The sequence below is a fragment of the Bacillus sp. KICET-1 genome (assembly GCF_027721405.1).
In the GTDB taxonomy this organism is placed as follows: Bacteria; Bacillota; Bacilli; order Bacillales; family Bacillaceae; genus Bacillus; species Bacillus velezensis.
In genome coordinates this window covers 3455152-3570494 of record NZ_CP113515.1, presented here as the reverse complement: position 1 = coordinate 3570494, position 115343 = coordinate 3455152, and the positions used below count along the sequence as shown (strand labels likewise).

At 44.5% G+C, this 115343-nt stretch carries 78 protein-coding genes and 1 pseudogene (2 of these 79 only partly in view); 60 read left to right on the top strand and 19 right to left on the bottom strand.

Annotated features, from left to right (window positions below; genetic code table 11):
- Both OVA33_RS17780 and OVA33_RS17775 read left to right on the top strand, forming a co-directional pair.
- Window positions 1-279 carry the end of a peptidoglycan D,D-transpeptidase FtsI family protein gene (locus OVA33_RS17780; protein ID WP_063636603.1) on the top strand. 1854 nt of this gene lie to the left of the window's left edge, so the window shows 279 of its 2133 coding nt (coding positions 1855-2133); the start codon falls outside the window, past its left edge; it ends in the stop codon at window positions 277-279.
- Between the two features lie 177 nt (window positions 280-456).
- Window positions 457-2277 carry a PAS domain-containing protein gene (locus OVA33_RS17775; RefSeq protein WP_063636604.1) on the top strand — a complete coding sequence of 607 codons (1821 nt, stop codon included), beginning with the start codon at window positions 457-459 and terminating at the stop codon, window positions 2275-2277.
- On the opposite strand, the pseudogene OVA33_RS17770 reads toward OVA33_RS17775, so the two are convergent.
- Both OVA33_RS17770 and OVA33_RS17765 read right to left on the bottom strand, forming a co-directional pair.
- Window positions 2253-3472 (bottom strand): annotated as a pseudogene (locus OVA33_RS17770) (aminotransferase A). The gene OVA33_RS17775 and the pseudogene OVA33_RS17770 overlap by 25 nt on opposite strands.
- Window positions 3473-3672: 200 nt before the next feature.
- On the bottom strand, window positions 3673-3834 hold the full coding sequence (locus OVA33_RS17765; RefSeq protein ID WP_007409608.1) for a hypothetical protein: 162 nt from the start codon (window positions 3832-3834) through the stop codon (window positions 3673-3675).
- A gap of 188 nt (window positions 3835-4022) precedes the next feature.
- Between OVA33_RS17765 and cheV the strand changes: the two genes are divergently transcribed.
- Window positions 4023-4934: a chemotaxis protein CheV gene (cheV, locus tag OVA33_RS17760; protein WP_025649511.1), complete on the top strand. Its 912-nt coding sequence runs from the start codon at window positions 4023-4025 to the stop codon at window positions 4932-4934.
- A gap of 42 nt (window positions 4935-4976) precedes the next feature.
- On the opposite strand, the gene OVA33_RS17755 is transcribed toward cheV, so the two are convergent.
- The 4 genes from OVA33_RS17755 to OVA33_RS17740 all read right to left on the bottom strand — a co-directional run bounded on the left by OVA33_RS17755 (window position 4977) and on the right by OVA33_RS17740 (window position 8364).
- On the bottom strand, window positions 4977-5441 hold the full coding sequence (locus OVA33_RS17755; protein ID WP_003154622.1) for a YkyB family protein: 465 nt from the start codon (window positions 5439-5441) through the stop codon (window positions 4977-4979).
- Window positions 5442-5563: 122 nt separating this feature from the next.
- On the bottom strand, window positions 5564-6856 hold the full coding sequence (locus tag OVA33_RS17750) for an MFS transporter (protein ID WP_014417606.1): 1293 nt from the start codon (window positions 6854-6856) through the stop codon (window positions 5564-5566).
- 75 nt (window positions 6857-6931) lie between these two features.
- Window positions 6932-7426 (bottom strand): L,D-transpeptidase family protein, encoded by a 495-nt coding sequence (locus OVA33_RS17745; protein WP_088056573.1) that lies wholly within the window; start codon window positions 7424-7426, stop codon window positions 6932-6934.
- Between the two features lie 74 nt (window positions 7427-7500).
- Window positions 7501-8364, bottom strand: coding sequence for a metallophosphoesterase (locus tag OVA33_RS17740; protein ID WP_022553417.1), 864 nt, complete (start codon window positions 8362-8364; stop codon window positions 7501-7503).
- Window positions 8365-8507: 143 nt separating this feature from the next.
- Here OVA33_RS17740 and fadH point away from each other — a divergent pair, with 143 nt between their 5' ends.
- The 14 genes from fadH (at window position 8508) to OVA33_RS17670 (ending at window position 18805) form a co-directional block, all read left to right on the top strand.
- A complete protein-coding gene (fadH, locus tag OVA33_RS17735) occupies window positions 8508-9272 on the top strand; it encodes a 2,4-dienoyl-CoA reductase (protein ID WP_003154618.1) in 765 nt (254 codons plus the stop codon).
- A 113-nt stretch (window positions 9273-9385) separates the two neighbouring features.
- Window positions 9386-9934: a hypothetical protein gene (locus OVA33_RS17730; protein ID WP_017417677.1), complete on the top strand. Its 549-nt coding sequence runs from the start codon at window positions 9386-9388 to the stop codon at window positions 9932-9934.
- A 140-nt stretch (window positions 9935-10074) separates the two neighbouring features.
- Window positions 10075-11295: an EAL domain-containing protein gene (locus tag OVA33_RS17725; protein WP_063636605.1), complete on the top strand. Its 1221-nt coding sequence runs from the start codon at window positions 10075-10077 to the stop codon at window positions 11293-11295.
- 444 nt (window positions 11296-11739) lie between these two features.
- Window positions 11740-11979: a YkuJ family protein gene (locus OVA33_RS17720; protein ID WP_003154613.1), complete on the top strand. Its 240-nt coding sequence runs from the start codon at window positions 11740-11742 to the stop codon at window positions 11977-11979.
- Window positions 11980-12101: 122 nt separating this feature from the next.
- Window positions 12102-12620: a ribonuclease H-like YkuK family protein gene (locus OVA33_RS17715; RefSeq protein ID WP_020955744.1), complete on the top strand. Its 519-nt coding sequence runs from the start codon at window positions 12102-12104 to the stop codon at window positions 12618-12620.
- 140 nt (window positions 12621-12760) lie between these two features.
- Complete coding sequence (gene abbA / locus OVA33_RS17710) at window positions 12761-12952, top strand: antirepressor AbbA (protein ID WP_003154609.1); 192 nt, start codon at window positions 12761-12763, stop codon at window positions 12950-12952.
- Between the two features lie 143 nt (window positions 12953-13095).
- Entirely contained in the window at window positions 13096-13539 is a 444-nt protein-coding gene (gene cbpB, locus OVA33_RS17705) for a cyclic-di-AMP-binding protein CbpB (RefSeq protein ID WP_003154608.1), read from the top strand.
- Window positions 13540-13679: 140 nt separating this feature from the next.
- The gene (gene ccpC, locus OVA33_RS17700; protein WP_007611101.1) at window positions 13680-14561 is read left to right on the top strand and encodes a transcriptional regulator CcpC; all 882 of its coding nucleotides are present in this window, start codon (window positions 13680-13682) and stop codon (window positions 14559-14561) included.
- A gap of 112 nt (window positions 14562-14673) precedes the next feature.
- The gene (locus OVA33_RS17695; RefSeq protein ID WP_017417678.1) at window positions 14674-15147 is read left to right on the top strand and encodes a flavodoxin; all 474 of its coding nucleotides are present in this window, start codon (window positions 14674-14676) and stop codon (window positions 15145-15147) included.
- Window positions 15137-16030: a WD40/YVTN/BNR-like repeat-containing protein gene (locus OVA33_RS17690; RefSeq protein ID WP_017417679.1), complete on the top strand. Its 894-nt coding sequence runs from the start codon at window positions 15137-15139 to the stop codon at window positions 16028-16030. Before OVA33_RS17695 ends, OVA33_RS17690 begins: the two co-directional genes overlap by 11 nt.
- 26 nt (window positions 16031-16056) lie before the next feature.
- Window positions 16057-16512 (top strand): flavodoxin, encoded by a 456-nt coding sequence (locus OVA33_RS17685; protein WP_014417614.1) that lies wholly within the window; start codon window positions 16057-16059, stop codon window positions 16510-16512.
- Between the two features lie 81 nt (window positions 16513-16593).
- Complete coding sequence (gene dapD, locus OVA33_RS17680) at window positions 16594-17304, top strand: 2,3,4,5-tetrahydropyridine-2,6-dicarboxylate N-acetyltransferase (RefSeq protein ID WP_007409623.1); 711 nt, start codon at window positions 16594-16596, stop codon at window positions 17302-17304.
- Window positions 17305-17374: 70 nt separating this feature from the next.
- Window positions 17375-18499, top strand: coding sequence for an N-acetyldiaminopimelate deacetylase (locus OVA33_RS17675; protein ID WP_063636606.1), 1125 nt, complete (start codon window positions 17375-17377; stop codon window positions 18497-18499).
- Window positions 18500-18559: 60 nt separating this feature from the next.
- On the top strand, window positions 18560-18805 hold the full coding sequence (locus tag OVA33_RS17670) for a YkuS family protein (protein WP_003154596.1): 246 nt from the start codon (window positions 18560-18562) through the stop codon (window positions 18803-18805).
- A gap of 33 nt (window positions 18806-18838) precedes the next feature.
- Here OVA33_RS17670 and OVA33_RS17665 read toward each other — a convergent pair whose 3' ends face one another.
- Window positions 18839-19645 (bottom strand): mechanosensitive ion channel family protein, encoded by an 807-nt coding sequence (locus OVA33_RS17665; RefSeq protein WP_025649509.1) that lies wholly within the window; start codon window positions 19643-19645, stop codon window positions 18839-18841.
- Between the two features lie 287 nt (window positions 19646-19932).
- Between OVA33_RS17665 and OVA33_RS17660 the strand changes: the two genes are divergently transcribed.
- The gene (locus OVA33_RS17660; protein ID WP_025649508.1) at window positions 19933-20391 is read left to right on the top strand and encodes a TlpA disulfide reductase family protein; all 459 of its coding nucleotides are present in this window, start codon (window positions 19933-19935) and stop codon (window positions 20389-20391) included.
- A gap of 451 nt (window positions 20392-20842) precedes the next feature.
- A complete protein-coding gene (gene rok, locus OVA33_RS17655; RefSeq protein ID WP_003154591.1) occupies window positions 20843-21439 on the top strand; it encodes a transcriptional regulator Rok in 597 nt (198 codons plus the stop codon).
- Between the two features lie 20 nt (window positions 21440-21459).
- On the opposite strand, the gene OVA33_RS17650 is transcribed toward rok, so the two are convergent.
- Window positions 21460-22452 carry a coiled-coil domain-containing protein gene (locus OVA33_RS17650; protein ID WP_014417619.1) on the bottom strand — a complete coding sequence of 331 codons (993 nt, stop codon included), beginning with the start codon at window positions 22450-22452 and terminating at the stop codon, window positions 21460-21462.
- Window positions 22453-22597: 145 nt separating this feature from the next.
- Here OVA33_RS17650 and OVA33_RS17645 point away from each other — a divergent pair, with 145 nt between their 5' ends.
- The 14 genes from OVA33_RS17645 to sipT all read left to right on the top strand — a co-directional run bounded on the left by OVA33_RS17645 (window position 22598) and on the right by sipT (window position 35383).
- Window positions 22598-23200: a molybdenum cofactor guanylyltransferase gene (locus tag OVA33_RS17645; RefSeq protein ID WP_063636607.1), complete on the top strand. Its 603-nt coding sequence runs from the start codon at window positions 22598-22600 to the stop codon at window positions 23198-23200.
- Window positions 23201-23251: 51 nt separating this feature from the next.
- On the top strand, window positions 23252-24271 hold the full coding sequence (locus OVA33_RS17640; protein WP_065180237.1) for a molybdopterin-synthase adenylyltransferase MoeB: 1020 nt from the start codon (window positions 23252-23254) through the stop codon (window positions 24269-24271).
- A 17-nt stretch (window positions 24272-24288) separates the two neighbouring features.
- A complete protein-coding gene (locus tag OVA33_RS17635) occupies window positions 24289-25581 on the top strand; it encodes a molybdopterin molybdotransferase MoeA (protein WP_063636609.1) in 1293 nt (430 codons plus the stop codon).
- The gene (mobB, locus tag OVA33_RS17630) at window positions 25542-26063 is read left to right on the top strand and encodes a molybdopterin-guanine dinucleotide biosynthesis protein B (RefSeq protein ID WP_063636610.1); all 522 of its coding nucleotides are present in this window, start codon (window positions 25542-25544) and stop codon (window positions 26061-26063) included. Before OVA33_RS17635 ends, mobB begins: the two co-directional genes overlap by 40 nt.
- The gene (locus OVA33_RS17625; protein ID WP_007611116.1) at window positions 26064-26534 is read left to right on the top strand and encodes a molybdenum cofactor biosynthesis protein MoaE; all 471 of its coding nucleotides are present in this window, start codon (window positions 26064-26066) and stop codon (window positions 26532-26534) included.
- Window positions 26531-26764, top strand: coding sequence for a molybdopterin converting factor subunit 1 (moaD, locus tag OVA33_RS17620; protein WP_007409633.1), 234 nt, complete (start codon window positions 26531-26533; stop codon window positions 26762-26764). The genes OVA33_RS17625 and moaD overlap by 4 nt, the downstream gene beginning before the upstream one ends.
- A gap of 323 nt (window positions 26765-27087) precedes the next feature.
- Window positions 27088-27786: a YknW family membrane protein gene (locus OVA33_RS17615; RefSeq protein WP_063636611.1), complete on the top strand. Its 699-nt coding sequence runs from the start codon at window positions 27088-27090 to the stop codon at window positions 27784-27786.
- Between the two features lies 1 nt (window position 27787).
- Complete coding sequence (locus tag OVA33_RS17610; protein WP_063636612.1) at window positions 27788-28924, top strand: efflux RND transporter periplasmic adaptor subunit; 1137 nt, start codon at window positions 27788-27790, stop codon at window positions 28922-28924.
- The gene (locus OVA33_RS17605) at window positions 28925-29617 is read left to right on the top strand and encodes an ABC transporter ATP-binding protein (protein WP_007409637.1); all 693 of its coding nucleotides are present in this window, start codon (window positions 28925-28927) and stop codon (window positions 29615-29617) included. It abuts the gene before it with no gap.
- Window positions 29614-30807 carry an ABC transporter permease gene (locus OVA33_RS17600; protein ID WP_014417626.1) on the top strand — a complete coding sequence of 398 codons (1194 nt, stop codon included), beginning with the start codon at window positions 29614-29616 and terminating at the stop codon, window positions 30805-30807. The genes OVA33_RS17605 and OVA33_RS17600 overlap by 4 nt, the downstream gene beginning before the upstream one ends.
- Window positions 30808-31088: 281 nt before the next feature.
- Window positions 31089-31844: a DeoR/GlpR family DNA-binding transcription regulator gene (locus OVA33_RS17595; protein ID WP_014417627.1), complete on the top strand. Its 756-nt coding sequence runs from the start codon at window positions 31089-31091 to the stop codon at window positions 31842-31844.
- The gene (pfkB, locus tag OVA33_RS17590) at window positions 31841-32752 is read left to right on the top strand and encodes a 1-phosphofructokinase (protein WP_003154572.1); all 912 of its coding nucleotides are present in this window, start codon (window positions 31841-31843) and stop codon (window positions 32750-32752) included. The genes OVA33_RS17595 and pfkB overlap by 4 nt, the downstream gene beginning before the upstream one ends.
- A 14-nt stretch (window positions 32753-32766) precedes the next feature.
- On the top strand, window positions 32767-34671 hold the full coding sequence (locus tag OVA33_RS17585; protein WP_063636613.1) for a PTS fructose transporter subunit IIABC: 1905 nt from the start codon (window positions 32767-32769) through the stop codon (window positions 34669-34671).
- 130 nt (window positions 34672-34801) lie between these two features.
- On the top strand, window positions 34802-35383 hold the full coding sequence (sipT, locus tag OVA33_RS17580; RefSeq protein ID WP_003154568.1) for a signal peptidase I sipT: 582 nt from the start codon (window positions 34802-34804) through the stop codon (window positions 35381-35383).
- A 37-nt stretch (window positions 35384-35420) separates the two neighbouring features.
- On the opposite strand, the gene OVA33_RS17575 is transcribed toward sipT, so the two are convergent.
- Entirely contained in the window at window positions 35421-35690 is a 270-nt protein-coding gene (locus OVA33_RS17575; protein ID WP_017417691.1) for a hypothetical protein, read from the bottom strand.
- Window positions 35691-35852: 162 nt separating this feature from the next.
- Here OVA33_RS17575 and OVA33_RS17570 point away from each other — a divergent pair, with 162 nt between their 5' ends.
- Complete coding sequence (locus OVA33_RS17570; RefSeq protein WP_017417692.1) at window positions 35853-37472, top strand: ABC-F family ATP-binding cassette domain-containing protein; 1620 nt, start codon at window positions 35853-35855, stop codon at window positions 37470-37472.
- Between the two features lie 112 nt (window positions 37473-37584).
- A complete protein-coding gene (locus OVA33_RS17565; protein ID WP_063636614.1) occupies window positions 37585-38493 on the top strand; it encodes a ketopantoate reductase family protein in 909 nt (302 codons plus the stop codon).
- 30 nt (window positions 38494-38523) lie between these two features.
- Here the strand turns inward: OVA33_RS17565 and OVA33_RS17560 are convergent, their stop codons facing one another.
- The 3 genes from OVA33_RS17560 to mreBH all read right to left on the bottom strand — a co-directional run bounded on the left by OVA33_RS17560 (window position 38524) and on the right by mreBH (window position 41070).
- Window positions 38524-39756, bottom strand: coding sequence for an aminopeptidase (locus OVA33_RS17560; protein ID WP_007409644.1), 1233 nt, complete (start codon window positions 39754-39756; stop codon window positions 38524-38526).
- Between the two features lie 100 nt (window positions 39757-39856).
- Complete coding sequence (locus OVA33_RS17555) at window positions 39857-39991, bottom strand: protein YkpC (RefSeq protein WP_003154559.1); 135 nt, start codon at window positions 39989-39991, stop codon at window positions 39857-39859.
- Between the two features lie 71 nt (window positions 39992-40062).
- The gene (gene mreBH, locus OVA33_RS17550; protein ID WP_014417632.1) at window positions 40063-41070 is read right to left on the bottom strand and encodes a cell shape-determining protein MreBH; all 1008 of its coding nucleotides are present in this window, start codon (window positions 41068-41070) and stop codon (window positions 40063-40065) included.
- A 270-nt stretch (window positions 41071-41340) separates the two neighbouring features.
- Here mreBH and OVA33_RS17545 point away from each other — a divergent pair, with 270 nt between their 5' ends.
- The 5 genes from OVA33_RS17545 (at window position 41341) to ade (ending at window position 46519) form a co-directional block, all read left to right on the top strand.
- Entirely contained in the window at window positions 41341-41625 is a 285-nt protein-coding gene (locus OVA33_RS17545; RefSeq protein WP_014417633.1) for a transcriptional regulator AbhA, read from the top strand.
- Between the two features lie 172 nt (window positions 41626-41797).
- Window positions 41798-43102 (top strand): ATP-binding protein, encoded by a 1305-nt coding sequence (locus OVA33_RS17540; protein ID WP_014417634.1) that lies wholly within the window; start codon window positions 41798-41800, stop codon window positions 43100-43102.
- A gap of 1 nt (window position 43103) precedes the next feature.
- Window positions 43104-43931: a gamma-glutamylcyclotransferase family protein gene (locus OVA33_RS17535; RefSeq protein WP_014417635.1), complete on the top strand. Its 828-nt coding sequence runs from the start codon at window positions 43104-43106 to the stop codon at window positions 43929-43931.
- 40 nt (window positions 43932-43971) lie between these two features.
- Entirely contained in the window at window positions 43972-44637 is a 666-nt protein-coding gene (gene ktrC / locus OVA33_RS17530) for a Ktr system potassium transporter KtrC (protein WP_003154554.1), read from the top strand.
- Between the two features lie 148 nt (window positions 44638-44785).
- A complete protein-coding gene (gene ade / locus OVA33_RS17525; protein WP_128974064.1) occupies window positions 44786-46519 on the top strand; it encodes an adenine deaminase in 1734 nt (577 codons plus the stop codon).
- A gap of 31 nt (window positions 46520-46550) precedes the next feature.
- Here ade and rnjA read toward each other — a convergent pair whose 3' ends face one another.
- Both rnjA and OVA33_RS17515 read right to left on the bottom strand, forming a co-directional pair.
- Complete coding sequence (gene rnjA / locus OVA33_RS17520) at window positions 46551-48218, bottom strand: ribonuclease J1 (RefSeq protein ID WP_003154550.1); 1668 nt, start codon at window positions 48216-48218, stop codon at window positions 46551-46553.
- 5 nt (window positions 48219-48223) lie between these two features.
- Complete coding sequence (locus OVA33_RS17515; protein WP_003154548.1) at window positions 48224-48433, bottom strand: DNA-dependent RNA polymerase subunit epsilon; 210 nt, start codon at window positions 48431-48433, stop codon at window positions 48224-48226.
- A gap of 354 nt (window positions 48434-48787) precedes the next feature.
- On the opposite strand from OVA33_RS17515, the gene OVA33_RS17510 reads away from it, so the two are divergent.
- Entirely contained in the window at window positions 48788-49561 is a 774-nt protein-coding gene (locus OVA33_RS17510; RefSeq protein WP_017417697.1) for a Cof-type HAD-IIB family hydrolase, read from the top strand.
- A 34-nt stretch (window positions 49562-49595) separates the two neighbouring features.
- Here the strand turns inward: OVA33_RS17510 and def are convergent, their stop codons facing one another.
- Together def and OVA33_RS17500 are read right to left on the bottom strand one after the other, a co-directional pair.
- Window positions 49596-50150, bottom strand: a complete 555-nt coding sequence (def, locus tag OVA33_RS17505; RefSeq protein WP_003154544.1) for a peptide deformylase — start codon at window positions 50148-50150, stop codon at window positions 49596-49598.
- Window positions 50151-50262: 112 nt separating this feature from the next.
- Window positions 50263-50442, bottom strand: coding sequence for a YjcZ family sporulation protein (locus OVA33_RS17500; RefSeq protein ID WP_007409651.1), 180 nt, complete (start codon window positions 50440-50442; stop codon window positions 50263-50265).
- 244 nt (window positions 50443-50686) lie between these two features.
- Between OVA33_RS17500 and OVA33_RS17495 the strand changes: the two genes are divergently transcribed.
- The 14 genes from OVA33_RS17495 to lpdA all read left to right on the top strand — a co-directional run bounded on the left by OVA33_RS17495 (window position 50687) and on the right by lpdA (window position 110445).
- Entirely contained in the window at window positions 50687-51325 is a 639-nt protein-coding gene (locus OVA33_RS17495; protein WP_032864209.1) for a YkyA family protein, read from the top strand.
- 434 nt (window positions 51326-51759) lie between these two features.
- Entirely contained in the window at window positions 51760-54066 is a 2307-nt protein-coding gene (fabD, locus tag OVA33_RS17490; RefSeq protein WP_063636616.1) for an ACP S-malonyltransferase, read from the top strand.
- 21 nt (window positions 54067-54087) lie between these two features.
- The gene (locus OVA33_RS17485) at window positions 54088-66345 is read left to right on the top strand and encodes an SDR family NAD(P)-dependent oxidoreductase (RefSeq protein WP_128974065.1); all 12258 of its coding nucleotides are present in this window, start codon (window positions 54088-54090) and stop codon (window positions 66343-66345) included.
- Window positions 66345-71117, top strand: coding sequence for a type I polyketide synthase (locus tag OVA33_RS17480; protein WP_063636618.1), 4773 nt, complete (start codon window positions 66345-66347; stop codon window positions 71115-71117). The genes OVA33_RS17485 and OVA33_RS17480 overlap by 1 nt, the downstream gene beginning before the upstream one ends.
- A 47-nt stretch (window positions 71118-71164) precedes the next feature.
- The gene (locus OVA33_RS17475) at window positions 71165-79873 is read left to right on the top strand and encodes a type I polyketide synthase (protein WP_128974066.1); all 8709 of its coding nucleotides are present in this window, start codon (window positions 71165-71167) and stop codon (window positions 79871-79873) included.
- Window positions 79866-86870: an SDR family NAD(P)-dependent oxidoreductase gene (locus OVA33_RS17470; RefSeq protein WP_128974067.1), complete on the top strand. Its 7005-nt coding sequence runs from the start codon at window positions 79866-79868 to the stop codon at window positions 86868-86870. Before OVA33_RS17475 ends, OVA33_RS17470 begins: the two co-directional genes overlap by 8 nt.
- A gap of 23 nt (window positions 86871-86893) precedes the next feature.
- Window positions 86894-92605: a type I polyketide synthase gene (locus OVA33_RS17465; RefSeq protein ID WP_128974068.1), complete on the top strand. Its 5712-nt coding sequence runs from the start codon at window positions 86894-86896 to the stop codon at window positions 92603-92605.
- A complete protein-coding gene (locus OVA33_RS17460; RefSeq protein ID WP_063636620.1) occupies window positions 92605-99987 on the top strand; it encodes an SDR family NAD(P)-dependent oxidoreductase in 7383 nt (2460 codons plus the stop codon). The genes OVA33_RS17465 and OVA33_RS17460 overlap by 1 nt, the downstream gene beginning before the upstream one ends.
- 50 nt (window positions 99988-100037) lie before the next feature.
- The gene (locus OVA33_RS17455; protein WP_025649499.1) at window positions 100038-103886 is read left to right on the top strand and encodes an alpha/beta fold hydrolase; all 3849 of its coding nucleotides are present in this window, start codon (window positions 100038-100040) and stop codon (window positions 103884-103886) included.
- A gap of 32 nt (window positions 103887-103918) precedes the next feature.
- The gene (locus OVA33_RS17450) at window positions 103919-105010 is read left to right on the top strand and encodes a serine hydrolase domain-containing protein (protein ID WP_025649498.1); all 1092 of its coding nucleotides are present in this window, start codon (window positions 103919-103921) and stop codon (window positions 105008-105010) included.
- Window positions 105011-105480: 470 nt separating this feature from the next.
- Entirely contained in the window at window positions 105481-106596 is a 1116-nt protein-coding gene (gene pdhA / locus OVA33_RS17445) for a pyruvate dehydrogenase (acetyl-transferring) E1 component subunit alpha (RefSeq protein ID WP_007611171.1), read from the top strand.
- Window positions 106597-106599: 3 nt separating this feature from the next.
- Window positions 106600-107577: a pyruvate dehydrogenase complex E1 component subunit beta gene (pdhB, locus tag OVA33_RS17440; RefSeq protein WP_003154528.1), complete on the top strand. Its 978-nt coding sequence runs from the start codon at window positions 106600-106602 to the stop codon at window positions 107575-107577.
- Between the two features lie 122 nt (window positions 107578-107699).
- Window positions 107700-109028, top strand: a complete 1329-nt coding sequence (gene pdhC, locus OVA33_RS17435) for a pyruvate dehydrogenase complex dihydrolipoyllysine-residue acetyltransferase (protein WP_014417649.1) — start codon at window positions 107700-107702, stop codon at window positions 109026-109028.
- A 4-nt stretch (window positions 109029-109032) separates the two neighbouring features.
- The gene (gene lpdA, locus OVA33_RS17430; protein ID WP_007409663.1) at window positions 109033-110445 is read left to right on the top strand and encodes a dihydrolipoyl dehydrogenase; all 1413 of its coding nucleotides are present in this window, start codon (window positions 109033-109035) and stop codon (window positions 110443-110445) included.
- Window positions 110446-110492: 47 nt separating this feature from the next.
- On the opposite strand, the gene OVA33_RS17425 is transcribed toward lpdA, so the two are convergent.
- The gene (locus OVA33_RS17425; protein WP_017417707.1) at window positions 110493-110867 is read right to left on the bottom strand and encodes a hypothetical protein; all 375 of its coding nucleotides are present in this window, start codon (window positions 110865-110867) and stop codon (window positions 110493-110495) included.
- A 248-nt stretch (window positions 110868-111115) separates the two neighbouring features.
- On the opposite strand from OVA33_RS17425, the gene OVA33_RS17420 reads away from it, so the two are divergent.
- Window positions 111116-111916, top strand: coding sequence for a polysaccharide deacetylase family protein (locus OVA33_RS17420; RefSeq protein WP_017417708.1), 801 nt, complete (start codon window positions 111116-111118; stop codon window positions 111914-111916).
- A 113-nt stretch (window positions 111917-112029) separates the two neighbouring features.
- Window positions 112030-112149 (top strand): GapA-binding peptide SR1P, encoded by a 120-nt coding sequence (locus OVA33_RS17415; RefSeq protein WP_003154518.1) that lies wholly within the window; start codon window positions 112030-112032, stop codon window positions 112147-112149.
- Between the two features lie 47 nt (window positions 112150-112196).
- Here OVA33_RS17415 and OVA33_RS17410 read toward each other — a convergent pair whose 3' ends face one another.
- Window positions 112197-113669 (bottom strand): aminotransferase class I/II-fold pyridoxal phosphate-dependent enzyme, encoded by a 1473-nt coding sequence (locus OVA33_RS17410; protein ID WP_063636621.1) that lies wholly within the window; start codon window positions 113667-113669, stop codon window positions 112197-112199.
- 179 nt (window positions 113670-113848) lie between these two features.
- Between OVA33_RS17410 and OVA33_RS17405 the strand changes: the two genes are divergently transcribed.
- Window positions 113849-114115 carry a UPF0223 family protein gene (locus OVA33_RS17405; RefSeq protein ID WP_007409667.1) on the top strand — a complete coding sequence of 89 codons (267 nt, stop codon included), beginning with the start codon at window positions 113849-113851 and terminating at the stop codon, window positions 114113-114115.
- Window positions 114116-114149: 34 nt separating this feature from the next.
- Here the strand turns inward: OVA33_RS17405 and OVA33_RS17400 are convergent, their stop codons facing one another.
- On the bottom strand, window positions 114150-114782 hold the full coding sequence (locus tag OVA33_RS17400) for a DUF1054 domain-containing protein (protein ID WP_007409668.1): 633 nt from the start codon (window positions 114780-114782) through the stop codon (window positions 114150-114152).
- 235 nt (window positions 114783-115017) lie between these two features.
- Here OVA33_RS17400 and OVA33_RS17395 point away from each other — a divergent pair, with 235 nt between their 5' ends.
- Both OVA33_RS17395 and suhB read left to right on the top strand, forming a co-directional pair.
- Window positions 115018-115206 carry a hypothetical protein gene (locus tag OVA33_RS17395; protein WP_003154513.1) on the top strand — a complete coding sequence of 63 codons (189 nt, stop codon included), beginning with the start codon at window positions 115018-115020 and terminating at the stop codon, window positions 115204-115206.
- Between the two features lie 133 nt (window positions 115207-115339).
- A protein-coding gene (suhB, locus tag OVA33_RS17390; protein WP_025649495.1) for an inositol-1-monophosphatase crosses the window boundary here: on the top strand, window positions 115340-115343 show its 5' portion. 794 nt of this gene lie beyond the right edge of the window; the window shows 4 of its 798 coding nt (coding positions 1-4); its start codon is at window positions 115340-115342; its stop codon lies beyond the right edge, outside the window.

Sequence of the window (115343 nt, the reverse complement as noted above, 5' to 3'; positions counted from 1 at the left end):
CAAGGAACGGCTTATTCAACATTCCAAGGTTCCGGCGCCGATGTTTCCGGAAAAACGGGAACCGCGCAGACGCACTATTACGGCACGAACAAAAACTGGTGGGGGCAAGAGACGTATAACCTGACCTTTGTCGGCTATTATCCGTCAGAACATCCACGAGTGGCATTCAGCGTTGTCGTTCCGTCTGTTCAGGATGATCACGATCATGTCAGCAAAAACATTGCCAAAGGAGCAATTGACGCTTACAAAGAACTTGAAAAGAAATACAATAAAAAATAACAAATGAAAGGGCGGCCGAACATCTCGTGCGCCCTTTCTTTCATTCAGGAAAATTGACGTTCACAATAAGAATAGAAGGAGAATGCTTATTTTTTAGCGAATCAATCTAGTGGAATTTCTTTTTATACCAGTCCGTGTCCAGCCTGCAGTGCGAGTATAATGCAAAGGAGGGATTCTGTGGAACAGGATACTCAGCATGTCAAACAGTTTCAATCGAAAACCGATCTTCATGCCGTTTTGACGTCTAACGGGCGTATTATGTATATTTCTGCAAACTGCAAATCGTACTTCAGTTATTCTCAGGAAGAGATGATCGGGTCATTTCTCAAAACGTTCCTGCATGAAGAAGATCAATTTTTGGTTGAAAGTTACTTCTATAATGAGCATCATTTGATGCCTTGCACCTTTCGTCTTATTAAAAAAGATCATACCATCGTATGGCTTGAAGCGGGTGTGGAAATTGTCACACCGCAAATGGAGGGGACGGATCGGGAAATCATCCTCAAAATCAAGGTGCTTGAGGAGAAGACGCCCCGCCGGCCTTATATGTATGAACAAAAGAAGCAAAAGGCAGAACAACAGTCGGAAGATGCGGCTGGAAACGGCGAATTCGAGCGTCTTGTCGAAATGCTGCCGAATCCTTTATATGTCAGCATCAACGGCACAATCGCCTACGCCAACAATGCGATGCTTGCCATGCTGGGAGCCGATAATAAAGACGAGGTAATCGGCAGGCGCTCTTATGAGTTTATTGAAGAAGAGTATCACGACATTGTGAAAAACCGAATTGTGCGGATGCAAAAAGGAATGGAAGTCGGAATGATCGAACAGACGTGGAGAAGGCTCGACGGCACGCCCGTTCATTTAGAAGTAAAGGCGGCACCGACGACATATAAAAATCAGCGGGCGGAATTGCTGCTTCTGATTGATATTTCTTCACGGAAAAAATTCCAAACGATTCTGCAAAAAAGCAGAGAGCGTTATCAGCTCCTCATTCAGAATTCAATTGATACGATCGCCGTGATTCACAATGATAAATGGGTATTCATGAATGAGTCGGGCATTTCGCTGTTTGAGGCTGAAACATATGAAGATTTAATCGGGAAAAACGTCTATGATCAGCTTCATCCCTGTGATCATGACGGCGTGAAACAGCGGATCCAAAATATTATCAACCGAAAGACCGAGTCAGAAATTATTAAGCAATCGTGGTTTACCTTTAAAAACCGGCTGATCTACACGGAAATGGTCTGCATTCCGACGACGTTTTTCGGAGAAACGGCCGTGCAGGTCATTCTGCGTGACATTTCTGAGCGGAAGCAGACGGAGGAATTAATGCTGAAGTCGGAAAAGCTGTCTATCGCAGGGCAGCTGGCGGCGGGAATCGCTCACGAAATCCGCAATCCGCTGACGGCGATCAAAGGATTTTTACAGCTCATGAAGCCGACGATGGGGGAAAACGAACATTACTTTGAAATTGTGTTTTCTGAACTGAGCAGAATCGAATTAATTTTAAGTGAGCTTTTAATGCTTGCCAAACCTCAGCAAAACGCCGTGAAAGAGCGTGTAAACTTAAAGAAAATTATAAGTGAAGTGACCGCTCTTTTAGAGACGCAGGCGAATCTTAAAGGGATTTTTATCAAAACGGATTACGAACATGACAGCATGTATATTAACGGTGATCAAAATCAGCTGAAACAGGTGTTTATCAATCTGATTAAAAATGCCGTTGAGTCGATGCCGGATGGGGGAACGGTTCACATCATCATGACAGAAGATGAGTATTCCGTTAATGTGACGGTGAAAGACGAGGGTGACGGGATACCGGAAAACGTGCTGAAACGAATAGGCGAACCGTTTTTGACAACGAAAGAAAAAGGAACCGGCCTGGGGCTGATGGTCACATTCAACCTTATTAAAAACCACCAGGGAGCCATCCAAGTAGACAGCAAACCGGATAGAGGCACGGCCTTTCACATTACATTCCCGAAACAATAAAAAAACAACGGCGTTATGCCGTTGTTTAAATAGTCTGCATGGATTCTCTCGTTTTTAAAATAAATGCTTCCAGCCGGTCCAAGCCTTCTCTCAATGTATCCAGTGAATATGCGAATGACAGCCTCACATACCCTTCACCCAATTTTGAAAACGAGCTGCCGGGCACTAGAGCCACACCTGCATCCTCTAAAAGAGCCATACTAAAATCAAACGATGACATTCCGAATGACTTAATGGAAGGGAAGATATAAAATGCGCCTGACGGCTTTACGACGTCAAGCCCCATTGAAACAAGACGGTCATATACATAGTCAAGCCGCTTTTTATACTGTTCTCTCATAATAAGCGCATCATCAACACCGTTTGTCACCGCTTCAAGAGCCGCTTTCTGAGAGATTGAAGACGCGCATGTCACACTGTATTGGTGAACTTTTAAGATGTGCTTGGCAATTTCTTTCGGTGCGAAAATGAAACCGATTCTCCAGCCCGTCATGCTGTGTGATTTTGACAGGCCGTTGATGACGATCGTCTGGTCTCTCAAATAAGACGCGATCGAATAATGCGGTCTGTCATAGGTTAATTCGCTGTAAATCTCATCAGACAGGACAAAAACATTTCTGCCCTTCAGGACGGCTGCGATGTTTTGCAGCTCTTCCTCAGACAATGTCACTCCGGTCGGGTTTGACGGATAAGGAAGAATGACGCATTTTGTTTTTGGTGTCAGCGATTCTTCAATGAGCCGCGCCGTCAGCTTAAATCCGTGTGTCGTCGTATCCACATGGACCGGAACGGCGCCCGACATGCGAATGATCGGTTCGTAGCCCGGATATATCGGTCCGGGGAGAATAACTTCATCGCCCGGAGATAAAATCGTCCGCAAAGACGCGTCAATCGCTTGGCTTGCCCCGGTTGTGACGATGATTTCAGTTTCAGCTTCATAATTCAAGTCAGCTTTTTTCTTCATATAAAGCTGTACGGCCTGTCTCAGCTCAAGGCCGCCCGCGTTCGGAGTATACGCCGTTGCGTTCTCGTCGATTGCCTTTTTGGCAGCCGCTTTGACATGGTGCGGCGTGAAGAAATCCGGCTGGCCGATCGTAAGCGAAATGACATTGTCGTGCTGAGCTACAAGATTTGAGAATTTGCGAATTCCTGAAATTTCAATTTCTTTTACATTCGGATTAAGCAAATGTTCCATAATTCATCACCTTATACTATATATTGAGTTTATCCTATTTTACCACTAGCTGAGCATTTGTCATCTTTTTATTGAACTATCCCGAGTATATGTCCGATATGTGAAAACATACCTTCTTTCAGAAAAAAATAAGACAACCAGCTGAAATGATTGTCTTCATTGTATCATGATCTATCTATTGTGATATGTGGCGAATGTCATTAATACCCGTATTCAAAGCTGACGTCTTCCCGCCATAAGATGTATGGAGCGGGCTTGTCGGGACGCTCTTTCGCCTCTTTTTTCATTTGCAGGTAAGCCGTTTTGCTGATATCTTCTAACACCGTCATTTGATCTTGGTCGAATATGACTACTGTACCCATTTATTACACCCTTCTTCCTGAAAAATCCTTGACTATTTTACCACTCGATGTCAAAAAGTCAATGGGATATCAGAAAAAAGCATTTTTTTATAAAGAGTTCATGGCCAGTTGGACCGAATACATTCACTTTTTCCGTTTCCAGCCGATATATACAGTACAATACTGAATGCGGATAGCGAGGGATTGAATTGTCTTTACAACAATACGATATTTTATTGGATTCAGGCACAAACGAATTAAAAATCGTCAAATTTGAAGTAGGCGTCAATACATTTGGCATAAATGTGATGAAAGTCCGGGAAATCATTCAGCCGGTAGATGTCACATCTGTGCCTCAGTCTCATAAAGACGTAGAAGGGATGATTAAGCTGAGAGGCGAAATTCTTCCCGTCATCAGTCTGTATTCCTTTTTCGGCGTTGATGCCGAAGGAGCAAAAGACGATAAATATATCGTAACGGAATTCAACAAACGGAAAATCGTCTTTCACGTCGGTTCCGTTTCACAAATCCACAGGGTGTCCTGGGAGGCGATTGAAAAGCCGACTTCCCTGAACCAGGGCATGGAGCGGCATTTAACGGGAATCATCAAACTGGAAGACACGATGATCTTTCTGCCTGATTATGAAAAGATCATTTACGATATTGAATCGGCATCGGGAGTTGAGACTTATCATGTCCATCAGGAAGGATTTGATGAAAGACGGGCGGGTAAAAAACTGATCATCGTTGAAGATTCGCCGCTTCTGATGCGTCTTTTGACGGATGAGCTGACTGAGGCGGGGTACAGTGAAATCGTTACGTTTGAAAACGGAAAAGAAGCGTATGATTACGTCGTGGAACTGACGGATAACGGAGAAAACCTGTCAGACCATATTGACATGATTATCAGTGACATTGAGATGCCGAAAATGGACGGGCATCGTTTGACGAAGCTCCTTAAGGATAACCCGCAAAGCTCTGATGTGCCGATTATGATTTTCTCGTCCCTGATTACGGACGACCTGCGCCACCGGGGCGAAGTAGTCGGAGCGGATGAACAGATCAGCAAGCCTGAAATCAGCGAGCTCATTAAAAAAGTGGATACGTACGTGATTGAATAGAAAAAAGCCGATGCATGACGCATCGGCTTTTTTGCGGCGGAATTAAAAATAACTCTCACCAAGTTTTTTAAATACGGGTTTATGATAAGCGGGCTGCTGCCTGTTGGCGGCAAGCGGTTTTTCCTTTAAGCCCACATATTTTTGCAATACGTTTTTCGCTTTTGTCAAAGACATTTGTGCTTTAGGATTGCGGTACGATTGATTTAACGTACCTAAATGCGGAAGATGCTGGAAGTCTTCTTTTGTTGGAGGCATGTGAAAATAGTAGTCTCCGATAGAGATAAGTACGTCTGACTGCTGTTGGCTAAACCTGGGATTATTTGAAAAGTGAAGCCCTATTTTTTTCCCTTTGCCTTCTTTCACAAGCTTTTGTAATGCCCGTTTTTTCAGCAGATAAAGGTATTTAGGGTTGGGGGCGGTTTTTGCATGGCGGTTCACAGTATAAACAGCTTTTGAAAGATTCTCGATGGTTGGCTGCAGCTCTTTCGAATAAGCGTGGTCGTCCATTATTTCTCTCCTTTGCATTGATCAAGTTCATATATAGATTATACTTTTTTAGCGTTGAAATGCAAATATTGATTATAAAAATACGCCTTTTTCTGATGAAAAGGGCGCATCTTTTTCCTTTATTAGACAGGATTCGCATGTTTTTCGGAATCAGCCTTTAATGATTGCTGCACATCGACCTCTGCTGCCTCGGCGCTGTATTTCGGAAGAGCGATAAAATAGAACACAAATACCGCTAAAATCACGATTCCCATGCCGTAATAAAGGTAATCAATATTGGAAACGAATTTCGGAAATAACAGGGCAACCAGTCCGAGTGTAATCGATTGGGCAAACATCATAAAAGGGTCCTGCCAGCCGCTGACCCGGCCCATTATTTTCGGATGAACAATTTTCGGCATCCAGCCGCCGATGGCGATATTGACAGGGCCGATGCACATGCCGAGGACGAAAGCCGCCGCATAATAAATCCACAGCTTATCCGTATAGCCGAGGACAAAAATGAGCAGTCCGGCTGCCAAAATAGGAATCGACATCAAATGATGCGGTTTGACTTTTTTCGCGATCATCGTTCCGATCACACTTCCTGCAAGCAGGCCGAAGCCGAGTGCGACGGTGAAGATGGAAGTATGTGATTCGTAATGATCAGGCGCAAGTCCGTATTTCATCGTAAACATCGGCAGTACGGCAAAGCCGCCGTTGACAAAACCAAAGATAAAAAAGCCGAAAATAAGGGAAGCAAGCAATTTGTTTTTAACAATATATACGATCCCTTCCTTAAAATCAGCGACCGAGTCTTTCAGAAACGAATCTCCCCATTTAAAAGGGCCGTTCGGCTGACGGGCTTCTTTCGGAATGCGGCAGGCGCGGATCAGAAAGCCTGATACAATAAAGCTGACAAAATCAAGGATAATGGCTCCGTGAATACCGATCGTTTTATACATAAACGCGCCTATACCGACGCCGAATACCATGAAGATGCTGAACAGGATCTGGTTAAGTCCCGCCGCTTTCGCGTAATGCTCCTTAGGCAGAATAGCTTGTACAAGGCTGGCTTCCGCCGGGAAAAAGAACTTGGTCACGGCGCTTCTGATGAACAAAATACAGAACACGAGAGGGATGCTCCCGGTGTATAGTGCGGCAAACAATACGATCGTCAGTCCGGCTCTGATCCAGTCACAATTCTCTGCGACCTTTTTCCTGTCAAGCCGGTCAGCTGCGACACCGACAATCAGAAATACGAAAACTGTCGGCAGTGAATACATCAGCTCAGCCAAAGTCGTGTATGCCGGCTGATTTGAAAAATGGTCCAGCAAGTAAAAAGCGAAAGCCATATTACCTACAGTCGTTCCCATTTGAGAAGCGAGTGCTGCGAAAAAGAGACGGACAAAATTGCGATTTTTAAATATATCCATAAACACGCTCCTTACCCTAAAGGTCCCACTGTAATATATTATCATCAGCTCGTTCCATTAACAAATAAGATCTTTCTATCTTATAATAGTCACCCTTGTTCCATTAGGAACGGCAGCGGCAAGTTTAGTGACGTCCTGATTATACATCCGGATGCATCCTTTTGATACCGCTTTGCCGATGGAGGAAGGATTATTTGTTCCGTGAATGCCGTAATGAATTTTAGAGAGGCTGAGCCAATAAGCGCCGAACGGGCCTCCGGGCTTAGGCTGGCGGTTCACGATGTAAAATTCTCCGGTCGGCGTGGTCGTCAATATTTTTCCGACTGCGATGGGGTACGTACGGATGAGCCTGCCAAGGCGGTATAACTCCAGTTTCTTCGCTCCGATATACACGATGATGGAGTAGGGAATGGTGGATGGGTCAGGAAGATTCGGTATGATAATGTGCTGTCCCGCGTATATGACCGATTGGATTGAGGGATTTGCCTGAAGGAGAGCAGCAGTGCTTATTCTGAAGTCTTGCGCAATGCTTGAGATGGTTTCTCCTTGTTTCACTTGATATGTCAGCAGTTTCATCACCCTCCTTTTTGCTCTTTTCCATATACATATTACGGAGGGGGTGTCTGTGCATCAGGATAAAAGTCTTATTTTTGCTCGGTTTTCAATGTGAACAGCGTGATTTCCGGTCTGGCTAAAAATCGATACGGCAGTCTTGTCGTACCGAGCCCGCGATTGACGTAAACGGCTGTGTCATGAAGCGTATACATGCCGTCGGTATACGTTTTTCCGTAAGGAGGCGTAATGAGAGGGCCGAAAAACGGGAGCTGGACCTGGCCGCCGTGAGTGTGTCCCGACAGCTGGAGGTTTACGGGATATCCGCCTATCTCGAGAGCGGCATCAGGCTCGTGGACGATTAAAATGGAAAACGCATCTTCGGAAAGGCGGGACAGGGTGCCTTCATAATCGGGTTTTCCGAGCATTACATCATCCAAAAACGCGAGTTCAATCCGGCTTCCGTCTGTCAGCTGCACCTGACGATAGCCGTTTCGAAACACTTGAAAATCAGCAGCTTCCATCAGAGCCTTGTACGTGTTCGTACCGTAGCCTCCGTGGTCATGGTTTCCGTAAACACAAAGTTTGCCGAAGGGAGCTTCAAGATTTTGCAGCACGGCGAGTGCATGCTGGTGATCATTAAATAAATGCGGCTTATCAATTAAATCTCCCGTAAAGATGAGCAGATCGGGTTTCAGCTGATTGATTTTTTCCGCTGCTTTATTCAAGTCACCGGATGTATACACATCACTGAGATGCGTATCGCTGAATTGAACGATTTTAAAATTGTCAAAGCCGCGGGGGATCAGGCGGTTGGTGATTGTATGCCGGGTGATTTCAATCATGCGCGGTTCAATATACCGGGCATAGCCGTAGCCACCGCAAGCCGTTGCAAGAGCTGCACCCAAAACACCGAATCCTCTTTTTAAAAATGTTCTTCTGGTCATTTTCTCCATATGTAAAACCAACCTTTGTCAGAGTTTTTCTATTATATCATCAGCTTGGCTGAAAAATCCCTTCTCAGCATGTAATGACGCGGAAAGACATCTATGATAAAATTATGAATGATTATTCATTCAATAAAAGGGGTGGGTTTGTTATGGATAAGAAAGCGGTAATCATTACAGGCGGTTCAAGCGGCATGGGAAAAGCAATGGCGAAAAAACAGGCTGAATTAGGATGGCACGTCATGGTGACAGGGAGGAACCATGAAGCACTTGAGGAAACAAAAAAAGAAATTGAGACCTTTGAGGGGCAGGTCGCCTGTTTTCAAATGGATGTCCGTTCTGATTCCGCCGCTTCAGACATGATTACAGAAGCGAAAAAAGTCTTTGGCCGGCTCGATGCGCTGATTAACAATGCGGCCGGCAACTTTATTTGCCCGGCAGAGAAGCTGACGCCCAATGGATGGAAAGCTGTTATTGAGATTGTTTTAAACGGCACATTTTTCTGCAGCCAAGCCGCGGCAAGGCATTGGATCGAGCAGGAGCAGAAGGGCGTCATCTTAAATATGGCCGCTACATACGCATGGGGAGCGGGAGCGGGTGTCGTTCATTCCGCTGCAGCCAAAGCGGGGGTATTGTCACTGACAAGAACGCTGGCCGTTGAATGGGGGAGCAAATACGGCATCCGCACAAACGCGATAGCACCCGGCCCGATTGAACGGACAGGCGGTGCGGAGAAGCTGTTTGAATCGGAAAAAGCGGTGTCCCGCACTATGAACAGTGTGCCGCTCGGCCGGCTGGGTACACCGGAAGAAATCGCCGCGTTGGCAGCGTTTTTGCTATCTGATGAAGCGTCCTATATAAACGGGGATTGTATCACAATGGACGGGGGGCAATGGCTGAATCCTTATCCGTTTTAATTTTTCATATATTGATGATTTTGCAAAACAAGCGAACGTTAAAGCCGCCGTTCGCTTGTTTTATTTTCTATTCGAAATTATGATATAATTTTGAAAGATTAAGGGGCGGTTAATTGAAGAAATTATTAAAATGGTTCGTTGTACTATTTGTAAGCAGTTTAGCTATCATCTTTAATATTTGGTACTTTATTATTTGTGCTTTTACTCCGGAGTATTATCAAAATACCAATCTTACATCTGATGAAATAATCAGATTTGAAAAGCTATATCACATCGATTTTCCTGATGAAACGAAATGTATTAAAGCCAGGGAGTATTTGAGTGGGCTCGGAGGCGATACATCGGCTGTATTATATGTGTCTCTGCCAACCAAGCTGGCGGAAACAATTTTATCTGATTATACGTATATGCCAGTAAATCATACTGATCATGCCGGTTCAATGTATGGAGTTGACGTTTCCGAGAGTGTTGGCGGGTTAACAACTCTTACATTTGGCACTTTAGATAAAAAAGGAACTTTCTTTCAGTTGAAACATGATGATGATTGGATATTTAACAGCACTGATTGGAGCCATTATTTTTGGACAGCTGCCGGTTATAATGCTCTTATATTTATCCTTTTATTTGTGATTGTGAAACAAATGAATAACGTCCTTAATTAACCGGTCTGAAGAGTGATCTTAAAAATATCCCCCTTTTATTTTAAGCTGCTGCCATTTGCCTCCTTTTCCCCTAATCTAAACATTTGTGGTGCTGATATAATTGTGTATAATCAGACAAAGATAGAGAAGCAGGTGATAACATGTTGGACCCACTTGATATACTGACGAATATTGATGATGTCATTCCGTATTACCAAGCGATTTTTAACGCTGAAGAACAAAGAGTCGTAGGCTATGAGGTGCTTGGGCGTATTTTGGCAGATGCGGAGATTGAGAGCCTCGGGTCGTTTTTCTTAGATTCCGGCATTCCGGAAGAATATAAGCTTGAGGTCGATGACAGAGTCATCAGGCAGGCGCTGGAGCGGTTTAAAGAAGCTGATCGTGATCTGTTGATTTTTATCAATCAGGATGCGAATGTATTGATGCTTGACCACGGCGAAAGCTTTCTTGAGCTTTTGAAAGAATACGAAGAGCAGGGCATCGAATTGAACCGTATTGTGCTTGAGATCACCGAGCACAATTTCGAAGGCGACATTGAACAGCTGTACCATATGCTTGCCTACTATCGTACATACGGCATTAAAATCGCGGTGGACAATATAGGTAAGGAGAGCAGCAACCTGGACAGAATCGCGCTCCTTTCACCGGACCTTCTGAAAATAGATTTGCAGGCGCTGAAGGTATCTCAGCCGTCACCATCATATGAGCATGTGCTGTACAGCATTTCATTGCTGGCGAGAAAAATCGGCGCCGCGCTGCTGTATGAAGATATAGAAGCTGATTTCCAGCTCCAGTACGCATGGAGAAACGGGGGCCGATTTTTTCAAGGCTATTATCTGCAGGCGCCGAGCGGTGATTTTATAGACCGCAGCCTGTTAAAAGAACGCTTGAAAACGGAGTTTCAGCAATTTATCACGAGAGAAAAAAAGAAGCTGGAAACGGTATACGAACACTCTGAGAATTTTTATAAGCGGGTCAATCAGGCAGTTTCCGAGCTGAAGAAAACCCATCAGGCGGACGATGAGTTTATTAAAAAACTGGCGGAAAACCTGACCGACTGCTGCTTCAGAATTTATATGTGTGATGAAGAAGGCTATCAGCTGACGGGAAATGTGTTCAAGCAGTCCGGCGAATGGCTTTATCAGCCTGAATACATGGAGAAAAACTGGAGCTGGCGTCCGTACTTTTTAGAAAACATCATGAAGATGCGGAATTCAAGAAAAGGCTTTTTCAGTGACCTGTACAGTGATATTGAGACAGGTGAGATGATCAGAACCTTTTCATACCCGATGGATGACAATATGTATTTATTTATCGATCTGCCTTACTCTTATTTATATGAACAGGACGGGTTACTTTAAAGCGGCTGCTGTATGCCGCTTTTTTTTATAAATGTGAAAAAGTTTTAAAAAACGATTGACAATGATAGTGATAATCATTATCATTTAGTTATAGAGAGAAGTTACTCTCTGTTCCCCAACCCCTCTATCAGATCAAGATCCGAAAAAGCTTGGCGCTACCCCCGCCAAGTTTTTTTATGCTGTCTCCTCATAAAAGGGCTTCTCCTCACATACATCTGACAATGGCGGCTCAAAAAGTGAAAAATTATTTTTGAAAGGTGTATGACATTCCGAAAAAAGCTTCAAACTATTCGAAAACACGGTTTTCCCGTTTATTTTCTTATTGAAAATCCAGCGGGAAAATGCCATCCCGGTCTACTTTATGGTATGATGCTCTGTAGGACTTGTATTATAATAAATACTTGTTGATTTGAAGTTGTTTTTTGAAAGGAGTCTTTTTTTAGAATGTCACAATTAATGGGTATCATCACGCGGCTGCAAAGTCTGCAAGAAACAGCGGAAGCGGCTAACGAGCCGATGCAGCGTTATTTTGAAGTTAACGGCGAAAAAATTTGCAGTGTTAAATATTTCGAAAAAAATCAAACGTTTGAACTGACGGTTTTCCAAAAAGGTGAAAAACCTAACACATATCCGTTTGATAACATTGACATGATTTCTATTGAAATTTTTGAGCTCCTTCAGTAATGTGATTTGATTTTTCAGGCTGACCAAGCTTCCGGTCTTCCGCAAGCGGAGCTTTATTAAATTATGCAAAGGAACGTGCTTGTTCGTTTGGTTGTAAACTCTGGAAAGAGGAGTGTCCGTACATGGCTGATTCTTTTCTGTTTTATAATCTTTCTGAGGCACAGATGACCTTTCAAGACGTGACGGAGCGGCTGAAACGCTTTGTCAATAAAGACCCCCGTTCAGCATACGTGCTGTCTGTAGGGACTGATTCACAAGTTTACCGCGACTTCACAAAGTTTATTACGGCTATACACTTGCACCGTACAGGCAAGGGAGCTTGGGGCTGTTTGAAAAATCACGACCTTGCAAGACCGATACATAGCCTTCGCGAAAAAATCTCGCTGGAAACCGCGTTCAGCCAGGAGATGGCTGCGCATATCCTCGACGGCCGTCTTATGGAACTGACAGATTTGCTCTTGCCTTTTGCGGATGAAGGGGCGGATCTTTCATTTGAAGTGCATCTGGATATCGGTCAAAAAGGGCTGACAAAAGAATTGATACAAGAAATGACCGGCCGCATTACCTCAATGGGCATTGAAGCGAAAATCAAGCCTGATTCCTGCACAGCATTCAGTTATGCCAATCGTTACACAAAATAATATTTCATACAGAATCCGCAAAATGTCGAATTATGCGGTTGACGATTTTTTTCTGTTTACTTATTCTAGCGGTAGAGCTGAAAGCAAATTTCACCTTGCTTTCAGAGGTATTCAGTTAAAAATAGGGGGCCTGATTACGTATGAGTCTTATCAGTGAACGATTTACGGAAGAAGAACAGAAACTTCTGCTGAATATCCTGATCAATCAAGAATATGCCATTGAGCTTTTGACCAGCGAAATCAACGATATAGAAGCAGGGTCAAAAAGCGTTGATGGAACCACTTATAAAAAACTCGTAACGCTCTATGACCGTTTTCGGAACGAAAATTAATCAGCGGCCTATAAATTGATACTCGATTGCAAAGAGTATCTTTTTTATTGACGGAAACTTTTCGACAAAAAATGATAATGTTTATATTATTGCAATATAGGGAATACATGCTTTGATGAAAAATGTAAAGGGGTCGAAGTGACATGATTAGCTTACAATCAGATCAGCTTCTTGATGCAACAGTCGGACAATTTATGATCGAGGCGGATAAAGTGGCGCACGTTCAAGTCGGAAACAACCTTGAGCATGCTCTTTTAGTGCTGACCAAAACCGGCTATACCGCCATTCCCGTCCTCGACGCTTCGTACCGTCTGCACGGTTTGATCGGGACAAATATGATTATGAACAGCATTTTCGGACTTGAACGGATCGAGTTTGAGAAGCTGGATCAAATTACGGTTGAGGAAGTCATGCTGAAAGACATTCCCCGTCTCCACATCAATGATCCGATTATCAAAGGATTCAGCATGGTCATTAACAACGGCTTTGTCTGCGTTGAAAATGATGAAGGCGTCTTTGAAGGCATTTTCACGAGAAGAGTCGTGTTAAAACAGTTGAGCAGCCATATCAGGTCATTGAATAAGTAGGCTCGCACGATCAGCCTATTTGTTCTTTTGTATGCCGGAAAAAGAAAACGCATACATATGAGTGGCGCTTGCCTCGGCAGCCTTTATTTTATTAGAATGGTAGATAAGAAATACGAAAAGGCATTGAAAAGGAGGACGACATGCAGCTTCAAGAGCTTCATATGCTCGTAGTTTTGGCTGAGGAATTAAACATGAGGAAGGCTGCCGAACGGTTATTCGTGTCACAGCCGGCTCTGTCCCAGCGATTGCAGACCATTGAAAAAGCCTGGGGAACAAAGATCTTTCTAAGATCTCAAAAAGGACTTACGGTAACGCCGGCAGGAGAAAAAATCATACAATTTGCAAATGACGTCACGGATCGGCAAGAAAGAATCAGAGAAAACATTGATGAACTTGAGGGTGAGATTCACGGCACATTAAAGCTTGCCGTCGCCTCCATTATCGGGCAGCACTGGCTTCCGAAAGTGTTAAAAACATATGTGGAACGATATCCGAATGCAAAGGTCTCTCTCATTACAGGGTGGAGCAGCGAAATGCTGAAAAGTCTGTATGAAGATCAGGTACATATCGGCATTATCCGGGGAAATCCGGAATGGAAAGGCCGGAAAGATTATTTAATGACCGATCATTTATATTTGGTTGATACGGAAATTTCCTGTATTGATGATATTGCCCATACCGATCGGCCGTTTATCCAATTCAAAAGTGACAGTACATATTTTCAGGAAATTCAGCATTGGTGGCATCAAAAATTCAAAACCTCGCCGAAACAGACCATCCTCGTCGATCAGATTGAAACGTGCAAGCAGATGGCGCTGCATGGGATCGGTTATGCCATTCTGCCGTCAGTCACTTTAGAAGAGGAAGACAAAGTAAATAAAATGCCCCTGCTTGATACAAAAGATCATCCGATCGGCCGTGACACATGGCTGCTCGGTTATGAGCCGGCATTTGAATTAAAACAGGTGCAGGCTTTTGTTTCTGTCATTAAAGATATGCTGAAGCAGGAACGCCCATTTTAGAAAGACAGCAATCATGCTGTCTTTTTTTTATTTTTTATTGACAATGAAAATCATTATCATTTAAAGTGTTATATATGTTAATGAAAATCATTATCAATTACGAGGTGATCTTATGCAGAAAGCATTAATGATATACGCAAGCATGTCGGGGAATACAGAGGATATTGCCGGTATTATAAAAGAAACACTGAGCGGGCATCAGATAGCAGTTGACTGTCTCGACATGGATGAGGCAAATGCGGATTCTCTCGAAGCATATGATTATGTTTTTGTCGGCACGTACACATGGGGGGATGGTGATCTTCCTTACGAAGCGGAAGATTTTTACGAAGATATTCTGCACAGCCAGCTCAACGGACTGAAAACGGCCTGTTTCGGTTCAGGCGATCACGCCTACCCGAAGTTTTGCGAAGCGGTCACGCTGTTTTGCGATGCGTTTGAACAGGCCGGAGCCAATTTATATCCGGAAACGCTGAAAATCGAGCTGGCGCCCGAGACGGCTGAGGATCAGGAATGCTGCAAAGAATTTGTCCGCGGTTTTCTTGCATGGGCCGCTCGCCACGGAGACCGGTGCCATGTTTCATAAAGGCGCGACGGCTGTCATGGCATCAGTGACCTCAGGATATTTTGTCGCGGTGAAAGACGAAGGTATTTTTCATTTTTCGGCGGAAGAAGGTTGGAAAAGACTGTTCCGAGTGAAAAGCAGGATTCATGTGCTGACTTACATAGGGCCCTACATATTCGCGGCTGGAGAAAAAGGCGCCGTCCTCAGATCAGCCGATCAGGGAAAGACTTGGACGGCCTCCCGATTTCCGACCAGCGCCTCCGTATGGGCCGTTGCCGGGCGGAATGACGGGTTTGTCTGTGCGCACGGCACATATTGCCTCTACTTATCTGATGATTTCGGCGTCACTTGGCATGTGGCTAAGCCCTTTTCACAATTAAAGGAGCCGCCTGTCATCCGTTCGCTTTGTTTACACGGTCAGACGATTTATATCGGCACCCGGATTCATATGAATCATGGCGGCATTTGGGCGTATGATCTGACGGAAGACCGCATCCGGCGTATAAGCCGCGAAAGGCAGCGCATGACGGCTTCAATGATGATGTATCAGAATGACTGGCTCATTGCAGCAAAGGGCGCGGCAAAGGGAGAACGGGGGGAGGTTGCCGTCCGAAACGTGCGGACGCAAGAGGAGTTTGCCATTACAGCCGGGCCCGCCGTACGGGAAAAATCATTTCTCGACGTTTCTGAGGATAACGGGATTATTTATGTTACATCATCACAGGACGAAAACGGATTTTCGCGTATTTATCAAGCTGATCTCGCCGCCGGTGAATTAAAGTGGTTTGATACGATCCGCGGTCACGGATGGCGGGTGGCAAACCGGGAAGAAAACTTTTTTTGCGCGGGCCTTTACGAAAGTAAGTTTGTCAGACCGTATGAGGCGGTTCGGCTCGCACATTAGTTTTTATGCATAAAGGAGAGACGAAGATGGGGAATGTACTGCTTGTTTACGCTACAATGTCAGGAAACACCGAGGCGATGGCGGATTTAATTGAAAAAGGGCTGATCCAAGCACAAGCATCCGTAGACAGATATGAAGCGATGGATATTCATGCCGAACTTTTTAATGATTACGAGTATATTTTATTAGGCACATATACGTGGGGAGACGGGGATCTTCCTGATGAAATGCTCGATATTGCTGAAGATATGGAAAACCTGGAGTTTACGGGAAAAACATTTGCTTTGTTCGGTTCCGGAGATACGTCCTATGAGTTTTTTTGCGGAGCGGTTGACGAATTGGAAAAAGTAATCACGGCCCGCGGCGGGCGGGTGGTGCTGCCGTCGGTCAAAATTGAAAACAACCCTGAGGGCAGTGAGGAAGAAGAGCTCCGGGAATTCGGAAGACAGTTTGCCGCGCTGTGCAGCCAGCCGGCAGAATAAAGGCTTGTTCCTTTTTTTCTTGTCTTTGTATCCTTCCTTTGTTACAGTAATGAGGTAGAAAATCAGAGGAGGACAATACATATGAAAATGATGGATGCAAATGAAATTATTTCATTTATTCAAAATAGTACAAAATCAACGCCTGTAAAAGTGTATGTAAAAGGCGATCTCGAAGGAATCAGCTTTGGCGATTCCGCTAAAACATTCCTGAACGGCCAATCCGGCGTCGTTTTTGGCGAGTGGGCTGAAATTAAAAGCGCAATCGAAGAAAACAAAGACAAAATTGAGGATTATGTCATTGAGAATGACCGCCGCAACTCTGCGATCCCGATGCTTGATTTAAAAGATGTTAAAGCGAGAATCGAGCCCGGCGCTATTATCCGCGACCAAGTCGAAATCGGCGACAATGCCGTTATCATGATGGGTGCGTCTATTAATATCGGTTCAGTCATCGGCGAAGGTACGATGATTGATATGAACGTTGTTCTCGGTGGGCGCGCGACTGTCGGCAAAAACTGCCACATCGGAGCGGGTTCTGTATTAGCGGGCGTTATTGAGCCGCCTAGCGCTAAGCCTGTTGTCGTGGAAGACGACGTTGTGATCGGCGCAAATGCGGTTGTGCTTGAAGGCGTAACAATCGGTAAAGGCGCGGTTGTCGCTGCGGGAGCCATCGTTGTGAACGATGTCGAACCATATACCGTTGTAGCGGGAACACCTGCGAAAAAAATCAAAGATATCGATGAAAAAACAAAAGGCAAAACAGAAATCAAACAGGAATTACGCCAGCTGTAAGGAATGGTTTGATAGAATGGGCGTGGATGATAAAATCCACGCCTTATTCTTATCTCAAGGAGGAATACATATGGAAAAAGAGCGGCTCATTGCCATCCGAAGAGATCTGCACCGCATTCCGGAGATCGGCTTTCAGGAATATAAAACCCAGCAGTACCTGCTGAATCTATTGAACCAATATCCGGAGGAAAGAATTGAAATTGAAACTTGGAGAACCGGCATCTTTGTCAAAGTCAACGGCACGGCTCCGGAAAAAATGCTCGCCTACAGAGCGGATATAGACGCTCTGTCGATTGAAGAGCAGACGGGACTTCCGTTTGCATCTGAACACCCCGGTTTTATGCACGCATGCGGCCACGATATGCACATGACCATCGCGCTCGGCATTATTGATCATTTTGTCCATCATCCCGTCAAACATGATCTGCTCTTTTTATTCCAGCCGGCTGAAGAAGGACCGGGCGGAGCGGAACCGATGCTTGAAAACGATGTGCTGAAAAAATGGACGCCGGATTTGATTACCGCTCTCCATATAGCACCTGAGCTTCCTGTAGGCACAATCTCCACCAAAAGCGGATTGCTGTTTGCCAATACGAGCGAACTCGTCATCGATCTTGAGGGGAAAGGCGGGCATGCGGCATATCCGCATACAGCAGACGACATGGTCGTTGCCGCGAGCACGCTTGTCACGCAGCTGCAAACGGTCATATCCAGAAATACGGATCCGCTTGACAGCGCTGTGATAACTGTCGGAACGATTACCGGGGGCACGGCGCAAAATATCATCGCAGAGCATGCTCATCTGGAGGGAACCATCCGGACGCTTTCCGAGGAATCAATGCGTATGGTGAAAAAGCGGATTGAAGAGCTTGTCAAAGGAATTGAAATCGGCTTCCGATGCAAAGGAAAAGTCACGTATCCGTCCGTTTATCATCAAGTTTATAATACAAGCGGCCTGACCGAAGAATTTATGCAATTTGTCAGCGATCATCAGCTTGCTGACGTGAAAACGGCGAAAGAGGCGATGACCGGAGAAGATTTCGGATATATGCTGAAAAAATATCCCGGCTTTATGTTCTGGCTGGGGGCCGATTCATCCCATGGGCTTCATCACGCAAAGCTGAACCCGGATGAAGATGCGATGGAAACCGCGGTAAATGTCATGGTCGGATATTTTTCGAAGTATGCCAATTAAATCCGAAAAGAAGAATAATCTAACAAAAATTGAGCATTCTACATAACGGAGGTGTTCAATATGACGAAAAAAATTGGAATTGAACAATCTTTATCGGATGTAGAACAGGCGTTAAAACAAAAAGGATATGACGTAGTGATGATGAAGACTCCTGAGGATGCGAAGAATTGTGACTGCTGTGTCGTAACCGGACTTGACAGCAATGTCCAAGGAATTGCCGATACGTCAACTCAGGCTCCCGTCATTACGGCTTCCGGAATGACCGCCGACGAAATCTGCAGCGAAGTGGAAAAAAAATTTCATTAAAAAGAAAAAACCGAAGCTTACGCTTCGGTTTTTCTATTCGGCGGAAGCGGCGTTTTTAAAACGGTCGAGCGCGATTTTCATTTCTCTCCGCAGTACGCGTTCAACCCGCCATTGCTCCATATTTTCTGTTTTGGCAATGATTCTGATCACCATTTCTGACGAGCTTAAATCCTGAACCCCGATGACGTCCGGCCCTTCCTTAATCTGCGGGAGCTCAGCGGCTGCTTTGTCACACGCGGTTTGCAGGATTTGAATGGTTTCATCAAGATTTTTTTCAAGCGGCACTTTAATATCGACAAGCGCCTGCATCGTTCCGCGGGAATGGTTGCTCACATTCGTAATGCCCCGGTTGGGAAGATAGTGAAGCGTGCCGTCAAAGCTCCGGATTTGCGTCGTACGGAGACCGACCTGCTCGACAATGCCGCTGTAGCCGGCAACCGTAATATAATCACCGACGTCGATCTGTTTTTCCAAAAGGATAAAAAATCCGGTGACGATGTCACTGACAAGCCCCTGAGCCCCGAAGCCGACTGCGAGACCGACCACGCCGGCGCCGGCAATGAGAGCGCTCGGATTGTAGTGAAATAAATCCAAAATCATTACGATAAAAACGAAAATCAGGATGTATCCATATACATTAAGCGCGAGGCTTCGCAAAGTATAAGCGCGGCCTGTAGAGAGGTTGTTTTGTTGCTCGAATTTCTGAAACAGATGCTTGATCAGCTTTTTTCCTGCCGTCCGGAAAATAAAATACGCTAAAATAATGAGAGCCAGCTTTATGATGAAAATCCCGGCAGATGTGAGAAGCCCGGCCCAATCAAAGTGTTTTAGATCAATCATAGTGATGTCTTCCTTTCAAGTCTATTGCGGAAAAAGCTAAAAGTGATATACCCGTTTTTAAAATAAAATAAACCTTTTAATAGAAATCAGTTATTTCATTTATGATTTGTTCATATTGCCCGGTTTCAATATGATCATTTTTGTGAAGATATGAACTAAGGAATCGCCACACTCATTTTAACATGGTGATTCAGCCAAATCATATCCTTTGGAGGGAAAACAGGATAACGTTGCCCGGCGGACTGAAAGCCCCGGCAAAAAACCTTTTTCGTAAGGAGGGAAATAAGATGAAATTACGTCAGCAAATGCCTGAATTGACAGGCGCTAAAGCATGGATTAACAGAGAAGTCACGAAGGAACAGCTGGTCGGCGGAAAGCCGGCACTGATTCACTTCTGGTCCGCCAGCTGCCGCATGTGTAAAGAAGCGATGCCTGAGGTGAACGGGTTTCGTGATAAATATAAAGATCAGCTGAATGTGGTGGCCGTTCACATGCCCCGTTCCGAAGATGATCTTGATCTTGAGAAAATCAAGAAAACAGCGGCTGAACATGATATCTCTCAGCCGATTTACGTCGACAGCGATCATACGCTGACTGAAGCATTTGAAAATGAATATGTGCCGGCTTATTACGTTTTTGATAAAAGCGGACAGCTCCGCCATTTTCAAGCGGGAGGAAGCGGGATGAAAATGCTTGAAAAACGCGTCAGCCGAGTACTTTCAGAAACGGAGCAGGCTTCTCAGTAATCGGGACAATCTCCGTCGGACTATTGTCTCGGTTCCGCAAACCCTTTGCCGTTTAGGTAACAGGGTTTTTTTGTGCCTATTGGATAAAAAATTCCAATATGACATGTGTGGCTTAAAAAATAAGAGAAACAGCCGTAAACACGCTGTACCGCTTGTTTTATCCATATCATTATCTTTTACATATTATAGTCGAAAATTGTAGATATCACGCTAATTTTCATTAAACAAGTAATTTCAAGTTATATTTTGAAATGGTTGAATAAATTGGAACTTTGTCCAGAATCCCCTATATGATAAGGATTTTTGTATATAAAGTACCATTTTCAGAAAATAAGCAATTTTTCATAGAGTAAATAAAATAGTAAAATGATAAAATAATAGTTGATAAAATTACTTTTGTAATCTAATATCTTAATAAAAGCGTTTAAATTTTTGACAGGGGGTTTTACACATGTTTAATGAAAGAGAAGCGCTGCGCTTACGTTTAGAACAATTGAACGAAGCAGAGGTAAAAGTCATTCGTGAATATCAAATAGAACGTGATAAAATATATGCAAAACTGAGAGAATTAGACAATACAGGCAGCCTGTCCGATACAAAAAAAGAGTTTCGTCCGGAGAAAAAAAGTGACTCTCTCCCGGTGCTTGCAGAGCTTGCAGCACAGGAAATGAGAAGCTATCAAAAGCCGCAGACACAGCCTCAATCCTCCCAGCCGCAGATGCAGTCTATTACGTCTCTTCCCGCCGGCATTCCGGACGGTTCTACAAGAAGAAGAAGAGGGACGGCGAGACCGGGATCAAAAGCGGCAAAACTGCGCGAAGCAGCGATTAAAACGTTGAAACGCCACAATGCAGCGATCAAAAGTTCCGAACTGCAAAAGGAAATTGAAAAGGAAAGCGGCCTTGAAATTCCTAATATGACAACATTTATGCAAAGCTTAATTAAAATGTATCCGGAAGTGAAAAAACCATACCGCGGCCAATATATTCTTGAGGGAGAAATTTCTCAGGAAACAGCAGAAACGGCAAATGATACGGCTGCTGAATAAAACAGTAAAAACTGCTTGCGTTACTCAAGCAGTTTTTTTGCGTTTTCCCGCTTATTCTGCGGAAGTGACGCATCTTTTCCCGGCTTTTTTTCAAGCTTGACGACATATTTTTGGAAAGGCTTTTCGCCGTCAGCACGTTCTTTCAACGCATCCAGTTTTTCATCAAACGACTGATCGCGGGACTCTGATTGTACAAATTGTTTTTGCAGGGAGATGACTTGTTCGGTAACGGCTTTAAGCAAGTCTTCTGCCTGAACAGTCTCTTTGGAAACAGAAGGGATTTCCAGAGCTTGTTCCGCCGGTTCCGCCGTGCGGCTGTCAATATCAGCAAAATGGCCGGCAATCCAAGCATCACTTTCGTCCAGCTGCCGTTTATACGAAAGAATGGTTTCTTGAAATAACTTTTCTTTCGTTTTTTCTATTTCTACAAGCCGTTCTTTTGTTTCTAGTATTCGATCTCTCATATGATTAATTTCTATTTTAATATGTTTGAGCTGGTATTCTTTTTCTATCATTTGTGTTTGGAGCCGGGTATTTTCGTCTGCAGCGGCATGATAACGCTGTTTCATATCTTCGTGAGAAGTCCGTTCAGTTTGAATGGCGGTCTCAAGTGAGCGGATGCGGGTATGTAAGTTTTTATTTTCTTCTTCAAATTTTACATTTGTAAGATGCAGACGGTGCTTTTCTTCCATCTCATTTTTCCGCCGAAACGTTTCCTGCTGAAGCAGTTCTTGCAGAATGACGATTTTATCGAGCAGCCCGGCTCTGATTTCCTGCAAAGAACGTTCCGTGTCACTTGTCTGTTTGTGTTTTTGAGCCATGGCTTCCAATTCGTCAGAAAGCTTGTGAAGCCGCTCTTTAATATTGGCGTTTTCCTCCTGAAGCTTATTATTTTTCTGATGGAAGTAGCTTGCTTCAAATTCTGAAATTAATTTTCTGCATCTGGAAAGTTCGGATTTCAAGTAAAGGTTCTCTTGAGAAGTGTCGTGGAAAAACGGACCGGATATTTTCATAAGAACCATCTCCCTCATGATGTTAACACTACAATATGGGAAAGGATCAACGGCTATTCCTCTTAATTAAACAGACAAGCACCGTAATATTGTATTTCGGCTGAGGCGTTTGCTATGCTTTTATATAGAATGGGAGAGAGATGACATGAAATGGGTGAATGTAATATTAGCGGGGGGAGCTTCCCGAAGATTCGGAGAACCGAAAGCTTTTGCAAAGTGGAAGGGCGGCATGTTTTATGAACAGGCGAAAAAAGCCTTCGGCGGCGGAGAAACGGTGATTATCAGCCGCCCTGAGCATATAAAAAAGTTCTTATCAAACAGGGAGCGGCATGTTTTTGCCGATGAGCCGCGGTTTCGGGGAATGGGCCCGCTGGCCGGCATATATACGGCAATGAAACAAACGGAAGGCGAAACATACACGGTCATATCCTGTGACACGCCGCTCGTGACAAGAAAGACGATGGCTGCACTTGAAATGAAGCTGACCGGAAATCTGGACGCTGTCATACCGGTTTGTGAAAACAGAGAGCAGCCCCTCTTGGCGGTTTACCATAAACGGGTGCAGGGTGTGCTTTTTGATCAGCTGACACAAAACAAACTGAAAATGACAGACACGCTGAAACGGCTGTCTGTCTGTTATGTGCAGGCTGAAGACATCGGCGCCGGGCCGGAGGAGTTCGCTAATATCAACACACGGGACGATTACACCAGACTTTTGGCGCATGTCGAGTCTTCAAATCAGGACTGATCGGGAAGAAACATGGTATGATGGAAATAAAAATGCAAGGGGACAACACAGATGGAAGAGCGCTATTCGCGGCAGACAAGATTTAAGCCGATAGGGGAAAAAGGGCAGCAGGCGCTGGCTGACAGCAGTGTCCTGATTGTCGGAGCCGGAGCCCTCGGAACAGCCGCGGCAGAGGGCCTGGCAAGAGCCGGAGCGGGCCGTATGACGATTATTGACCGGGATTATGTGGAATGGAGCAATTTACAAAGACAGCAGCTGTATACAGAAGAAGACGCGAGACAGCGCCTGCCGAAAGCAATGGCGGCCAAGGCGCGTCTTTTGGCGGTAAACAGTGATATACATATCGATGCTTACGCGGCGGAAGGTACGGCGGAAACGCTCGAACCGCTGATCGAACAAGCGGATTGCATCGTGGATGCGACAGATAATTTTGAAACGAGAATGGTCATCAATGATCTGGCGCTGAAAACGGAAACACCTTGGATTTACGGTGCCTGTGTCAGCAGTCAGGGAATGTGCATGACGATTATTCCGGGGGTTACGCCGTGTTTATCCTGCCTGTTTGAGCAAATGCCCGTGGGCGGAGCGACATGTGATACAGCAGGTATCATACCTCCGGCGGTTCATATCGTCTCCGCTTATCAGCAGGCTGAGGCGCTGAAATTGCTGACAGGAAATCATGCGGCGGTAAATCGGCGCTTTTTCACGTTTGACGTGTGGAATAACACCAATATGAGCATAAATGTGGATCAGATCAAACGGGATCATTGCCCTTCCTGCGGCGCGGCGCCCGTATATCCGTATCTGCAGCCTGAAAACAGGCCGAAAGCAAGCGTGCTGTGCGGAAGAGACACCGTTCAAATCAGATCGGAAGCCTTAAAGAGGCTGGATAAAGAAGAGCTTGTCAAACGTCTGAAGCAGATCGGTAAAGTGGAAGCAAATGAATTTCTGCTGCACATGGCGTATGAGCGCTTCAGAATCGTTATTTTTCAGGATGGCCGGGCTCTGATTCACGGTACAAACGATATAAAAGAAGCAAATTCAGTTCTGGCCAGGGTGATCGGACTGTAGGAAGGGGAGATATTGCTATGCTTGAAAAAAGAACGCCGATTCAGGTGGACGAAGCAGTCCGCCGGGTGAGCCGGTATAAAAAACAGGGGGATACCGAATGGGTGGCGCTTGAGGACAGTCTCCACCGCTATTTGGTGGAGGATCTTAAGGCGGATCATGATGTGCCGGCCTTTAACCGTTCCCCGTATGACGGGTTTGCCATCAGGGCGAGCGATTCAAAAACGGCTTCCCGTGACAATGCCGTCACCTTTGAAGTCATTGACCATATCGGAGCCGGCGCCGTGTCAGAAAAAGAACTCGGGCCTTATGAAGCGGTCCGCATTATGACGGGGGCGCAGATTCCAAAAGGCGCGGATGCCGTAGTGATGCTTGAGCTGACAAAAACGTTTTCTGAAAACGGGACGAATTACATGTCAGTGAAACGCCCTTTTCATGCGGGCGATAATATTTCATATCAAGGAGAAGATGCGAAAAAGGGCAGCTCGCTATTAAAAAAAGGGACGAAAATCACGCCGGGCGTAACCGCTCTTTTAGCAACCTTCGGCTATGCTTCCGTTCCCGTGGTCAGAAAGCCGGTTGTCGGCATTATCGCAACGGGAACCGAGCTTCTTCATGTCAGCGATCCGCTTGAGCCGGGGAAAATCCGCAACAGCAACGCTGCCATGGTGTATGCCCAGGTCATTGAAGCGGGCGCGGTACCGCTGAACTTAGGGAAAATTTCCGATGATTTTGATGACAGCTATGCTGCGGTGAAGGAAGCTATGAAAAAAGTTGATTTTCTGATCACGACCGGCGGCGTGTCAGTCGGCGATTTTGATTTTCTTCCAGACATTTATAATAAGCTCGGAGCGGAAGTTCTTTTTAACAAAGTGGCAATGCGCCCGGGGAGCGTGACAACTGTCGCCCGGGCCGATGACATGCTGCTGTTCGGCCTTTCAGGCAATCCGTCCGCATGTTATGTCGGATTCACCCTGTTTGTCAAACCGATGATTCAGACGTGGCTTCTGAATGAAAAACCTCATTCCGGATGGGCGGAAGCCGTGTTAACAAACGACTTTCCGAAGCCGAATCCGTTTACGAGATTTGTGAGGGCGTTTGTTTATCATAAGGACGGAAAGATGATGGCGTCACCGGTCGGTCTCGACAAATCAAGTTCAGTCACATCTCTAGCCGAAGCAAACGCGTTTATCCTTCTGCCGGGAGGAACGAGGGGGTATGAAGCGGGCCGGACGGTTCACGTGCTCCTCATCCGTGATGAGAATGGAAGTGAATGGCCGTGGTCAATTCTTTCCCGATCGTCCAGATCGTAGGTTTTCAAAACAGCGGTAAAACAACGTTTATTGAACGTGTGCTGAAAGCGGCGCCGAAAGAGTGCGATATTGGATGTTTAAAACATCACGGACATGGCGGAGAACCGGAACCTTTTTCTGACGGAAAAGACTCGGAGCGTTTTTCAAAAGCCGGAGCCGCGGTTACGGCAGTAGAAGGGGACGGCGTCCTGCAGCTTACGGCGCGAAAAAAATGGGATCTGGCGGGTTTGATCAGTCTGTATGAATGTCTGGGAATTGACGGTCTTCTCATAGAGGGATTTAAATATGCGCCGCATCCGAAAATCATTATGATCAAAGACAGCGAAGATTGGCAAAAGCTGAAGCATTTGGAGCGCGTGATCGCGGTTGTCAGCAGAAATACGGAGCATATGCCGGCAGATGCAGGCATGCCCGTATTCCATGCGGATGATCCGGCTGCCATTATGTTTGTGCTTTCGCAGCTGAAAGGGGAATCTGCATAAATGGAACGTTTTCAAATTACAAGGGAACCTATCATTGCGGAAAATATCGTAAAAAAAGTTGAAAAGCGTGAAGCCGGCGCCATCACAACGTTTATCGGCACGGTCAGAGAGTGGACTGCAGGACGGCGGACGGTGCGTCTCGAATATGAAGCGTATGAACCGATGGCTGTTCAAATGCTTTCTCAAATCGGCGATGAAATCAGTGCGAAATGGGAAGGAGCCGAAGCTGCAATCACTCACCGTGTCGGCGTCCTTGATATCGGAGAAGCAGCGGTCGTAATCGCCGTGTCTTCACCGCACAGAAAGGCGGCATATGAGGCGAATGAATATGCAATTGAACGGATAAAACAGATTGTGCCGATATGGAAAAAAGAAATCTGGGAAGACGGCGAAGAATGGATAGGCGATCAGCTGGAAACAACGCCCTATCCGAACGGAAAACCGGATTTGGATAAAGGGGAATCGCGATGATTAAAGTACTATTGTTTGCCGGGCTTGCGGAGCAGGCGGGAACACCGGTCATTGAACTTGACGAAAAAGAGACGGCGGCGTCTGCTGTAAAAACACTGTTAAAGGAACGGTACGGACTTCAGACGATTGACAATGCCATGATCGCAATCAATGAAACATATGTAAAAGACAACAGCATCGTAACAGAAGGTGATACTATTGCCTTTATCCCTCCTGTAAGCGGAGGGTGAAAAAAGAGCCGGATGTGCATCATTGCCATCCGGCTTTTTTATATATAGGAGCTGAATTACAGAGAATATCTAAATGGGATTTAAAGGGATTTGTGATTGAGACGGTTTTGATTAGATGAATAGGCTGAAGACAGTGCCTTCACAAGGCTTTGAGCCTCCCGTCATACCGGTCTGACAATACTTTTTTTTACATAATTATGGAACGTAAAGCTAAGAATTTGTGTTACAATTTAGCATAAATACGCAAACGGCAAAAAAATTGAAACTTCTCTCAGCCTAAAGCGTACGTATAAACAGAATAATACATAGGAGGCATCAGCAATATGGAACCAAACCTGGAAAAAAGCAATACGGCAGTAACGGAAAAGCCGTCAATTTTCGGCGTCATTACAAGTCCTGTTGTGCAGTTTAAAAGATTAAAAGAAAAGCCGGTCATCGGCATTCCTCTCCTGATTGTCATCATTCTCATCGCGGCCGGCAGTATTTTGCGCGGACTGGGGATGAATTATGAAGAAGTGCTGAACAGCACATCTCTTGACGGATTGTCGGATGATCAGATTGAAATGACCAAAACCATTGCTAAATTCGGCTCGATGTTCGGAGGAATCTTCGGGGGCATTATCGCTCTGTTTATCGTTCCGCTCATTTACTGGCTGTGCGTCAAAATTTCAGGCGGCGTGACAACTTACAAAAAAATGCTCTCACTCAGCCTGTTTACGGCATTCATTACCAATATCGGCTTAGTCATTAACGGTCTTGTCACTTATTTTACCGGTGCGGGCTCACTGTACGCCGTTACATCTTTGGCGAGTGTCATACCGGCCGGAGACGGCGTCGCGGTCTTTTTAAGCGCGTTCGACATTTTCAGCATCTGGAGCTATATTCTGCTCGCTTTGGGACTTCGCTATACAGGCGGCATTTCAAAAAAAGCGGCCTGGACTTCCGCGATTGTCCTGTTTGTTATTATGCTTATGGTTTCGGCAGTCGGAGGACTGTTAAGTTCAGTGACAGCAGGTGTATAACATGAAAAAAATTTATATCGGAATCGGCATCGCCGTAATTGTTGCAGTATTCATCGGTATCAATATTTATAAGTCTGCCGCTCCCGCGGGCGGCAGCGCCGGGAAAAAAATCGAAACCGGAACCATGGAAAACAGAGAAATCTCCTCTACGGTTATGGTTCCGGGAACACTTAAATTCTCTAAAGAACAGTATGTTTTTTATGAAGCGGATAAAGGAACTCTTGATAAAGTGAAAGTAAAAGAAGGCGACAAAGTAAAAAAAGGGTCGTCGTTAGTCACGTATACAAATGAGCAGCTCAATCTTGATAAAGAACAAAATGAGTTGACAGAACAATCAAAACGGATGCAAATCGAACAAGTTGAAGAAAAACTCAGAGCATTAAACAGCAAGGAACAAGATCTGGCAAAACAAGTGGGAGAAGCTGAAGCCAAAAAACAAATTGAATCCGAACGGACTGATCTGCAGCTTCAGCAAAAAACGGCGGAAATCGAATTAAAGCAATCTGATTTGCAAAAGCAGTCTCTTGAAAATCAAGTGGCGAATCTCAATGTTAAGAGTGAGATGGACGGGACGGTTATCTCGGTAAATCAAGAAGCGGCTTCTAAAAAATCGGATATTCAAGAACCGGTTATACATATAGGAGACCCGGAACACCTGATCGTTGCCGGCAATTTGTCCGAATACGATACGCTGAAAGTGAAAAAGGGCCAAAGTGTTACGATTACCTCAGACGCCATCCCCGGTAAAACGTGGAAAGGGAGAGTGGCGGCTGTCGGACTCGTTCCTGATCAAAAGTCAAGCGCTGCTTCGGGGGAAAGCGCGGAACAGGCCGTGCAGTATCCGTTTCAGGTTAAGCTGATCGGAAACCTTCCGGAGGGCAAGCCGGGGTTTAAATTAATTATGAACATTGAAACCGACAAACGGAAAGCCGATACGCTGCCGTCCTCCGCGGTCAAAAAAGACGGAGATGAGCACTGGGTCTTTACGGTAAAAGACGGGAAGGCCAAACGCGTGAAAGTTAAAGTCGGCGATACCGCAAATCAGCTTACGGAGATAAAAGAGGGGCTTTCAAAGGATGATAAAGTCATTCTGAATCCGGCTGACGATTTGACTGACGGAACGGATGTGAAAGCATAGATGATTCAGCTTTCAAAGGTGAAAAAAAGTTATCAGATCGGCAAGGAGACGTTTGATGTTCTTCGTTCAATCGACCTGACGATTGAAGAAGGAGAATATGTGTCAATTATGGGACCGTCGGGATCGGGAAAATCTACGATCATGAATATCATCGGCTGTCTGGACAGACCGACGTCCGGCAGTTACAGGCTTGCGGGCGAAGATGTTTCTTCATGTACCGAAAAAGAGCTTGCGGCGGTCCGGAACAAATCAATCGGATTTGTCTTTCAGCAATTTCAGCTGCTGCCGCGATTGAATGCAAGAAAAAATGTCGAACTCCCCATGATCTACGCCGGTATCGGCAAAAAAGAGCGTGAGGAACGGGCTGAGCATGCGCTGGAAAAAGTCGGTTTGGCGGATCGGATGCGTCACATGCCGAATGAGCTGTCAGGCGGCCAGAAGCAGCGTGTCGCGATTGCAAGAGCCATCGTGAACGAACCGAAGCTCATTTTAGCTGATGAACCGACCGGCGCGCTGGATACGAAAACAAGCATTTCTATTATGGAGCAGTTCACAGAGCTTAATGCAGAGGGCGTGACCGTGGTGCTTGTGACTCATGAGCCTGAAGTGGCGGACTGTACAAACAGAGTGATTTTCGTCCGTGACGGCATGATCGTTTCCCGCGATGCTGAGCAGAGGAGAGTGGGGGAATGAGCCTGTTAGAAAATCTCCGGATGGCCCTCAGTTCCGTAAGAGCTCACAAGCTGAGATCGATCCTGACAATGCTCGGAATCATTATCGGCGTCGGTTCAGTAATCGTGGTTGTGGCTGTCGGCCAGGGCGGAGAGCAAATGCTGAAGCAATCCATCAGCGGGCCGGGCAATACGATTGAATTGTTTTACCTTCCGAGTGATGAAGAATTAACAGCCAATCCGAACGCCTTACAGGAAGCGAGTTTTACAGAAGAAGATATTAATGGATTAAAAGGAGTGGACGGCGTAAAGCAGGTTGTCGCTTCCGCGGTAAAATCCATGACGGCCCGTTACCATGAAGAAGACACGGATATTACGCTGAACGGCATTAACAGCGGCTACATGGACGTAAAAAAGCTGGACGTTCAAGATGGACGGACATTTACGGACAATGATTTTCTTTCCGGGAAAAGAGCGGGAATCATCTCGAAAAAAATGGCTGAAAAGCTGTTCGGGAAAACGTCTCCGCTCGGAAAAATCGTCTGGGCCGGCGGACAGCCCGTTGAAGTAATCGGCGTACTGAAAGAAGAGAGCGGTTTTTTATCGTTAGGACTCAGTGAAATGTATGTGCCGTTCAACATGCTGAAAACGTCTTTCGGTACTAACGACTACAGCAACGTTTCCGTTCAGACGGAGTCCGCTGATCAAATCAAAACAACAGGAAAAGAAGCGGCCCGTCTCTTAAATGACAATCACGGTACAAAAGAGGCCTATCAAGTCATGAATATGGAAGAAATCGCGGCGGGAATCGGTCAGGTCACGACCGTCATGACGACGATCATCGGTTCGATCGCCGGTATTTCTCTCATTGTCGGCGGGATCGGGGTCATGAATATTATGCTCGTATCAGTGACGGAACGGACAAGAGAAATCGGCATCCGCAAATCGCTCGGTGCCACGAGAGGACAGATTCTGACACAATTCTTAATTGAATCTGTTGTGCTTACATTAATCGGCGGCTTAATCGGAATCGGTCTCGGCTACGGGGGAGCATCACTCGTTTCTCTTATCGCAGGCTGGCCGTCGCTCGTTTCCTGGCAGGTGGTTTGTATCGGCGTACTGTTCAGTATGCTGATCGGTGTCATTTTCGGCATGCTGCCCGCCAACAAAGCATCACGCTTAGATCCGATTGAAGCGTTAAGGTATGAATAACCTGCGCCCCATGCAGTCTGCATGGGGTTTTTTGTGTTTTAATGATTGAATGAATATAATAGACTTTTTTCATTTATGATAAAAAGAAAATGTCATACAATTGTCCCCCTTTTTGTCGAATTTACAGTTTACAAACCCTATGTACATACGTTAATATGAACAAATGTGAAAGATTTTGATAGTTATTGAATGAATTTGAGTGATTTTAGTTGCTTGAAGTAAAAAAAGCGTTTACAATTATCTTGCAGCCGAAATGAATACGTTTTCAAAGGAGGCGGAATATGCTCACTCCTGAAAGGTATCAGCTGATTATGGATCAGATTGAAAAGCGAGATGTGGTGAAGATTCAAGAGCTGATAAGCATGACAAACGCTTCTGAATCAACGATCAGAAGAGATTTATCAACACTTGAAGAGCGCGGGTTTTTAAAGCGCGTTCACGGCGGGGCGTCTAAACTTTCCAACAGCAGGCAAGAACCCGATATGCTTGAAAAATCCTCCAAAAACCTTCAGGATAAACTGAAGATCGCTGAAGAAGCGGCATCTTTATTAGAAGAAGGTGACTGTATTTACCTTGATGCGGGAACAACTACATTGCACATGATTGATTTTATAGATCATACAAAGGACATTGTGGTTGTCACAAACGGGGTTATGCATATCGACGCTTTAATAAGGAAAGGGATTCCTTTTTATCTTCTCGGAGGATATGTGAAGCATAGAACAGGTGCGATGATCGGCGGCGCCTCATTAACGGCGGTCAGCCAGTACCGTTTTGACAAAAGCTTTCTCGGGGTGAACGGCGTGCACATTGAAGCCGGCTTTACAACACCCGATCCGGATGAGGCTCTTCTGAAGACAAAGGCTGTGAGACAGGCGAAAAATGCGTATGTTTTAGCCGATCCTTCTAAATTCGGCGAGATTTCTTTCGCAGCGTTCGCCGCCTTGGGCGATGCAGCTATCATTACCACTGAAGCTGAAGAACTTGCATTCGATAATTACCAAGAAAAAACTGTCGTAAAGGTAGTGAAACCATGATTTACACTGTAACCCTCAATCCGTCTGTTGACTATATCGTTCACGTTGAAGATTTTGCCGTAGGCGGTTTAAACCGTTCAAGCTATGACACGAAGTATCCCGGCGGAAAAGGCATCAACGTTTCGAGATTACTGAAAAGACACCATGTGCCGTCAAAAGCATTGGGGTTTGTCGGCGGATTTACCGGAAATTATATCACGTCATTTTTGCAGCAGGAAGGTCTGGAAACGGCTTTTTCTGAGGTAGATGAAGACACGCGTATAAATGTAAAACTGAAAACGGGCGATGAAACGGAAATTAACGGACAGGGCCCGACGATTTCAGACGAAGTGTTCAATGCCTTTTTAGAACAGTTCTCCGCTCTGGAAGAGGGAGACATCGTCGTTTTAGCGGGAAGCATTCCTTCTTCCCTGCCGCATAACACGTATGAAAAAATTGCTGAGGCATGCAGAAAGCAGAATGCCCGGGTAGTGGTGGACATCTCCGGTGAAGCGCTGATGAAAGCGACAGAAATGAAACCGTTTTTGATGAAGCCGAATCATCATGAGCTTGGGGAAATGTTTAATACGGTCATTGATTCAGCCGAAGCTGCCGTTCCTTACGGTAAAAAATTAATTGAACAAGGCGCTGAACACGCGATTGTTTCGATGGCTGGCGACGGTGCGCTTTTATTTACGAAAGAGGCGGTTTTCCTCGCCAATGTTCCTAAAGGAAAGCTTGTCAATTCCGTAGGCGCGGGTGATTCCGTCGTCGCGGGATTCCTTGCGGGAATTTCAAAACAGCTGCCTTTGGAAGATGCGTTCCGTTTAGGAGTTGCTTCCGGAAGCGCGACGGCATTTTCTGAAGAACTCGGAACTGAAGAGTTTGTACAGCAGCTTCTTCCTGAAGTTAAAGTCACACGTCTATAGAGGAGGAAAGAAAAGTGAAGATAACTGAGCTGTTAACAAGAGATACAATTCATCTCAATATAGAAAGCAAAGAGAAAGAAAACGTTATCGATGAAATGGTGACAGTGCTTGACAAAGCCGGCAGATTAAATGACAGAGAGGCTTACAAAGCAGCCATTTTAAATCGTGAAAGCCAAAGCTCGACGGGAATCGGCGAAGGCATTGCCATTCCTCATGCGAAGACGGCGAGCGTCATTAACCCGGCCATCGCATTCGGCCGTTCAAAAGATGGTGTGGATTATGAATCATTAGACGGTCAGCCGGCACACCTGGTCTTTATGATTGCGGCAACCGAAGGAGCGAATAATACGCACCTTGAGGCATTATCAAGACTTTCAACGCTTCTTATGCGTGAGGAAATCCGCAAACAGCTTCTTGAAGCTGAATCAGAAGACGCGATCATTGACATCATCAATCAGCATGACAAAGATGACGATGAGGAAGAAGAAGAGCAGGAAGAACAGGCAGCGCCGTCAGGAAAAGGCAAAATCCTTGCCGTTACGGCATGTCCGACAGGTATCGCCCATACGTTCATGGCAGCTGACGCACTGAAGGAAAAAGCGAAAGAGCTCGGCGTTGACATTAAAGTCGAGACAAACGGCTCAAGCGGTATCAAACATAAGCTGACGGCTCAAGAAATTGAAGACGCGCCTGCGATCATCGTGGCGGCTGATAAACAGGTTGAAATGGAACGCTTTAAAGGCAAACATGTTCTTCAAGTACCTGTAACAGCTGGTATCAGACGTCCTCAGGAACTGATTGAAAAAGCCGTTAACCAAGATGCGCCGATTTACGAGGGCAGCGGCGGAGGATCTTCCGCTTCAGATGAAGACGGCCCGAAACAGAAATCAGGAACAAGCATCGGAAGCACTTTCTATAAACACTTAATGAGCGGTGTCAGCAACATGCTGCCATTTGTCGTCGGCGGCGGAATTCTCGTTGCGATCTCATTCTTCTGGGGCATTCATTCAGCTGATCCGAAAGACCCGACATACAACACGTTTGCCGCAGCGCTGAACTTTATCGGCAGCGATAATGCGTTAAAACTGATCGTTGCAGTTCTTGCCGGATTCATTGCAATGAGTATTGCGGACCGTCCGGGATTTGCGCCGGGTATGGTCGGCGGATTTATGGCTACGCAGGCGAATGCCGGATTCTTGGGCGGACTGATTGCCGGATTCTTAGCCGGTTATGTCGTAATCCTGCTGAAAAAGCTGTTTGTCTTTATCCCTCAATCTCTTGACGGATTAAAACCTGTACTGATTTATCCGCTGCTCGGTATTTTTATCACAGGAGTTCTGATGCAATTTGTCATAAACACTCCTGTAGCAGCGTTCATGAATTTCTTAACAAATTGGCTTGAAAGCCTTGGAACTGGAAACCTTGTCTTAATGGGTATTATTTTAGGCGGTATGATGGCTATCGACATGGGCGGCCCGCTCAATAAAGCGGCCTTCACTTTCGGTATCGCGATGATCGATGCCGGAAACTATGCGCCGCATGCGGCCATCATGGCGGGCGGAATGGCTCCGCCGCTTGGAATCGCACTGGCGACAACATTCTTTAAACACAAATTCTCTAAACGTGACCGTGAAGCCGGTATTACGTGCTACTTCATGGGAGCAGCTTTCGTTACAGAAGGCGCCATCCCGTTTGCAGCGGCTGATCCGCTTCGCGTCATCCCTGCAGCCGTTGTCGGTTCTGCGGTAGCGGGCGGGTTGACAGAGTTTTTCCGGGTAACGCTTCCTGCACCGCACGGAGGAATATTCGTTGCATTCATTACGAACCATCCGCTGCTTTACTTAATGAGTATCGTGATCGGAGCGATTGTAACGGCGGTTATCTTGGGAATCGTCAAAAAACCGGTTGTAGAGAAATAAGCAAAAAGCGTCCTTTACGGGCGCTTTTTTCAATCATGTGCGCATAGAAGCGTTATGTATTTTATGATGAGTTATGATAAAGTAAAGATGGTACATGAACCGAAACAGTGATCGTCTAGGAGGAACCACGTTGACTGAAGAACAAAAACCTACTTCTGAAAAATCGGTAAAAAGAAAATCCAACACATATTGGGAATGGGGAAAGGCCATCATTATAGCGGTCGCACTTGCGCTGTTAATCCGCCATTTCCTGTTTGAACCGTACTTAGTGGAAGGATCATCAATGTACCCGACATTACATGACGGTGAAAGGCTGTTTGTCAACAAAAGCGTCAATTATATCGGAGAAATCGAGCGGGGGGACATCGTCATTATTAACGGCGATACATCGAAAGTCCATTATGTAAAGCGGCTCATCGGAAAACCGGGAGAAACGGTGGAAATGAAAAATGACACGCTTTATATAAACGGCAAAAAAATCGCAGAACCGTACCTCGCGAGCAATAAAAAAGAAGCGAAAAAACTGGGAGTCAACCTGACGGGAGATTTCGGCCCCGTAAAGGTTCCGAAAGGCAAATACTTCGTCATGGGTGACAATCGGCTGAACTCAATGGACAGCCGGAACGGACTCGGTTTAATTGCCGAAAACCGGATCGTCGGCACCTCGAAGTTTGTGTTCTTCCCGTTTCATGATATGCGTCAGACAAAATAAAAACGCCGCGCTGCCCGATTTGGACAGCAGGCGTTTTTTATTTGGCAAACGAGGCGGCGACGGCAATGAACAATACCGTGGCCAGCACTGATCCGACAATGGCCAGAACGCTGAAAAAAAGATTCACCTGCTTCTTCTCTTTGCCGCGTTTTTCAAGCATCCGTTTTGAAAAGAGATGCGAAAACGTATAAATGAGGGCGATTCCGATGTACAAGCCGATGTCACGGGCCGTAAAGCCTGTGACGGCCAGAAAAACCCCGGTGAAGAAAATCATAAGACAGTATTCTGTGAGTGTTAAAAGCTTCAACTTGTTCCTCCGTGATGAATATGTATATATATCTATTGTATCACAGCGCTCCGGGTTTGACGCCTGCATCTTTTCAAACCCGTATATTCGCAGGGAAACATTTCTCTTCCCCTTTATTCATGGTATACTTTTAATGATGATAGACACGATGGAGGATTCTAAATGATTGCTGTAAATAATGTGAGCTTGCGTTTTGCGGATCGCAAGTTATTTGAAGATGTCAATATTAAATTTACGCCGGGCAACTGCTACGGATTAATAGGCGCAAACGGTGCCGGAAAATCAACATTTTTGAAAATTTTATCCGGTGAGCTGGAGCCGCAGACCGGCGATGTCCATATGAGCCCGGGTGAACGTCTTGCCATTCTGAAGCAGAACCACTTTGAATATGAAGACTTCGAAGTGCTGAAAGTCGTCATTATGGGACATAAACGTTTATACGAAGTTATGCAGGAAAAAGACGCGATTTATATGAAGCCTGATTTTTCAGATGAAGACGGCATCCGCGCCGCTGAGCTTGAAGGAGAGTTTGCGGAATTAAACGGATGGGAAGCTGAAAGTGAAGCCGCTATTTTGTTAAAGGGCCTGGGCATCTCTGAAGACCTGCATACGAAGAAAATGGCGGACTTAGGCGGTTCAGAAAAGGTGAAAGTGCTTTTGGCACAGGCGCTGTTCGGCAAGCCGGACGTTCTGCTGCTTGATGAACCGACCAACCACTTGGATCTGAAAGCGATTCAGTGGCTGGAAGAGTTTTTAATCAACTTTGAGAACACAGTCATCGTCGTATCCCATGACCGTCACTTTTTAAATAAAGTGTGCACGCACATCGCCGATCTTGATTTTAATAAAATTCAAGTGTACGTCGGCAACTATGATTTCTGGTATGAATCCAGCCAGCTTGCTTTAAAGCTTTCTCAGGAAGCCAACAAGAAAAAAGAAGAGCAGATTAAACAGCTTCAGGAGTTCGTGGCCAGATTCAGCGCCAACGCTTCTAAATCAAAGCAGGCGACATCAAGAAAGAAACTCCTTGATAAAATCACGCTTGATGATATCAAACCGTCATCACGCCGTTATCCTTATGTCAATTTCACGCCGGAACGCGAGATCGGAAATGACGTGCTGCGGGTTGAAGGCTTAACAAAAACGATTGACGGGGTAAAAGTGCTTGATAACGTCAGCTTTATTATGAACAGAGAAGATAAAATCGCTTTTACGGGCCGCAACGAACTTGCCGTTACGACATTGTTTAAAATCATTTCCGGGGAAATGGAAGCTGACAGCGGCACATTTAAATGGGGCGTGACCACTTCTCAGGCGTACTTCCCTAAAGACAACAGCGAGTATTTTGACGGCAGCGATGTGAACCTTGTTGACTGGCTCCGCCAATACTCGCCGCATGACCAAAGCGAAAGCTTTCTGCGCGGTTTCTTAGGACGCATGCTGTTCTCAGGAGAAGAAGTCAACAAAAAATCAAACGTTCTTTCCGGAGGAGAAAAAGTGCGCTGCATGCTTTCAAAAGCGATGCTTTCCGGCGCGAATATTTTAATTCTGGATGAACCGACAAACCACTTAGATTTGGAATCCATTACGGCGCTTAACAACGGCTTAATCAGCTTTAAAGGCGCTATGCTGTTTTCATCTCATGACCATCAGTTTGTACAGACAATTGCCAACCGCATCATTGAATTAACGCCTAAAGGCATTGTTGACAAACAAATGTCTTATGACGAATTTCTTGAAAACGCGGATGTACAGAAAAAGCTTGAAGAGCTATACGCGTAATAAAGAAGCAGGGGAGACTCTGCTTTTTTATTTATGAAAAAAGTTTTCAATCTTCTGACTTCCCGTTACAATAAATGAATACATAACTTGAAAAGAGACGGAGGAATGCATCATGAAGTTTTTAATTGTCGGAGCTGGAGGAGTGGGCGGATATATCGGCGCGCGTCTTGCAGAAAAGGGAAATGACGTTACGTTTCTCGTCCGCAAGAAACGGGCGGAACAATTACAAGAAACGGGTTTGATCGTCAAAAGTGCAAAAGGTGATGTTTCAATCAAGCCGAAATTAATGATGGCGGGCGAAGAAGGAGCATTTGACGCCGTTATTATCGCTTCAAAAGCGTATTCTTTGCAGGACGTTATTCGGGATGTCAAACCGTTTGTCAAACCTTCGTCGGTCATTATTCCTTTTTTAAACGGATACAGGCACTATAACCAGCTGTTTGAAGCTTTTTCAAAACGGCAGGTGCTGGGCGGCCTCTGCTTTATTGAGAGCGCCCTTAACGACAAAGGGGACATTCTTCATACGAGCGCTGCCCACCGCTTTGTTTTCGGTGAATGGAACGGGGAACGCACAGAACGTATGAACGAGCTGGAAAACGCATTTGCAGGTGTGAAAGCGGATGTCATCATCAGCCGGGATATTGAAAAGGACATTTGGAAAAAATATATGTTTATTGCCGCGCAGGCGGGAGTGACCACTCTGTTTCAACAGCCGGTCGGACCGATTTTAGAAACAGAAGGCGGCCGCAACACGGCAAAGCGCCTCTTTGCTGAAATCGGAGCCATTTTCAAGGCTGCCGGCATCCCGAAAGATCCTGGTCTGGAAGAAGAGAGTTATCGCACATTGACAAGCATGTCTTACCATATGAAATCGTCGATGCTGAGAGATATGGAAAAGGGCAGGGTGACGGAAGGTGATCATTTACACGGATTTTTGCTTGAGAAAGCGAAAGGCTTGTCAGTTGATACACCTGTTTTGGAAACCGTCTGCGCCAACTTGCAAATGTATGAAGCGAAATAAAAAAAGGAGGCCTGATCGCCTCCTTTTTTATTAAAATGCCCAGTTTCCGTTTCTGAAGATCGGTTCTCTTTTGCCGTCCGCCGTAATGCCGTCGATATTCATATCTTTGGAACCGACCATAAAATCTACGTGTGTAATGCTTTCATTTAAGCCCTCTTTGACAAGCTCTTCCCGTGTCATTTGTTTGCCGCCCTCAATATTAAAGGCATACGCACTGCCGATCGCCAAGTGGTTAGAGGCGTTTTCATCGTACAGTGTGTTGTAAAATAAAATATTTGATTGTGAAATCGGTGAATCGTACGGCACTAAGGCCACTTCTCCGAGATAGTGTGAGCCTTCATCGGTTTCGACGATGCCTTTTAAAATCTCCTCGCCTTTTTCAGCTTTCACATCGACAATGCGGCCGTTTTCAAAGGTAAGAGTGAAGTTATCAATAATGTTGCCGCCGTAGCTCAGCGGTTTCGTGCTGGAAACCGTGCCGTTCACCCCGTCACGCTGCGGGAGGGTGAAAACCTCTTCTGTCGGCATGTTGGCCATGAATTCGTGCCCGCTCTCATTCACGCTTCCCGCGCCTGCCCATACATGTTTTTTCGGCAGTTCAATGGTTAAGTCTGTTCCTTCAGCCTGATAATGCAGGGCGCTGTAATGTTTTTTGTTCAGGTGTTCCACTTTTTCATGAAGATTTTGATCATGTTTTTTCCATGCTTCCACAGGGTTTTCTTCATTTACTCGGGTCGTTTTGAAAATTTCTTCCCATAAAAGCTGAACGGCTGTTTCTTCCGGCTGATCCGGGAACACTTTTTTCGCCCAGCCTGTTGAAGCCGCTCCGATCACCGTCCAGCTGACCTTATCTGATTGAATATATTGTCTGTATGTATGCAATGCTTTTCCGGCGGCTTTTTGGAACGCTGCAATCCGTTTGCCGTCAGTGCCTTTTAACAGGTCGGGGTCGGATGAGACAACAGAAATAAACGCAGCCCCTTTTTTCGCGAGCTCTTCTTTTCCTTTTGCTTCCCATTCAGGATACTCTTCAAACGCTTCAAACGGTGCCATCTCGTATTTTAATCTGGACAGTTCATCGTCCTGCCAATTTACGGTGACGTTTTTTGCGCCTTTTTCATAAGAATGTTTGGCAAGCAGTCTGACTAGTTCCCGAACATCAGTTGAGGCATTGATTACGACATGCTGTCCTTTTTGGACATTGACGCCGACTTCTACCGCCAGCTGAGCATATGTATGTAACTTTTCAGTAAACGAACTCATCGTTCATTCCTCCTCATCGGTTTTTCTCATCATATCAAATATCGCCTCATAAAGGAAAGAAAGGAGCACAAACGAAAAAGACACAGCTTTTGCTGCGTCTTTACGGGTGATTCAGTTTTACGGCGCCGCCGGCCGGAGAATGGGGCATATTGGCCAGTGAAATGCTCATACCCCCCAAAATAATTCCGCTTAAAATGACGGCTACTGCTACGCGTCTTCCCACATCTCTAAGCATATGCTTCCTCCTTAATGTTTCTCCAGTTCTCACAATATGAGCCGGCCGGAGAAAAAAGAAGCACAATCTTATTATTTAATCGCTTTTTGCAGCTTGTCGATGACGTCTAATGAACGCCCCGTGCCGATAGCCACTGATTCAAGCGGATTTGCCGCCAAATGAACGGGAACGACGATTTCTTCTGTCAGCCATTCTTTCATCCCGTTTAAAAGGGAGCCTCCGCCTGTTAACACGACGCCGCGGTCAACAATATCACCGCTGAGCTCCGGCGGGCAATCTTCAAGTGTCGCTCTGATCGCTTCAAGAATATGTAAGAGCGACTCACGCATCGCGTGCTGAATTTCATTAGACTGCAGTCTGATTGTCTTCGGCAGACCGGTTACAAGGTCACGGCCGCGGATTTCCATCGTTTCCGGCACATGTTCAATCAATGCAAAACCGATTTCCATTTTCACTTGTTCTGCCGTACGTTCCCCGATCAGCAGGTTGTATTTTTTTCTGACGAACGAGGCGATATCTTCATCAAGCTGGTCGCCGCCGATTCTGATCGAATGGCAGGATACGACGCCCCCGAATGAGATAATGGCGACTTCAGTCGTACCGCCGCCGATATCTACGACGACGTTTGCGACCGGCTCGTCAACAGGGAGGTCGGCCCCGATTGCAGCGGCTACGGGTTCTTCAATCAAGTGAACGTTTTTCGCTCCGCAGTTTTTGACAGCGTCACTGATGGCGCGGCGTTCAACGGCTGTTGAGCCTGAAGGCGTGCAGACGACGACATTCGGTTTGCGGAAAGTCATTCCGATTTTTTTTCCGGCTTTTTTCATAATGTGTTTTAATAAGTCAGTTGTCATATCATAATCAGCAATGACACCGTCTTTCATCGGCCGTACGGCGACGATTTTCCCCGGCGTCTTTCCGATCATGCTTTTGGCATCCGTTCCGATGGCAAGCACCGCTTTCGTTGTTGTATCTACAGCGACAACGGAAGGTTCGTTTAAAATAATTCCTTTATTTTTACTGTAAACAAGTATATTAGCGGTTCCTAAGTCGATTCCGATCTCAGTTGATTGAAACATGTTTTCACCCAATCCCTATCCTGATTTAATTGATTCTACATTTAAAGTTTCTGAGAAAAACCACGATTTTTGGGGGTTTCCGCCGGGAATGAAATGTTTTTGTAAAAAAGGAGGGAAAGTCTGTATCCTATATTTCAAAAGGATTTTCTTTTGTAAAAAAACATTCAGTTCCGGATGCTGAGAAACTTTTGCTCCGTTCCTTTCGTCTACGTTTATGAAGGATTTTCCTTGGACATAAAGAAGAGACATTAAAGGAAGTAGGGGATTTCTATGAAATCAATTGGTGTAGTAAGAAAAGTAGACGAACTCGGGCGTATTGTCATGCCGATTGAATTGAGAAGAGCATTGGATATCGCTATTAAAGATAGTATTGAATTTTTCGTTGACGGAGACAAAATTGTCTTAAAAAAATACAAGCCGCACGGCATTTGCTTAATGACGGGGGAAATTACCTCCGAAAATCAGGAGTACGGCAACGGCAAAATTATTTTAAGTCCTGAAGGAGCGAAAATGCTGCTTGAGGAAATCGAGGAAGCGTTAAAAGGTAGATCATAATCGGCAAAAAGGGCGGAGCATCATTCCGTCCTTTTATTATGAACTTGTGCAAAAACTCACGGGAAAAGTAAGCGAACCTGCTCAATTAATTGGGAATAGTTATCATTTTTTAGTCAATAATGCAGTCAACAATGTTACAATATATGTAGAAATGCTAGCGGCAGGTGGGACTATGGGAAAATATCAAGCGCGTATCATTTCCTTAATCTTGGCAATGATTTTTATTATGTTTTGGGATTATTTATTTTATATGATTGAACGGAATCCGATTAACTGGCCAGTTGACATCACCTTTACCGCCGTCACATTAATCGGCGTCTGGCTGCTGGCTTATTATGTGGACAATAAAAAGCAGCTGCTGGCGGAGCTGAAGGACAGCGAGCAGAAAGCAAAGGCGCTTTCAGATGAGAAAAACCGGATCATGGACAATCTGCAGGAAATCGTTTTTCAGACGGATGCACAAGGGAATATTACATATTTGAATCAGGCCTGGACGGCGATTACGGGCCACTCCATCAGCGAATGTATGGGCACGATGTATAATGATTATTTTATAAAAGAAAAACATATCATTGATTATATTATCTCCCAAATCAAGCAGCAGTCCCCGTCAGGAATGTTTACGGCCAAATATATTAAAAGAGACGGCTCGATCTTTTGGGGAGAAGTCCATTATAAGCTGTATTATGACCGCAGACAGAAATTTGTCGGAAGCCTGGGGACGATGTCTGATATCAGTGAACGGAAAAAAGCGGTCGACGAGCTTCTGGAAACGAACGAACGCCTTGCCATGCAATCTCAAAAGCTGGCCATTGCCGGGGAGCTTGCGGCAGGAATCGCCCATGAAGTAAGAAATCCTTTAACGTCAGTCAGCGGCTTTCTCCAGCTGATGAAAGCCCAGTATCCGGAAAGAACGGATTATTTTGATATTATTTTTTCGGAGATTAAAAGGATTGATCTCGTGCTGGGGGAGCTGCTTCTGCTCGCCAAGCCGCAGACCGTGACGTTTACCGCTCATCATCTCAACCATATTTTAAGGCAGGTGGCGACGCTTCTTGACACGAACGCGGTGCTGTCGAACACTGTGATTGAGAAGGATTTCAGGCAGACTGAGTCCTGTATGGTCAACGGTGACGAAAACCAGCTGAAACAGGTATTTATCAATATTATTAAAAATGCGATTGAAGCGATGCCTGACGGCGGGAATATTCATATTTATACAAAGCGGGATGAAGAATACGCGGTGATCAGCATACAGGATGAAGGGAACGGTATGTCGAAAGAAAAGCTTGAAAACATCGGGAAACCGTTTTTCTCAACAAAAGATCAGGGAACGGGTCTCGGTCTTCCGATTTGTTTACGAATTCTGAAGGAGCATAATGGTAAACTTAACATTAAGAGCAAAAATGGAGAAGGCAGTACGTTTCAGGTGATTCTGCCGTTAGAAGCGGCTGCTGTCCAAAAGGAGGAAAAATAACTTGCTTCTTTTTGTATACGGTTTGTTACGGAAGCGTGAAGAAAACCATGAACTGTTGAAAGGCGCTCCGTGTGTGTGTGAGCAGGCCGCGATAAACGGCGTGCTGTACGAAACGGATAAAGGTCAGCCTGCGGCGTCTTTAGCAGAAACAGCTTTTGTGTACGGGGAATTGTATGAAACAGATCATCAGATGATCCGTAAGCTGGATGCGTATTATGCTGATTTTGATCGGAAAGAGGTTGCCGTGACGACGGATGCCGGGAATAAAACCGCCTTCGCATATGTCGTAAAGCCCGGCCAGTGTGCCTCATTCAGCCGTATCAAAAGCGGAGACTGGAAAGAATACCGTTTTATGAAACGGGAGGATGACAGTCCGGTTTATTATTTCGCTTACGGCTCCTGTATGGACAATGCCCGGTTTAAACAGGCGGGGGTCGACCACTTTTTTGCCGAGCCGGTCGGAGGGGCGGTTGTTGAAGGGTATTCGACGAGATTCACGTTAAGGCGTCCTGACGGTTCCAGAGCCGATCTTGTTGAAGACGGGGGGCGAACTGAAGGCGTGCTGTACAAGCTCCCGTTTGAAGCGGCAACCTATCTGTACAAAAGAGAAGGTGTTGATAACCACACATACCGTCCCGCGTTCATAGAAGTGTGTGCCGGCGGCCGTGTATACAGAGGCGTCCTGACGTTTCTCGTTCTTGATAAAGCTGAGGAAATTGCGCCTCCGGGTCACTATCAGGAAGAAATCGAACGCGGAGCGGACCTGTATTTATCGCCCGCCTTTTCAGAAAAGCTTAAACGCTATATGAACTCATTGCCGAAAATGTGATACTATTCCTATTAGAGATATTGTTTAAAGGAGTACTGTTATGAGAAAAGAGTTTGCCGTTATCGGTCTCGGACGCTTCGGCGGAAGTATTTGCAAAGCATTAAGTGAAGAAGGCCTTGAGGTCATGGCGATGGATATTGATGAAGATAAAGTGAATGAATACGCCAAAATCGCATCACACGCGGTCATCGGCGATTCAACCGATGAATCGGTGCTGAAAAACTTAGGGCTGCGCAACTTTGACCATGTCATTGTGGCAATCGGCGAAAATATACAGGCGAGCATTTTAACGACGCTGATCTTAAAGGAACTCGGCGTGAACACGATCACGGTAAAAGCGCAGAACGATTATCATGAGAAAGTGCTTGCGAAAATCGGCGCCGACCACATCGTCCACCCTGAACGTGACATGGCAAAACGCATCGCCCACAACATCGTATCAAATAATGTACTTGATTATTTGGAGCTGTCCGACGAACACAGCATTGTGGAGATCGTGGCCAACAGCAGGCTTGCGGGCAACACACTGCTTGATCTGGACATCCGGGCGAAGTACGGCATTAATATCGTGGCCATCAAGAGAGAAAAAGAAGTGATCGTATCTCCGCTGGCGACTGAAATGATCCAAAAAGAAGATATTCTCATCGTTATCGGCTCTCTTACGGACATTTCCCGATTTGAAAAAAGAGTGCTTCATACAAAGTGAAAAGCCGTCCGTAAAAGGACGGTCTTTTATTATGTCAGAATAGTAAGACATTTATCGTGTAAGCGGTATTTTCTGCGATTTTTATTGACTATGATCAAGCGATCCGATAGCATATTGTACCATATAAAGAAAAAGAGGAGGCCTCATTTTGAACAAAGAAACACTGGCTGAACGGCTGAATGCATCAGCCGGCAGACAAAAAGCCGATACCGTCATTAAAAACGGAAAAATCATGGATGTATTTAACCAGGAATGGATTTCTGCAGATATCGCCATTACGGGCGGAGTGATCGTCGGGCTGGGCGAATATGAAGGGGAAGAAGTTATTGATGCAGAAGGCCAAATGATCGTTCCGGGCTTTATTGACGGACATGTTCATATCGAGTCCTCTATGGTTACTCCGATTGAATTTGCTAAAGCCGTCCTCCCACACGGAGTGACTACTGTCGTTACTGATCCTCACGAAATTGCGAACGTTTCCGGAGCAAAAGGCATTTCTTTTATGATAGAGCAGGCGAAAAAGGCGCCGCTGAACATCCGTTTCATGCTTCCTTCCTGTGTTCCCGCCGCTAGCTTTGAACGCTCAGGAGCCGTATTAAAAGCCGAGGATTTAAAGCCTTTTTATCAGGAGAAAGAGGTGCTCGGACTTGCGGAAGTAATGGATTATGTGTCTGTTGCGGAAGGTGAAGAGGATATGCTTCAGAAACTGCTTGATGCCAAGCGTCACGGAAAACGGATCGACGGGCATTTAGCCGGACTCTCTTCAGATATCATCAATATATATAGAACCGCAATGGTGTCAAATGATCATGAAGTGACGACAAAAGAAGAAGCGCTGGACAGAATCAGACGGGGAATGTATGTCATGCTGCGCGAAGGATCGGTGGCAAAAAATACGCTCAATGTGCTGCCGGCGGTGAATGAAAAAAACGCGCGGCGCTTTTTCTTTTGCACGGATGATAAGCATGTAGATGATCTGCTTTCAGAAGGAAGTGTGAACCACCAAGTCAAAATGGCGATAAAGGCGGGACTTGATCCATTCCTTGCGTATCAGCTCGCCAGCTTAAATGCGGCTGAGTGCTACGGTCTTGAAACAAAAGGGGCGGTAGCGCCGGGTTTTGACGCAGATCTGCTGTTCATTTCAGATGTACGGGAGGCTGCCGTCACGAAGACCATGGTCGCCGGCCGGACCGTTGCCGAGAACGGACGCACGGTTTATGAACAGTCTGCCGGTTCCTATTCGCCGGACCAGGCGCTGTTGGATACAGTGCGGCTGAAAGCGCCGCTGACTGAATCGGATTTTCATATACCGATTCAAGAGGGCAAGAAAATGAATGTAATCGAAATGATACCGAATCATTTGGAGACGAGAAAAAAAGAAGTGCCTGCACCGTCTGCTGACGCGTTTCGTCCTGATACAGAAAATGATTTATTAAAAATCGCCGTCGCAGAGCGGCACAGCGGCGAAAAAATGATAGGACTCGGGATTGTACAAGGGTTCGGGTTAAAAGAAGGCGCCATCGCCACAACCATTTCTCACGATTCCCATAATATCATCGCCGTCGGTACAAACGATGCCGATTTGGCAAAAGCAATCAACAGGCTCCGTGACACCGGAGGAGGATTAACAGCCGTGAAAAACGGAGAATTGCTTCACTCCGTTCCGCTTCCGATCGCCGGGCTTTTGTCTGATAAGTCGGCGGAATGGGTCAATGACAGCTTGGGCGTGCTTCATGAAAAGCTTCCGCTGCTCGGATTCACCGGTGATTTCAATCCGTTTCTCACATTATCGTTTTTAGCGCTTCCGGTGATTCCGGATATTAAAATGACAGCAGCCGGTCTGTTTGATGTCAAAGCCTTTCAGCATATTCCGCTGCAATAAAAAAACTGCACTCGTAATGAGTGCAGTTTTTTTAGACCTCCATAATGATCGGAAGGATCATCGGGCGGCGTTTTGTTTTTTCGTATAGGAACGGAGCAAGCGTATCGGTAATTTCGTTTTTAATTTCGGACCACTGCGTTGTTTTCCGATCCATTACTTTCTCCAGATGGTTCGAAATGAGCTGCTGCGCGTCATTGATCAAATCACCGGATTCTCTCATGTATACAAAACCTCTTGAGATTAAATCAGGTCCCGCTGAAACCTTAAAGTCGTCCATATTGATGCTGACAACAACGATAACAAGGCCTTCTTCTGAAAGAATGCGGCGGTCGCGGAGCACGATATTGCCGATATCACCGATTCCGCTTCCGTCAATGTAAACGGAGCCGGACGGAATTTTGCCTGCCACAGCGGCTTCTTCGCCTTTGAGGGCCAGCACTTCGCCATTATCCATGATAAAGCAGTTTTCTTCGGGTATGCCGCAATCAGTCGCGAGTTTGACGTGCATTTTCTGCATTCTGTACTCACCGTGAATCGGCATAAAGAACTTCGGTTTGATCAGGCGGAGCATTAATTTCTGCTCTTCCTGTCCGCCGTGTCCGGATGTATGAATGTCATTCAATGAACCGTGAATGACTTCTGCGCCCGCACGGTACAGCTGGTTGATGGTGCGGCTTACGCTGATTGTGTTTCCGGGAATCGGAGAGGAAGAAAAGACGACCGTATCTCCGGGATTAATGGAAATCTGCCGGTGCGTCCCGTTAGCGATGCGTGATAACGCCGCCATCGGTTCACCTTGGCTTCCCGTACATAAAATCGTTACCTTATTGGCAGGCATACGATTGATTTCGTTATGCTCAATAAACGTATTTTTAGGACAGGTAATGTAACCGAGATTTTGTCCGATTTCAATAGCCGATTCCATACTGCGTCCGAATACGGCAACTTTTCTGCCGTTTAAAACGGCTGCTTCAATCACCTGCTGAAGACGGTGTATATTCGAAGCGAATGTCGCAAATATAATTCTGCCGTCCACTTTTCGGAAAATATCGTGAATGCTTTCGCCTACGCGGCGTTCTGACATGGTGAAATCAGGAACCTCACTGTTTGTACTGTCAGAAAGCAGGCACAGAACGCCTTCTTTCCCGATTTCAGCCATCTTAGTCAAGTTTGCCGGTTCGCCTACCGGTGTGAAATCGAACTTAAAGTCCCCGGTATGTACGATATTGCCCGGCGGTGTTTTGACGACGATTCCGTATGAATCCGGAATGCTGTGTGTCGTTCTGAAGAAGGATACAGACGTCTTGCGGAACTTCACGATGTCGTCTTCACCGATGATGTTTAATTTGGTCTGTCTTAACAGCCCGTGCTCTTCAAGTTTATTCCGAAGTAAGCCGATCGCGAGTTTACCGCCGTAAACGGGAATATTTACTTGTCTGAGCAGGTACGGAATACCGCCGATATGGTCTTCGTGACCGTGGGTGATAAACAGACCTTTAATTTTATCTTCATTTTTTACTAAATACGTGTAATCGGGGATTACGTAATCAATGCCGAGAAGTTCATCTTCCGGGAACTTGATTCCCGCATCAATCAGTACAATTTCATCCTGAAACTGCACCCCGTACGTATTTTTCCCGATCTCGCCCAATCCGCCGAGGGCGAAAACGGCAGTCTGGTCATTTTTTACAAATTTCATTCCGCTCATAACTCCAATACTTTAAAATTTTCGCTCTGCTTCTCATATTCTAAAAAAGCACCGTCCACAGGCTGAACAAATTCAATGTTGTATTTCTGATCTTTCAGTTTCGTTCTGACGTCCCGTTCTGAAACGCCCTCAATGTAAAGTGAATCTGTTTTTTCCCGAACAGGTACTTCGTCAGCCTTCTCTTGATAAAATACCTTATAAATCATCCAAATCTCTCCTTAAATGCCGTATGTTAGACTCGCTTATTCTATTATATTCGAAAACGGATTATAAGGAAAGTCTCGAGCAAAAAAGGGACTTTCAAAAACCGAAAGATCCCTTCTACGCGATGACTTTTTTCCGGAGCATTCCGCCCCACTGTCTTCTGAGTTTCTTCCGTAATCGGCGCAGCATTGTATACCTCCTTTGAAGCCCTTTATAGCAGTAGTATGCGGAAAAACTGAATTTGTTTTCGTGGGTAAAACTGGAATTTCATCAAGGCGGTTTTCCGGAAGAAAAACTTTCTGTATGATGATATTGAAAAAGACACGACTGATAAACGGGAAAAAGGAGAAATTGACATGAAACCAAAATTGATTTTTTTTGATATTGACGGCACGATCTATGACCATGATAAACATATTCCCGATAGCGCAAGAAACGCCGTGACGGCGCTTAAAGAGGCTGGCCATCACGTTTTTATCGCCAGCGGAAGGTCCCCGTTTATGGTAAAACCGATTCTGGAAGAGCTTGAGATTGAATCATTTATTTCATACAACGGCCAGTATGTCGTATTTGAAGGTGAGGTCATTTATAAAAATCCGCTTCCTGAAGATGCGGTTGCGCGTTTATTAAAGCAGGCGGCAGAAGGGGAGCACCCCGTCGTATTTATGGCGGAAGACACGATGAAAACGACCGTCCCCGGACATCCGCACGTCTCGGAAGGTATCGGCAGTCTGAAAGCGCCTTATCCCGAAGTGGATGAAACTTTTTATAAAGGAAAAGAAATTTATCAGCTGCTTTTATTCTGCCGCGGTCATGAAGAAAAAGCATATGCCGCTTTTCCGGAGTTTGATTATGTCCGCTGGCACGAATTGTCAACGGATGTGCTTCCGAAAGGCGGTTCAAAAGCGGAAGGCATTAAAAGAGTGCTTGAGCGGCTTCCGTACAGCGTAAGTGACACTTATGCATTCGGCGACGGACTAAATGACCTTGAGATGATCCATTTTGTCGGCACCGGGGTGGCGATGGGAAATGCGGTTCCGGAATTAAAAGCTGCCGCTGATTTCGTCACAAAGCCGGTGGATGAGGAAGGAATCAGCTGGGCCGTCAAAGAACTGGGCCTTTTGAAATAGAGAAAACCGGCACTTTGGGAAGTGCCGGTTATTTTTAACGGTCAATGGCAATGGCGTTTTCAGGTTCTTTGAACGGATTTTCTTTATCGATATGGTCGTAAAACATCACGCCGTTCAGATGATCGATTTCGTGCTGAAACACGATGGCCGGAAAACCTTTGAGGCGGATGTCAATCTGTTCTCCTTCAAGCGTCACCGCCTTTACGCGGATGCGGGCGTAGCGCGGCACATAGCCGGGAATGGGTTCGTCTACCGACAGGCAGCCTTCTCCGCTCGTCAAGTAGCTTTTTTCCACTGAGTGGCTGACGATCTTAGGGTTAAAAAGAGCATAGCTGTATAAAGTGCCTTTCGCATCTTCTGCATGGACGGCGATCATCCGTTTTTTTACGTCTGTTTGCGGAGCGGCAAGACCGACGCCCGGACGAAGCTTGTATTTCTCGGCTAATTCAGGATTTTGGCTGTTTTTCACAAACTCAATCATATCAGCAAGATGCTGTTTTTCTTCGTCAGAAGCGGGAAGCTGAACCTCTTCAGCGATCTCTCTGAGCGCGGGATGTCCGTCGCGAACAATATTTTCCATAGTAATCAAGAAACTTCACTCCTAAAGCTTAATATGTAAATTATAGCGAATTTCTTTATCGCGGCGCAACGAAACAATTGGCCGGCCATAGCAGGCCGGCCGATGTTCATGGTGTATAAGGTCAGCAGCCGCAGCCTAAATAAGCGGCACCGACGATGATTAATAAGATAAACAATACGACGATTAATGCGAATGTGCGGCCGTATCCGCCGCCGCAGCCGTAACCGTAACCGCCGCCATAACCATATCCGCCGCCGCAACAACCGCCGCCAAATCCGCCGCCAAATCCATATCCGTACATAAAAAAACCTCCTCTTTTAATTACGCTGACCCTCTGTCAGCAGGGCCGGCGTCTACTATAAACTATGTAAAAGCCAAAAAGATGTATGGTCATCCGCCCTGTTTTCTCAATTTTTTACGCAAGTATTCTTTGAAAGCACCGTAAGCGTCTTTACCCGGTCATGCCAATTACAGCTCAGCTATTGTCAAAAAGCGTTCGGGCTTCTATAGTGGAAATTGTCAAGATTGGGGGATTTTAAGTGAATATGATTCAAAAAAAGGTATTAGCAGGAATCGGAGCGCTCGGCGCCGCAAGTATGCTGCTTGCCGGCTGCGGGGGAAAAGATCCGGTTGAATCGCTTCATGAGTCGATGGAAAAAGCCGTTCAAGCGGAAAAACCGTTTCAAAAAGAGCAGAAAACATTAGAAAAATTGGAGAAAAAAGAGCATAAGCTATACGACAGCGCGGTTAAACTGAATATGGATGATTACCAGAAAATTGTCACACTGTCTGATCAGGCTCTGAGCAATGCAAATCAGCGAAAAAAACATCTGAAAGCAGAAAAAGACAGTATTGATGATTCAAAACAAGCGTTTGAATCCGCAAAAAAAACTTCTCAAGAAATAAAGGATAAGAAAGTAAAAGAAAAAGCCGGGCATGCGGTCGCTTTAATGGAGAAAAGGTATGCATCTTATGACCTTTTGTACAAAAAGTACGAAAAAGCCATTTCACTTGATAAGGACCTTTATAAACTGATTAAAGATAAAAAGCTCACATTAGCGGAGCTGGAAGAGCAAATCAGCAAAGTAAACTCAGTTTACGAAAAGGTGCATAAACAAGCAGATGAGTTCAATCAATTTACTAAAGACTACAACAAAGAGAAAGAACTATTATTCCGCAAATAGTATAGTGAAGGCATATCGGCATGGGCTGATGAACTGATAACAACCGAGTTCAGCCGCCTGTAAAAAGGCGGCTGAAGAATTGGTATATACGTGTGTTTCCCATTGACAACAAGTAAATCATGGTATAGTATTTATTTAGGGAAATATTCACATAAAACCAATCGTTGTTTCGGCACGTTGGAATGTTTTTATTATATTGATATATATATAAAAACAGAATGAAAATGTGATTTTAATTATCAGAAAATTCTATCTATTTATATTTACGGCAATATGATATTTGTACATGCTTTTTGCTTTTAAACCTTTATCCGGCATAAAGGTTTTTTTATTTTGCTTAGTAATGCTTATTAAGTAAGGGTGCTGAAAGTAAACGACAATTTCAAAATCGGAACGAAAAGAAACGGCAGAAATACGGAACAGGAGGAAAACAAATGCTTGCTTACGTCTTTCCCGGACAGGGAGCGCAGTTTAAAGGAATGGGCAGAGACTTATTCGATGAATTCAGTGAGCTCATTAAAAAGGCAGATCATATTTTAGGATACTCCATAAAGGATTTATGCCTTTCAGACGAAAAAGAGAGGCTGACTGATACGAAGTATACACAACCTGCAATTTATACAGTGAGCGCACTGCAATATTTAAAGGGTTTAAAAGAAGGTTATACACGCCCAGATGCTGTTGCAGGACATAGTCTGGGTGAATATACTGCGCTTTTTGCGGCCGGTGTTTTTAATTTTGAAACAGGTCTCCGGCTGGTTGCTAAAAGAGGCGAGTTAATGAGTGAGGCTTCCGAGGGCGGAATGGCTGCCGTGATCGGACTGGATGAGCACCACATAAAAAAAATACTTCAAAAGTATGAATTCGGCCAAATAGATATCGCCAATTACAATACATCTTCACAAATTGTGATAGCAGGGGCTGCAGAAGAGATAAAGCGGGCAGCCTCTTTTTTTGAAAAAGAAGGGGCGAAAGCTTATATCGTATTGCAGGTCGGCGGAGCTTTTCATTCTCGTTTCATGGAAAGTGCACAGCGTGAATTTGCGGAATTTATCGAGGAGTTTCATTTTTCTGAATTGAATTTCCCGGTCATTTCTAACTACACGGCAAGACCTTATAAACAAGAAGATATCAAACGGAATTTAATTGAACAAATAACAAACTCGGTAAAATGGACTGAAAGCATCAGGTATCTAATGGGACAAGGCGTTACTGTGTTTGAAGAGATCGGTCCCGGAAACATTCTGACTAAATTAATTCAAACCATACAAAGAGATGAGGAACCGCTTACTATTAGTGCGCCGGAAGACAGTCTCTTTTTTTCTGAAGGGAACAAGGACAATTCGGAAAGCGGGAAAGAGCATAGCCTCTTGGCCGAAAATATAGAGAGCGGTGCAGCTTCACCGGTGTCCCGATTGGGTGATCAATCTTTCAAAGAAGATTACGGTTTGACATACGCGTATTTGGCAGGTGCGATGCATAGAGGGATCTCTTCCGCTGAAATGCTGATCCGCCTCGGGAAGAAAGGAATGCTGGGGTTCTTTGGAACAGCAGGTTTAACGATAAGGGAAATTGAACAGGCCCTTATTTCTATTAAGAAGACACTCAAAAATGGCCAGCCCTACGGAATGAATCTGCGATTTGAGCCGGATCATCAAGATAGAGAAAAGGAATTGATAGATTTATATATCAAGCATGACGTACGAGTAATAGAAGCGTCTTCGTATCTTTCCGTCAGCGCACCATTAATTTATTACAAAGCGCATCAGTTGAAGATAGACAAAAGCGGCAGCGTCATACCTCATAATCGGATCATTGCCAAAGTTTCACGGCCGGAAGTTGCGGCCGCATTTCTGAGTCCGCCTCCTCAAAGTATCGTAAAGAGAATGTGTCAGAACGGTATGCTGACGGAAGAGCAGGCGGAGTGGCTCAGCCGTATTCCGGCAGCAGACGATATCATTATTGAAGCAGATTGCGGAAGTAATACTGAACAGGGCTCATTGACGGCGATGCTGCCGTTTTTTGTTAACCTGCGGGATGAAATGATGGAAACACACAAATACGCAAGGAAGATAAGGATCGGGGCTGCGGGAGGAATCGGGACTCCCGAGTCTGCCGCGTCTGCTTTTTTAATGGGCGCTGATTTTATTATGACGGGATCCATTAATCAATGTACAGTTGAAGCCGAAACAAGCGGTTTTATTAAAGAAATGCTGAGTGAGACAGGAATATGCGATACTGCTTATGCGCCTTCGGAGACTCTGTTTGAGTTCGGAACAAAGGTTCAGGTGCTGAAAAAGGGCACGCTGTTTCCGGTCAGGGCAAATAAATTATTTCAAATCTACCAACAATACGAGTCTTTGAATGAGATAGATGAAAAGACAAAGATTCAGCTCGAAAATGATTATTTTAACAAGACTTTTGATGAAAACTACGAAAGCATAATAGAAAAACAGCCGAACCTGGCCCAAAAAGCTGAGCGCAATCAAAAATATAAGATGCTGTTACTATTTAAGTGGTATTTGCAAAGAGGATGTCTGCTTGCTTTGGAAGGGCAGGAAGAACAAAAGGTGAATTTCCAAGTTCATTGCGGCCCGTCTTTAGGCGCTTTTAATCATTGGGTAAAGGGCACGGATTTGGAATCATGGAGAAACAGACATGTCGATGACATTGGTGAAAAATTGATGAATGAGACCGAAAGTCTGCTGAGGCGCAGATTGGATACGTTATTTCTAGACTAAAGAAGGGGCGGGTGGAGGCCAATGGTTCATTTGAATAAACAGAGTGCGGATATCGCGATAATCGGGGTTGCTTGCAGATTCCCCGATGCAGATCATTATCATGAATTCTGGGAAAACATAAATAGCGGCAAAGATTCCATCCGGGAAGTGCCGATTGAACGGTGGAATCCCGATCTTTATTATTCAGCCGATATCAGTATACCGAACAAAACAATCAGCAAGTGGGGAGGTTTTATTCATAAAGCTGACCATTTCGACCATAAGTTTTTTAATATCTCTCCCCGGGAAGCGAAAAACATGGACCCTGAGCAAAGAATCCTTTTAGAAGAAACTTGGCGGTGCATCGAAGATTCCGGGGTTTCTTTGCAGGATCTCCAGCGTAAAACCACTTCTGTTTTTGCGGGTATTATGAATTCTGACTACCGGCAGACAGGTCATGCTGAATCGGAAATCGACAGTTACGCCTGTTTAGGAAGTTTCGAAGCTATGCTTTCCAACCGGCTTTCATACACATTCGGTTTGACCGGAAAAAGCATGTCTGTAAATGCCGCTTGTGCATCGTCGCTTGTTGCTTTACATGAAGCGGTTAAGTCATTGCGGACAAAAGAAAGCGATTATGCAATCGCATCGGGAGTAAACTTGAATTTCCAACCCGGAAAATATATTTCTTTTTCCAAAGCCAGAATGCTGAGTCCTGACGGCAAATGTAAAACCTTTGACGCAGCGGCGAACGGGTACGTTCCCGGAGAAGGGGCAGGCGTTGTATTGCTGCAGCGCCTTGGTGATGCAGTAAAAGCCGGTCACCATATATACGGGATCATAAAAGGGACAGCTGTTAATCATGGCGGTAAATCCCGTTCCATAACCGCTCCCAGAGCAGAAGCGCAGAGCCGGGTCATCTCAGAAGCTTTACACAACGCTGCTGTCGATGCTGCGACGGTTTCTTATGTAGAAGCACATGGCACAGGTACATCTCTGGGCGATCCGATAGAAATAGAAGCATTGACAAAAGCGTATCGGCAATATACTGAGGATACTCAATATTGCAGGATCGGAAGTGTGAAAACAAATATCGGTCATACAGAAGCAGCGGCGGGAATGGCCGGATTGATAAAAGTTCTAATGATGATGAAACACCGGAGGGTGCCGAAAAGCCTGAATGTACATACGGTAAATCCAATTATACAGTTTGAAAAAACACCGTTTAGGCCGGCACTTGATTCAAGTGATTGGAAGGCGGCAGACGGGGCTCCGCTCAGGGCGGGAATCAGCTCCTTCGGTTTTGGGGGTGTCAACTCTCACGTCATCATCGAAGAATTTATACATACAAAAGACGAATCTGACAGAAAAGGAAGGGTACCCTTCCTTTTCTCCGCTAAAAGTGAAGAAAGCATGAAACAAATGATACATCATTGGAGAACCTTTTCTGACGATTCAGAGGAATTTTGCAAAATATCAAATGAAGTGATCAGCAGCACCCTTTTAACAGGGAGGACATCGTTTGATTACAGGGCTGGTTTATTGGCAGGCAGCAAGGAGGAATTTAAAAATCAGCTTAAAGAGGGATTGAGTTTTCGGAGGAAACAAGATTCTGAATGGGCGCTTGCCATCGGTGACTTCAAATGGGAAAGCTATAAACAATTTGCCGTTTTGAAACGGGTGTTCCCTGATTTAGAAAAGAACGTAAGGCCGGTGCTGAAGGGTATACCAACATTGCACAGTTCATTTAAAAGAAAATGGACGCCTGAGAAAATCCGCTTGTATTCTTTAGTTATCAATACGGAAATCATAAAAAGTATCCTGGCATCCGGTTTTAAGCCAAGCCTCATTACAGGCGCCGGAGACGGATATTACGTTGCTCTTGCAGCAGCGGGTATCATCAAAATTGAAAAGGCCATTTCTGTCATCACAGGCGCTGAAAAACCTTCGCACTTATCCTGTGAGCCGCCGTCCGTTCCATTTGTCAATCCGTACACTTCAAAAACGTACCCGCCGGTTCGATTAAATGAAGAATATGTAAGGATGCTGCTGAACGGTCTGAGCTTCCCGGCTGATTTTACAGACCGCCTGTACGGGAAAACACGGCTGCTTCTTGAGCACCAATATACGTTTAAAGGTTTTTTAGAAGAGTGGGATAAAGCGGGAAAGACTCAGGAAATCGAGATTTTATCTTATATTGTGAATCGCACGGCGGATAAAAGAAACGCACTGCCGGCTGATGAGGAAGCGGCGATCATGGCTATCCTTGCCTCTATGAGAAGACTGTATAAGAGATGGGATTTAACAGATTATGATGGATTCTTTAATAATGATTATGTTCTGGAAATATTAAATTTACTGGACGAAGGAATTTTGTCTAAAGAACTTTTTCTGAGCATGTTATTGAAAAAGCAAGACGGAATTAAACAGGCTGTTGCTTGTATTAATGAGCAGCCGGCAGATTTTTATGATAAGGATCGTTTTCCGTTGATGACAGAATACAATCAAATGGATGCCGTGTCTCAGGAGATAGCTGATCATATGCCGCTTCACACGGAAGAAAAGGGAACGGAGACGGATATGGATATTTCTGATTTTTCAGTTTTCCAATTCGGATCGCTCCCTCCATCAGCAAAACTAAACAAAGCGGCTGCTTTTGAAGCGGACAAACCAGCTGATGAGGCTCTTTATCATTCATTTATGCAAATGTGGCTTTCAGGAGAAGAGATTGAATGGGCGAAACTAGGTGACTATCATAAAAGAAAAGCCCCGCTTCCGCCTTATCCGTTTGAGCGCTGTCAATTTTCTTTAAACCCTCAGCAGGTAAAATCAGACGCGGCTTTTTCAGCAAAGAAGAATCAGGCACTTTATACGCCGATATGGAAAGAAACCGCACTTGAGAATGAAGCGGACAGCGGACAAGCCTGTACTATTTTGCTGTTCTCCGAGAATAAAGACTATTTTGAAGAGATGAAAAAAAGAGAGAATACGTCCGCATATCTTATTATGCCCGGTGACCGTTTAGAGCAGATAAGCGATAGTGTTTTCACGATCAACAGGCAGCGTCCCGATGATTATCAAAGTGTCATTCGTCTGTTAAAAGAAAAAGGCGCAGCGCCTGATGCAATTTTGCATACGTGGTCTGAAAAACAGCCTGAACTGGAAGAAACACTCGAATCAGGAATTTATTCCGTGTTTTATCTGACTAAGGCTTTAATCAGCGAGAACCTTATAAACAAAGTAACGTTCATTTATACATTCAGCGCAGATCAAAAAGAAAAATTGCCGTATTTTGAAGGTGTGAACGGTTTTTTAAAATCGGTAAAACAAGAATATCCGCAGCTGCATTGTAAGACGGTTTGCTTTGAACATGATTCTGCAGCCGTTTCATTTTCAGAGAAGGCTGCCATTCTTTATAAAGAAATAAACACAGCACCTGATCGGCATATTCATATCACTTACAGAGGCTGCGTAAGATATGCACGGATGTTAGAGAAGCAGAGAGAAACATACACAAAGACCATTCAATACCCTGAAAAAGATAAAGTATATTTAATTACAGGGGGATTTGGGGGGATTGGCAGTAAAGTCGCTGAATATTGCGCGAAAACTGAAAGATCCACCATTATTCTATCGGGGCGATCTGCTTTAACCGGAGATAAGCAGAAACATTTAGAATACCTGAACAGCTTTAAAGCCAAGGTTTATTATATACAGGCGAATATATCCGATAAAGAAGCGGTAAAAAAAATGATTGACGGTATTACCGATCAGCATGCAGGTCTTCATGGCGTCATTCATTGCGCAGGAGTTATCAGAGACTCGCTGCTTTTTCAAAAAACAAAGCAGGAACTTTCAGAGGTGATTGCTCCGAAAGTTCATGGTGCGTTGAATCTTGATCATGCAACGAAGTCGCTGGAATTGGATTTTTTCGCCGTTTTTTCTTCAGTCGTCTCTATTGCAGGGAACGAAGGCCAGTGTGATTATGCATATGCAAACGGCTTTTTAGATCATTTTGCAGAATATCGGGAATGGAAACGGCAAAATTCTCTGCGCAGCGGCCGTACGCTGACAATCAATTGGCCTTTATGGAAAGACATCGGAATGGGGGCGAACCTGTCAGGTCAAGGGCGGACGTCTCTTTTTCATGGTTCCGGGCTCGAAGAACTTCCTGCTGAAGACGGAACGCAATGGTTTTCGCGGATTGTAACTTCGGGTCAGCTGCATAATATTGCAGTCTGCGGTGATCATGAGCGCTTTGAACAATTTATGCGGCAGAGATTTTTGACGGACGAAACAGAGACAGGCAGTGCCATTCCTTTGGCCCAAGGCGATATTTTGGATCAGACAGTTTTGTTTTTAACCAATATCATCTCCTCTGAGGTCGGTGCAGAACGGGAAGAGATCGATCAAGATGTGCATCTGGCTGAATATGGAATGGATTCGGTTATGATTCATCAATGCAACACAAAGCTGGAGCAGTCACTGGGAGCAATTTCGAAAACGCTTTTATTTGAATTTCATACAATCAGAGATTTAGCAGATCATCTTGTAAAGGAATATCCGGATCGGCTGGGGCGTTTATTTTCACGGGAGGAAAAAGGAAAACAGATTCAGAGCATTACCCCTGCCAGGCCGGAACAAAACATCACTGCACCTGCGGCGGAGGAAAAAGAACATCTTGACGGGATAGCGGTAATCGGTATCAGCGGCCGTTATCCCGGGGCTGAAAATATCGAAGAATTGTGGGAACTTCTATCAAAAGAGAGAACCGCAATCACAGAAATTCCGAAGGAACGTTGGAATTATGAGACCTACTATGATCCAGACCCCGCTAAAGCGCATGAGGGGAAAATTTATTGCAAATGGGGCGGATTTTTAAAGAACGCTGAATCATTTGATTCTTTGTTTTTCCAAATATCGCCGAGAGAAGCAGAAGCGATGGATCCTCAGGAACGAATATTTCTCGAAACCGTGTGGAAAGCATTTGAAGATTCGGGATATACCATTGAAGGGTTGAGAAAGCAGACCGAAAAACATGTCGGTGTATTTGCGGGAGTGACGACCAATTCTTACAAGCTGCTCGGCGAAAGAATACCGACGGACAAAAACGATGTACTTCCAAATTCGTTCCCATGGTCTCTCGCGAACAGAGTGTCTTACACATTTGACTTTACAGGTCCCAGTGTCCCTGTAGATACGGCTTGCTCTTCATCCTTAACGGCAATTCACATGGCTTGCCAAAGTTTAAAAAAAGGTGAGTGCTCGGTTGCGGTTGCGGGAGGAGTAAATTTGTATCTTCATCCTTCTGACTATTTATACCGATGTCAGATGGGGATGCTTTCAAAATCGGGAAAATGCAGAAGTTTTGGAGAAGGCGGCGACGGTTTCGTACCCGGGGAAGGTGTCGGGGCCGTAATTCTTAAACCGCTTAAAGATGCCATACGTGATAATGATACTGTGTACGCCGTCATTAAAGGAACGGCAATTAATCACGGCGGAAAGACGAATGGCTATACGGTGCCTAATCCTGCCGCACAGGCGGATTTAATCCAAGGAGCTCTTAAAGCGGCCGGTTGGAGCGCCAGAAGTGTCAGCTTTATTGAAGCCCACGGCACGGGAACGCCGCTGGGTGACCCGATTGAAGTCCGCGGCCTGACCAAGGCGTTTAGAGCTTATACCGAAGATGTTTCATATTGCTCTCTCGGATCGATTAAATCTAACATCGGTCATCTCGAAGCGGCTGCGGGTATTGCCGGCCTGACAAAGATTATCTTACAAATGAAGTATAAAAAAATAGCCGCAACACTGCATGCTGAACGGGTGCATCCGGATCTTTATCTGGAAGAGACACCTTTTTGTCTTCAGCAGGAAACCGCCGACTGGATAAAACCCGCGAATGAAAAACATTCTGACAGCAAATATCCGCGGCGTGCGGGATTAAGTTCTTTCGGAGCGGGCGGGGCGAATGCTCATATTCTTGTGGAAGAGTATGAGTCTGCTGCTGACTGTTATACGGATTGTGAGGAAAGTGAGGAACTTATCGTACTCTCAGCCAAGCATTCACTGAGTTTACGGGAATCGGCAAAACAGCTGGTGGAATATCTTCAAAAGGCCCGTCAACAACAGGGCGAGTTTTTGCAGCAAGCGGGAACAAACAAGCCGCTTCACCTTTCTGATATTGCGTATACCCTTCTTGAAGGGCGTGAAGCCATGCCGGAAAGGCTTGCTGTCATTTCAAATAATATCGATGATCTGATGTTGAAATTAAATCACTTTTATAATGGAATTGACGATCACGAAATATTTAGAGGGAAAAAACTGAATCATAAACGCAGACAGCAGCAATCGGATCTTCCGCTCAAATCCGGCAGAACCACATTAGCCGAAATGGCTGAATTCTGGGTATCAGGAGGCAATTTAAGCTGGGAAGATTTCCGCACTGGCAGAAAACCGGCGAAAATTACCCTGCCGACTTACCCTTTCTTAAAAAACAGACTGTGGGTGTCAAATAAGGCGCAATCAAAATCAACAGCTGATAAAGCTCCTTTATTTGATTTTTCTGCAGGTGAGTGCCGATTTTATAAAACGCTTTCAGATTCTGAATATTATGTAAAAGATCATGTTGTGCATGGGAATATGGTTCTGCCAGGAGCGGCAATCATCGAAGCGGCCAGAGAAGCGGGAGAGAGGCTGTACGGAAAATCAGTCATAAAACTGAGTCAGGTTGTATGGGCGGTTCCAATAACCGTTGAGAAAGAAAAGACGGTAATGATAGATCTGCTGCCGAATCAAAAAGACGGCAGATTTGTGGTGAAAACCGATATGCAACCTGAAGCGGCGGTTCATTGCCAAGGAAACATTATCACATGCGGAGATAAAGATGCCTCTCATACAGAGCGTTTTCAATTGGACAGCTGGTTAACCGGACAGAAAAGATTAATCAGCGGCGCTGAGTGTTACAGGGATTTCCGGCAGAGCGGTTTGGACTATGGAACCAGTTTTCAGGTAATAAAACAGCTGTTTATCCATGAAAATGCTGTTCTTGCACGAATATCACTTCCTGAGAGCATTCATAAAAAATCCGGCACGCTGCTGGAACCGTGTTTATTGGATGGCATTTTTCAATCCACAACCGGGTTTACGTCCGGTCAAGAAGGAGATCTCACCGCATATTTGCCTTTTGAATTAGGTGAGCTGGAGATTCTTCATGCACCTTCGGCAAACGGCTATGCTTACATTACAGCTGCCGATGAAAGACAACATGATGATGTCAAAAGGTTTCATATATTATTTATGGATGAAAACGGATCTGTAAGTCTTAAAATAAAAAACTTAGCGTTGAAGGCGTTAAGGGCTGCACCGCAGACTCAGGATGAGCGGCATTCAGTTAAGTATTACACTGATATGTGGAAGCGGGCCCCTCTGCTTCATCAGCCTGAAGCCAGCGGTTTAAACAGCTGCCTTGTGATTTCACTCCGTCGGGATATATCAGAACCGCTGATCCGCCAGGCATATAAAGATATCGGCTTGAACATGATCTTTGTCCGCCATGGCGGCAGTTTTCAAGAAAAAGAAGCTGATTCCTTTGAATTGAACAGCGTCAAACTTGAAGGCTATCAGAAATTGCTGGCGATTCTTAAAGAAAGACAAGTGACAATTGACCGCGTCATTTTAATCGGGATGAGCCCTGAAACGGGAATTGAGCAGAACATTCATGAAAAGCTGGAAGAGGCTGTTTTGCCGGTTTTCAATGTAACGAAAGCTCTGCTAGCAACAATCCCAAGACATAAAATCCTGATATCACATGTATTTTTCACAAGGGAAAATCAAATCTTACCTTATCAAATGGCAATCAGCGGCTTTTTTAGGTCACTTCATTTAGAACATCCAATGTTGTCCGGTAAAAATATTGAAATACAAAGCGATGAAATTCAGTTACAGCTGAACACCGGTCTGCCTGAATTAAAAAACCTTGTGAAAGAAACAATCATCAGCGATGATACTTCAGAAATCAGATACAGAGATGGAATCAGGCAGGTCAAGCACTCTGCAGAAATTGAAAGTGCCGAGCCCCCCAAAAAGATGGAAGTAAAAGAAGGGGGAGTTTACCTCATTACAGGAGGAACGGGCGGTCTGGGACTGATTTTCGCCAGACATCTTGTGCGAAAAGGGAGAATAAAACTTGTCCTTATCGGCAGGTCAGAGCTTTCTGAGGAAGCCGTAAGCAATGTAAAAGAGCTGGAAAAAAACGGATCAGAGGTTTTTTATGTAAGAACCGATATTTCTGATAAGGAAAATGTCAATAACCTGATAAACCTCGTCAAAAACAAATTAGGTCCTGTTAAAGGAATTATTCACAGTGCCGGTGTGATAAAAGATTCATTACTCATCAATAAGCGTGAAGAGGATCTCGATTCAGTCTTGGCCAGCAAGGTTTACGGAACGATATGGCTTGACCGGTATACAGACAGAGAACCTCTGGACTTTTTTGTAATGTTTTCATCTATCAGCGCAATAATCGGGAACGCGGGACAAACCGATTATGCTTATGCAAACCGGTTTATGGATTATTTTGCGGAAATGAGAGCGGCGGAAAATAAACCTGGAAAAACAGTCTCGATGAATTGGCCTTTATGGAAAGAAGGCGGTATGCGAATTGATATTCATTCAGAGAAGTTCCTTTATGACCGTTTCGGAATGCTGCCTCTGGGAAAACGGGAAGGCCTTGCAGCATTTGATCAAGCAATGACAGGGTGTGAACATCAAATAATGGTATTTAGCGGTAATGAATTAAAGCTGGAACGAATGATAACGATTGACAGCGGAAAAAGTGACCCGGCAATCGCCGACGAAAATCACGAACCGAAAGAGCTGTCAATAACTGAATCTTTAAAAAGCACTTTGACGCGCATCGTCACCGGCGTATTAAAAATTGAAGAACGGGAATTTGATTTTGAACTGCCGATAAGTGAATACGGATTTGATTCAATTATGTTTACAATGCTGGGCAGCGAATTAAACGAGTCATTAGGAATATCAATGATGCCGTCAGATTTTTTCGGTCTTACTGATTTTAATGAACTTCTTGAGTTTTTAAAGAGTGAGTATTCCGAGGAGCTTCATCTCTGCGGTTCTTTTTCTTCAGATGAATCTGCGGCGAAAGACCGGAGAGAAAATCTGATTGAGGGCATCGCAAAGATGATGTCAAGTATTTTGAAGATTGACAGAAAGGAAATAGAAGAAGAGACTTCATTCGGCGAGTACGGATTTGATTCTATTACGTTTACCAGACTCGGAAATGAAATCAATCAACAATATGGTACGGAATTATTGCCGTCCATTTTCTTTGAATGCAATTCACTGGCTGAAATGACTGATTATGTAATCGAGGAATACGGAGAAATCCTTTTTGCTGAGACAGAATCTTTTTCTGCAGCTGACGAAAAAACATTGTACAGCACGCCTCCGCCGGAATCTTATGAACATTCCCCTGAGCCTGAAAATAAAACTAGGCAAGAGGAAAGACATATAAATGAGCCGGTGGCAATAGTGGGAATAAGCGGCCGTTTCCCCCAAACAGATACGCTGGAAGACTTTTGGGAAGGAATTGAAAAAGGCCGGGATATGATTACAGACATTCCTGAAGACCGTTGGAACTGGAAAGAGTTTGACGGCGATCCGATCAGGGACGTCAATAGAACAAAAATAAAAAAAGGCGGATTTATCAAAGGCGCGGACAGTTTTGATCCGTTGTTTTTCGGGATTTCTCCCGCCGAAGCAGAATTAATGGATCCCCAGCAAAGAATTTTTATGGAGACTGTATGGAAAACAATAGAAGATGCGGGCTATAAGCCGTCTGATTTGGCAGGGACGAAAACCGCGGTGTTTGCAGGGGTCGCCACAACGGATTATGCTGAACGTCTGAATGAAAATGGCGTCTCTGTTCAGGCGCAGACCGCAACCGGTTTAAATCATTGTATATTGGCAAATCGTATTTCTTACCAGCTGAACCTGACGGGTCCGAGCGAACCGATTGACACTGCCTGTTCAAGTTCGTTAGTTGCGCTCCATCGTGCGGCTGAGGGGATTCAAAGAGGCGATTTTGAAATGGCGATTGCAGGCGGAGTGCATATTATGACAAGCCCTACTCTGTTTATAGCTTTTGATAAAGCAGGGATGCTTTCCAAAGACGGAAAGTGCAAAACGTTTGATAAAAGCGCTGACGGCTATGTAAGGAGTGAAGGGGCGGCTGCAGTATTGCTCAAGCCGCTCAGCAAAGCACAGGCAGACGGTGATCATATATATGGTTTGATTAAAGGATCAGCTGTAAATCACGGCGGCCGCGCCAATTCTTTGACAGCTCCGAATCCGAACGCACAGGCGGACTTATTAACCGAAGCTTGGCGGAAGGCGGGGGTCAGCCCTGCCACTGCGGGATATATAGAAGCGCATGGCACAGGGACAAGTCTTGGTGATCCGATTGAAGTGAACAGCATCATAAAGGCATTTAAAACGTTATATCAAGAATGGGACATTCCTTTTGCGAAACAGAAATGCTGCGGGATCGGGTCTGTGAAAACAAACATCGGCCATCTCGAAACCGCTGCCGGAATAGCCGGAGTGCTGAAAGTGTTACTGGCTTTTAAATATCGCAAACTTCCGGGACTCGCCCATTTTTCAGAACTCAATCCATACATCAAACTGGAAAATACGCCATTTTATATCACAGAAACCGCTCAAAAGTGGAATCCGATAAAAGATGAAGAGAACAAAGATCTGCCGAGGAGAGCAGGCGTCAGCTCATTCGGATTCGGCGGTGTGAACGCGCATATTGTTTTAGAGGAATATAGGGAACCTCAAAAAGAAGTGCCGGAAAACAACGGTAACACACATATTTTTGTTTTATCTGCGAAAACCAAAGATCAATTACTTGAGTATATCCGGCATATGGTTCAGTACTTGGATCGCGTGATTGCCGGTGACATGACCGTTAATGCCAGTGACATGGAATTTACATTGCAAAACGGCCGGGAAGCAATGAACGAAAGAATTGCCGTATGTGCAGCGAGTCTGACTGAGCTGAGAGATAAATACGTCAGCTTTCTTGATGACAGCAAGGTGCAAAAAGGCGTATTTATAAGCGAAATCACTGAAGAGCGCACAGCTGTTTCTGAATATATGATTCAGGAGGCTCTTCAAAGCGGAAAAGAGGAGCTGCTCGCACAATGGTGGGCCAATGGAGCCGAGTTTGAATGGAAGACAATCGGCAATAAGAAATTGAATAGAGTGCCGATGCCAACTTATCCGTTTGCAAAAGAGAGTTATTGGTTTACTCCGAAAAAGAACAAAAGCGAGGTTAATAGTAAAAGTCTTCACCCATTAATCAGCGAGAATGTCTCAACATTAAAGAAACAAGCATTTAAAACTGTTATTTCCGGAACTGAATTTTTCGTCACTGATCATCTTGTTTCAGGAGACTATGTGCTGCCAGGAGCCGCTTCGCTTGAAATGGCTCTTGTTTGTGCGGAAATAAGCGGAGAAAGTAAAGTATATAAAATAAAAGACGTGATGTGGAACAGACCTATATTATATAAAGGAAAAACGCTGCACATTTATACCGACTTGGAAATGAAACAAGATAAGTTGAACGTAATGATATGTAAAGAGGGTCCGGATGGCGTGCAGCAAATCTGCACACAAAGTGAAACAGTATTCGGAGACATAAACAGCAATCCTGAGTATGTCGATATTGATCAGTTCATACGCAGCAGTGAGCCGGTCATAAGCCGGGAAGAGTGTTATCACCGCTTCAGCCGTATGGGCCTGACATATCATAGCAGTTTTCAAACATTGAAAGCCGTATATCGCGGTGATATGGAGTTAATGGCAGAATTGGAGCTTCCTGCTCATTTAGCGAACGGGTTTTCACATTTTACACTTCATCCTTCATTAATTGACGGCGGTTTTCAAGCGGCGGCATTTTTGTTAAGAGATAATGAGAAAGAGGGCTTATTTGTTCCATATTCACTTAGAGAGCTTCACATTAAGAGGGCGCTTACTGCCCGATGCCATGTCTCGGTGAAAGAAACCGGTTTTTATACGTATAACATTGATTTTATTAACGAGAGCGGCGAAATAGCCGTGAGCATGAAAGACTTTTCTGTCAGAAAAGTGACCGGGGGAGAATTAACCGCAGGACGTAAAAATGAAGATCAGGAAATTCTCTTCTTATTAGAACGATTGAAAAACGGTGAACTTTCTGCTGACCAAGTTTATCAGCTGCTGGAGGGAAAATAGTGCAGATCAAACAAATACTTTCCTTAATTGAAGAACAGCAAATGTCTCCTGATGCAGGACTGGAGCTAATTCGCACTTACAGAAAAGAACAAATGGAAAAAAAGGCGGAGCCGGAATCACAAGCTCCGTCCCCAACCATTTTTTTTAAGAACGAATGGGTAAGGACAAATAACATTGATAGGCCGAATCAGCAGGCACCGGGAAATATGCTGATTTTTGATCAGGATAACCGTCTTTTTCAGCATGCCGAGATGATGAATGGAGAACATAACCGTGTCATTCTCGTAACGCCCGATTCTGATTATAGAATTGAGCGGAATAGATGCACAATCAATCCTTCTGATGAAAATCATGTCGAAATGCTGCTGTCTGATTTGGCTGAAAACGGATTTACACCTGATGTCGTGCTTTATTTATGGAACGGAGAAATCAGAGATTTCACTGAAGAATCCGTTAACGAAACTCTTCGCAGAGGGATAAACTCGCTCTTTTTATTATCAAAAGCTTTAATGCGAAGAAACGAACCTGTTACGTTATTGCATATTTATTGGACAAGCGGTCTGAATCAGCCGTTTCATGAAGCTGTCGGAGGGTTCATGAAAACGGTAAACATGGAAAGCTCCAAGCTTAAAGCGAAAACCATACAGATTCGCCATGAGCATTCTGAGATAAATCCTCCGGTTTCCAAGGTGTGGGATGCTGCAATCAGTGAAATACAGCACTTTCAATCCGATGAATGTGAGGTTTTAATAGACTCACATACCCGTTATGTGAAAGGGCTGCAGCATATTGATAATCCGGAACACGATAACGGATCTGTAACGTATCAAAAAGGCGGCATATATATCATTACCGGAGGAGCGGGAAAACTCGGGCTGCTGTTTGCGGAACACATCGCTAAAGAAAACCAAGCCGTGATTATACTTACAGGCCGTTCTTTTTTAACAGCTGATCAAAAAGAACGGATCAGTAAGCTTAATGAGAGCGGCTCTATTGTTGAATATCAGCGGACGGACATAACAAATCGAACCGAGACAGAGCGATTCATTTTCGGCGTTAAACAGCGGTACGGCAGCATAAACGGGATCATTCATGCTGCCGGCATCCTTCGTGACTCATTTCTTGTAAATAAAAGTCTCAGTGATTTTACGGACGTACTGAACCCGAAAGTTTACGGGACAATCTGGCTGGATGAGCTGACAAAAGACGAAGATCTTGATTTTTTTGTTCTCTTTTCTTCTTTTTCCGCTTACGGAAATGCCGGCCAAAGTGACTATGCGTACGCAAATCATTTTATGGACAGTTTTGCAGTGCTTCGATCTCAGCTCTCCCGAAACGGAAAAACCCTTTCAATCAATTGGCCGTTATTGAAAGATGGCGGGATGAGTCTCGACAGCAATGGAATCATTCAAATAAAAGAAAAATACGGAATGACTCCGATGCGAACTTCCTCTGTTTTGGAAGCGTTTCTGAAAATGCTGCGGTCTTCATTTACCAGCTTAATGCCTGCAGAAGGAGAGCGGGATAAAATGATAAAAGCGCTAGCGATTCATAGAAATACAGCTGCAGCAGATCAAGATACACTCACGGCGGAACACGATGAAGAAGAGGAATATGCTGCGAAAGAAAAAGTCAATGACTATTTAATCAAGATCATCAGCGGTGTCTTGAAAATCCAATCTCATAAAATAAATGCGAAAGACTCTTTTGAGAAATTCGGAATCAACTCACTTATGATCATGTCACTTATTTCAAAGCTTGAAGATACTTTCGGGGATCTTCCAAAAACAATCTTTTTTGAATATCAGAACATTGAAGAGCTTTCAAACTTCTTCCTAACATCTTTTAAAGAAAAAGTGCTTAAGGCCGCAGGGGCAGCTCCGGTAACAAGAGTGCCGAAGAAAAGAGAAAATCTGAGTAAAAAACAGCACCGGCAGCAGAAGGTTGCATCTGCACCGAGCATGGTTCCGCCGGGTGAGGATATTGCCATTATCGGTGTGAGCGGAAGATATCCGAAATCCGATACTCTTGAGGAGTTCTGGGAAAACATTGCCGGAGGGAAAAACTGTATTATTGAAATCCCCGAGGAACGTTGGGATTTCAGATCGACTTACAGTCCCGACAGAATGGAGAAGGGGAAAATCAACAGTAAGTGGGGCGGTTTTATCAGCGGTGTTGATCAATTCGATCCGCTGTTTTTCCATATTTCTCATAAAGAAGCTGAGCTGATGGACCCTCAGGAGCGAATTTTTCTCGAAACCTCCTGGCATACGTTTGAAGATTCAGGATATACAAAAGAGAAGCTTGACAGTATGAAAGCCGGTGTGTTTGTCGGAGCCATGTACGGACAATACCAATTATTCGGCGCAGAAGAAACTGCGCGGGGCAATCCGATCGCGCTCAGTTCCTTCTTTTCATCTATTGCGAACAGGGTTTCATACTTTTTTAATCTCTCCGGCCCGAGCATTGCACTGGATACGATGTGTTCATCATCGCTGACGGCCATTCACTTGGCATGTGAGAGCATTAAAAGAGGGGAAAGTGAAATTGCGCTTGCGGGCGGCGTTAATGTATCCATACACCCCAGCAAATACCTTTGGCTGAGTCAAGGTAATTTTGTTTCCACCGAAGGATTGTGCAGAAGTTTCGGAGAGGGCGGAGACGGCTATGTGCCGGGAGAAGGTTCGGGAGCCGTCCTGTTGAAACCTCTGGAAAAAGCAATTGCCGATCAGGATCATATATACGGAGTGATTAAAGGAACATCTGTAAATCATGGCGGAAAAACCAATGGATTTACGGTTCCGAATCCGAATGCACAAGCTGAGCTGATTGCTGAAAATTTTAAGAAATCGGGCATCAGTCCGCGATCCGTCAGCTACTTGGAAGCACACGGAACGGGTACCTCGCTCGGAGATCCGATTGAGATCGCAGGATTGACAAAAGCGTTTGAGAAATTTACGGATGATAAACAATTTTGTGCTATAGGTTCAGTGAAGTCTAATATCGGACATTTGGAGTCTGCTGCAGGTATAGCAGCTCTTACAAAAGTTCTTTTACAATTTAAGCATCAGAAATTGGCGCCATCCATTCACTCGGAACAGCTGAACCAAAATATCCGATTTGAAAAGACGCCTTTTTACGTTCAGCGGAAAGAAGAAGAGTGGCCGAAAGAATCAGGCGCCTCCAACAGGAGAGCAGCAATCAGTTCGTTCGGAGCGGGAGGAGCAAATGCCCATGTCATTGTGGAAGAATATCAAAACCATGCGGACACACAAACAATAAGCGGGCCGTTTGCCGCAGTTCTCTCTGCCAAAAATGAAGACAGACTGAAAGAATACGCCCGGCGCCTTCTGCAATTCACAGAGCGGGAGACAAAGGCCTCGGCAGCTGATATCGCTTTTACATTGCAGACATGCAGGGAACCGATGGAAGACAGACTTGCTGTTGTAGCTTCCGATTTGCCGGAGCTTAAGGAGAAGCTGAGAACTTTCTGTACTGAAGGAACAATTGGAGAGGGCGTATACAAAGGCAATGTTACGAAAGATTTTGATAAAGTCTTTATCTTTCATGATCAAAAGATGAAAGATAAATTCCTCGAGGTGATGATGGAGACAAAGGACTTGAATCTTCTTGCAAAATTATGGTCTTTCGGGGCTGATATTCACTGGAGAGAGTTATATGAAGAATATACCCCGCAAAAGGTCAAGCTTCCTTTATATCCATTTGCTGAGGAGTCTTACTGGGTGCCTCGAAATCAAAGTGCAATATTTCCGGAAACATTGCCGCAACAGTCTTCACTGCACCCGCTTCTGGATTCGAATGAATCTACTCTGGAACAGCAGTTTTTTAAAACGACATTAAGAGAAAAAGAGATTTGGTTAAAAGACCACATTGTAAAAAACAAGAGCATTCTCCCGGCAGCTGCTTTTCTTGAAATGGCATGCGCAGCGGGAACGCGGTCATATCGAAAGAAAAAGGTCACTCGTTTAAAAAACGTGATATTTGCCAGACCGGCCATGCTTTTGCAAGAGAGCCTGACCATTTACACTCACATTTCCGTAAAAGACGGCAGCATATTATTTAACATGTCACCTGACGAGGATGCTGCTGTAAGGACTGGATTTGTGACGGGGGAATTATATTATGATCATCATTACGGTGATGATGATATAGAGAACATCGACAGACAAGAGATGATAAACAGAAGTGCTTTTGTCCGTGAACAAGATGAATGTTACGAGTATTTTCGGGAAAACGGGTTCCTGTATGGGCGCGCTTTTCAGCCGATTCAACGTTTATGGGGCGGCGGAACGGAAGCGGTTGCACACTTATTGCTGCCAAAAGAAGCCGCATATGCTCTTGAAAATTATACATTGCATCCGTCTTTAATTGATGGGGCTCTGCAATCTTTGTTCGGAATTACCGACGGAAGAGAAGAGGCATCTGTTTATGTTCCTTTTTCAATAGGAGAGATTACGATTCGGAAAAAAGTTTCAGCAGAATGCTGGGCTTATGCGCGTAAAACAGGCCAAAAAGGTCAATCCGAGCTTATTTACGATATTCAGCTGCTTAATGAACACGGAGAGAGACTTGCAGGTTTGAAGGATGTAACCATTCGTAAAAAAGAAACGTTTTCCGCGGAGACGCAGACTCGTGCAACAGCGGATTCCAATGGAAAGAACGAGAGAGTAAAAGAGCTCCTCAGACAATTAAAAGCGGGCGAACTGACTGCGGAGGAAGCAGATTATGCGCTGGAGCGTATGCAGGATTAGTTTATCATTTTGCGGCAGTGCCATTTGTAAAGGGGATGAAGATTTTTATGAAAGAAGCCCGTCATATTAGAAAAAAAGTACTTTCTGACATAGAAAGCGGCATCATTTCTTTGGAAGAAGGAGTAAAGCGGATACAGCAGCTTGGTTCTCATTCCGCAGGGGGTAACGGACAGGCGATATATTATCAGACGGTCTGGCAGCGGACAGATCTCAGCATTCATGTAAAAGGCGGCCGGCGTGAGGGCAGCCTTTTATTATTTGATAAAAATGAAATTGTGAGAAATGAACTTGCTGCATTGCATGATACAAGGGTTATTTTGGTTAAGCCGGGGAAAGAGTTTCGAAAAACCGGGGACGGTGTATTTGAAATCGACCCCCGCTCTGAAAGAGATTACATAAACCTGTTAGGATGGCTTATAGAAGAAGAGAAGTCAGATATACGGGAAGCGGTGCATTTATGGTCAGACATGCCGTTTGAAAAGACTGAGAGAGCGATTCGTGAACAATGCGACAGCGGAGTCTATTCTTTGTTTTTACTGCAACAGGCGCTCTTCAAAAATAACTGCCGCAAACCGATCAAGCTGTTATACGGATATTTTTCGCATCTTTCTGGAGAACAGCCTCTTTACGCGGCGGCAAGCGGATTTTTGCGGACATTGCAGCTGGAAAATCCGTTAATCTCAGCAAAAAGCATTGAATTGGAGCAGTCAATAGCAGCCGTTCACGCGGCTGATATCATACGCAATGAGCTGAGTGATTTCCAGCCTTCAGATGTAGAGATCCGTTATAAAGACATGCAGCGTTATGTTAAACAGCTCAAAACGTATGAACCCGAAAAAAATTCCGGAAGCGGAGATGTGCCGCTGAGAGAAAATGGAGTATATATTATCGCAGGAGGCGCGGGCGGATTAGGATTTACCTTTGCAGAATATTTGGCTTTTCAAACAAAATGCTGCCTTGTTTTAACGGGGAGATCTCCGCTTTCAGATCATATAAGAAAACAGCTGAGACGATTAGAGGATGCCGGTTCTTCAGCTGTTTATGTTCAGGCTGATATTACCAATAAGGAAGAAGCCGAATATGTAGTCAAAAAAGCCAAAACTTCTTATGGAAAAGTAAACGGGGTCATTCAGGGCGCGGGAATCATCCGTGATTCTTTCCTTCTTAACAAGTCACGAGAGGAATTCGATCAGGTAATCAGACCGAAAGTATTGGGTACGATGTGGCTGAATGATGCTGTTGAGAAAGAAAATCCTGACTTTTTCATTTGCTTCTCCTCTACTTCCGCAGTGTTGGGAAATGTCGGGCAATCTGATTACGCGTTCGGAAACAGTTATATGGATCATTTCATGAATATGCGTTCTGCCCAGGATTCTGATACGATTTCTCTCTCTCTGAACTGGCCGCTGTGGAAAGAAGTCGGCATGCAAGTGGATGAGCGCACGGTAGAGACAATGAAAAAGGCGGGTTTTTATCCTTTAGAAAAAGAAGAAGGTAAAGAAGCGTTTGCAGTCGCATTGTCCTCCGGTTTTTCGCAATTTACTGTATTTTACGGAGATGAGCAAATTGACAATCATGTTCATCAATTATATGAACGAAAAGACAATATTCAGGCAGATGAAGGAACAGGGAGAAATATCGAATCATTTGATTCAGAGAAACTGACAGCTGAAACATCTGATTTTATTATAAAAATGATTGCTGCAGAATTCAGGATGCCTGCGGACAAAATAGATGCAGAAGAGGCATTGGAAAAATACGGACTTGATTCCGTTATGATTATCAATATGACGAATGAGCTTGAAAAACATTTCGGCGCGCTCTCAAAAACGCTGTTATTCGAATATCAGACTGCGGCAGAATTGTCACAGTATTTCGTTGAGGAGCACAGGGATACTCTTCTTCATAAACTCCGGTTAGGAGAAAACAGGAGCAGCACCCCATCTCAGAAGAAAAAAGACAATAAACAGACAGCCGAAGTTAACGGGAAACAGAAAATCCAGATGAAAAATCAGGTGCAGCAGCAGGAGAAGTATCATGACAATGATATCGCGATTATCGGTATCAGCGGACGTTACCCGATGGCAAATGATCTTGATACTCTGTGGGAAAACTTATTGAACGGTAAAGACTGTATAACTGAGATACCTAAGGATCGGTGGGATTCGGGGCTGCACTATCAGCCCGCAGCGGGCGATGAAGTAAAAAACCAAAGCAAATGGGGGGGATTTATTGACGATGTGTATCATTTTGATCCGTTGTTCTTTAATATTTCTCCTGCCGAAGCTGAATTAATTGATCCGCAGGAGAGACTGTTTTTAGAGACGGTTTGGCACACCATAGAAGATGCGGGGTACGCAAAGAAAACGCTTGAAAGAAAAAACGTCGGTGTTTTTGCAGGGGTTATGTACGGCCAATATCAGCTGTACAGCGTTGGTCACGAAGCGGCCGTTTCTTCCTCATATGCATCAATCGCCAACCGGGTATCCTACTTCTTTAATTTCAGCGGGCCAAGTATTGCTTTGGACACGATGTGTTCCTCATCATTAACGGCTGTTCATTTTGCCTGTGAAAGTTTAATCAGGAATGAATGTGAAATTGCAATTGCAGGAGGCGTCAATTTATCCATTCATCCTCATAAATATGAACTCCTGACTCAAGGCGGATTTTTATCCAGTGATGGCCGGTGCAGAAGCTTCGGTTCAGGAGGAGACGGCTATGTGCCGGGAGAAGGGACAGGTGCCGTGCTGCTGAAACCCGTAAAAAAGGCTATTGCCGACGGTGATCAGATTTATTCAGTTATTAAGGCAACAGCCATCAACCACGGTGCTAAGACGAATGGATATACCGTGCCGAATCCCAAAGCTCAAAGTGAGGTCATTACGAGAGCCTTAAAAAAAGGGTTTATTGATCCAAACAGCATCAGCTATATAGAAGCTCACGGAACAGGCACCGCGTTAGGAGATCCGATTGAAATCACCGGTCTGACCAAAGCATTTTCAGGTGCCGAACGCGATAAGAAGACATGCGCGATCGGGTCGATTAAATCAAATATCGGACATCTTGAGGCTGCTGCAGGCATAGCGGGCATTACGAAAGTTATTCTTCAAATGAAACATAAAACAATTGTTCCGTCACTGACTCATTCTGCTGAATTGAATGAAAATATACCGTTTCAAAAAACACCTTTTTATGTACCGGACAGTGCCGAAAAATGGGAGTCATCCGTTCCCAAGCGTGCCGGAATCAGTTCTTTCGGGGCAGGAGGAGCTAATGCCCATGTTATTTTAGAAGAATTTGCGGCTGAAGCTATCTCTCCTCTCGCGGCTGAAGAACCTGAACAGCTTTTATTTGTTTTTTCTGCAAAAAATGCCGACAGGCTGGCAGAATATGCAAAACGCGCAAAAGAACATATAGCAGCCAGAGATTATCCATTAGAAACACTTAGAAATACAGCATTTACTTTACAAACCGGCAGAGAAGAAATGCCGCACAGATTGGCTGTTATCGCCTCCACAAGAGATGAATTGCTTAAAGGACTGACAGACTATACCCTCGGAAACGCGATGGATCATATTTTTACAAGCGGCAAAGACACAACAGAAGCAAAAAGGATGAACAAAGCTGAGATTGAAGAAGCAGCCGCAAACAGGGATCTTGTGAAGATTGCTGAATACTGGGTTGCCGGAAACGGGGTAGATTGGCCGTCACTTTATAAAGGTGCCACTCTGAGACGGGTATCAGCACCCGGATATCCATTTGCCAAAGAGCTATGCAGAATAGATGCGCAAAATACGGGAAGCCGCCGGATGAACGGTAATAACGATCTGCATCCTTACATTTCATGCAATATATCTGATTTTAAAGCACAGAAGTTTCTTATCAATGTAAGCGATACCGATTTGTATATAAAAACAAAGTATCAAGACAAGGAAATGTTTCCGTTTCTCAGCCAGATTGAAATGGCGAGAGCTGCCGGAGCAATGGCTTCAGGGAATCCGATTATTAAATTAACAGAGCTCTCCTTTAGAGAACCGATGTTACAAAGCGGAAGCAATGAGCAGATCCGGATTGTATTAACCGCGGATAATCAGGGTGCATCGTATTCTATAGAAAAACAGAGCGACTCATCCATTTATTCCTCAGGGCGGCTCGAATTAGAAGGCGGGGCGTACGAGAACGGAAATATTCATCTTGAGCCGTTCCTGTCTCAGCGCGCAGACCGCATACCGTATGAAGCATTTTATCAGCGGCTTGCCGAATTCGGATACAGCTGCAGTGACAGTCTGAAAGCCGCAGAGCAATGTGTCAGCAGGAACGGACAGGTACTTTTAAAGATAAAAGCAAAGGCCGAGCCGAAAGGGTGCATAATCAAACCGGAAGTTATTGAGAGCGTATATCAAGCCGTCATATACCTTGCGGGGGAAAATGCCGGAGAGCTCCCGGAAAATATTAAAGAATGTACGATTTTTGATCATGAGACTGAACCCGTTTATGTATATGCAGAACAAACTGAAGAAAGCGATTCGGCTTATGATGTGTATGTATTAGACAATGCCGGCGGGATTTTGATGGAACTGAGCGGACTGATTTTTGGCGGAAAGCCTAATAAAAATGTACGTTTTTATGAGCATAAGTGGGATCAAAAAAACCCTCTGATTGAAATGAAAGATAGGGAGCCAAAAACAATTCTGGTCTTTGCAAAAGATGAAGCATTGGCTGGAGCTCTGAAAAATCAATCAGACAGCCGTGTCATTCTCGTCACGCCGGATCAGCGGCAGACCGATCAAAATCTGCTGACATTCTGTGTAAACCCGGAAGTGACGTCAGATTATATTCGTTTATTCGAAGAATTGGAGAAAAAGGGGTTTTCTCCGGATGTCATCTTGCACACGGGAGAAACATTTTACGCGGGTGACCGCCTTCTCAGCGGCCTGGAATCAATTTTTTATTTATTAAAAGCGCTGAGCGCCCGCAGTGACGCCTCTCTTTATCTTCATTCTCTGCTTCTTGTTCACTCTTTTAAAGAAGGCGTGAATGATCCGTATACGGGCGCTCTTGCAGGCTGTTTAAAAACGGCGAATATGTTGGTGCCATCCGCAGAGAATGTGAAGTCAATCGGTTTTTCAGAACGTATATCAATTGAAAAAATGGCTGAATTTTGTCTTAACGAAATGGTTTCAGGCGTGGAACGGCAGGCGGAAGAAGTTAAATATATAAATGACAAGAGGTATGTTAAGACATTAAAGGAGTATGTATTCAATCATACAGAGCACCCTCATCAGCTGAAACAGGAAGGGATTTACCTCATAACGGGCGGTTTGGGCGGTCTGGGCCTGATTTTCGCAAAATATTTAGCCTCTCAGTATCAAGCAAAATTAGTATTGACGGGAAGGTCACCGTTAACAGCTGATAAACGACATAACATTGACCGGCTGCAGGCGCTTGGAGGAGATGCGGTATATTATCAAGCTGATGCCGCAGATCAAAAGACGATGGGACGGGTCATAGAAGAAACGAAACGGACTTGGGGCTCCATTCAAGGCGTTATTCATTCAGCTGGTCATGCCGATGATCGGTTATTTACAGAGATGAATCTGACTGATTTTTCAGAAGGCATGACTGCTAAAATTGAAGGAACGGTATGCTTAGATGAATTAACGAAAGATGAGCCGCTTGATTTCTTTATCGTATTTTCTTCTATTTCTGCGGTCTTCGGAGATTTTGGACAGGTTAATTATGCGTTGGGCAATTATTTTCAAGATCAATATATAAATTGGAGATCCGAACAGAGCCGCCGGCAAGAGAGACAAGGCAAGAGCATTTCGATTAACTGGCCGTTGTGGCGTAAAGGCGGAATGCATTTAAACAAAGAAGCTGAAGAAGCATATCTTTCCGCATCCGGGTTTGATTATTTGGAAACGGAAGAAGGGATAGCGGCTTTTGAGGCGATTTTGGCAAGTGACTGTCCGCAAATTTCGGTTGTTACCGGGGATGCCGAAACGACACCAGCAAAAAAAGATCTGCCGCATCAAAAAGTAAATACGCTTCCGGTTCGTCAAGAGGAAATTTCTTATACAGCACCGGCTTATACAGACAATGTCCTGGAAGAACTGAAGCAAATGGTATCGGAATTATTGAAAATTAACATTGAACAGCTGGATACGGCAGAGAATTTCGGCAATCTCGGCTTTGATTCTATCAGTTTGAAAACATTAGCTGTCCGGCTGAATAAAAAATACAAGCTTAAGCTGACACCTGCCGTTTTCTTTACTTACAGCCATATTAAGTCTCTTTCAGAATTTCTAAACAGTGAACTGCGTACTGTTGCAAAAGGGAATACAGATGCAGAAAAAAACATTTCTGAAAAAAGGAAAGTGCACGCCGAGAAAACCGCCGGGAAAACCGTGAAGCCGCCGCGAAGTTTTCCGTTTGAAAAAAAGACAACAAGACAGGCTGACTATCATCCAGAGAAGCAGCCAGTTGCCATTATCGGGATGAGTTGTGTTTTTCCGGGATCAAAAAATGCAGATGAGTTTTGGATCAATTTAATCAATGAAAAAGATTTGATTCAGGAAATTCCCCCGGATCGCTGGGATTGGAAAAAATACGCCGAAGGCAAAGGAAGCAGCGAAGTACATTCGAAATGGGGCGGCTTTATCACAGATGCCGATAAATTCGATGAGGCGTTTTTCAATATTAATCCGCGGGAAGCAGAACTCATGGATCCTCAGCACAGAATTTATTTGCAGGAAACCTGGAAAGCGATAGAAGATGCGGGTTACAAAGCTTCAAAGCTGTCTGGCAAAAATATCGGGGTGTTTACGGGCATTCAATTTAATGATTACCGCCAGCTGCTGATGAGGCATTCGGACGGGGCGCATGCGTTTGCGGGAACCGGAAACAGCCAGGCGCTCATCAGCAATCGTGTATCCCACTATTTTAATTTCAGAGGTCCGAGTGAGTCCATTGATACAGCCTGCTCAAGCAGTCTTGCAGCAATCCACAGAGCTGTGCGCTCGATTCAAAATGGCGAAAGTGAGCTGGCGGTAGCAGGCGGGGTTTCGCTGCTCTTAGATCCAGTCACGCATATGTATACTGATAAACTCGGTATTTTGTCTAGGGACGGCCGGTGTAAGACGTTTGATAAACTTGCCGACGGTTATGTCCGCGGTGAAGGTGCAGCTGTTCTGTTATTGAAACCATTGCAAGCGGCAATGAATGACAGAGACAATATTTACGGAGTCCTGAGAGGAACCGGAGAAAATCACGGAGGAAGATCTGCTTCATTGACCGCTCCGAACCCGGAAGCTCAGGCTGAACTGTTAACGTCTGTTTACAAAAATGCCGGTATTCCTGTTGATACGATATCTTATATTGAAGCACACGGAACCGGGACAGAACTGGGAGATCCGATTGAGATTGAAGGCTTGAAAAAAGCGTTTGGATCTTTTGAGCCGCATCCAGGAAAGAATCATGACCAATATTGCGGCATCGGTTCAGTAAAAACGAATATCGGTCATTTAGAGCCCGCCTCTGGAATGCCGGGGCTGATTAAAGTATTACTATCCATGAAGTATAAAACATTGCCTGCCACACTTCATGTCAAGGAGCTGAACCCTTACATTCAATTAAGCGGAACACCGTTTCATATTGTCAATAAAACGATGAAGTGGGCCAGATTAAAAGATCGAAAAGGAAATGAAATTCCGCGCCGTGCCGGAGTCAGTTCCTTCGGATTCGGCGGGGCAAATGCTCATGTCCTTGTGGAAGAATTTGAATACGGACAAGATAAAGCAGTAACTGCCGAGCGGGAACAAATCATTGTTCTATCGGCCAAAACAAAGGAAAGGCTGATGGTTAAAGCCAAAGAGTTAACAACGTTTTTACATGAAGAACGATCAGTTCAATTCAGTCAGCAAGAGGTGCAGGAACGTGATTTACAAGAGGCGGTTCGGGAAGCGGCAGCGGGTATCCTGCGTTTAGATACCGCAGATATAGATGCAAAGACACCTCTTTCGGAATTCGGATTTGATCCGTTGGCTTATTCCGAATTAATCTCTTTTATAAACCAAATGTACGGCACAGAAATATCACTTGACATATTTCAGGAATTAAAGACACTGAGCGAGCTGTGCCGCTATATCAGCCGCATCCGGAATCGATCAGCTGATAAACCGCATAACGGCAATTTTAGAGAAAAGTCCGGATTCGGTCTTGAAGAAATAGCATATACGCTGCAAACCGGAAGGGAACCATTTGAATGCCGCCTTGCGATCACTTGTTCGAATGCCGGAGATCTTCTTGAAAAATTAAACGGTTACATCCAGGGGAGCAGGCTGCAAGGTGTTTATGAAGGAAATGTAACGGATTTTGATAGTCTGTACGCTCCTTTATTCGGCGGCCCCGAAGGTCATGCATATGTTCAATCACTGATTCAGCAAAACAAGCCGGCCAAACTGGCTCAGTTGTGGACGATCGGTTGTGAAATCAGCTGGGAAGACTTGTATGAGGAGGAACTCAAACCGGTTAAACTGTCTCTTCCTCTTTATCCTTTCAGCAAGAACAGACATTGGATTCATTTAAATAAAGATGAAGCGCAGAAGGCTGAGGCTTTCTCGAACACTGAGCTTCACAACTCAAATAAAGATACAGCAGATGGAGAAATCATGTCGCTTCTTGAAAAAGCACAAACAGGTGAGATGAATACGAAAGAGACGTCAGAGCTGATAGAGGAGTTGCTTTTCCATGAATGAAAAAACGATGCAAATTGAGCAAATCGTGAAAAAGGTGAAAGAATGCAGCCTGACGCCTGAAGAAGGGCTGGAATTCATTAAGAGCTTGGGGAAAACCCATCTATATGAAATGGTATGGGATAGACATGAATTTAAAGGCAGTGAAAAATTCCCGCATACGAAAGAGCCAATTTTATTTTTTTGCGAAGACGACAGCATGTATACCGTAATGAAGAGGCAGCTTGAAGGCTATGAGGCACCTTTCATTTACGTGACTTCCGGCGAGCGTTTCGAAGATTGCCGGAACGGTCGTTTTACAATGAACTTTGCAAAAGATGAGGATTATGATGCGTTATGCGGGGTTCTGCGTTCTCAAAATATAAAACCCCGCCATATTATTCATTTTTTGGCTGCCGGGCTCTTCAAAAATACGGAAGATGCAATGAGAAAGCAGCTCAATGAAAGTCTGTATTCCTTGTTTCAAATGTTTCAGGCCTTCATGGCGAACAAACTTTGTCCGAAAGCAGAAATTTTGTACCTGTATGAAAATACCGAGGGCGAGGTTCAGCCGATTTATAACGCGGTTGAAAGTTTTCTTAAGACCGTACAGGCCGAAAATCCGAATTTCACATGTAAGGCTGCAGAGCTGAAATCAATGTTTGACGAGCCGTTTACAAAGCAGCATATTGCAGATGTCATCTCTTTTGAATGGAACAATCAATGTAAAACGGACCACTTTACCTGCTATGAGCCGAGGCATTATTATAAAAGGCAGCTTCAAAGAGTAAAAAAAGAAGATGGGGAGAAACAAAGTTTCAGTGTAAAAAAGAACGGTGTGTATTTAATTACGGGAGGAGCCGGCGGTCTCGGGTATCTGTTTGCTGAATATCTGGCGAAACAGGCAGAAGTCAAGCTGGTATTAACCGGGCGTTCCCCGGCCTCCCGTGAAACGGCGCAAAAATTGAGCGCTCTTGAAAATCTTGGCGCTGAAGCCTTATATGTCCCGGCAGATATTTCAAAGGAAAAAGAGACGGACGCTTTGATTAAGCACATTAAGCAGACATTCGGAGAATTAAACGGAATTTTGCACAGCGCCGGACTTGTTAAGGATGCATTTATCATAAAAAAAACGAAAGAAAGCATAGAAGAAGTTATAGCGCCTAAAGTATTCGGAACCGTTTGGCTGGATAAAGCAGCTGAAGAAGAGCCTCTTGATTTCTTCGTTATGTTTTCATCCCTTTCGGCCGTTCTGCCTAATGCGGGTCAAAGCGACTACGCCTTCGCTAACGGATGTATGGACGGATTCACCCAGTATCGAAGCATTAAAGGACGTCCCGGGAAAACACTTTCTATTAATTGGCCGTTATGGGATGCGGGCAATATGACAGTCGGGCCGGGAGAGCTGCAAGCTTTAAGACATGCAGGGCTGGAACTTTTATCCGCCCAAGCAGGGCTTGCCGCTTTTCAGGACAGTATGAGCCGCTCTGCTTCTCAGCTGGCTGTTATCAGCGGAGACAAAGATAGAATAAGTGAATTACTCTCAACTGATCATAAAGAAATAGAGACTGTGCCTGAAAACAACAGTAATCTGCCGCAATTAAATGAAAGGGATCTGAAAAAACAAACGGTTCGTCTTTTGACAGAGATTGTCGGTGCGGAAACGGGAAGACCGGCGGACAGTATTTTACCCGAGGATACGTTTGACCGTTACGGAATTGATTCTCTAACGATTTTAGGTCTTAACTCCCGTCTGGAAAAATATTTTGGAAGAGTGTCTAAGACTCTTTTCTTTGAATACAGCAGTGTTGAAGAGCTGTCAGAGTATTTTCTTGAACACTATCATCATGAGTTGAAGAAGGCGTTTTTACCGGCAGCCGAACAGCGAATTGATCATTCGGCGCCGGCGAAACGGGAGAAGCTTTCCATTTCCCGCATACCATCCGCACCTTCCGAGGAAGATATTGCAATTATCGGTATAGCCGGCCGCTACCCGATGGCGAAGGATGTGGAACAGTTTTGGGAAAATATTTGTTCCGGAAAAGATTGTATAACGGAAATACCGAAAGAGCGCTGGGATTTTCGGAAATATTATCACACAGGTGACAATGCCCGTCATGACAGCAAATGGGGAGGTTTTATAAAAGACGCTGATAAATTCGATCCGCTGTTCTTCTCAATTTCGCCCCGTGATGCCGAGTTAATTGATCCTCAGGAACGGTTATTTTTAGAGACAGCGTGGCACACGTTTGAAGATGCGGGTTACACAAAGAAAAAGTTGAAACGGCATAAGACAGGTGTATTTGTCGGTGTCACCTACAGCCACTATCAGTTATTTGCAGCCGGTGCTTCAGATGATGAGGAACGTCAGACGCTCTTGTCTTCTTATTCGTCTATCGCAAACCGGGTGTCATATTTCTTTGACCTGCACGGACCCAGCCTTGCAATTGATACAATGTGTTCTTCTTCACTTTCTGCTGTTCATTTTGCATGTGAAAGTATAAAAAGGGGAGAATCCACCCTCGCTATTGCCGGAGGAGTGAATTTATCCTTACACCCTGATAAATATACTTTGCTTTCACAAAATCATTTTGTTTCAAGCGATGGGCGCTGCAGAAGCTTTGGAGCGGGAGGAGACGGATATGTGCCGGGAGAAGGAGTCGGGGCCGTTCTTTTGAAATCGCTTTCTGCCGCAAAGGCTGACAGGGACAGGATTTACGGTGTGATTAAGGGAACATCTGTAAATCACGGCGGAAAAACAAACGGATACACTGTGCCAAATCCGGGCGAGCAGGCAAACGTCATCAGTGAAACTCTTGATAAGGCGGGGATTGATGCAGACAGCATAAGTTATATTGAAGCGCATGGCACCGGGACATCTTTGGGAGACCCGATTGAAATTTCAGGATTAACCAAAGCTTTGCACAGCTCGAAAAGCGATTATCGTTGTGCAATTGGTTCGGTTAAGTCAAATATCGGACACCTAGAGGCTGCGGCGGGAATTGCTTCTATTACAAAAGTGCTGATGCAAATGAAGTATAAACAGCTTGCTCCTTCCCTTCATTCCGATCACTTAAATCCTAATATTGATTTTGAGGAAACACCGTTTTACGTGCAGTCTGAACTGACCGATTGGGAGACGCCGCAAAATCAAGCCAGAAGGTCAGGCATCAGTTCTTTCGGCGCTGGAGGATCTAATGCCCACATTATCATCGAAGAGTATAAGAATGAAGAAAAGATGGAAACGGTACAGAGCAACAAGACGCAAATTATTCTGCTTTCTGCCAAAAATGAAGAACGGCTCAGACTCTTGATTGATGCATATATAAAAGAACTCGAGCCAAAAACGTCACTAGCTGATGCTGCGTACACCTCGCAGACCGGGAGAAACGCTATGGAAGAGCGGCTCGCTGTTGAGGTTAGCAGCATTGACGACCTTCGCAATAAGCTGACGATGTATTTGCGGTCAGATCATAAGTTAAACGGTTTATATAGGGGAAAGGCCCGCCGAGGCTCTGGTCAAAAGGATGCCATGTCAGCCGCTCACTTTAATAGTGCAAGAGAAATGGCCATTCACTGGGTGAACGGAGGAGATGTTCAATGGGAAGAGATGTACACTTCCGAATTGCCGAAGCTTATCTCTCTTCCTGCATATCCTTTTGAACGGAACAGATATTGGGTGCCTGCCGCAAAAGCAGCACAGAAACAGAAAAAAACAGGCGTACCGCAGAGTCTGCCCCATGCACCGACTGACTTATCATTTGATGTATTAAAAAAATCGTGGAAAAAACAAAAGGCTGCGCCTTCCGCTTTTACGAAAGGACAGGTGATGATCCTGGCTAATAGTGAAAGTGAGCGGCTTGCATTCGAATTGTTTGATTCAGACCCTATGATTGAATCCGCTGTCATTTGCGCAGATAACTGGGATCATTCGGATGGGGAAGCCAAAAAAACGGCTCTAGCAGTCATAGAAGAAAATCCGGAAATCATCGGCATGATTGACCTGTCAGATTTCCGGAGTGATCAAAACGGGGCACGCACCGGCACAATCGGGAAGCTGACACTGCTGCAGGAAATCATAAAGACACATAAACAGCTTTTCGTTTTACATGTGACCAGAGGACTGCAGACATTTCTGAATGACAAGCCGTCGTTAGCCGGAGCCGAAACAGCCGGACTATATAAAATGCTGAGTGCGGAGTATCAAAAGATAAAATCAAAAACAATAGATGTAGACGGACATGTCGGGACTGCGGCGGAATTGAGACAGATAATCACAGATGAAGCTTGCGCTGACGGGCTGTATAGTGAAATCTGCTACCGGAACGGTGAACGTTATATTCCATACGTCGAGAAATTACATGCAGCGGAAATAAACCGGAAACTATCCGGTCTGCCAGTATGCCGTACGGATCAAACCCTGGTTATTACAGGGGGAACAAGAGGGATCGGAGCAGAACTTGCCAGACATTATGCCGGCAAGGGAGTCAAAAAACTTGTGTTGATGGGAGTAACCGACCTTCCGGAATCTGATAAAATAGCCGGCATGTTAAAAGACACCGATGAAAAGTCACCTCTTTATTCGAAATTACAACTGCTGCATGAGTTGGATCAAAAGGGAGTTCAAGTAGAAGTGTATTCCGGGCCGCTCACGGAAAAAGAAACATTACAACGCTTCTTTTCAGAGGTGAGACTGAAGTTCGGCAAAATCGGCGGGGTGATTCATTGCGCTGGTGCAGCCAATCATTCGAATCCGGCTTTTATCCATAAATCTGATAAAGAAATAAGAGAAGTATTTGAGCCAAAGGTTCAAGGGATGCAGGTACTTCATGACATTTTTATTGATGACGAACTTGATTTCTTCATTTTGTTTTCATCTGTTGCGAGCGCTTTTCCTTTATTAGGCGCCGGAACAAGTGACTATGCCGCGGCGAACGCTTTTATGGATTACTTTGCGGCGTATCAGCATGCAGCCGGCAGAACATATTATCAATCAATTAACTGGCCGAGCTGGAAGGACATTGGGATGGGCGAGGTGACAAGTCCATCATATCAGGCACTTGGTTTACTTTCACACTCAACAGAATCAGGTATTGCCATGCTGGATGAAATGATGACGATAAACGGATACCCCTGCCTTATACCGGCAAAGACACATCCGGAGAAATTCATGCTGCAGCAGCTGCTTCAGACAAGAATTCAAGCTGCTAAAAATAACCCGGATGCTGAGGAAAAAGTGATTTCTGGTCAGGGAGACAATGAATCCATTATCAGGAAGTTAATGGAGATCTTTTCCGCGGAGCTGAAAATACCTTACGGGAATTTAGATCAGGATACGTCTTTTGCGGATTACGGAGTTGATTCAATCTTACTGGTTCAGCTTGTCAAAAAAGCGGAAGATGTATTTCAAATAAAAATTGAACCTTCAGCTTTTCTGGAGTATCCGAGTTTTTCAGAACTGGGCGTCTATTTGAACGAGTTATTTGCAAGTGAGGGGATCAGTCCTCAAATTGATTCGGAAAACATTGAGGTTCGGAAAAAAGAGCAACATATAAATCAAAATGCTTCCGAAATACGGGACAACGGATCACAAATACAACAAACCAGTCTGAACCAAATCGCTATTATCGGAATGGGCTGTGAGTTTCCGGATGCTCCGGATACAGAAACGTTCTGGACAAATTTGAAGAAAGGACAAAATAGTGTCCGCGAAGTCCCGGCGTCGCGATGGGATATTTCTTCATACTACTCTGACACCTATGAAAAGGGAAAAAGTATCAGTAAGTGGGGCGGATTTCTTCAAGATATTGAGTCTTTCGATCCCGCGTTTTTTAATATGAACAAAAGTGAGGCATCAGAGCTTGATCCGTTAATCAAAAAATGCCTTGAGGTCAGCGTCCAGACATTGAGAGACGGCGGCTATACAAAAGAAGAAGTATCAAACAAAGAAGTCGGCGTCTTCATCGGTTCGCGGACCGGGACGTTTATGTCCAAAATAGGTTCCCCTTCAAAAAATACGATCGTGGGTATAGGACAAAATTTCATAGGCGCGCATATCTCACACTTTTTTAATCTGAAAGGACCGAATCTGGTTGTAGACACGGCTTGTTCTTCTTCATTGGTCAGCGTCCATCTCGCTTGTCAAAGCCTGATGTCAAAAGAGTCAGATATGGCGATTGCGGGCGGAGTTGACATTTTGCTGGATCAAAAGCCTTACGTCATGCTGAGTGAGGCTCGGGCGCTTTCACCTGAAGGAAAATGTCATACATTTGATGAGAAGGCAGATGGATTTGTACCGGGAGAGGGATGCGGCGCAGTCCTTTTGAAAAGACTTGATGACGCCCTTGCCGAAGGTGACAGAATTTACGCGGTAATTGACTCATCCGCGGTTAATAATGACGGACAGACAATGGGAATGACAACACCTAATCCGAAAGCGCAAAGCGCAGTGATAAAAAAAGCCCTGAAAAAAGGCGGAATTGATGCAGATACTCTCAGTTATGTCGAGACGCATGGCACCGGTACGATGATAGGAGATCCGATTGAATTAAAAGCGCTGACTGAAGTGTTCCGGGAGGTTACGGAAGAAACGCAATTTTGCGGAGTAGGCAGCGTAAAAACGAATTTCGGACATTTAATGAGCGCAGCGGGGATAGCGAGTATTATAAAGGTTGCCTTATCCATAAAAAATCAGATGCTCCCGCCGACATTACATTGTAAAACGCCAAATCCGCGTTTTAAATTTGATCAGTCGCCATTCTTTCCGAACACGTCTTTAAAAGAATGGCGTCCCAGAAAAGGGGTTTTGAGAGCCGGAATCAGTTCTTTTGGATTCGGGGGCACGAACGCACATATGATATTGAGCGACAGCCATCTCACATTAGGATATGGAGAGACAAAAAGACACCCGCTTTCTCCGGTTATATTCAATAAGGAACAATGCTGGATCGACAATGGAGAAACTCCAGAAAAGGAAGAGTCAGAATTGCTGATTCCTTTACTTGATTTCAAAGAATTATAAAGAAAAGAAAAGGAATGAGACAGTTGGCCAGTAATCAAAACTATCAGTTCACATTAACAATTAAACATACGGACTATATTGTCAGGGATCACCGGGTGCATGGCACCCGGATTATACCCGGTGTCACATTTTTAGATATGATATACCGTATGGCGCTGAGCAAAGGTTTGCCTATTGAAGAACTCGAGTGTCAGAATATTTTGTATTTGGAACCTGTAGCAACATCGGATACCTTTGACAGAGAAATCCGCATCCGTTTTCAGGGATTGGAACAGGGATGGGAAATTCAGGCGAAGAGCAGAAAGGTAAAAGATGACTGCATTCTGGATGAAAGCTGGGATGAGAATATGACCTGCAGGCTCATGCAGAAATTCCCGGAAAGCATGAGTTCAATCCATATCGATGAAATCAAACATGCCTCCGTCCGTGAAGCCGATATGGAGATATGTTATGACTATTTAAAAAAGGTTGATATAGAGCATTTTGAATTTATGAAGAGTTTGGGGAAGGTTTATGCGTCTGACCATTCTGTACTTGCAGAGTTGACGCTCAGCCAAATTGCCAATCAATATACTGGCTATTTTCAATTGCATCCCACTTTTCTTGATGCGTCTACCATCATATCGATCCTTTATCAGGCATGTCCCGAATATTTTACACAAGGATCTCCGGCAAGCCGGATGAAAACGTATATTCCCATTCATATTGAATCTTTCCGTATGAGGAAGCGCCTGGAAGACAGGTGTTATGTGTACATAGAGAAGCAAGACCAACATCATGATTCAGGGGATGTCATCCAAGTAAGTTACGGTTTGTACGATGCACACGGGGGGATGATCGCTTATTTTACGCGGCTGTCTGTGAAACATATCCGCTCAAAAGATTTAATTGAAAACCTGAAGCAGACTCGTTTGGAAACTGAAGCGGCTTCTCAGCCAAAAGACAGCCTGATCAGAAAAGATTCAATCATAAATCGAAGCGAAAGCATCGAGACACACCTTAAAGAATTAATATCCGGGGTTTCAAATATAGATCTGCGTGACATAAGGACAGACATTGGTTTTTATGAACAGGGCCTGGATTCAGCTTCTTTGCTTGCCATTGTCAAAGAACTTGAAAACAAAACAGGGGAACAGCTGTATCCTACACTCCTGTTTGAGCAGAAAACGATCCGGGAACTCGCCGCGTATATTAAAGAAAATCAAAAAATGTCCAGTTATTTCTTAACGCGAAATCAACCGGCTGAAAAGCCTGACATGAAAGAAAGTAAGAACGAAAATCTTTCCGCTCTTATAACAGAAGGAGACATTCAGCAGCTGATCGCAGATATCAAAGGGACTGCTCCTGAAACACTCTCTGTTGTAAAAGGTTTTTATGAACAAGGCCTCGATTCCGTAACACTTATGCAAGCCGTAAAGGCATTGGAAGAGAAAACAGGCAGGGAACTGTACCCTACTTTATTATTTGAGTATCCGACGATTCAAAAACTTGCAAATTATTTTGCAGAGAGCGGCGAAAAGACTTCCGTTGAAAAAGACCGCCCTCTTCATCATGGAGAGAATCATACGGCTCTGACCTATTTAACGCCGCATTGGAGACAAAAGGCTGCCGCTTGGGACCCGAATTGCGGAAATAAAAAGAAAAGAACATGCCTGCTGTTTCAATATGACAGAGAGCTTTTTCATTTTATGCGGGAAAATGCTGAAAATGGATTCGAAAATACACAGATCATTCTCGTTTTATCAGGGAATCGTTTCTCCTATCACGGAGACGGTGTTTATGAGATAGATCACAGGGAGGAAGCTCACTTTGACAGGCTTGCAGCTGATCTGAAAAAAAGGGGGCAAATGCCCGACACCGTGGTTTACGGGTGGCCGGAAGGGTCATTTGCCGGCCCGGAAAAAATAAGTGAACAGCTTTCTAAGGGGGCTTACCCGCTATTCTTTTTCAGCCGGGCATTGATGCGCAGCAAGGCGGAAAAAAAGGTTGTATCGCTTTTCCTTTATCCGGCGGACCATAAAAATGATCAGCCGCTTTACGCTTCAGTCCATGGCGCAGGGCAGTCTATTTTGCTTGAGAACCCGAAACTGGCCCTTAAGACAATCGGGATATCAGTTTCAGACAAGTCATCGTTGCCGGAACTTACAGCTGAAATCATCAGAGTCGAATCTACGGAAGCGCATCCGGGAGAAACCGATCTTTATTATGAAAGAAATGTGCGCTGGGTCCGAGCCTTACGGGAAGCGGAACTGTCTCAAAACTCAGGTTTCTCCTTTAAAGAAAACGGAGTATACATGATTACAGGAGGGGCCGGCGGCTTAGGCCTTATATTTGCAGAACATATCGCAGCCCAAACGAAAGCCAATATTATTTTAGCGGGCCGTTCTGAACTTACGGAAGACAAAAAGAACAAAATCAGCCGAATGAAAGCAGGCGGTTCTTCGGTTCAATATATAAGAGGTGATTTTTCAGATAGCCGCGATGCAGAGCGAATCATAAAAACCATTAAAAGGCAATTCGGAGAAATCAACGGTGTGATACACAGTGCCGGTGTGACGCACGACGCTTTATTGATTCAAAAATCAAAAGATGAAATTCAGGAAGTGATCGCTCCGAAAATAAATGGGACGGTCTTATTGGACAGCTTGCTGCAAACCGAACCTTTGGACTTCTTTGTGATGTTTTCATCAAGCAGCTCGATGTACGGGAATATCGGACAGACGGATTACGCATTGGCCAACCGCTTCATTGATCTTTTCGCTGAGTGGCGTGAAGGAATGAGGCGGAAAAAAGAACGCTCCGGCGTCTCAGTAGCCATCGGCTGGCCGCTATGGGAAGACGGCGGCATGAAAGTGGATAAACAAACTGAAAAATGGATGAAACAAAAAATCGGTATGGTTCCTCTTAGTAAAACCAATGGGATCAAAGCTTTTCAAGATTCACTCTCTCTGAACGCATCACAGCTGATCGTGTTTGAAGGTGACAAAGAAAAATTGAAATCTGCACTTCAAGATACCTTCATGGAGGATGAAAACCGTGAGATCCAAATAAATGAAACAGCTGATACAAGGCATGAGGACATTGCCATTATCGGATTAAGCGGAAAGTATCCGATGGCTGAAGATTTACCTGAATTTTGGGAGAATTTAAAGAGCGGAAAAGATTGTATTACAGAAGTCCCGCCTGACCGCTGGAATATGGATGATTTCTTCAGCGAAGACAGAGATATGAAAGGGAAGTCTTACAGCAAGTGGGGAGGTTTTATCAGCGGAGCCGATCAATTTGATCCGCTTTTCTTTCATATTTCCCCAAGGGAAGCAGAACTTATGGATCCCCAGGAAAGGCTCTTTTTAGAAACGGCCAAAAATTGTTTTGAAGACTCAGGGTACCCGAGAAACATGCTGGAAAAGATGAAAGTCGGTGTATTTGTCGGTGCAATGTGGGGCCAATATCAACTATTTGAAGGGGAAGAAAATGGAGTGGCTTTCTCGCCGGCGTCCGTCTATTCTTCAATTGCCAATCGGGTGTCTTATTATTTTCATTTAAAAGGTCCGAGTTTGGCTCTGGATACAATGTGCTCTTCATCACTGACCTCTATTCATTACGCATGCCAAAGCATACATTGCGGAGAGAGCGATATGGCATTAGCCGGCGGAGTGAATTTGTCAATACATCCGAATAAATATAAGTTCCTCAGTATGGGACAGTTTCTATCAAGTGACGGCAGATGCCGGAGTTTTGGAAAAGACGGAAGCGGTTATGTTCCCGGTGAGGGAGTCGGAGCCGTATTGTTAAAACCATTGAAAAAAGCAATAGAAGATCAAGATCAAATATACGGTGTGATTAAGGGAAGCGCCGTTAACCACGGAGGAAAGGCGAGCGGATATTCCATACCGAATCCGGATGCGCAGGCGGAGGTCATTTCAGAAGCGCTTCGTAAAGCTGACATTGATCCGAACACCGTCAATTATATTGAAGCGCATGGAACAGGGACGTCATTAGGCGATCCGATTGAAATTCAAGGACTGAAAGATTCCTATCAATTGAACCATCCTTGCGCCATCGGTTCGGTGAAATCAAATATCGGACATTTAGAATCTGCGGCAGGAATCGCTGCGGTAACGAAAGTGCTTCTCCAAATGAAGAATAAGCAGCTTGTTCCTTCTCTGCACTCCGATATTGTTAATCCGTTTATAGATTTTGATCAGGTTCCTTTTCAAGTGCAGCGGAAAGCGGCTGAATGGAATATTCCGCAAAACAGCAATGCTGTTCACCCTTTGAGAGCCGGGGTAAGCGCTTTTGGGGCAGGAGGGACAAACGCGCATCTTATATTGGAAGCGTATGAGCCGCCAAAAGCTTTTGATCATCAAAGCGGCCGAGTGATCTTTGTTTTATCGGCTCAAGACAAACAACGGCTGATAAAATATGCAAAGGTTATGGCTGATTTTCTATCAGAAAATGAATCGAAGGATAACAATCATAAACTGCGTCTTCAGGATATTGCCTATACACTTCAGACGGGACGCGATCATATGGAAGAACGGCTGGCGATAGTGGCAGATTCCGGGCAGGTCATTGCTGAAGAGCTTTCAGCTTATAGCAGGGGTGAAAAAAGCAGCTTGAGCCATACCGGTCATACATTCGAATCAGAAGTTCACAATGAAATGCCTCACGTTTGTTCAGATTACGCCGAAGCAGCATCCAAATGGGTAAATGGAAGAAAGATAGATTGGGAGACTTTTGAGGTGAATCGGAATGCTCGCAGGATTTCTATTCCGGGACAACCGCTGATCAAACAGCGGTATTGGATAGCGGAAAAAGGGGACGCACTTGTTTCAGCGGATGTGAGTAAGCCGGGTCACCCTTTCTTGGGGAGTAACACGTCCGATTTTAATCAGTTCAGTTTCACGAAAAAAATCAGCCGTAATCATCCGTTTGCACTAAGTCTGTCTGAAGGAAACGTGTCCTTTTTCCCTTATGCATCTTTGGCTGAAATGGCTATCGTCAATGCAGCGGAGGCATTTGGACAACCAGTTCATACATTAACTGATTTATTGTGGACCGAAAGCATGAACGGAATGACTGATATACGGGAACTGATGATTACGCTGACGCCTGAGCGCGACTTTGCGCGATTTGACATATATGCAAACACAAAAAATGAGAATAAAGTACGTCTTGCCAGGGGAAATGCGCATATTGTTAAGCCTGAAAGCGGTATGCTTCCTGAAGCGCTTGATATTGCTGAAGTCAAATCAGAAATGACTGAACATCCTGCTGAATCGCCTTTTGTCATTGAATCAGCGAAAAACAGTGACGGAATGCTGTCGTTTCATTCATTGCCGGATGAGCTTTATGCAAAAAGAGAGAATTTTACGATCTCTCCTGAAGCGCTTGAGTCCGCGATTCAAGCCAGTGCGTTTTTTGTCAGCGGAGAAACCTTCCCGGAATTGATCGGACTGGGAGCGGCGGATGTCTATCAGCCTCTCGCTCAAAATTTTTATGTCTATACTCAAAAAGAGAACCGGCAGAACAGCCGTGATGTAACGTGTCATATGACATTTACAGATGGAAACGGAAACATTCTGGCAGAGTGCAGAGATGTGAGATTCAGATATGGTCATGAAAAAGACACTGTTCAGACGGACGATGAACTCATTCGTCTCCTGCGTCAATTGGAAACCAATGATATTGATCAGAAGGCTGTATTGAAACAATTAATGGGGGAAGAATGATGAACGGAAAACGTGAACAAATCAGCGATATTCTTGATCTGATTCAAACAGGACAAATGTCGGCTGACGAAGGCTATGCCCGTGTGACATCCATTCAGAATCAAAAATCACGGGCATCGAACCATCCGCTTTTATATTACAAGCCGGAATGGACAGAATCGTTCATTCCGAGTAAGAAGAGCGTGTCCTTGACGGGATTGCTCCTGATTTTTGCAGAAAATGAACGGCAAATACAAGAATTGAGCGGTTTGTTTAAGGACTGCACTCTCTTGTTTGTCATCCGCGGAAAAGAATTTGCTGTTTTACATGATGATACGATTTGTATGAACCACGTGAAAAAAGACGATTATCTAAAGCTGTTCCGATACATTCATGATCATTATCAGCCGCCCGAAAAGATTCTTCACTTGTGGTCTGATTCTCAGGCTGACATGAGTAAGGGAGGTATACAGAAACAATTGGAAAACGGATTGTTTTCTCTTCTGTATATTACACAGGCGCTGATTGAACTAAAATGGAAAAAGATACTAAAACTGACGCATGTTTTTCAAACTGAGAATAAAGAACAACTGCCGCTGCATCATGCTCTCGGCGGATTGGTGAAAACCGTTCACCAGGAACACCCCAATTTTCACTATCAGATTATCAATATCACTCTTTCAGAGGGTGCGGGAGCCGCTCTTCCAGCAATAGCTGATATATATCAGAGAGAGTGTGACGAAAAACGGGATATCCATTTTGAAGTGCGCTATGAAAACGGCAGACGTTTTACGAAAAGCTATAATAAAGCCGGCTCATTCGATTTAACCCAGCCGCTGAAACATCATGGGAATTATCTGATTACAGGAGGCCTGGGCGGTCTCGGTTATATACTGGCAAAACATCTGTCGGAAAAATGGAAAGCGAATCTCATATTGACAGGGCGCTCTGATTTAACTGAAGAGCAGAAAAAAAAGATCGAATATTTAAGAAGCTCAGGTTCAACAATTGAATACATCCGATCTGATGTTTCAAAACAAAGTGATGCTGAACGGATGTTTGCTTTTGCAAAAGAGCAGTTCGGCATCTTACATGGAGTATTTCACAGTGCCGGCGTACTCCGTGACTCTTTTATCTTAAGAAAGACAAAAGAAGAAATTGATCAAGTCACAGGTTCGAAAGTTTATGGCGCGCTGTGGCTGGCGGAAGAAATCAAAAAAATGAAAGTTGAATTACTTGTCTTGTTTTCATCCACATCGGCAGTCTTCGGCTCAGCCGGCCAATGTGACTATGCTTTCGCCAATGCCTTTCTGGATCAGTATGCAGCAGTTATGACCGCGACAGAGTCTGCCGAAAGGGTAGTGTCAGTCAATTGGCCGCTATGGACTTCCGGCGGGATGAATATTGACGATGAAGGAGTATCCTACATGAAACAGGAACTCGGTCTTGACCCGTTAGATGACGGTGACGGAATACAGGCTCTGGAGAACAGCTTGTGTCAATCATCTGAACAGCTGATTGCCCTGAAAGGCCGTAAAGAAAAGATTGAGGATGTGCTGAAGCGTGCCGGCACAATCAGCTTTCATTCAGAGCAGCAGGAAGATGCCGATTTGCAAAACGATGAATTAAGACAAAATATAATCAGTTATCTGAAAAATATAATGTCAGAGGAATTGAAATTACCGGCCTCACTCATAGATGAAAAACAATATCTGGAGAAATACGGCATTGATTCAGTGATGATCATGCGTCTGACTAAAAAGCTGGAGCAAAGTATCGGCAGATTGTCGAAAACATTATTTTTTGAGTATCATTCAATATCGCAGTTAGCCGAATATTTCCTGAGTCATCACAGCGAACGAATGATGAAACTGCTGAACCCGGCCGGCACATCTGAACTTGTTTCATATCAAAAAAAGCAAAAAAGAAAACCAGTGGAAACAAAAGCGCCGGTACGCTCTGAAGGAGAAGATTCAAAAGAGCACATTGCGGCCGATCCCCTTTCTGCTGATATAGCGATTATCGGTGTCAGCGGCAGATACCCGGGTGCGGAAAACATCAGGGAGTTCCAGAATGTGCTGATGAATGGACGGGATTGCGTAAGCGAAATTCCCGATGACCGGAAGGAAATGCTGGAGGGAAGCTGCTATAAGTGGGGAGGTTTTCTGAAAAATCCAGACCGGTTTGATCCTTTATTTTTCCGGATATCACCGAAAGAAGCGGCTTTTCTTGATCCTCAAGAACGCCTCTTTTTAGAGACAGTGTACAATACCATAGAGGATGCGGGTTATAAACCTTCAGATCTGACCCGCAAAAAGGTCGGAGTATTTGCAGGCGTCACATATGGAAGCTATCAATTTTTCGGCGTTGAAGAATCACTTAAAGGAAATGAACTGGCCGTCGGGTCTCCATTTTCTGCAATAGCAAACAGAATATCATATTTCTTTAACTTTAAGGGGCCGAGTATGGCGGTTGATACAATGTGTTCATCCTCTCTTAACGCCATTCACTTAGCCTGTGAAAGTATACGAAGAGGAGAAAGCACACTTGCTGTTGCGGGCGGGGTCAATCTTACGCTTCATCCGAATAAATATACATTATTAAATCAAAGCCGCTTCTTTGCAAGTGATGGCCGGTGCCGTACATTCGGCGAGGGCGGTGACGGTTATGTACCGGGAGAAGGAGTGGGATCCGTACTTTTAAAGCCGGCGGCGGAAGCGGTAAGGGACGGAGATCATATTTATGCGCTGATTAAAGCGACAGCGGTCAATCACGGAGGGAGAACAAACGGTTTTACGGTTCCTAATCCAAATGGTCAGTCTGAACTGATACAGGACGCGCTTCAGAAAGCTTGTATTGACCCTCGTACAATTAGTTATATTGAAGCTCACGGAACGGGAACTTCTCTGGGAGACCCGATTGAGATCACCGGATTAACAAAAGCGTTTCGGGAATTTACGGAGCACACTCAATATTGTTCAATCGGTTCTGTCAAATCAAATATCGGCCATCTTGAGGCCGCAGCGGGAATTGCCGGTTTGACAAAGGTTCTTTTGCAAATGAAACTGAAAAAACTGTTTCCCTCCATACATGCGGAGACGTTGAATCCAAATATTGATTTTAAAGCATCTCCCTTTTATGTACAGCGGTCATTGCAAGACTGGAAGAAACCGAAACTGCAGGAAAACGGAAAAACAGTAACTGTTCCGAGAAGAGCGGGGATCAGCTCATTCGGAGCCGGAGGAACGAATGTTCATATCATTATAGAAGAATATGAAGAAACAAACGTCTCAACAGAACATGTTGAGAACGAACCGCATATTGTCCTGTTATCTGCCAAAGACAATGAACGTCTTCTTGAGTATGCCGAAAACATGAAAGATTTTATTCAACGTTCACTAAGTCCTGAAGTAAAGGATAAACAGCCTGATATGAAAGAAAAGGTGTATGAAGTACTCAAACCGTTTGTTTCGGAATTGCTTCATATCCATCCGGAAGAAATTAATATTGCTGATCACCTGAGTGAATTTGGCGTAGGGCCTTTGGAATTAAGCCGGATGGCGGATTTTATTAACGAAATGTTTCATATTGAACTCACGATGTATGAATTAACTGATTGCGCCTCCATTCAAGCGGTTACTGAATACTTATTGAAGGAATATGCCGGAGCGATAAGAAACATGTTCCCGAATGAAGTGATGGAAGCCGGCCAATCGGAAAGCGTCGTTTTACGGGATCTGGCATACACTACACAATCGGGCAGAGAAGCGATGGAGGCCAGAGCGGCGATTACCGGTACCTCTCTTAAAGAAATGAAAGATAAATTATTTGAGTTTTGCCGCGGTGACAAGCAAGTTCCAGGCGTATATGTTAATCAGCAATCAGCAGATGCATTCGCTGAAAAAATGAAGGCGTTAACGGAAGGCAGAGCAGGTGAATTGTTTGTAAAGACCATTATTGAGAACGGTGAAGCGGAAAAGCTGGCTCAATTATGGGTTTGGGGGGCGGATATCGACTGGAAATCCGTTCATCAACATTTACAGCAGCCGGGTAAACGGATCTCAATTCCGACTTATCCGTTTGCAAAAGAACGTTATTGGGTTCCGTCCAGGACTGAGAAGGCAGAGATCCCTCAGCATTCTTTTCAACATCATTTGCAAAAAAAATGGAGGGAGAATCCGTTTGTAAATCCATCCGAAACAAAAGAGTACGGACTGACAGTAGCATTTGTAAATCAAGACACAGAATCAATTGCCCGCACCATTTGTTCGGATATAGATCAGGAGAATCTGATTGTCATAAAACATCACTCTTCATTTATAAAACACTCTGATCAAATGTTTGAGTGTTCTTTATTAGATGAAAACCACGCATACGACGTTATCCGTGAGATCTTCTCGGGCGGTGAGCGGCAGGTCGAAAATATATTTGATTTCTCAGATATCGGAAACCAGAGTGACAATCAGAACGGCATCCCATATGGTAAATTCTTATTTATACAAGAAATAATTAAGCGGAGTAAAAAGGAAACACCATTATCCATTTTACAAATCACCAATGGCTTGCAGGTATTTAAAGCGGAAAAACCAAAGCTGACGGGGGCGGAATCAGCGGCTTTTCTGAAAGCCCTTTCTGCGGAATACGGCTTTGTTCATGTGAAAACAATAGATATAGACAGCATGAAAGAAACGCATGAGCTGAAACAAATCTTTGAGAATGAAAGGGCGCAATGTACCGGAGAGAATGAAGTATGCTACCGCAGCGGCGTCAGATATGTTCCGTATTTTGAAGAAGAAAGAATCCATACCGGCGGGCCTGTTTCATTTCCTGCGGATAAAGCCATCGTGATTACCGGCGGGACAGGGGGTATTGGCAGAGCAATAGCTGAAGATTTGGTGAAACGGGGAGTGAAAAAACTCGTGCTGACGGGGACGCGTCCATTACCTTTGCGAAGTGAATGGGATCATTTGCTGAAAGAGGGCAGACAGGACGAAAAGACAGTCAGCAATATCAAACTGTTTCAAAGTTTTGAAGAGAAAGGTGTCAACTATCTGTATTACAGCGGTTCTCTCACAAATGAAGAGAAGCTGCGTTCATTCTTTCACCAAGTAAGCCTTGAATTTAAAGATATAAGCGGTGTCATACACTGTGCCGGACTGCACAGCGGCGGAAATCCGGCCTTTATTCATAAAAGAATGAGTGAATTTAAGACGGTGTACGGGCCGAAAGTCACTGGACTTCAGAATTTGGAGCGGATTTTTAATAATAGGCCGCTGGATTTCTTTATTCTATTTTCATCAATTGCTGCACAGTCACCCAAACTGTCGAAAGGAATGACTGATTACGCGTCTGCAAACGCATATATGGACTATTTCGCGGCTTATCATTTTCAAAAGGGGAGAACGTATTTCACGTCCATCAATTGGCCGAGCTGGAAAGAAGTCGGAATGGGTACTGTGACGAGTCCTTTATATGATGAATTGGGATTGGACTCTCTTTCCACACGGGAAGGACTGGCGATTTTGTATCATGCACTGGAGAAAAAATCGGCCAATATCATTCCTATCGTGAAAAAAGGAACAGTGTTTCATGCAGACAGTCTCCTGAATATCAATAAAACCGGCAAGGCTTCATTTCCAGTGCGAAGACAGGAGACTCCCGACACTTTTGATCATTCAGAAGGGCTTGTCAGTGAACTTTCTGCCGTATTTGCCGAGGAATTGAGCATTCCCCTTGAAAAGCTTAACCCAAATACGAATTTTCAGGAATACGGTGTGGATTCTATACTTCTTGTCAGCATTATACATCGTATAGAAGCAATGATTCAGAAAAAAATCGACCCTACTGTGCTTCTTGAACACAACACGATTCATGGTCTTGCGGAATATATCGGTAAGACGGCGCCGCCGTTGAAAAAACAAATCGAACAGACTGATTCTCAAAGCAGTAATCAGCATGATATGCAGTCTGTGACGAGCCGAAATACAGAACCGCAGACGGCTTCCTCTGCAAAGATAGCTGTTATCGGAATCGGATGTAAGTTCCCTGGAGCGGCTGATAAAGAGGAATTTTGGGACAATCTGAGAAAAGGGAAGAATCATATTAAAGAAGTACCTGATTCCCGGTGGAATATAGAAGAAAATTACTCTCCGGTGCAGCAAAAGGGAAAAAGCATCAGCAAATGGGGAGGATTTATCAATGGAATTGGCAGCTTCGATCCGGAGTATTTTCGCATGGAAGAGGAGAAAGCCATCCAAACGGACCCGCTGATAAGACATTTCTTAGAAACGAGTGTACAGACTGTACGGGATGCCGGTTATGAAGAAACAGAATTATCGGGAAAAAAAGTCGGCGTATTTGTCGGTTCCAGAATGGGCGGCTACGGTCACAAACTGCCGAAAGAAAGCAGCAGCCACATCGTCGGGCTTAGTCAAAACTTTATTGCTTCACACGTGTCGCATTTCTTTAATTTTCACGGTCCAAGCATGGTTTCTGATACCGCTTGTTCTTCTTCATTAGTCAGCATTCATTTAGCCTGCCAAAGCATAAAAAACGGTGATTCAGAGATGGCGCTGGCAGGAGGGGCGGATCTGCTTTTGGATGAAATTCCTTACCTGATGTTAACAGAAGGAGGAGCTCTTTCGCCGGACGGTCAGTGTTTTACTTTTGATGAAAGGGCAAACGGCTTTGTACCCGGAGAGGGTTTTGGCGCTGTTCTGTTAAAACCGCTCGAGAAAGCGAAAGCGGACGGAGATCGGATATACGGTATCATTGAAGCATCAGCTATTAATAACGACGGTGCGACAATGGGAATTACGACCCCGAATCCTAAGCTTCAAGAGCAGGTTATTCAAGATGCATTTGAAAAAGCCGATATCACTCCCGGATCAGTCAGCTACGTCGAAACTCACGGCACAGGCACGATGATTGGAGATCCGATTGAGCTACAGGCTCTGACAAAAGTATTCCGAAGAGACACAAACAAAACGCAATTTTGCGGAGTAGGAAGTGTAAAAACCAATATCGGACACTTATTAAGCGCTGCCGGAGCGGCAAGTTTCATTAAAGTGATTTTATCAATATGGCATAAGGAAATTCCGCCTACATTGAATTGTGAAACGCCAAATCCCCGCTTTGAATTTGAAAAGTCGCCTTTTTATCCGAATACAGAGCTGAGAAGCTGGAAGGATGGAAAACGGAGGGCGGGCATCAGCGCTTTCGGTTTTGGCGGAACAAACGCCCACCTTTTGGTAAGCGGCCTGGATGATTCATATCATGCCGTCAGAACTCCGCTGCCGCCTGCCGAGTTTGTCAGAAAAGAGTACTGGCCGGATTCAAATCGAAAAAAACAAATCAAACAGAATAAAAAACGGCTTCTTGAAATTATTGATGAAACAGAGTAGCACCTGCTCTGTTTCTTTACTTTGTAAAAGAAGAAAGGTTGTCGAGTTGCATGAGGTTCAGCGTATTAGTCAAACATGACGATTATATTGTTTCAGACCATGTCCTTCATCAAGTGCGTACGATACCCGGCGTAACGTATCTGGATTTAATAACACGATTTTTAGCTGAGAAAGGGATATCCCCCCGAAGTTTTGAAATCAAACATGTTTTATTCCGTGAACCTGTTGCGACGTCAGTCCATTTTGATAAAAAAGTCACCTTCCAGTTTACGGAACAAGAAAACGGCTGGCTTGTTGAAACAACAAGCAGGAAATGGGTCGCTGAAAAGGCGGAAGGTGAAGCGTCAGTCAACTTGCAGGCGGAAATCATAAGAAAAAATGCGATAAACGAAAAGACAATTTCAATCGAAGAATTAAAGAAAGGAGCCGTCCGGACTTCGGATGCTGAATCCGCCTATCGTAATTTGCGCAGGGGCGGCCTGATTCATAAAGATTTTATGAAATTGGAAGGTACAGTATATGAAGGTGAAAATTATATTCTGGGAGAGGTCAGTTTAAGCGGACTTTCAAAAGAATATACAGATGACTTTTACATGCATCCCGCATTTTTGGATGGGTCTCTCAGCTTGTTGGGAATCCTTACATCAGACTTGCCGGATGAAGGAACAAATGCGTTTATCCCTATATATATTGAGACATTCCGGGCACTGCATAAAACAACTGGGTCTTGTTTTGTGTATATTGATAAAAACAGTATAACGCAGCCGCCTTCTAAAGACATTTTATATGCGGACATAGAAGTATACAGGCCTGATGGAGAGCTTGCTTTTTATTATGAGCGATTCGGTGTGAAAAGAGTCAGAAATGAAAAATCAATACAAAGGCTGGAGCATTCCCAAAAAGCTAAAGAGGTTGGCAGCGCAACGAACAATAAAGAAATGATCAGAAATAATTTGATCCAAGAGATAGCCGGCATGATTGAAAAACCTGCTGAAACAGTGAAGAATGATATTTCCTTTTACGAGATGGGCTTGGATTCTAAACAATTATTAGACTTATCCAAAAAATTAGAACTGATGTTAGATACAAAGCTGTACCCGACTTTATTATTTGATTACTCCACAATCGGTGAATTGACGGAATATCTGCAGGAGAAATACGGAGCTGACATTACAGACTCTATCTCTGATACAGTTTTGCACCAAGACAGTCAAAAAACATTAACAGATGAGCTGTCATCCATTATTGGAGAGGTTACAGACACACCGCCAAATAAAGCGGACAAACACCAATCTTTTTACGAACTGGGTCTTGACTCAAAACAGCTGCTGCATATATCGAAAATGCTCGAGGAAAGATTGGATACACAATTGTATCCGACATTGCTTTTTGATTATAACAATATTCATGATTTAGCGGCTTATTTAGAAGAAAAATATGATGTGCGTAATACACCGGCTGCAGCTTTTAAAGAAAAAACGCAAACGAAAGAGCCGTCTGAAAAGCCGATGCTTGAATCTTTGTATTTACAAAAAGAATGGATTGAGTCGCCATTAAAGTCCGGAGAAGTGTCTAAGGAAAATACTTTGATTTTCGATTTCGACAGTTCATTGAGTGATGAAATCCGCAACTACACCGGCAGTGAAAATGTTATTTATGCGGCAGCCGCCGCTGAATATGAAATGGTAAATGAAAAGCATTATAAATTTAACCCGGAGCAGTCTGCTCATTACACCAGACTGTTAGATGATATGAAAAAGTCCGGAGCGTTTCCGGCGTCAATCATTCATTACCTGTCAAAAAAAGCTTATACTGAAGCGGCGTTAGACCTGACTCACAGCTTTTATTCAATCCTTTATTTAAGTAAAGCTTTGATCCGTCAAAAAACAAAAGAAAACATCAACATTCTGTACGTACATGACAAGGATCAATATACAAATCCGGTTTACGCCGCGATTGGAGGCTTTTTTAAAACGCTGAATGCGGAGCAGCCGAATATAAAGTGTAAAACGGTTGAGATTTCTTCAAGACAAACCATTGAAAAAGCACCTTTGCTTCTCAATGAATTAAGTGCCGGACATCATCAGACTGTGAAATATGACGGCAATCAAAAAAGGTGGGTGACAGCATATAGAGACGCTTCGCTGCAAACAGGACAAAAGGCCGCAAAGTTTGCAAAAAACGGGGTGTATCTCATCATCGGAGGGTTAAGCGGCATCGGCTGGATTATTTCAGCGTTTCTTTATGCAAATCACGGAGCCAGCGTTATCATTGCCGGGCGATCGAAAATGACAGCAGACATGGAAGAAAAATTAGACAGCATCCGATATGACGGGGCAAGCATTTCTTATATCCAGGCTGACATGTCAGATAAACAGCAGGTCATCAAGTTAGCGGAAAAAATTCGTGCTGATTATTCCGAAATCAACGGGGTCATTTACAGTGCAGGCGTGTTAAAAGACTCTCTCATTATGAATAAAACAGACGCGGAAGCTCAAGCGGTGCTGCAATCAAAGGTCAATGGTGTGATTCATTTGGATGAAGCGCTCAGAGATATGCCTTTAGACTTTTTTGTTTTGTTTTCTTCCATCTCCTCAGAAATCGGAAGTCTGGGTCAAGCCGATTATGCCTACGCCAATCGTTTTCTGGAGCATTTTGCCGAGTGGAGGGAATGTATGAGAAAGGCGGGGGGAAGATCAGGAAAAACCATCGCTGTAAATTGGCCTTTCTGGAAAGACGGAGGCATGTCAGTTGATCCCGGCATCCAAGATATTATGAAAAGGGAGTACGGACTTCACCCATTAGAAAATACTGCCGGAATCAAAGCTTTTGAACACTCGCTTCTCGGCCAAGGCCACCAGCTGATCGTGTTATACGGAGAAAAAGAAAAAATACAAAACGATTTCAAGCCGTTATCCGCCCGTTCAGCACCGCCTCTGGTAAGAGATTCAGCGATTGCAGCCGATTTTGATGCTTCGTCAATCGTTACGGAAGCTGAAAGTCCTTTCCGGATACTCGGCACGGCTTCCAATCGTCATCTCGATGATTATTTGCATTATTGGAGCAGACTGAAGAAAGGAGCCCTTCAGCACAATCAAAGCGATGCCGCAAAAAAACTCATCGCTTTTTACCAGACAGAAGAAACGGAAACCGTTCATTTTCTGGCAAACACAGAAAATGCCCGGCATATGGAGATATTGATGAGCGGTAAGGGCGAAACAATTTTACTGATTTGCGGTTTTGCTACCACTGCTTACATGTGGAAAGAACAAATGAAAGAGTGGGCAGATCAATTTAATGTAATTGTCATACACACACCGGGTTACGGGCTGAGTGAGGGGAGCGCCGATTTTACACTGAGCGGGCTGGCTCAGACTTTTATCGAAGTGCTGAACGAGATAGGGGTTGCTTGGCCGATCCACATTGCGGCAGCTTCTTGGGGAGGCATGATAGGGCAGAGGATAGCCTATGAATACCCTGAAAAAGTAAAAACACTCATTCTTTCCGGAAGTTACACCGAATACGAAGAAGACCCTGAAAGCAGTGTCGAGGAAAAACTGAAAAATGATTTTATAGCTATAGGTAAATCGCATGAATATGAAAGTTTATACAGTAATCAATTCTTAAATGCTTCTATTGAACGTTTTATGAAGATACATCAACAAGAAGGCTATTCTACAACCGGCTTTTTAAAAGACATTCATACAAGAACGCTTATCCTTACGGGTGAGAAGGAAAGCGTAGTTGATCAGAAAGAAACAAAAAGGCTGCAGAAACTGCTGAGCAATGCAGAATTAAAGAAAATTAAGGGAGCGGGGCATCTTCCGAACATCACACATCCGGAAGAATTTAATAAAGCGGTGTCAGAATTCATCAAGAAATCGGTAAGTAAAGGATGAAAACGATACATACAGTACAGGGGGAGAAAACAATGAAACAAACAATAAGCAATCCGGCATTTGATATGAAACAAATTAACGCTCTTAACAGCCATTATCAGACGATGATAGACAATGGAGATCTGCAATGTGCGAGTTATATGATGTCAAGAGGAGGTGAGGTTTTTGCAGCTGAGTCGTTAGGGGAATTTACCGGCGGACAAAACGAAAAGCAAACATTTCAGCTTGATACAATCAGAGAAATCGGTTCTTTGACAAAAGTGTTTACCGCTGTAGCCGTCATGCAGCTCGTCGAAAAAGGTTTGCTCGATCTGAAAATGCCGGTCAAGCTCATTTTGCCTGCGTTTGATAAACCGGGTTTCGGAGAAATTAAAATTTTGCACCTTTTGACTCATACGGCGGGATTAAGTTTTGAGCTGGATATTCAAAAGGCTGAAGGCATTGACTTAACGAATGAGGAAGAATGGATAAACTATCTCGTCAGTACGCCTTTGGAGTACGGAGTGGATGAAGCGTGGAACTATTCCAGAACCGGTTTTGTTATACTTGGCATCATTATTTCAAAAGTAACAGGCGTATCCTACGAACAGTATGTAACAAAGCATATTATTGAAGCGCTCGGATTAGAAAGAACGTATTTTTATGTGCCTGATGCTTTAAAAGAAGAAGTTTGTGTGATCAATGAACACGAGTGCGTACAGCTGGAAAAAAGTCATCACCCGTATTTTCCGAATAAAGCGACAAGCGGTCTGTACTCTTCGTTGCGGGATATTTGGAAGTTGGCTGAAATGTTTAGAAATAAAGGCAGATTGAAAGATAAGAAGCTGCTTGGAAGAAAAACAGTCGAGGCGATGCTGAGAAATCAAATAAAGCCCGGTCTTCCTTTTTACTTCTTCGGAGCGCCCAGAGAGGAAGGCGGCTTTGGTTTAGGCATTAATTTGTGGCCGGCCGGCGACCATTATTTCATGACAGAAGGCACCTTTTCACATCTTGGAATGGGTTGGTGCGGCATGTTTTCTGATCCAGCCGAAGATTTTACGTATGTATTTTTCACTCCGATTTCCGAGTTTCATCCTCATGCCGTGCTGACGCCGCTGAATATCGTGTGGGCGGGTATTGAATAATTAGACAAAAGCATCGTTCCGTCTGTTCGGCAGGCGGGACGATTGCTAACTGCCCGTTTTTATCCCGCGGCATCTTTTCAAAGCCCGCCCCTAAGTTAAATAACTTAATTTACTCTTTGTAATTTTTTTTAATTATAGTACAGTAGAGCATTTTTATAATACAGTTTAAAGTCTTTTATAGTACAGTTTGGCGCAATATGATCTTAAGTTTTATAAGCGGTTTCAAAATGAGGTTATAAATGATTGACGGCTTTGTTTAATTACTGTAAACTATGGTTGTTGATCATATTGTACTAATAAAAAATCTTTTTTTATTAGTACAGTTTAAACGTCCTTATCTTTGCTTAAGCGCTATGTGAATTTCTGAATGATTAATTTTAGAATTGCAGAGCATGATAAGACTGTTTTTAATACGGATGGCTAAACGGTATCCTAACCCTGTTAAATCAAAAGAAGAGGTGGTTTAAAAAATGGCTGCAAAGACAAAAACTTCAATTGTTGATAGCAAAAAACAATTTGATGCTATTCATAAGCAGTTTGAAACGTTCCAAATTTTAAATGCTGAAGGAGAAGTCGTAAATAAAGACGCAATGCCTGATCTTTCAGATGATCAGTTAAAGGAATTAATGAGAAGAATGGTGTATATCCGCATTTTAGACCAGCGTTCAATTTCTCTTTCCCGTCAAGGACGTTTAGGTTTCTATGCACCGACAGCGGGCCAGGAAGCTTCTCAAATTGCATCACACTTCGCGCTTGAACAGGACGACTTTATCCTTCCGGGTTATCGTGACGTTCCTCAGCTGATTTGGCACGGGCTTCCTTTACATCAGGCATTCCTGTTCTCAAGAGGCCATTTTAAAGGTAATCAGATGCCTGAGGGAGTAAATGCTTTATCACCTCAAATTATTATCGGTGCTCAAATTATTCAAACCGCAGGTGTAGCTTTAGGTCTTAAAAAGCGCGGTAAAAAAGCGGTGGCTATTACTTACACTGGTGACGGCGGAGCTTCTCAAGGTGACTTCTATGAAGGAATGAACTTTGCCGGAGCATTTAAAGCGCCAGCGATCTTCGTTGTTCAGAATAACCGCTATGCGATTTCAACTCCTGTAGAAAAGCAATCATCCGCACAGACAATTGCCCAAAAAGCAGTTGCCGTCGGTATTACAGGTGTTCAAGTAGACGGAATGGATGCACTTGCCGTTTACGCTGCAACCGCAGAAGCACGCCAGCGCGCAATTAACGGTGAAGGTCCGACTCTGATCGAAACTCTTACATTCCGTTACGGACCTCATACAATGTCCGGTGACGATCCGACTAAATACCGTACGAAAGAAATAGAAAATGAATGGGAGCAAAAAGACCCGCTCGTACGTTTCCGCAAGTTCTTGGAAAACAAAGGACTATGGTCTGAAGAAGAAGAGAACAAAGTGATTGAACAGGCCAAAGAAGAAATCAAACAAGCTATCAAAAAGGCTGACGGCGAATCAAAACCGAAAGTAACAGAGCTGATTGAGAATATGTTTGAAGAGCCGACGTTCAACTTAAAAGAACAACTTGAAATTTACAAAGCGAAGGAGTCGAAGTAAGCCATGGCGCAAATGACAATGATTCAAGCGATCACTGATGCGTTACGCACAGAACTGAAAAACAATGAAAACGTTCTGCTTTTCGGGGAAGATGTAGGCGTTGCCGGAGGCGTATTCCGTGCAACTGAAGGCCTTCAAAAAGAATTCGGTGAGGACCGCGTATTTGACACGCCGCTTGCTGAATCCGGTATCGGCGGTCTCGCTCTCGGTTTAGGCCTGCAAGATTACCGTCCTGTTATGGAAATCCAATTCTTCGGATTCGTATATGAAGTAATGGATTCAATCTCAGGACAAATGGCTCGTCTCCGCTACCGTTCCGGCGGACGCTGGACTTCTCCGGTGACAATCCGTTCTCCATTCGGCGGAGGGGTTCATACACCTGAACTTCACGCTGACAGTTTGGAAGGCCTTATCGCTCAGCAGCCGGGTATTAAAGTTGTTATCCCTTCCACTCCTTACGATGCAAAAGGACTGCTGATTGCCTCTATCAGAGACAATGATCCGGTTGTTTTCTTAGAGCATATGAAACTTTACCGTTCTTTCCGTCAGGAAGTTCCTGAGGAGGAATACACAATCGAGCTTGGCAAAGCTGATGTGAAACGCGAAGGTACTGACCTTTCTATCATCACATACGGCGCGATGGTTCATGAGTCGCTTAAGGCTGCTGAAGAGCTTGAAAAAGAAGGCGTTTCTGCTGAAGTTATCGACCTTCGCACTGTAAGTCCGCTTGATATTGATACGATTATTGCTTCTGTTGAAAAAACAGGCCGCGCAATTGTCGTGCAAGAAGCTCAAAAACAAGCCGGCATCGCTGCCAACGTTGTAGCTGAAATCAATGACCGCGCGATTCTGAGCCTGGAAGCTCCGGTTCTGCGTGTTGCGGCGCCTGATACAGTATTTCCTTTCTCGCTTGCTGAGAGCGTATGGCTTCCAAACCATAAAGACGTTCTTGAAACTGCGAAAAAAGTTCTTGAATTTTAATCAGGCATCATAAAAGACGGTAAAGAGAGTCCTTTTCTCTATATGAAGGAGTCTGTTTACTAGGTTCAATGCTTGCGAATGCATAACTAAAATTTGCTTAATCAACTAGGAGGTCGAAAACTGTGGCATTTGAATTTAAACTTCCGGATATCGGGGAAGGTATCCACGAAGGCGAAATCGTAAAATGGTTTGTTAAGCCGAACGACGAGGTAGAAGAAGACGATGTTCTGGCTGAAGTGCAAAATGATAAAGCAGTGGTAGAAATTCCTTCACCTGTTAAAGGAAAAGTATTAGAATTAAAAGTTGAAGAGGGAACAGTTGCAACTGTTGGACAAACGATTATTACGTTTGACGCACCTGGTTACGAAGATCTTCAATTTAAAGGAAGCCATGATTCAGGAGATGCGAAAACTGAAGCTCAAGTTCAGTCGTCTGCTGAAGCAGGGCAGGATATCGCTAAAGAAGAGACTCCTAAAGAGCCTGCAAAAGAAACCGGCGCAGGACAGCAGGACCAAGCGGAAGCTGATCCGAACAAACGCGTCATCGCGATGCCTTCCGTACGCAAATATGCCCGTGAAAAAGGCGTGGATATCCGTAAAGTAACAGGTTCAGGCAATAACGGACGTGTTGTAAAAGAAGATATCGACAGCTTTGCAAATGGAGGAGCGGCTCAAGAAGCGGCACCGCAAGAAACAGCTGCACCTCAGGAAACAGCTAAACCTGCAGCGGCTCAGGCTCCTGAAGGCGAATTCCCTGAAACACGCGAAAAAATGAGCGGTATCCGTAAAGCGATCGCGAAAGCAATGGTGAACTCTAAGCATACTGCACCGCACGTAACTCTTATGGATGAAGTTGACGTAACAAATCTTGTTGCTCACCGCAAACAGTTCAAACAAGTTGCTGCTGATCAAGGCATCAAGCTGACTTATCTGCCTTACGTCGTCAAAGCATTAACATCCGCTTTGAAAAAATTCCCTGTTTTAAACACATCTATTGATGATAAAACAGATGAAGTGATCCAAAAACATTACTTTAACATCGGAATTGCAGCGGATACCGAAAAAGGCCTGCTTGTGCCGGTAGTGAAAAATGCCGACCGTAAAGCCGTTTTCGAAATCTCTGATGAAATCAACAGCCTTGCTACAAAAGCGCGTGAAGGCAAGCTTGCACCTGCGGAAATGAAAGGCGCTTCTTGCACGATCACAAATATCGGTTCTGCCGGAGGCCAATGGTTCACACCGGTTATCAACCACCCAGAGGTTGCGATTCTCGGTATCGGCCGTATTGCTGAAAAAGCGATCGTCCGTGACGGTGAAATTGTAGCTGCTCCTGTCTTAGCTCTTTCTCTCAGCTTTGACCACCGTATGATTGACGGAGCAACTGCACAAAATGCGTTAAACCACATCAAGCGTTTACTGAACGATCCACAACTTATTTTAATGGAGGCGTAATGTTATGGTAGTAGGAGATTTCCCTATTGAAACAGATACTCTTGTGATTGGTGCGGGACCCGGCGGCTATGTAGCTGCCATCCGCGCTGCTCAGCTTGGACAAAAAGTAACAGTCGTTGAAAAAGCAACTCTTGGAGGCGTTTGTCTGAACGTCGGCTGTATTCCTTCAAAAGCGCTCATCAATGCAGGCCATCGTTACGAGAATGCAAAACATTCAGATGACATGGGAATCACTGCTGAGAACGTAACGGTTGACTTTACAAAAGTCCAAGAATGGAAAGCTTCTGTTGTAAATAAGCTTACCGGCGGTGTTGCAGGTCTTTTAAAAGGAAATAAAGTGGACGTTATAAAAGGGGAAGCTTATTTCGTAGACAGCAACTCTGTCCGCGTAATGGATGAGAACTCTGCGCAAACATACACATTTAAAAACGCAATCATTGCTACCGGTTCTCGCCCTATCGAATTGCCAAACTTCAAATATAGCGAACGCGTTCTGAACTCTACAGGCGCACTTGCGCTTAAAGAAATTCCGAAAAAGCTCGTTGTTATCGGCGGCGGATATATCGGTACTGAGCTTGGAACAGCGTATGCGAACTTCGGAACTGAATTGGTTATTTTAGAAGGCGGAGATGAAATTCTTCCTGGCTTCGAAAAACAAATGAGTTCTCTCGTTACCCGCAGACTGAAGAAAAAAGGCAACGTTGAAATCCATACAAGCGCTATGGCTAAAGGCGTTGAAGAAAGACCTGACGGCGTAACAGTTACATTCGAAGTAAAAGGCGAAGAAAAAACGGTTGATGCTGATTACGTATTAATCACTGTCGGACGCCGTCCGAACACTGACGAGCTCGGCCTTGAGCAAGTCGGTATCGAAATGACTGACCGCGGTGTCATTAAAACAGACAAGCAGTGCCGCACAAACGTACCGAACATTTACGCAATCGGTGACATCATTGACGGACCTCCATTGGCTCACAAAGCGTCTTACGAAGGTAAAATCGCTGCGGAAGCTATTTCAGGAGAGCCGGCTGAAATCGATTACCTCGGTATTCCGGCGGTTGTATTCTCTGAGCCTGAACTGGCTTCTGTCGGTTACACTGAAGCACAGGCGAAAGAAGAAGGCATTGAAGTCGTTGCAGCTAAGTTCCCGTTTGCAGCAAACGGACGTGCGCTGTCTCTTAACGAAACTGACGGCTTCATGAAGCTGATCACTCGTAAAGAAGACGGTCTTGTAATCGGTGCGCAAATTGCCGGCGCAAGCGCTTCTGACATGATTTCTGAATTGAGCCTGGCGATCGAAGGCGGAATGACTGCTGAAGATATCGCAATGACAATTCACGCTCACCCGACATTGGGCGAAATCACTATGGAAGCTGCCGAAGTAGCAATCGGAAGCCCGATCCATATCGTAAAATAATAATGTAACAAAGAAACAGCCCCCGTTTGTAAAAGCGGGGGCTGTTTTTATTGTGCAAGCACATGCTGCATAGGTTTGATGATATCCTCTTTTTTCTTTACGGATCCCTCAATCTTCATGACCACATGCCGATGATTGACAACCATCAGCGCAGGGAACGTGTTGATTTCCTCTTCCCATCCCTTTCTGTTGTCATAAACCTTCATTTGATCGACATGATGGGGATATTTCTTTTCTAAATCAAGGATCGCATCGTAATAAGGCACTTCTTTATCTATATGATTTTCATCGGAAAAAAACAAGATTTGAGTGTGATGAATGCTGTCGATCCGGTTTTTTTTGAATGGACTGACAGTAGAAACCGAACAGCTTGACAGAACGAACAGCATCAAAAAAAAGGGAATCACCGTACGGTAGCGCATCTATCTTACTCCTCTGTTTTATATAATATATTGGTTCATCCATTTATAAGGACTATATCAAGTGTATCACGAGAGGTGAAAAACCTAAGGCTTGTTACTGAATTGTTATATAATTGAAACCGTTTTTAATGAAGAAATAATACGTGTGACAACTTGCGCAGCCGATGTGTAAAAAAGGCACATTGTTTTTCGTGAGAGCGCTGTTTTTTCGTTATACTGGGGGCAAAACCATATCAGGAGGGATTGTCATGTATAAAGCCGCTGCAGCCGTCGTATGTATGTGCTTACTCGCCGGCTGCCAATCAAATGAAAAAATGCAAACAAACAAACCCCATTCTCAAGCCGCGGCCAATCATGCCAAACGGGAAAACCACCATACAAAAGAGGAAAAACAGAAAAAACAGAAGGCGGAGCCCCGTTACTATATCAATCCTAAAACCTTTTCTGTGGAAAAAATGGATGAACAGAAAGAGAAAAAACCGATCGCATTGGTAACGATCGATGACGCGCCTGATCAGCATGCCGCTGAGATTGCGGACAAACTGCATGATCTCAATGCGTCAGCGATCTTTTTTGTAAACGGACATTTTTTGAAAAAAGATGAAAATAAGAAAGCGCTTAAGCATATTCATGAGTTAGGTTTTATGATCGGAAATCATACAATGACTCATCAAAACTTAAAAGATCTTTCCGAACAAAAACAACGGGAAGAAATCATTGGCGTCAATAAAGCGGTTGAAAAGGTAATAGGAGAGAAACCCGCATTTTTCAGGGCGCCTTTCGGAAGCAATACGGACTACAGTGACAGACTTATAAAAAAAGAAGGCATGGTGAAAATGAACTGGACCTTCGGGTATGATTGGGATCAGAAATATCAATCCAAAAAAGCGCTTACCGATATCACACTGAGCAGTCCTTATCTGCGGGACGGGGCCAACATATTGATGCATGACTGGAAATGGACGGCAGAAGCCATGCCGGACATTGTAAAAGGATTGCGTAATAAAGGATATACTGTGATTGACCCTCGAGCTATAAAAAGACCGTAAAAAATAAATGTGTTATACAATTTATCAGTTGACATATTAAATGTGACATAATAATATAATAACAACAAGTGAAAATTAAGCGTTTTCAAATTCTGAGAAATGGGGAATGACAGATGGGTACAATTGTTTGCCAAGACTGTAACGAAGCGATTCATTACTTTGAGGATGAGAAGGTCACGACGTTATACGGAACATGCTGCGGACAATGCCAGTGTCATCTTGAAGAAGAATAAAAAGCGTAAAAAGGCCCGAAACAATTTCGTTTCGGGCTTCTTTATATTTATTGGATGGCTTTTTGCTCTTTGATGACTCTGATCATTTCAAGCGTTGCATCTTCGGGACCCTGCACAGGAAGGCCGGCGTCCAAGTTTTTAAAAATGTAGCTGATATTTTCTTCAGTAATAATCTCACCCGGAATAAAGATCGGAATTCCCGGCGGGTACACCATGACAAACTCTGCGATGATCCGTCCCGCGGATTCTTTTAACGGAATGACTTCCGTATTTGCGTAAAACGCGTCTCTTGGCGTCATCGCTAACAGAGGAATTTCAGGAAGCAGAACTTCGGTTTGCTGATGAGCATAGTCATTGGCGGAAGCCTGCTTTGAAATGTCTGTAAGCGCGCTTACAAGACGGTCGGCATCTCCTGCTCTGTCTCCGGGGGTGAAAATACATAAAATATTATACAAATCGGACAGCTCGACTTCGATATTATATGATTCGCGGAGCCATTTTTCAACGTCATGACCCGTCAGGCCGAGGTTTTTGACCGAAATGATTAATTTAGTCGGATCATAACTGAAGGCAGCTTTAGACCCTGTGATTTCTTCGCCGACACAGCGGATGCCTTCAATTTGATTGAGGCGTTCCCGTGTCTGATCCGCCAGCAGAATCGTATCTTCAAGAAGATCGCGGCCTTCTGCAGCGAGGCGTTTTCTTGCGACATCCAGTGAAGCGAGAAGCAGATAGGATGTTGACGTTGTCGTCAGCATGCTTAAAATCGACTGTACTCTTTCTTTGGAAACAAGGCCTTCTCTCACATTTAAAATGGAACTCTGCGTCAGGGAGCCTCCCAATTTGTGCACGCTTGTGGCTGCCATATCAGCGCCCGCCTGCATGGCGGACAGAGGAAGCTTATCATGAAAATGAATATGCACGCCGTGCGCTTCATCGACAAGCACAGGCACATTGAAAGAATGCGCGAGCTTTACAATGCTGCTCAAGTCAGCTGCCACACCGAAGTACGTCGGATTTATGACAAGCAGGCCTTTTGCATCAGGGTGCTCCGTCAAAGCCCGCTCGGCGGACTCAAGCGTAATGCCGTGAGAAATTCCGAGCTCATCGTCAATTTCCGGGTGTATAAAAATCGGCACCGCTCCGGAAAATACAATGGCCGACATAATGGATTTATGAACGTTTCTCGGGATGATGATTTTATCTCCGGGTCCGCATACGGCCATGACCATCGTCATAATGGCGCCGCTCGTCCCTTGTACGGAAAAGAAGGTATGGTCTGCGCCGAATGCTCGAGCGGCCAGATCCTGGGCTTCTTTAATTATGCCCTTTGGCGCATGTAAATCATCCAGAGGTTCGATATTAATTAAATCTATGCTTAACGCGTTTTCTCCGATAAATTGTCTGAATTCCGGGTCCATTCCCGCGCCTTTTTTATGGCCCGGAATGTGGAATTGGACAGGCTGTCTGTCCGCGTGCTTTTTCAGTCCGCTGTACAGGGGTGTTTCATGTTGCGGCAATTGTTTTCCCACCTTTATCATAATACCTACGGATTAGTTTGTATTACATTCAGTTTTATTACCCGTTTTTTAAACGTAAAACAAATGAATTATATTATGAACTTGAAAGAAAGTAAAGAACAATTTATGATCTATGGAAGATGCTTATTTTGAGCATGATTATAAAGGAGTGAAGACATTTGGAATATCAATATCCGATGAATGAGGACTGGACGACAGAGGAGGCCGTGGATGTCATTGCTTTTTTTCAGCAGGTGGAAAACGCCTATGAAAAAGGAGCTGACCGAGACAGACTTCTGAATGCGTACCGCCGCTTTAAAGAAATCGTTCCCGGGAAAGCGGAAGAAAAGAAAATCTGCAGCCAATTTGAAGCTGACAGCACCTATTCCCCGTATCGGACTGTGAAACAGGCGAAACAATCAGATCAAGCGATTATCAAAATGTAGACAAAGCGAGCCGGCAATCGGCCCGCTTTTTATGTTATGAGACTTTCTGAGTCAGTGTGTATAAAAAGGAAAGCTTCCTAAAAGCGTCTTCAATGGTTTGCAGGAATTCATTGTTGTTCATGTTGATCACGTCTTCTTTTTGCAGCTGAATGCCGCACAAAAGCTCTGCTTTTTTCACTGTCTGCAGGCGTTCAAATAATGTTTTCAGCTGCTCCTGATCCATGTCGGACTGCTTGTACGCACCTGGCTTCGTATGATCCGGCGACCATACAAAATGACCGGGAATCTGTTTTGTGATGTCCTCCTGCTTCGCTTCCAGCAATCTGCCGTATTCCTCTTTTATCGGAGATTCATAAATGATGGCAAACCATACAAACATATGGGTGTCCCATAAACCGATCTGAAAGTGAGGGAGTTTCTTATACCCGCGTTTGCTGTTGGCAAAGGCAACCCAGCTGTCAGCCGGCGGGTTGACAGATCTTCTCGCGTGCTTGGCGACATGCGGGAACATTTCATCTCCTGTCAATGCTGACAATGTCGGTGCGAAATGCTCTCCTAACAAGGTCAGCTTCGGACGGACTTGTTCTTTTAACACCTCCATGCGCGGATCTAAACCTTCTATTGTAAATGTATCGAAGTCTTCTTTTGTAAAACGCATCTGAGTCATCTTTTTCCTCCTTATCGTAAGTATTCATATTTTACCACAGCCGCCGCCGGCCGCAAAAACATTGAGAACGTTTGAGCCGAGAGGATTGGGGTAAAAAACGAATAGGTAAACACACAATTTTAAGAATGTTGTTACAGCCGAATATAAGTTTCCATACGATATAAGAAGTATCATTAATAAATTGGAAAAATGGGATGCTTTTTTAACAAATGATCTCTGGAAGGGGCGAAAGACAATGAGGCAAGTGGTGAAGGAAGGATTCAGGGAGGAAAAAAATAACCGTGTAGCTGTCTGGAGACTAGAGGTTGATTATGAATTGGCAACCCTGTATGAGGCCATGCAAAAAGAGAATGAAGATCAAATCGATCTCAGCAAAAGAAAACTGGAACGTCTCAGAAAAGAATGGATTCGGCTTAACGGATAAAGAATAGTAAAAACGAACCGCAGGAAATGGTTCGTTTTTACGTGAGAAGGCATTTTTTTCATTTTCCTTGCTTTTTCATCGCCTTTATCAGTATGCTATAGAATAAGCTATACATAGAAAAGAGGTACACGGTATGA

Bases quoted from the DNA above. Each gene is read 5' to 3' on its own strand.
- OVA33_RS17545 (WP_014417633.1), top strand. From the start codon at position 41,341: ATGAAATCAATTGGTGTAGTAAGAAAAGTAGACGAACTCGGGCGTATT.
- OVA33_RS17600 (WP_014417626.1), top strand. From the start codon at position 29,614: ATGAGCCTGTTAGAAAATCTCCGGATGGCCCTCAGTTCCGTAAGAGCT.
- OVA33_RS17595 (WP_014417627.1), top strand. From the start codon at position 31,089: ATGCTCACTCCTGAAAGGTATCAGCTGATTATGGATCAGATTGAAAAG.
- OVA33_RS17640 (WP_065180237.1), top strand. From the start codon at position 23,252: ATGGAAGAGCGCTATTCGCGGCAGACAAGATTTAAGCCGATAGGGGAA.
- mobB (WP_063636610.1), top strand. From the start codon at position 25,542: ATGGCCGTGGTCAATTCTTTCCCGATCGTCCAGATCGTAGGTTTTCAA.
- OVA33_RS17515 (WP_003154548.1), bottom strand. From the start codon at position 48,433: ATGATTTATAAGGTATTTTATCAAGAGAAGGCTGACGAAGTACCTGTT.
- OVA33_RS17455 (WP_025649499.1), top strand. From the start codon at position 100,038: ATGAGGTTCAGCGTATTAGTCAAACATGACGATTATATTGTTTCAGAC.
- fabD (WP_063636616.1), top strand. From the start codon at position 51,760: ATGCTTGCTTACGTCTTTCCCGGACAGGGAGCGCAGTTTAAAGGAATG.
- OVA33_RS17570 (WP_017417692.1), top strand. From the start codon at position 35,853: ATGATTGCTGTAAATAATGTGAGCTTGCGTTTTGCGGATCGCAAGTTA.
- moaD (WP_007409633.1), top strand. From the start codon at position 26,531: ATGATTAAAGTACTATTGTTTGCCGGGCTTGCGGAGCAGGCGGGAACA.
- cbpB (WP_003154608.1), top strand. From the start codon at position 13,096: ATGATTAGCTTACAATCAGATCAGCTTCTTGATGCAACAGTCGGACAA.
- mreBH (WP_014417632.1), bottom strand. From the start codon at position 41,070: ATGTTTCAATCAACTGAGATCGGAATCGACTTAGGAACCGCTAATATA.
- ktrC (WP_003154554.1), top strand. From the start codon at position 43,972: ATGAGAAAAGAGTTTGCCGTTATCGGTCTCGGACGCTTCGGCGGAAGT.
- OVA33_RS17400 (WP_007409668.1), bottom strand. From the start codon at position 114,782: ATGACTCAGATGCGTTTTACAAAAGAAGACTTCGATACATTTACAATA.
- OVA33_RS17540 (WP_014417634.1), top strand. From the start codon at position 41,798: ATGGGAAAATATCAAGCGCGTATCATTTCCTTAATCTTGGCAATGATT.
- fadH (WP_003154618.1), top strand. From the start codon at position 8,508: ATGGATAAGAAAGCGGTAATCATTACAGGCGGTTCAAGCGGCATGGGA.
- OVA33_RS17485 (WP_128974065.1), top strand. From the start codon at position 54,088: ATGGTTCATTTGAATAAACAGAGTGCGGATATCGCGATAATCGGGGTT.
- OVA33_RS17755 (WP_003154622.1), bottom strand. From the start codon at position 5,441: ATGGACGACCACGCTTATTCGAAAGAGCTGCAGCCAACCATCGAGAAT.
- OVA33_RS17420 (WP_017417708.1), top strand. From the start codon at position 111,116: ATGTATAAAGCCGCTGCAGCCGTCGTATGTATGTGCTTACTCGCCGGC.
- OVA33_RS17645 (WP_063636607.1), top strand. From the start codon at position 22,598: ATGAAATGGGTGAATGTAATATTAGCGGGGGGAGCTTCCCGAAGATTC.
- OVA33_RS17720 (WP_003154613.1), top strand. From the start codon at position 11,740: ATGTCACAATTAATGGGTATCATCACGCGGCTGCAAAGTCTGCAAGAA.
- dapD (WP_007409623.1), top strand. From the start codon at position 16,594: ATGAAAATGATGGATGCAAATGAAATTATTTCATTTATTCAAAATAGT.
- OVA33_RS17425 (WP_017417707.1), bottom strand. From the start codon at position 110,867: ATGCGCTACCGTACGGTGATTCCCTTTTTTTTGATGCTGTTCGTTCTG.
- OVA33_RS17695 (WP_017417678.1), top strand. From the start codon at position 14,674: ATGCAGAAAGCATTAATGATATACGCAAGCATGTCGGGGAATACAGAG.
- pfkB (WP_003154572.1), top strand. From the start codon at position 31,841: ATGATTTACACTGTAACCCTCAATCCGTCTGTTGACTATATCGTTCAC.
- OVA33_RS17495 (WP_032864209.1), top strand. From the start codon at position 50,687: ATGATTCAAAAAAAGGTATTAGCAGGAATCGGAGCGCTCGGCGCCGCA.
- lpdA (WP_007409663.1), top strand. From the start codon at position 109,033: ATGGTAGTAGGAGATTTCCCTATTGAAACAGATACTCTTGTGATTGGT.
- OVA33_RS17460 (WP_063636620.1), top strand. From the start codon at position 92,605: ATGAACGGAAAACGTGAACAAATCAGCGATATTCTTGATCTGATTCAA.
- OVA33_RS17470 (WP_128974067.1), top strand. From the start codon at position 79,866: ATGAATGAAAAAACGATGCAAATTGAGCAAATCGTGAAAAAGGTGAAA.
- OVA33_RS17670 (WP_003154596.1), top strand. From the start codon at position 18,560: ATGACGAAAAAAATTGGAATTGAACAATCTTTATCGGATGTAGAACAG.
- pdhA (WP_007611171.1), top strand. From the start codon at position 105,481: ATGGCTGCAAAGACAAAAACTTCAATTGTTGATAGCAAAAAACAATTT.
- ccpC (WP_007611101.1), top strand. From the start codon at position 13,680: ATGCAGCTTCAAGAGCTTCATATGCTCGTAGTTTTGGCTGAGGAATTA.
- OVA33_RS17610 (WP_063636612.1), top strand. From the start codon at position 27,788: ATGAAAAAAATTTATATCGGAATCGGCATCGCCGTAATTGTTGCAGTA.
- OVA33_RS17765 (WP_007409608.1), bottom strand. From the start codon at position 3,834: ATGGGTACAGTAGTCATATTCGACCAAGATCAAATGACGGTGTTAGAA.
- rnjA (WP_003154550.1), bottom strand. From the start codon at position 48,218: ATGAAATTTGTAAAAAATGACCAGACTGCCGTTTTCGCCCTCGGCGGA.
- OVA33_RS17555 (WP_003154559.1), bottom strand. From the start codon at position 39,991: ATGCTTAGAGATGTGGGAAGACGCGTAGCAGTAGCCGTCATTTTAAGC.
- OVA33_RS17650 (WP_014417619.1), bottom strand. From the start codon at position 22,452: ATGAAAATATCCGGTCCGTTTTTCCACGACACTTCTCAAGAGAACCTT.
- OVA33_RS17660 (WP_025649508.1), top strand. From the start codon at position 19,933: ATGAAATTACGTCAGCAAATGCCTGAATTGACAGGCGCTAAAGCATGG.
- pdhB (WP_003154528.1), top strand. From the start codon at position 106,600: ATGGCGCAAATGACAATGATTCAAGCGATCACTGATGCGTTACGCACA.
- OVA33_RS17475 (WP_128974066.1), top strand. From the start codon at position 71,165: ATGAAAGAAGCCCGTCATATTAGAAAAAAAGTACTTTCTGACATAGAA.
- OVA33_RS17690 (WP_017417679.1), top strand. From the start codon at position 15,137: ATGTTTCATAAAGGCGCGACGGCTGTCATGGCATCAGTGACCTCAGGA.
- OVA33_RS17725 (WP_063636605.1), top strand. From the start codon at position 10,075: ATGTTGGACCCACTTGATATACTGACGAATATTGATGATGTCATTCCG.
- OVA33_RS17450 (WP_025649498.1), top strand. From the start codon at position 103,919: ATGAAACAAACAATAAGCAATCCGGCATTTGATATGAAACAAATTAAC.
- OVA33_RS17740 (WP_022553417.1), bottom strand. From the start codon at position 8,364: ATGGAGAAAATGACCAGAAGAACATTTTTAAAAAGAGGATTCGGTGTT.
- OVA33_RS17715 (WP_020955744.1), top strand. From the start codon at position 12,102: ATGGCTGATTCTTTTCTGTTTTATAATCTTTCTGAGGCACAGATGACC.
- OVA33_RS17625 (WP_007611116.1), top strand. From the start codon at position 26,064: ATGGAACGTTTTCAAATTACAAGGGAACCTATCATTGCGGAAAATATC.
- OVA33_RS17415 (WP_003154518.1), top strand. From the start codon at position 112,030: ATGGGTACAATTGTTTGCCAAGACTGTAACGAAGCGATTCATTACTTT.
- OVA33_RS17675 (WP_063636606.1), top strand. From the start codon at position 17,375: ATGGAAAAAGAGCGGCTCATTGCCATCCGAAGAGATCTGCACCGCATT.
- OVA33_RS17510 (WP_017417697.1), top strand. From the start codon at position 48,788: ATGAAACCAAAATTGATTTTTTTTGATATTGACGGCACGATCTATGAC.
- OVA33_RS17565 (WP_063636614.1), top strand. From the start codon at position 37,585: ATGAAGTTTTTAATTGTCGGAGCTGGAGGAGTGGGCGGATATATCGGC.
- OVA33_RS17635 (WP_063636609.1), top strand. From the start codon at position 24,289: ATGCTTGAAAAAAGAACGCCGATTCAGGTGGACGAAGCAGTCCGCCGG.
- OVA33_RS17605 (WP_007409637.1), top strand. From the start codon at position 28,925: ATGATTCAGCTTTCAAAGGTGAAAAAAAGTTATCAGATCGGCAAGGAG.
- OVA33_RS17750 (WP_014417606.1), bottom strand. From the start codon at position 6,856: ATGGATATATTTAAAAATCGCAATTTTGTCCGTCTCTTTTTCGCAGCA.
- OVA33_RS17685 (WP_014417614.1), top strand. From the start codon at position 16,057: ATGGGGAATGTACTGCTTGTTTACGCTACAATGTCAGGAAACACCGAG.
- OVA33_RS17560 (WP_007409644.1), bottom strand. From the start codon at position 39,756: ATGAGTTCGTTTACTGAAAAGTTACATACATATGCTCAGCTGGCGGTA.
- OVA33_RS17395 (WP_003154513.1), top strand. From the start codon at position 115,018: ATGAGGCAAGTGGTGAAGGAAGGATTCAGGGAGGAAAAAAATAACCGT.
- abbA (WP_003154609.1), top strand. From the start codon at position 12,761: ATGAGTCTTATCAGTGAACGATTTACGGAAGAAGAACAGAAACTTCTG.
- rok (WP_003154591.1), top strand. From the start codon at position 20,843: ATGTTTAATGAAAGAGAAGCGCTGCGCTTACGTTTAGAACAATTGAAC.
- OVA33_RS17615 (WP_063636611.1), top strand. From the start codon at position 27,088: ATGGAACCAAACCTGGAAAAAAGCAATACGGCAGTAACGGAAAAGCCG.
- OVA33_RS17500 (WP_007409651.1), bottom strand. From the start codon at position 50,442: ATGTACGGATATGGATTTGGCGGCGGATTTGGCGGCGGTTGTTGCGGC.
- OVA33_RS17665 (WP_025649509.1), bottom strand. From the start codon at position 19,645: ATGATTGATCTAAAACACTTTGATTGGGCCGGGCTTCTCACATCTGCC.